The organism is Pseudomonas sp. NPDC089530, assembly GCF_050280705.1.
Lineage (GTDB): Bacteria > Pseudomonadota > Gammaproteobacteria > Pseudomonadales > Pseudomonadaceae > Aquipseudomonas.
Map to the genome: position 1 here is coordinate 1 of NZ_JBNNVU010000001.1, position 111878 is coordinate 111878.

Annotated in this window: 107 protein-coding genes and 3 pseudogenes (1 of these 110 running past the window's edge); 53 read left to right on the forward strand and 57 right to left on the reverse strand. The window is 63.5% G+C overall.

The genetic code is table 11. The features are described 5' to 3' along the window. The 6 genes from ACQKQA_RS00005 to ACQKQA_RS00030 form a co-directional block, all read right to left on the reverse strand. On the reverse strand, positions 1-903 hold a 903-nt coding region (locus ACQKQA_RS00005; protein WP_427552283.1), incomplete at its 3' end, for a M1 family aminopeptidase. Positions 904-916: 13 nt separating this feature from the next. Then, complete coding sequence (locus ACQKQA_RS00010; RefSeq protein WP_427552284.1) at positions 917-1747, reverse strand: DUF2797 domain-containing protein; 831 nt, start codon at positions 1745-1747, stop codon at positions 917-919. Then, positions 1744-2004 carry a YeaC family protein gene (locus ACQKQA_RS00015; RefSeq protein WP_427552285.1) on the reverse strand — a complete coding sequence of 87 codons (261 nt, stop codon included), beginning with the start codon at positions 2002-2004 and terminating at the stop codon, positions 1744-1746. The genes ACQKQA_RS00010 and ACQKQA_RS00015 overlap by 4 nt, the downstream gene beginning before the upstream one ends. Positions 2005-2019: 15 nt before the next feature. Continuing rightward, on the reverse strand, positions 2020-2892 hold the full coding sequence (locus tag ACQKQA_RS00020) for a rhomboid family intramembrane serine protease (protein ID WP_427552286.1): 873 nt from the start codon (positions 2890-2892) through the stop codon (positions 2020-2022). After that, entirely contained in the window at positions 2889-3863 is a 975-nt protein-coding gene (locus ACQKQA_RS00025; RefSeq protein WP_427552531.1) for a metallophosphoesterase, read from the reverse strand. The genes ACQKQA_RS00020 and ACQKQA_RS00025 overlap by 4 nt, the downstream gene beginning before the upstream one ends. Further along, the gene (locus tag ACQKQA_RS00030) at positions 3860-4750 is read right to left on the reverse strand and encodes an NAD(+) kinase (RefSeq protein ID WP_007920913.1); all 891 of its coding nucleotides are present in this window, start codon (positions 4748-4750) and stop codon (positions 3860-3862) included. The genes ACQKQA_RS00025 and ACQKQA_RS00030 overlap by 4 nt, the downstream gene beginning before the upstream one ends. A 103-nt stretch (positions 4751-4853) precedes the next feature. Here ACQKQA_RS00030 and ACQKQA_RS00035 point away from each other — a divergent pair, with 103 nt between their 5' ends. After that, a complete protein-coding gene (locus ACQKQA_RS00035; RefSeq protein ID WP_427552287.1) occupies positions 4854-5804 on the forward strand; it encodes a DUF1853 family protein in 951 nt (316 codons plus the stop codon). A 16-nt stretch (positions 5805-5820) separates the two neighbouring features. On the opposite strand, the gene ACQKQA_RS00040 is transcribed toward ACQKQA_RS00035, so the two are convergent. Continuing rightward, positions 5821-7107, reverse strand: coding sequence for an arsenic transporter (locus ACQKQA_RS00040; protein ID WP_427552288.1), 1287 nt, complete (start codon positions 7105-7107; stop codon positions 5821-5823). A 214-nt stretch (positions 7108-7321) separates the two neighbouring features. Next, positions 7322-7879: an NADPH-dependent FMN reductase gene (locus tag ACQKQA_RS00045; RefSeq protein ID WP_427552289.1), complete on the reverse strand. Its 558-nt coding sequence runs from the start codon at positions 7877-7879 to the stop codon at positions 7322-7324. Positions 7880-8105: 226 nt separating this feature from the next. On the opposite strand from ACQKQA_RS00045, the gene ACQKQA_RS00050 reads away from it, so the two are divergent. Continuing rightward, complete coding sequence (locus tag ACQKQA_RS00050; RefSeq protein WP_427552290.1) at positions 8106-8342, forward strand: hypothetical protein; 237 nt, start codon at positions 8106-8108, stop codon at positions 8340-8342. Between the two features lie 86 nt (positions 8343-8428). Continuing rightward, complete coding sequence (locus ACQKQA_RS00055) at positions 8429-9322, forward strand: LysR substrate-binding domain-containing protein (protein ID WP_427552291.1); 894 nt, start codon at positions 8429-8431, stop codon at positions 9320-9322. Here the strand turns inward: ACQKQA_RS00055 and ACQKQA_RS00060 are convergent. The 4 genes from ACQKQA_RS00060 to ACQKQA_RS00075 all read right to left on the reverse strand — a co-directional run bounded on the left by ACQKQA_RS00060 (position 9319) and on the right by ACQKQA_RS00075 (position 14724). Continuing rightward, positions 9319-9909, reverse strand: a complete 591-nt coding sequence (locus tag ACQKQA_RS00060) for a GNAT family N-acetyltransferase (protein WP_427552292.1) — start codon at positions 9907-9909, stop codon at positions 9319-9321. The two genes, ACQKQA_RS00055 and ACQKQA_RS00060, sit on opposite strands and share 4 nt — an antisense overlap. Positions 9910-9923: 14 nt before the next feature. Continuing rightward, entirely contained in the window at positions 9924-12179 is a 2256-nt protein-coding gene (locus tag ACQKQA_RS00065) for an Orn/Lys/Arg decarboxylase N-terminal domain-containing protein (RefSeq protein ID WP_427552293.1), read from the reverse strand. 119 nt (positions 12180-12298) lie between these two features. After that, entirely contained in the window at positions 12299-13051 is a 753-nt protein-coding gene (gene dnaQ / locus ACQKQA_RS00070) for a DNA polymerase III subunit epsilon (RefSeq protein WP_427552294.1), read from the reverse strand. Positions 13052-13332: 281 nt separating this feature from the next. After that, a complete protein-coding gene (locus ACQKQA_RS00075; RefSeq protein ID WP_427552295.1) occupies positions 13333-14724 on the reverse strand; it encodes an amino acid permease in 1392 nt (463 codons plus the stop codon). Positions 14725-15231: 507 nt separating this feature from the next. Between ACQKQA_RS00075 and ACQKQA_RS00080 the strand changes: the two genes are divergently transcribed. The 6 genes from ACQKQA_RS00080 to ACQKQA_RS00105 all read left to right on the forward strand — a co-directional run bounded on the left by ACQKQA_RS00080 (position 15232) and on the right by ACQKQA_RS00105 (position 21998). Continuing rightward, positions 15232-15708, forward strand: coding sequence for a formate dehydrogenase subunit gamma (locus ACQKQA_RS00080; RefSeq protein ID WP_427552296.1), 477 nt, complete (start codon positions 15232-15234; stop codon positions 15706-15708). Beyond that, positions 15708-17267 (forward strand): formate dehydrogenase beta subunit, encoded by a 1560-nt coding sequence (locus tag ACQKQA_RS00085; protein ID WP_427552297.1) that lies wholly within the window; start codon positions 15708-15710, stop codon positions 17265-17267. Before ACQKQA_RS00080 ends, ACQKQA_RS00085 begins: the two co-directional genes overlap by 1 nt. After that, positions 17264-20152, forward strand: a complete 2889-nt coding sequence (fdhF, locus tag ACQKQA_RS00090) for a formate dehydrogenase subunit alpha (RefSeq protein ID WP_427552298.1) — start codon at positions 17264-17266, stop codon at positions 20150-20152. The genes ACQKQA_RS00085 and fdhF overlap by 4 nt, the downstream gene beginning before the upstream one ends. Next, on the forward strand, positions 20149-20370 hold the full coding sequence (locus tag ACQKQA_RS00095) for a formate dehydrogenase subunit delta (protein ID WP_427552299.1): 222 nt from the start codon (positions 20149-20151) through the stop codon (positions 20368-20370). The genes fdhF and ACQKQA_RS00095 overlap by 4 nt, the downstream gene beginning before the upstream one ends. A 207-nt stretch (positions 20371-20577) precedes the next feature. Beyond that, complete coding sequence (locus ACQKQA_RS00100; protein WP_427552300.1) at positions 20578-20901, forward strand: DUF2388 domain-containing protein; 324 nt, start codon at positions 20578-20580, stop codon at positions 20899-20901. Positions 20902-21047: 146 nt separating this feature from the next. Then, positions 21048-21998 (forward strand): glycerophosphodiester phosphodiesterase family protein, encoded by a 951-nt coding sequence (locus tag ACQKQA_RS00105; RefSeq protein WP_427552301.1) that lies wholly within the window; start codon positions 21048-21050, stop codon positions 21996-21998. A gap of 27 nt (positions 21999-22025) precedes the next feature. Here the strand turns inward: ACQKQA_RS00105 and rnhA are convergent, their stop codons facing one another. Continuing rightward, positions 22026-22475: a ribonuclease HI gene (gene rnhA / locus ACQKQA_RS00110; RefSeq protein ID WP_427552302.1), complete on the reverse strand. Its 450-nt coding sequence runs from the start codon at positions 22473-22475 to the stop codon at positions 22026-22028. Between the two features lie 93 nt (positions 22476-22568). After that, a complete protein-coding gene (locus ACQKQA_RS00115; RefSeq protein WP_427552303.1) occupies positions 22569-23327 on the reverse strand; it encodes a class I SAM-dependent methyltransferase in 759 nt (252 codons plus the stop codon). A gap of 65 nt (positions 23328-23392) precedes the next feature. On the opposite strand from ACQKQA_RS00115, the gene gloB reads away from it, so the two are divergent. The 7 genes from gloB (at position 23393) to ACQKQA_RS00150 (ending at position 33307) form a co-directional block, all read left to right on the forward strand. After that, positions 23393-24160, forward strand: coding sequence for a hydroxyacylglutathione hydrolase (gloB, locus tag ACQKQA_RS00120; RefSeq protein ID WP_427552304.1), 768 nt, complete (start codon positions 23393-23395; stop codon positions 24158-24160). Positions 24161-24259: 99 nt separating this feature from the next. Next, on the forward strand, positions 24260-25702 hold the full coding sequence (locus ACQKQA_RS00125) for a transglycosylase SLT domain-containing protein (protein WP_427552305.1): 1443 nt from the start codon (positions 24260-24262) through the stop codon (positions 25700-25702). A gap of 232 nt (positions 25703-25934) precedes the next feature. Further along, a complete protein-coding gene (locus ACQKQA_RS00130; RefSeq protein WP_427552306.1) occupies positions 25935-27764 on the forward strand; it encodes an extracellular solute-binding protein in 1830 nt (609 codons plus the stop codon). Further along, positions 27761-29602 (forward strand): extracellular solute-binding protein, encoded by a 1842-nt coding sequence (locus tag ACQKQA_RS00135; RefSeq protein WP_427552307.1) that lies wholly within the window; start codon positions 27761-27763, stop codon positions 29600-29602. The genes ACQKQA_RS00130 and ACQKQA_RS00135 overlap by 4 nt, the downstream gene beginning before the upstream one ends. A gap of 1 nt (position 29603) precedes the next feature. Continuing rightward, positions 29604-30677 carry a microcin C ABC transporter permease YejB gene (locus tag ACQKQA_RS00140; RefSeq protein WP_427552308.1) on the forward strand — a complete coding sequence of 358 codons (1074 nt, stop codon included), beginning with the start codon at positions 29604-29606 and terminating at the stop codon, positions 30675-30677. Between the two features lies 1 nt (position 30678). Further along, entirely contained in the window at positions 30679-31698 is a 1020-nt protein-coding gene (locus ACQKQA_RS00145) for an ABC transporter permease (protein WP_427552309.1), read from the forward strand. Between the two features lies 1 nt (position 31699). Beyond that, positions 31700-33307 carry an ABC transporter ATP-binding protein gene (locus ACQKQA_RS00150; RefSeq protein WP_427552310.1) on the forward strand — a complete coding sequence of 536 codons (1608 nt, stop codon included), beginning with the start codon at positions 31700-31702 and terminating at the stop codon, positions 33305-33307. A gap of 7 nt (positions 33308-33314) precedes the next feature. Here the strand turns inward: ACQKQA_RS00150 and ACQKQA_RS00155 are convergent, their stop codons facing one another. Then, on the reverse strand, positions 33315-33683 hold the full coding sequence (locus tag ACQKQA_RS00155; RefSeq protein WP_427552311.1) for an antibiotic biosynthesis monooxygenase family protein: 369 nt from the start codon (positions 33681-33683) through the stop codon (positions 33315-33317). A 103-nt stretch (positions 33684-33786) separates the two neighbouring features. On the opposite strand from ACQKQA_RS00155, the gene ACQKQA_RS00160 reads away from it, so the two are divergent. Continuing rightward, positions 33787-34257, forward strand: a complete 471-nt coding sequence (locus ACQKQA_RS00160; RefSeq protein WP_427552312.1) for a MarR family winged helix-turn-helix transcriptional regulator — start codon at positions 33787-33789, stop codon at positions 34255-34257. 27 nt (positions 34258-34284) lie between these two features. On the opposite strand, the gene ACQKQA_RS00165 is transcribed toward ACQKQA_RS00160, so the two are convergent. Further along, positions 34285-34848: a GGDEF domain-containing protein gene (locus tag ACQKQA_RS00165; RefSeq protein ID WP_427552313.1), complete on the reverse strand. Its 564-nt coding sequence runs from the start codon at positions 34846-34848 to the stop codon at positions 34285-34287. A 237-nt stretch (positions 34849-35085) separates the two neighbouring features. Next, positions 35086-35931 (reverse strand): oxidoreductase, encoded by an 846-nt coding sequence (locus ACQKQA_RS00170; RefSeq protein ID WP_427552314.1) that lies wholly within the window; start codon positions 35929-35931, stop codon positions 35086-35088. Positions 35932-36041: 110 nt separating this feature from the next. Here ACQKQA_RS00170 and ACQKQA_RS00175 point away from each other — a divergent pair, with 110 nt between their 5' ends. The 3 genes from ACQKQA_RS00175 (at position 36042) to ACQKQA_RS00185 (ending at position 38419) form a co-directional block, all read left to right on the forward strand. Continuing rightward, complete coding sequence (locus tag ACQKQA_RS00175) at positions 36042-36953, forward strand: LysR family transcriptional regulator (protein ID WP_427552315.1); 912 nt, start codon at positions 36042-36044, stop codon at positions 36951-36953. Between the two features lie 90 nt (positions 36954-37043). Then, positions 37044-37547 carry a VOC family protein gene (locus ACQKQA_RS00180; RefSeq protein ID WP_427552316.1) on the forward strand — a complete coding sequence of 168 codons (504 nt, stop codon included), beginning with the start codon at positions 37044-37046 and terminating at the stop codon, positions 37545-37547. 38 nt (positions 37548-37585) lie between these two features. Continuing rightward, positions 37586-38419, forward strand: coding sequence for a helix-turn-helix domain-containing protein (locus ACQKQA_RS00185; RefSeq protein ID WP_427552317.1), 834 nt, complete (start codon positions 37586-37588; stop codon positions 38417-38419). Between the two features lie 24 nt (positions 38420-38443). Here the strand turns inward: ACQKQA_RS00185 and ACQKQA_RS00190 are convergent, their stop codons facing one another. Then, a complete protein-coding gene (locus tag ACQKQA_RS00190; protein WP_427552318.1) occupies positions 38444-39031 on the reverse strand; it encodes a LysE family translocator in 588 nt (195 codons plus the stop codon). Positions 39032-39137: 106 nt separating this feature from the next. On the opposite strand from ACQKQA_RS00190, the gene ACQKQA_RS00195 reads away from it, so the two are divergent. The 17 genes from ACQKQA_RS00195 to ACQKQA_RS00275 all read left to right on the forward strand — a co-directional run bounded on the left by ACQKQA_RS00195 (position 39138) and on the right by ACQKQA_RS00275 (position 54627). Next, entirely contained in the window at positions 39138-39728 is a 591-nt protein-coding gene (locus ACQKQA_RS00195) for a GNAT family N-acetyltransferase (RefSeq protein WP_427552319.1), read from the forward strand. Beyond that, complete coding sequence (locus ACQKQA_RS00200) at positions 39725-40219, forward strand: GNAT family N-acetyltransferase (RefSeq protein WP_427552320.1); 495 nt, start codon at positions 39725-39727, stop codon at positions 40217-40219. The genes ACQKQA_RS00195 and ACQKQA_RS00200 overlap by 4 nt, the downstream gene beginning before the upstream one ends. A gap of 248 nt (positions 40220-40467) precedes the next feature. Further along, positions 40468-41136: a DUF2491 family protein gene (locus tag ACQKQA_RS00205; RefSeq protein WP_427552322.1), complete on the forward strand. Its 669-nt coding sequence runs from the start codon at positions 40468-40470 to the stop codon at positions 41134-41136. A 149-nt stretch (positions 41137-41285) separates the two neighbouring features. Further along, positions 41286-41990, forward strand: coding sequence for a YjfI family protein (locus ACQKQA_RS00210; protein WP_427552323.1), 705 nt, complete (start codon positions 41286-41288; stop codon positions 41988-41990). 26 nt (positions 41991-42016) lie between these two features. Beyond that, entirely contained in the window at positions 42017-42718 is a 702-nt protein-coding gene (locus tag ACQKQA_RS00215) for a PspA/IM30 family protein (RefSeq protein WP_427552324.1), read from the forward strand. 199 nt (positions 42719-42917) lie between these two features. Continuing rightward, the gene (locus tag ACQKQA_RS00220) at positions 42918-43484 is read left to right on the forward strand and encodes a rhomboid family intramembrane serine protease (protein WP_427552325.1); all 567 of its coding nucleotides are present in this window, start codon (positions 42918-42920) and stop codon (positions 43482-43484) included. Positions 43485-43553: 69 nt separating this feature from the next. After that, positions 43554-44588, forward strand: coding sequence for a potassium channel family protein (locus tag ACQKQA_RS00225; RefSeq protein ID WP_427552326.1), 1035 nt, complete (start codon positions 43554-43556; stop codon positions 44586-44588). Then, on the forward strand, positions 44575-45225 hold the full coding sequence (locus tag ACQKQA_RS00230; protein WP_427552327.1) for a DUF2491 family protein: 651 nt from the start codon (positions 44575-44577) through the stop codon (positions 45223-45225). The genes ACQKQA_RS00225 and ACQKQA_RS00230 overlap by 14 nt, the downstream gene beginning before the upstream one ends. A 15-nt stretch (positions 45226-45240) precedes the next feature. After that, positions 45241-45669, forward strand: coding sequence for a DUF350 domain-containing protein (locus ACQKQA_RS00235; protein ID WP_427552328.1), 429 nt, complete (start codon positions 45241-45243; stop codon positions 45667-45669). Between the two features lie 20 nt (positions 45670-45689). Further along, positions 45690-46412 (forward strand): DUF1190 domain-containing protein, encoded by a 723-nt coding sequence (locus tag ACQKQA_RS00240; RefSeq protein WP_427552329.1) that lies wholly within the window; start codon positions 45690-45692, stop codon positions 46410-46412. Between the two features lie 11 nt (positions 46413-46423). Next, on the forward strand, positions 46424-47581 hold the full coding sequence (locus ACQKQA_RS00245; RefSeq protein ID WP_427552330.1) for a glutathionylspermidine synthase family protein: 1158 nt from the start codon (positions 46424-46426) through the stop codon (positions 47579-47581). 446 nt (positions 47582-48027) lie between these two features. Further along, positions 48028-48312: a hypothetical protein gene (locus ACQKQA_RS00250; protein ID WP_427552331.1), complete on the forward strand. Its 285-nt coding sequence runs from the start codon at positions 48028-48030 to the stop codon at positions 48310-48312. Between the two features lie 289 nt (positions 48313-48601). Then, a complete protein-coding gene (gene mgtA, locus ACQKQA_RS00255; RefSeq protein ID WP_427552332.1) occupies positions 48602-51319 on the forward strand; it encodes a magnesium-translocating P-type ATPase in 2718 nt (905 codons plus the stop codon). Between the two features lie 162 nt (positions 51320-51481). Beyond that, positions 51482-51697: a hypothetical protein gene (locus ACQKQA_RS00260; protein ID WP_427552333.1), complete on the forward strand. Its 216-nt coding sequence runs from the start codon at positions 51482-51484 to the stop codon at positions 51695-51697. A 21-nt stretch (positions 51698-51718) separates the two neighbouring features. Beyond that, the gene (locus ACQKQA_RS00265) at positions 51719-53428 is read left to right on the forward strand and encodes a Na/Pi cotransporter family protein (protein ID WP_427552335.1); all 1710 of its coding nucleotides are present in this window, start codon (positions 51719-51721) and stop codon (positions 53426-53428) included. Then, positions 53416-53769, forward strand: a complete 354-nt coding sequence (locus tag ACQKQA_RS00270) for a DUF2493 domain-containing protein (RefSeq protein ID WP_427552336.1) — start codon at positions 53416-53418, stop codon at positions 53767-53769. The genes ACQKQA_RS00265 and ACQKQA_RS00270 overlap by 13 nt, the downstream gene beginning before the upstream one ends. Before the next feature lie 72 nt (positions 53770-53841). Further along, a complete protein-coding gene (locus ACQKQA_RS00275) occupies positions 53842-54627 on the forward strand; it encodes a hypothetical protein (protein WP_427552337.1) in 786 nt (261 codons plus the stop codon). A gap of 131 nt (positions 54628-54758) precedes the next feature. Here ACQKQA_RS00275 and ACQKQA_RS00280 read toward each other — a convergent pair whose 3' ends face one another. The 3 genes from ACQKQA_RS00280 to ACQKQA_RS00290 form a co-directional block, all read right to left on the reverse strand. Then, positions 54759-55388, reverse strand: coding sequence for a LysE family translocator (locus ACQKQA_RS00280; protein WP_427552338.1), 630 nt, complete (start codon positions 55386-55388; stop codon positions 54759-54761). A 58-nt stretch (positions 55389-55446) separates the two neighbouring features. Further along, a complete protein-coding gene (locus ACQKQA_RS00285) occupies positions 55447-56367 on the reverse strand; it encodes a pyridoxal-phosphate dependent enzyme (protein ID WP_427552534.1) in 921 nt (306 codons plus the stop codon). 83 nt (positions 56368-56450) lie between these two features. Continuing rightward, the gene (locus ACQKQA_RS00290; RefSeq protein ID WP_427552339.1) at positions 56451-57107 is read right to left on the reverse strand and encodes a ribonuclease T2 family protein; all 657 of its coding nucleotides are present in this window, start codon (positions 57105-57107) and stop codon (positions 56451-56453) included. A 371-nt stretch (positions 57108-57478) separates the two neighbouring features. Here ACQKQA_RS00290 and ACQKQA_RS00295 point away from each other — a divergent pair, with 371 nt between their 5' ends. Both ACQKQA_RS00295 and ACQKQA_RS00300 read left to right on the forward strand, forming a co-directional pair. After that, complete coding sequence (locus tag ACQKQA_RS00295) at positions 57479-58177, forward strand: AzlC family ABC transporter permease (protein ID WP_427552340.1); 699 nt, start codon at positions 57479-57481, stop codon at positions 58175-58177. Beyond that, positions 58177-58488, forward strand: a complete 312-nt coding sequence (locus ACQKQA_RS00300) for an AzlD domain-containing protein (protein WP_427552537.1) — start codon at positions 58177-58179, stop codon at positions 58486-58488. The genes ACQKQA_RS00295 and ACQKQA_RS00300 overlap by 1 nt, the downstream gene beginning before the upstream one ends. A 48-nt stretch (positions 58489-58536) precedes the next feature. Here the strand turns inward: ACQKQA_RS00300 and ACQKQA_RS00305 are convergent, their stop codons facing one another. From ACQKQA_RS00305 to ACQKQA_RS00315, 3 genes are all read right to left on the reverse strand, one after another. Further along, positions 58537-59742 (reverse strand): cytochrome c biogenesis protein DipZ, encoded by a 1206-nt coding sequence (locus ACQKQA_RS00305; protein ID WP_427552341.1) that lies wholly within the window; start codon positions 59740-59742, stop codon positions 58537-58539. Positions 59743-59813: 71 nt separating this feature from the next. Next, the gene (locus tag ACQKQA_RS00310; protein WP_427552342.1) at positions 59814-60023 is read right to left on the reverse strand and encodes a hypothetical protein; all 210 of its coding nucleotides are present in this window, start codon (positions 60021-60023) and stop codon (positions 59814-59816) included. Positions 60024-60071: 48 nt separating this feature from the next. Beyond that, positions 60072-60335, reverse strand: coding sequence for a DUF2790 domain-containing protein (locus tag ACQKQA_RS00315; protein ID WP_427552343.1), 264 nt, complete (start codon positions 60333-60335; stop codon positions 60072-60074). A 296-nt stretch (positions 60336-60631) separates the two neighbouring features. Here ACQKQA_RS00315 and ACQKQA_RS00320 point away from each other — a divergent pair, with 296 nt between their 5' ends. The 4 genes from ACQKQA_RS00320 to ACQKQA_RS00335 all read left to right on the forward strand — a co-directional run bounded on the left by ACQKQA_RS00320 (position 60632) and on the right by ACQKQA_RS00335 (position 64156). Next, positions 60632-61372 (forward strand): response regulator, encoded by a 741-nt coding sequence (locus ACQKQA_RS00320; protein WP_025809242.1) that lies wholly within the window; start codon positions 60632-60634, stop codon positions 61370-61372. Continuing rightward, the gene (locus ACQKQA_RS00325) at positions 61369-62691 is read left to right on the forward strand and encodes an ATP-binding protein (RefSeq protein ID WP_427552344.1); all 1323 of its coding nucleotides are present in this window, start codon (positions 61369-61371) and stop codon (positions 62689-62691) included. Before ACQKQA_RS00320 ends, ACQKQA_RS00325 begins: the two co-directional genes overlap by 4 nt. Positions 62692-62806: 115 nt before the next feature. Continuing rightward, a complete protein-coding gene (locus tag ACQKQA_RS00330; protein WP_427552345.1) occupies positions 62807-63442 on the forward strand; it encodes a hypothetical protein in 636 nt (211 codons plus the stop codon). A 207-nt stretch (positions 63443-63649) separates the two neighbouring features. After that, a complete protein-coding gene (locus ACQKQA_RS00335; RefSeq protein WP_427552346.1) occupies positions 63650-64156 on the forward strand; it encodes a DoxX family protein in 507 nt (168 codons plus the stop codon). Positions 64157-64656: 500 nt separating this feature from the next. On the opposite strand, the gene ACQKQA_RS00340 is transcribed toward ACQKQA_RS00335, so the two are convergent. The 8 genes from ACQKQA_RS00340 to ACQKQA_RS00375 all read right to left on the reverse strand — a co-directional run bounded on the left by ACQKQA_RS00340 (position 64657) and on the right by ACQKQA_RS00375 (position 75276). Then, positions 64657-65421 (reverse strand): DNA-binding domain-containing protein, encoded by a 765-nt coding sequence (locus ACQKQA_RS00340; protein ID WP_427552347.1) that lies wholly within the window; start codon positions 65419-65421, stop codon positions 64657-64659. After that, positions 65414-66292 carry a DUF692 domain-containing protein gene (locus ACQKQA_RS00345; RefSeq protein ID WP_427552348.1) on the reverse strand — a complete coding sequence of 293 codons (879 nt, stop codon included), beginning with the start codon at positions 66290-66292 and terminating at the stop codon, positions 65414-65416. The genes ACQKQA_RS00340 and ACQKQA_RS00345 overlap by 8 nt, the downstream gene beginning before the upstream one ends. Positions 66293-66357: 65 nt before the next feature. Next, a complete protein-coding gene (locus tag ACQKQA_RS00350) occupies positions 66358-66753 on the reverse strand; it encodes a hypothetical protein (RefSeq protein WP_427552349.1) in 396 nt (131 codons plus the stop codon). A gap of 203 nt (positions 66754-66956) precedes the next feature. After that, positions 66957-67844, reverse strand: coding sequence for a GDP-mannose pyrophosphatase NudK (gene nudK, locus ACQKQA_RS00355; protein WP_427552350.1), 888 nt, complete (start codon positions 67842-67844; stop codon positions 66957-66959). Positions 67845-67999: 155 nt separating this feature from the next. Further along, entirely contained in the window at positions 68000-69196 is a 1197-nt protein-coding gene (gene fabV, locus ACQKQA_RS00360) for an enoyl-ACP reductase FabV (RefSeq protein WP_427552351.1), read from the reverse strand. 209 nt (positions 69197-69405) lie between these two features. Beyond that, positions 69406-70695, reverse strand: coding sequence for an NAD(P)/FAD-dependent oxidoreductase (locus ACQKQA_RS00365; RefSeq protein ID WP_427552352.1), 1290 nt, complete (start codon positions 70693-70695; stop codon positions 69406-69408). After that, the gene (locus ACQKQA_RS00370) at positions 70692-72287 is read right to left on the reverse strand and encodes an amino acid permease (RefSeq protein WP_427552353.1); all 1596 of its coding nucleotides are present in this window, start codon (positions 72285-72287) and stop codon (positions 70692-70694) included. Before ACQKQA_RS00370 ends, ACQKQA_RS00365 begins: the two co-directional genes overlap by 4 nt. A gap of 424 nt (positions 72288-72711) precedes the next feature. Beyond that, positions 72712-75276 carry an EAL domain-containing protein gene (locus tag ACQKQA_RS00375; protein ID WP_427552354.1) on the reverse strand — a complete coding sequence of 855 codons (2565 nt, stop codon included), beginning with the start codon at positions 75274-75276 and terminating at the stop codon, positions 72712-72714. Positions 75277-75727: 451 nt separating this feature from the next. Here ACQKQA_RS00375 and ACQKQA_RS00380 point away from each other — a divergent pair, with 451 nt between their 5' ends. The 4 genes from ACQKQA_RS00380 to ACQKQA_RS00395 all read left to right on the forward strand — a co-directional run bounded on the left by ACQKQA_RS00380 (position 75728) and on the right by ACQKQA_RS00395 (position 80516). Next, positions 75728-76669: a LysR family transcriptional regulator gene (locus ACQKQA_RS00380; RefSeq protein WP_427552355.1), complete on the forward strand. Its 942-nt coding sequence runs from the start codon at positions 75728-75730 to the stop codon at positions 76667-76669. Between the two features lie 130 nt (positions 76670-76799). Then, a complete protein-coding gene (locus ACQKQA_RS00385; RefSeq protein ID WP_427552356.1) occupies positions 76800-78449 on the forward strand; it encodes a GMC family oxidoreductase in 1650 nt (549 codons plus the stop codon). A 16-nt stretch (positions 78450-78465) separates the two neighbouring features. After that, a complete protein-coding gene (locus ACQKQA_RS00390; protein WP_427552357.1) occupies positions 78466-79920 on the forward strand; it encodes an aldehyde dehydrogenase family protein in 1455 nt (484 codons plus the stop codon). Positions 79921-80003: 83 nt separating this feature from the next. Continuing rightward, on the forward strand, positions 80004-80516 hold the full coding sequence (locus ACQKQA_RS00395) for a nuclear transport factor 2 family protein (protein WP_427552358.1): 513 nt from the start codon (positions 80004-80006) through the stop codon (positions 80514-80516). Positions 80517-80906: 390 nt separating this feature from the next. Here the strand turns inward: ACQKQA_RS00395 and ACQKQA_RS00400 are convergent, their stop codons facing one another. From ACQKQA_RS00400 to ACQKQA_RS00415, 4 genes and pseudogenes are all read right to left on the reverse strand, one after another. After that, positions 80907-84854: an NACHT domain-containing protein gene (locus ACQKQA_RS00400; protein WP_427552359.1), complete on the reverse strand. Its 3948-nt coding sequence runs from the start codon at positions 84852-84854 to the stop codon at positions 80907-80909. Positions 84855-85442: 588 nt separating this feature from the next. After that, a pseudogene (locus ACQKQA_RS00405) lies at positions 85443-85900 on the reverse strand (dihydrofolate reductase family protein); the annotation flags it as partial. A 193-nt stretch (positions 85901-86093) separates the two neighbouring features. Further along, a complete protein-coding gene (locus tag ACQKQA_RS00410) occupies positions 86094-86378 on the reverse strand; it encodes a DUF3077 domain-containing protein (protein WP_427552360.1) in 285 nt (94 codons plus the stop codon). Between the two features lie 486 nt (positions 86379-86864). After that, complete coding sequence (locus ACQKQA_RS00415) at positions 86865-87560, reverse strand: hypothetical protein (protein WP_427552361.1); 696 nt, start codon at positions 87558-87560, stop codon at positions 86865-86867. Positions 87561-87755: 195 nt separating this feature from the next. On the opposite strand from ACQKQA_RS00415, the gene ACQKQA_RS00420 reads away from it, so the two are divergent. Next, entirely contained in the window at positions 87756-88169 is a 414-nt protein-coding gene (locus ACQKQA_RS00420; RefSeq protein ID WP_427552362.1) for a hypothetical protein, read from the forward strand. A gap of 188 nt (positions 88170-88357) precedes the next feature. On the opposite strand, the gene ACQKQA_RS00425 is transcribed toward ACQKQA_RS00420, so the two are convergent. Next, on the reverse strand, positions 88358-89590 hold the full coding sequence (locus tag ACQKQA_RS00425) for an NADH:flavin oxidoreductase/NADH oxidase family protein (protein WP_427552363.1): 1233 nt from the start codon (positions 89588-89590) through the stop codon (positions 88358-88360). Between the two features lie 342 nt (positions 89591-89932). On the opposite strand from ACQKQA_RS00425, the gene ACQKQA_RS00430 reads away from it, so the two are divergent. Next, complete coding sequence (locus ACQKQA_RS00430) at positions 89933-90736, forward strand: type 1 glutamine amidotransferase domain-containing protein (protein ID WP_427552540.1); 804 nt, start codon at positions 89933-89935, stop codon at positions 90734-90736. Between the two features lie 37 nt (positions 90737-90773). Beyond that, on the forward strand, positions 90774-91778 hold the full coding sequence (locus tag ACQKQA_RS00435) for an acetoacetate decarboxylase (ADC) (RefSeq protein WP_427552364.1): 1005 nt from the start codon (positions 90774-90776) through the stop codon (positions 91776-91778). 13 nt (positions 91779-91791) lie between these two features. Here ACQKQA_RS00435 and ACQKQA_RS00440 read toward each other — a convergent pair whose 3' ends face one another. Further along, positions 91792-92271: a MerR family transcriptional regulator gene (locus tag ACQKQA_RS00440; protein ID WP_427552365.1), complete on the reverse strand. Its 480-nt coding sequence runs from the start codon at positions 92269-92271 to the stop codon at positions 91792-91794. A gap of 131 nt (positions 92272-92402) precedes the next feature. Between ACQKQA_RS00440 and ACQKQA_RS00445 the strand changes: the two are divergent. Beyond that, positions 92403-93047: pseudogene (locus ACQKQA_RS00445) on the forward strand (alpha/beta fold hydrolase); the annotation flags it as partial. A 473-nt stretch (positions 93048-93520) separates the two neighbouring features. Here ACQKQA_RS00445 and ACQKQA_RS00450 read toward each other — a convergent pair. The 12 genes and pseudogenes from ACQKQA_RS00450 to ACQKQA_RS00505 all read right to left on the reverse strand — a co-directional run. Next, positions 93521-93610 (reverse strand): annotated as a pseudogene (locus ACQKQA_RS00450) (dihydrofolate reductase family protein); the annotation flags it as partial. A 227-nt stretch (positions 93611-93837) separates the two neighbouring features. Next, on the reverse strand, positions 93838-94530 hold the full coding sequence (locus ACQKQA_RS00455) for a formyl transferase (protein ID WP_427552366.1): 693 nt from the start codon (positions 94528-94530) through the stop codon (positions 93838-93840). Between the two features lie 309 nt (positions 94531-94839). After that, positions 94840-95928, reverse strand: coding sequence for a DUF3396 domain-containing protein (locus ACQKQA_RS00460; protein ID WP_427552542.1), 1089 nt, complete (start codon positions 95926-95928; stop codon positions 94840-94842). A gap of 17 nt (positions 95929-95945) precedes the next feature. After that, complete coding sequence (locus tag ACQKQA_RS00465; protein WP_427552367.1) at positions 95946-97034, reverse strand: DUF3396 domain-containing protein; 1089 nt, start codon at positions 97032-97034, stop codon at positions 95946-95948. Between the two features lie 15 nt (positions 97035-97049). Next, the gene (locus ACQKQA_RS00470; protein WP_427552368.1) at positions 97050-97751 is read right to left on the reverse strand and encodes a VRR-NUC domain-containing protein; all 702 of its coding nucleotides are present in this window, start codon (positions 97749-97751) and stop codon (positions 97050-97052) included. After that, positions 97748-98266 (reverse strand): PAAR domain-containing protein, encoded by a 519-nt coding sequence (locus ACQKQA_RS00475; protein ID WP_427552370.1) that lies wholly within the window; start codon positions 98264-98266, stop codon positions 97748-97750. Before ACQKQA_RS00475 ends, ACQKQA_RS00470 begins: the two co-directional genes overlap by 4 nt. Positions 98267-98319: 53 nt before the next feature. Continuing rightward, the gene (locus tag ACQKQA_RS00480; RefSeq protein WP_427552371.1) at positions 98320-98748 is read right to left on the reverse strand and encodes a PAAR domain-containing protein; all 429 of its coding nucleotides are present in this window, start codon (positions 98746-98748) and stop codon (positions 98320-98322) included. Between the two features lie 326 nt (positions 98749-99074). Further along, positions 99075-99572, reverse strand: coding sequence for an RES family NAD+ phosphorylase (locus tag ACQKQA_RS00485; protein ID WP_427552372.1), 498 nt, complete (start codon positions 99570-99572; stop codon positions 99075-99077). Continuing rightward, entirely contained in the window at positions 99572-100156 is a 585-nt protein-coding gene (parS, locus tag ACQKQA_RS00490; RefSeq protein WP_427552373.1) for a type II RES/Xre toxin-antitoxin system antitoxin, read from the reverse strand. Before parS ends, ACQKQA_RS00485 begins: the two co-directional genes overlap by 1 nt. Positions 100157-100396: 240 nt before the next feature. Continuing rightward, complete coding sequence (locus tag ACQKQA_RS00495; RefSeq protein WP_427552374.1) at positions 100397-100711, reverse strand: hypothetical protein; 315 nt, start codon at positions 100709-100711, stop codon at positions 100397-100399. A gap of 62 nt (positions 100712-100773) precedes the next feature. Then, a complete protein-coding gene (locus ACQKQA_RS00500; RefSeq protein WP_427552375.1) occupies positions 100774-101214 on the reverse strand; it encodes a hypothetical protein in 441 nt (146 codons plus the stop codon). Between the two features lie 112 nt (positions 101215-101326). Next, a complete protein-coding gene (locus ACQKQA_RS00505; protein WP_427552376.1) occupies positions 101327-103075 on the reverse strand; it encodes an amidohydrolase family protein in 1749 nt (582 codons plus the stop codon). 219 nt (positions 103076-103294) lie between these two features. On the opposite strand from ACQKQA_RS00505, the gene ACQKQA_RS00510 reads away from it, so the two are divergent. Continuing rightward, positions 103295-104128, forward strand: coding sequence for a DeoR/GlpR family DNA-binding transcription regulator (locus ACQKQA_RS00510; protein WP_427552377.1), 834 nt, complete (start codon positions 103295-103297; stop codon positions 104126-104128). A gap of 18 nt (positions 104129-104146) precedes the next feature. Here ACQKQA_RS00510 and ACQKQA_RS00515 read toward each other — a convergent pair whose 3' ends face one another. The 6 genes from ACQKQA_RS00515 to ltnD form a co-directional block, all read right to left on the reverse strand. Next, a complete protein-coding gene (locus ACQKQA_RS00515) occupies positions 104147-104560 on the reverse strand; it encodes a hypothetical protein (protein WP_427552378.1) in 414 nt (137 codons plus the stop codon). 162 nt (positions 104561-104722) lie between these two features. Further along, on the reverse strand, positions 104723-105505 hold the full coding sequence (gene otnI / locus ACQKQA_RS00520) for a 2-oxo-tetronate isomerase (protein ID WP_427552379.1): 783 nt from the start codon (positions 105503-105505) through the stop codon (positions 104723-104725). A gap of 21 nt (positions 105506-105526) precedes the next feature. After that, positions 105527-106993 (reverse strand): SLC13 family permease, encoded by a 1467-nt coding sequence (locus ACQKQA_RS00525; RefSeq protein WP_427552380.1) that lies wholly within the window; start codon positions 106991-106993, stop codon positions 105527-105529. 178 nt (positions 106994-107171) lie between these two features. Continuing rightward, entirely contained in the window at positions 107172-107822 is a 651-nt protein-coding gene (locus ACQKQA_RS00530; RefSeq protein ID WP_427552381.1) for an aldolase, read from the reverse strand. Further along, on the reverse strand, positions 107819-109111 hold the full coding sequence (gene otnK, locus ACQKQA_RS00535) for a 3-oxo-tetronate kinase (protein WP_427552382.1): 1293 nt from the start codon (positions 109109-109111) through the stop codon (positions 107819-107821). Before otnK ends, ACQKQA_RS00530 begins: the two co-directional genes overlap by 4 nt. 10 nt (positions 109112-109121) lie before the next feature. Continuing rightward, positions 109122-110069, reverse strand: a complete 948-nt coding sequence (ltnD, locus tag ACQKQA_RS00540) for an L-threonate dehydrogenase (RefSeq protein ID WP_427552545.1) — start codon at positions 110067-110069, stop codon at positions 109122-109124. Positions 110070-110514: 445 nt separating this feature from the next. Between ltnD and ACQKQA_RS00545 the strand changes: the two genes are divergently transcribed. Then, complete coding sequence (locus tag ACQKQA_RS00545) at positions 110515-110868, forward strand: hypothetical protein (protein ID WP_427552383.1); 354 nt, start codon at positions 110515-110517, stop codon at positions 110866-110868. Positions 110869-110931: 63 nt separating this feature from the next. Here ACQKQA_RS00545 and ACQKQA_RS00550 read toward each other — a convergent pair whose 3' ends face one another. Further along, positions 110932-111878, reverse strand: partial view of a hypothetical protein gene (locus ACQKQA_RS00550; protein ID WP_427552384.1) — the 3' portion only. Its footprint extends 91 nt past the window's final position; only the last 947 of its 1038 coding nucleotides appear in the window; its start codon lies beyond the right edge, outside the window; the stop codon is at positions 110932-110934.

Here is a 111878-nt window from a genome sequence, read left to right on the forward strand (position 1 = left end):
GAAGAAGGTGTGATCGGCGCCGAAATTGCGCGCCGCCCGCGCCTCGGCTTCCGCCAGGGGCCCGGTGTGGTCGACCTTGTTTTCCATGGCGCCCATGTTGAAGTCGTTGACCGCGACGATCATGAAGATGTCCAGGTCGTACTCGCGGCCGTAGGTTTCTTCGTCCCAGCGCATGGACTTCTTCAGGCTGGTCATGGCGTGCTGGCACTTGTCGATGTTTTCCGGCTCGACGTAGATGCGCAGCGCCACCTCGCGCTGGTTCAGGGTGGTGAAGCTGTCCTCGACGCACCACAGGTCCCCCGCCACCAGGGCGAACAGGTAGGCCGGCTTCATGAACGGGTCTTCCCAGGTCGCCCAGTGCCGGCCGTCTTCCCCCGGCCCGCTGGCGATCGGGTTGCCGTTGGACAACAGCACCGGATAGCTGTGCTGCTCGGCCACCACGGTAGTGGTGAACTTGCTCATCACATCCGGGCGGTCGAGGTAGTAGGTGATCTTGCGAAAGCCTTCGGCCTCGCACTGGGTGCAGAACATGCCGCTGGATTTGTACAGGCCTTCCAGGGCGGTGTTGCTTTCCGGGTGGATGCGCACGCTGGTGTCGACGGTGAAGGATTCACTCGCCGGCTGCAGGACCAGGTGATTGGCGCTCAACTGGTACTCGGCGGCTGTCAGCTCACGGTCGCCCAGGGCCACCGACAGCAGCTCCAGCTGCTGGCCGTCGAACACCAGCGGTGGCAGCCCCGCGCCGTTTTCCAGAGCGCGGGCCGGGTTGCGGCGCATCACCAGTTGCGCATGGACCAGGCTGTGGTCCTCGAACAACTCGAAGGTCAGGTGCGTTTCGTCGATCAGGTACTCGGGGGCCTGATAGTCCTTCAGGTAAATCATCTTCGGTTGTTCGGTGCGCATGGGTCGAATCCTTCTACTGATGCACGGCGAGCTGATAGGCCGTGTATTTACGAATATTGATCACGCCGGTATCGAAGATCAGGTACTGGCCCTTGATCCCCAGCAACGTGCCTTCGGCAATCGGGTTCTTGTCCAGGTTGAAGCTGACGATCTTGGCCGGGTACTGCTCGACCGGGTAGCGGATCTCGATAGGCTCGACATCGGTCACCGGCTGAATCGCCTGCAGGCCGAAGCGGTCCTGCAAGGCACGCAGGCCATCGGCACAGGCGGCGAACAGCTGGTCGCGGACCTGCACCAGGTCCACCGGCTCGGCATCGCCCTTGAGCAAGGCGCGCCAGTTGGTCTTGTCGGCCACCTGGGTGCGGAACAGGTCCTCGACGAAGCCGGACTGCTGACGGGTCGCCACGCGCATGATCGGCAGCGCCTGGCTGGCGCCCTGGTCGAGCCAGCGGGTGGGCAACTGGGTGGCGCGGGTGATGCCGACCTTGATCCCCGACGAATTGGCCAGGTACACCACATGGTCGGTCATGCAGAACTGCTCGCCCCAGGACGGCTCGCGGCAGGTGCCGGCGTCGTAGTGGCAGCGTTCCGGGCTCATGATGCAGACATCACACTGGGCCAGCTTGGTCATGCACGGGTAGCAGTAACCCTGGCTGAAGCTGGTCTTGGTCTTGCGCCCACAATGGCTGCAGTGGATCGCGCCCAGGTACTCCAGGCGCAGGGTGCTGCCGATCAACGGGTTGACCGGCACCTCGGTGTCGCCAAGGCGAAAAGCGTACTGCACATCCGCCCCGTCCAGGCGCGCCGACATTTTACTGATGGAGCCACGGCCGATCTCGATCAATGGATGGCATCCGACTTGAACAGGATGTTCGGCACTTCGATCGACTTCGAGGCGCACTCCTGCGGGCCCATGTAGCCGGTGCGCTGGTCTTCGGGCAGGTTCTGCATTTCCCAGGCGATCATCGCCTGCAGGGACAGCTCGCGCTGCTCGGCGGTGAGCTTGCGGCCATCGGACCATTTACCGATTTCCACCGCCAGTTTCAGGCTCTGGTAGATGTCCGGGGTGATGTTTTCGATCATTTCGACAAAAGACGACATAAGCGGTCTCCAGCATTAGAGGGCCAGTTTACGGCGACTGTACAAGCCGCCCAACAAACCGGTGAGGCATCCGACGAGCAACCCGCCGACATGGGCGGCGTTGGCGATTTGGCCGAAGCCGATCATCGAGATCAGCCCCGACAGACAGATCAGCAACCACACCAGCATCATCACCAGAACCCCGCGAGGCAGGCGATACGCTGGGTTCGGCGACAGCAACTGGTAGATCCAGCAATGCCCGAGCAGGCCATACAGCACGCCGGACAGGCCGCCGAACAGGCTCGGCCCGCTGAACAGGTATTGTGCGTAGTTCGACACCAGGCTGAACAGCAGCGTCAGGCCCAGCAGGTTGATGCTGCCCTGGCGCAGCTCGACGCGCCGCCCCAGCTCCCAGTACCACATGCCGTTCATGGCGATGTGCAGGAAGCCGAAGTGGATCAGCATCGGCGTGACCAGGCGCCACCACTGCCCCGCCGCCAGGCTGTCGGCCAGGGGCGTGAACTGGATGTAGTCGCCGACCACGCGGAATTCGAGGAAGGTCAGCCAGCGCAGGGTGCCGAGGTTTTCCCCGAGCAGGGTCAGGCCGGCCACGATCAGGCTCAGCAGCAGGATCAGCGCGGTGGCCGGGCTGTGGCGCAGTTGCTCGACGAAACCCGGACGGCGCATGGCGGCACCGGCCTCGGGAATGTCCAACTGCTGCTCGGGGTCGCCCGCCGGGAAGCGTTCGTACAACGAACGCACGTCCTCGCTGATGGCGTCCGGCACCCAGAGCACCTGCTCCCCCGCCTCTTCGCTGACCCGGTGCGGCACCTGCATGCGCTGCAGGAGTTTGACGAAACCGCTCAGGTCCACGCTCAACGGCAGACGCAATACCGCCACGGCACTCATTGCACGACCTCCGGCCGCTCGACATCGACCCAGACGAATTTATGCGGGTCCAGGCGGGTTTCCTGGTCCAGGCGATAGGCCACCAGCTTGCCGTAGAGCACCGCGCTGTAGTCCAGGCAGGCCAGGTTCGAACGGATCGGCGCCGGCTTGCCGCTGCGCCAGTAATGGCCGACGAACAGCATCGGTTCGTCGACGCCATAGCGCAGCAGGTTGTTTTTCTCGGCCGAGGACAGCGGCGTACGGGCCACCGGCTCGGGCAGCGCATCGGGCTGGAACACGATGTCGCCGTAGGTCTGCGGGTTGTCTTCCCAGAACTTGGTGCGGAAGAACGAACGGGTCAGGCCGTCGCCACTGGTCATGGTCAGGCCATGGGGCAGGCGCATGTCGGTGCCGCGCAGCAGGCGGTCGAACACGGTGTTGGCGAAACTGCCGGGCACCGCCGAGGCCTGGAGGAAGTGCTCGTCGATGTAGCCGTCGGGGTACTGCGCCCGCAGCGGCTCGATCAGGCTGGCGTCCCAGCAGGCGTGCACCACGCGAAAACGCCCGGCGTCGACGAACAGCGGCATCTGGTAGAACCAGGCCAGGAAGTCGTGCCAGTCGCCGGGATGCTGCTCGAATTGCGCCAGGGTCTCGTGGATCAGCCGGGCATGGCGCGGCGTGTGTTCGCGCACGAACCGCTGGCCGCTGCCGGGCGGCGCCGGGGTGGTCCAGCCCAGGGCGTTGAACTCATGGTTGCCCATGATGCACAGCGCCTGGCCAGCCTCGGCCATGTCATGGACGATGTGCAGGGCTTCGCGGATTCGCGGGCCGCGGTCGATGATGTCGCCGAGGAACACCGCCATGCGCGACGGGTGCCGCCAGACGCCGCCCTGCTTGTGATAACCGAGCCGGTCCAGCAAGTGTTCAAGGGTCAGGGCGCAACCGTGAACGTCACCGATCAGGTCGTAACTTCGCGCGGGATCGAGCATCAGTCGCCTCCACCACCCAGACGACTGCCCCAGCCGAGCTTGGTCCGGCAGACCTCGTAATAGTTGTGGTCCAGCGGATGGATCAGGCGCAGTTTCTGCGCCTTCTTGCTCACGGTGATGGTGTCACCGGGGGCACAGGTGAAATGGTTCTGCCCGTCGCAGGAAACCTGCGGGTAGATCTGCATATCCTTGGACACGACGATTTTCAGCTCGCTGTTGCCATCGACCACGATCGGCCTTCCCGACAAGGTATGGGGGTACATCGGCACAATCACAATGGCGTCGAGCTTGGGATGCATGATCGGCCCGCCGGCGGACAAGGCGTAGGCCGTGGAGCCGGTGGGCGTGGCGACGATCAGGCCGTCGGCCTTCTGGCTGCAGACGAACTGGCCGTCGATGTAGATCTCGAACTCGATCATCCGCGTCGACTTGCCCGGGTGCAGCACCACATCGTTCAGTGCGTCGCCCTGGCCGATGGCCTCGGCGTGGCGGCGGACTTCGGCCTGCAGCAGGAAACGGTTTTCCACCAGGTAGTGGCCGTCGAGGACTTCGGCGACCTTGACCTCCAGCTCGTCCGGACGGATGTCGGTGAGAAAGCCCAGGCTGCCGCGGTTGATCCCCAGCACCGGGATGTTATGCCGCGCCAGCGCCCGGGCCGCGCCCAGCAGGCTGCCGTCGCCGCCGACCACTATGACCATGTCGCAGACTTCGCCGAGCAGCTTGCGCGACGAGGTTTGCAGGCCGTGGCCGGGCAGGACTTCGGCGATGGTGTCTTCGAGGATCACATGCAGGTGGCGCGCGAGCAGAAACTTTTTCAGTCGGCGAACTGTGTCCAGCACCTGGGAACTGCCCAGGCGACCGATAATGCCGATATTGCGAAATTGCTCCATGGGGCTCCTGCAGGGTTCGGGACGGGCAAAGCAGAGATTATGGGCGAAAGCCGGCCATAGACAAAATCCTTTCAGCCGCGACGTTAGGCGCTATGCTCGCTGAATGATCCTGTTCCCCGGCTTGCTCGACCTCCCCCGCCAGTTGCGCCACCCCGAAGTGCGCGACCTGGCCTGGGTCGTCCTCGCACCGCCGATGCTCGACGAAACACCCTGGCCGCAGCGCCATCCGCTGGCCGGCAGCGACTGGGTCCAGGCGCCGCAACGGCTCGAACATTGGCTGCGCCAGCTGGACCAGGACAGCCGCCCCCTGCACCGCTGGCTGGCCCTGGGGCCGACAAAACGCCTGGGCCTCTATTACGAACGCCTCTGGCAATTTGCCGTACAACACGCCCCCGGCGTCGAGCTGCTGGCGGCGAACCTGCCGATCCGCCGCGCCGGCCACACCCTGGGCGAGCTGGACCTGCTGCTGCGCGACCGCGATGGCATTCACCACCTGGAACTGGCGATCAAGCTCTACCTCGGCCCGCAATCCGGCGATGGCACGGACACCGCGCAATGGCTGGGCCCCGGCTGCCACGATCGCCTGGACCGCAAGCTGGCGCACCTGAAGGAACATCAACTGCCGATCTCGACCCAGGCCGACAGCCTGGAGGTGCTCGCGACCCTGGATATCCAGGACTTCAGCGCCCACCTGTGGCTCGGCGGCTACCTGCTCTACCCCTGGCCCGGCAACACCCGGCCGCCCCAGGGTGCGCATCCGGAGCATCTGCGCGGGCGCTGGCTGCATCAGCGTGACTGGCCAGCCTTTATCGCGCAAAGCCCGGCCGGCTGCTGGCAACCCTTGCCACGCCAGGCCTGGCTGGCCCCGGCGCGCTACCCGCAGGAGCAGACCTGGAACCCGGAACAGTTGCAGGCCTGGCGCGAGGAACTGGACCCGCATGCCCCGGCGCAACTGCTGGTGCGCCTGACACAAGGCCCCACCGGCAACTGGGAAGAAGCCGAACGCCTGTTCCTGGTGGCCGACCTCTGGCCGAACGTGCCGGGGACGGGGTGAGTTTCTGTGGCGGCCTTCACCTCAGCGACAAGCGCACGGCCAACGCTGCCAGGGTCACCAGCAGCACCGGCAGGGTCAGCACGATGCCGACCCTGAAGTAACGGCCCCAGCCGATGTGGATCTCCTTGCGGTCCAGCACATGCAGCCAGAGCAAGGTGGCCAGACTGCCGATCGGGGTGATCTTCGGCCCCAGGTCGCTGCCGATCACGTTGGCGTAAATCATCGCCTCCTTGACCAACCCGCTGGCCTGGCTAGCGTCGATGGACAGCGCACCGACCAGCACCGTCGGCAGGTTGTTCATGACCGACGACAACAAGGCCGTCAGCAGCCCGGTACCCAGGGCCGCGCCCCAGATACCGTAGTCGGCGAAACGGTCGAGCCAGCCGGCCAGGTAGGTGGTCAGCCCGGCATTGCGCAGGCCGTACACCACCAGGTACATGCCGAGGGAGAAAATCACGATCTGCCACGGCGCTTCCTTGAGCACCTTGCGGGTGGAGATCTTGTGACCCTTGGCCGCGATGCCCAGCAACAAGGCCGCGCACACCGTGGAAATCGCGCTGATGGGAAGGCCCAGCGGCTCCAGGGCAAAACACCCCAGCAACAGGATGCCCAGCACCCACCAGCCGGCGACGAAGGTCGCCTTGTCGCGGATCGCGCTGACTGGCGGCTCCAGCTCCTCGGGGTCGTAGGTACGCGGGATGTCGCGGCGGAAGAACCACAGCAGCACCGCCAGGGTCGCGGCCACGCTGACCAGGTTCACCGGCAGCATCACCGCCGCGTACTGGTTGAAGCCGATCTTGAAGAAGTCCGCGGAAACGATGTTCACCAGGTTCGACACCACCAGCGGCAAGCTCGCGGTATCGGCGATGAACCCGGCGCCCATGACGAACGCCAGGGTCGCCGCCCTGGAAAAACGCAGCGCCAGGAGCATGGCGATCACGATCGGCGTCAGGATCAGCGCCGCCCCGTCGTTGGCGAACAGCGCCGACACCAGCGCCCCCAGCAACACCATGAAGGCAAACAGCTTGCGCCCACTGCCCCGCCCCCAGCGCGCCACATGCAAGGCGGCCCAGGCAAAGAAACCGGCCTCGTCGAGCAGCAGGCTGATGATGATCAAGGCCACGAAGGTGCCGGTAGCGTTCCAGATGATCTGCCACACCACTGGAATATCCGTCAGTTGCACCACCCCGAACAGCAAAGCGAGCACCGCGCCGAACGTCGCGCTCCAGCCCACGCCGAGGCCCTTGGGTTGCCAGATCACCAGGGTGATGGTCAGCAGGAAAATCAATGCAGCGGTCAGCATGCCGGGCAGCCTTGAGCAGGAAACATGAGGAGGATGGAGATTCAGCGGCAGCGCACGGGACGCGCGACAGGGCTTGGCGTGTCGGACACGGGGCCACTCCACGCAGATTGGGGCAGAAATATAGGGATACCCAGGTAGACGGTAAAGCGTTTTTCCGCGGGCAGGCCGTCAGGCCATCCGCGGGAGCCGGCTGGCGACTCCCGCGGTGCCAGGATCAGAGCTTCTTGTGCTGCTCGACCCACTGCGCGTAGGCATTGATGAAGTTCTGCAGGAACGGTTTGACCGACTCGGACAACTTGCCCGCCTCGTCGAAAGCCGAACCGGCGCCGCTCAGATAGGCTTCCGGCTGCTGCATGCAGGGCACATTGAGGAACACCAGCGACTGGCGCAGGTGATGGTTGGCGCCAAAGCCGCCGATGGCCCCCGGGGACGCGCTGATCACCGCCCCCGGCTTGCCGCTCCAGGCGCTCTTGCCATAGGGACGCGAACCGACGTCGATGGCGTTCTTCATCGGCGCCGGCACCGAGCGGTTGTATTCCGGGGTCACGAACAGCACGGCATCGGAGGCCCTCACCTGTTCCCGGAACCGGGTGTAGGCGGCCGGTGGGTCCACATCGATGTCTTCGTTGTACAGCGGCAGGTCGCCGATCTCGACCAGGTTCAGCTTGAGGTTGGCCGGCGCCAGCTCCGCCAGGGCCAGCGCCACCTTCCGGTTGATCGAGGCTTTTCTCAGGCTGCCGACCAGCACTGCAATCGTGTAGACGTTGCTCATAGCGAATTCCCGATTTCTGGTTGAGGAGGTGGGTAGTTATAGATGATCCACCCCGCTTCCAGCCACCCGCCGCCTGAAAATCCACGCGCTTTTCCCCTCTCCCCCGAGGCTGCGAGCCTGCAGCGACCGGGGGCGCGACTATTTTTTTCGCGTCGCTAAACTTCCCTCGCCCGAGTACGGTCTACAGCACCGCGAATCGAGTGTTTTATTTCCAGAGGCTCTAAAGATGGCAGCAGTACTTGTCGGGCAGTTTCATGCGCGGGATGCGGAAGGTCGTGTCTATTCGGTGCATGAGTTCCAGGAATCCACCCCCTCGGTCGAGGGCATCGCCGGCTCGGAGCCCATCACCACCTACCGCCTGGCCATAGGCGACCGCGTCAACAAGATGGACGACAACCAGTTCCTGCTGGTGCAAACGGGCGTCACCCTGATTCGCGAACCCGATCCCCTCCCGCCTTCATAACGCGGCGTTATGAGCAGAAGTCACAGACGCGGACTTGAGTTAGGATTCAACGGGAATCCCTCACCGGCTGGACATGGACTTCAAGCATGCGGTTACGTCATATCGAAGTGATTCAGGCGCTCCTGCAAACCGGTCACCTGGGCACGGCCGCCGAGCTGCTGCAACTGCCGGTGGCCGACGTGGAGGCGCTGCTGCGCGACGCCGAAAGCCAATCGGGCTTCATGCTGTTCTCCAGTGTCCGCGGGCGCCTGCAGGCCACCCGCGAGGCACGGGAACTGCAACCGGCGATCACCCGCCTGTATGACGCCTTCGAACCCGTACAACGCCTGGCCGACAGCCTCAGACAATACCAGGCGCCGCCCTTGCGCATCATCGGCACCCCGCCCCTGGCCCAGCAGCTGTTGCCGCAGAGCATCGCCGCCCTGCGCCGGCGCTTTCCCGATACCCCGTGCAACCTGGCCAGCCAAGGCACCCGCGACATGGTCAAGAGCCTGCTGCTGCGCGAATGCGACCTGGGCCTGAGCCTGCACGACCCCGACCACCGCGATATCCAGTGCGCCGCCCTGGCCCAGGGCAAGCTGCAACTGCTGGCCCCCCACGGCTGGCTGCAACCGAAACAGAAGTACGCGACCCTGCAGGACCTGGCGGGCCAGGCCATGGTTGGCCTGGAAGGCCAGGACCCGCTGAGCGTGGCCCTGGACAGCAAGCTGCAGAACCTGCGGCCCAGCCCGGCCATCCACACCCGGGTGCAGACCCACCAGATGATGCGCAGCATGGTCGAGGCCGGCGAAGGCCTGGCCATCGTCGACCCCTTCACCGCCCTGGGCGCCCGCGACAGTGGCCTGGACGTGTGCCCGCTGTCGCCGCCGATCCCGGTCACCCTCTATGCCCTGACCCTGCACGGCGACACCCCCTCGCCGACCCTGCAAGCGCTGCTGGCTACCCTCACGGAAAAAGCCGAAGCCATGCTGGCCGGCTAGGCTCCGGCTTCCCGCGCCAGCTCGTCGGCAAACAGCCGGTACCAGAAAATCGCCACCTCGGCCGTCGTCGGGTCGATCCCGCGATAGCGCAGGTGGTCGACGCCGCCGACCACGTAACCGCAGCGCTCGTACAGCCGGCAGGCCCCCAGGTTGTTGTTCTGGGTCTCGAGCATGATGCCCGGCAGTTGCTTCTTGCGGCTCCAGAACTGCGCCACATCCAGCAAAGCCCTGGCCACCCCGTGGCGGCGCGCCGGGGCGTGCACCGCCAGTTCGTCGATATGGGCATAACCGTTCCAGTTGGTGCTGACCACAATGTGGCCCACCGGTTGGTCATCCAGGTAAGCCATGAACACCGCGCTGTCCGCGGCATCGCGATAGCTGGCGAACTCTTCGGGGTCGATGCCGTAGCACTTGCGATACGGCGTGACCGGTTGCAACGGCCAGCGGGCCACGGCCTGCCCGCTTTCGACCCGCGCATAGGCACTGACCTCGAAGCTGAAATCGCTGCTCCAGACGTAGTCGGCAAAACCGCCGTCGGCGACCCGCACCGACAGGCCGGGGTACTGGGGATGGATCATTGGCTGCATAGCGGAAACCGTCCTCACTCCTTGATGCAATCGACGGTGTAGCGCCGCCCATTGCCTTCATCTTCATGCTGCAATCCATGCACATCCGCGACAAAGCCGGGAAAGCTGCTATCGAAGGTACGGGCGAAGGCCAGGTAATCGATGATCGAGCGGGTCGACTCGGTAAACCGCTCGCCCGGCATGATCAGGGGAATGCCCGGCGGATAAGGCACCAGCATCACCGCCGCCACCCGCCCGGCCAAGGCATCGATGGACACCGCCTCGACCTCGCCCCGCACCAGCTGATCGTAGGCGTCGGCCGGTTTCATCGCCACCTCCGGCAGCACGGTGTACATGCGCTTGAGGTGCTTGGCCGTGGCGTTGCTGCGGTAACAGGCGTGCAGTTGATCGCAGAGGTCGCGCAGGCCCATGCCCTGGTAACGCGCCGTATCCTGCTGGGCAATGCTCGGCAGGCAGGCGGCCAGGCTGACATTGGCGTCGTAGTTGCGCTTGAATTCCAGCAACTCGGTCAGCAGCGTGCTCCACTTGCCTTTGGTGATGCCCATGGAGAACAGCACCAGGAACGAGTACAGGCCGGTCTTTTCCACCACCAACCCGCGCTCCCAGAGAAACTTGCTGACCACCGCCGCCGGGATCCCCCGCTCGCTCAGGGCACCGCCGGCCGTGAGCCCGGGCATCACCAGGGTGACCTTGATCGGGTCCAGCAAGACATAGTCGTCGGTCACCCCGGCAAACCCGTGCCACTCGCCTTCCGGCTCCAGCAGCCAGTCCGCGGTGCTGACCTGGTCGATGCCTTCCACCCGGTCCGGCTGCCAGATGGAAAACCACCAGTCGTCCGCGGCGATGTGCTGGCGCAGGTTGGCCAGGGCCCGACGAAAACTCAGGGCCTCGTCGAACATCTCCTGCAGCAGCGAGCGCCCCGCCGGCCCTTCCATCATCGCCGAGGCCACGTCCAGCGAGGCGATGATGCTGTACTGCGGCGACGTGGAGATATGCATCATGAAGGCTTCGTTGAAGCGGTCGCGGTCCAGCTGCCGGGCGCCGCCGTCCTGCACATGGATCATCGAGGCCTGGCTGAAGGCCGCCAGCAGCTTGTGGGTGGAATGGGTGGTGAACACCAGCGGGCTGTCGGCGCTGCGCGAGGTGCCCATGCCGTAACGCCCCTCGAAGAACTCATGGAAAGCCGCGTAGGCGTACCAGGCCTCGTCGAAATGCAGCACCTCGACACTGTTGCCCAGGCTCTGCTTGATCAGTTCGGCGTTGTAGCAGAGGCCGTCGTAAGTGGAGTTGGTGACCACCGCCAGCTTGACCTTGGGCGGCCGGCCCTGGGTCAGCGGGTTGGCGTCGATCTTGGCCTGGATCGACTCACGGCTGAATTCGCTCAGGGGGATCGGGCCGATGATCCCCAGCTCGTTGCGCTCCGGACACAGGAACAGCGGAATGGCGCCGGTCATGATGATCGCGTGCAGCACCGACTTGTGGCAGTTGCGGTCCACCAGCACCAGGTCGTCGCGGCCGACCATGGAGTGCCAGACGATCTTGTTGGCGGTCGAGGTGCCATTGATCACGAAGAAGGTGTGATCGGCGCCGAAATTGCGCGCCGCCCGCGCCTCGGCTTCCGCCAGGGGCCCGGTGTGGTCGAGCAGCGAGCCCAGTTCCGGCACCGACACCGACAAGTCCGAACGCAGGGTGTTCTCGCCGAAGAACTGGTGGAACGCCTGCCCCACCGGGCTTTTGTGATACGCCACGCCCCCACCGTGCCCCGGGGTGTGCCAGGAATAGTTGGAGTCGGCCGTGTGCTGCACCAGCGCCTTGAAAAAAGGCGGCAACAGGCCGTCGAGGTAATTGCGCGCCGCTCGCGCCACCTGCCGCGCCAGAAACGGCACCGTGTCTTCGAACAGGTAAAGGATGCCGCGCAGCTGGTTGAGCTCGCTCATGGCGTCGGCCGGGGCATTTTCCAGGGTCACCTGCTCGCCCAGGGCGAAGATCGGCAGGTTCGGCGCCCGCACCCGGGCCAGGCGGATCAGTTCCACCATGTTCTGCAGCAGGTGGGTATTTTCCCCGGCGCCCTCGGCGGCGATCAGCATGCAGGCCAGACCATGATGGGTGGAAGCCACCAGGCGCCCCTCGGCATAGTCCACCGCGGAAAAGATGCTGAAGCCTTCCTGCTCCAGCTCCCTGGCAATCCCCCGCACCCGGTCGCCGGCGACGGTATCGGCCTTGATGTCGCGGTGCACGATAAGCACGGGGAATTTCAGGTCTTTGTACATGGCGCCAGGCATCCTGAGGCGACGGACAAGCGTCCGCCAATCCCCTCAGGGTAGAAGCTCGGGGGCCGGCGCGGAACCCCGTCAACGACCTCCTGTAACAAAAGGTCGCCCACGAACAACTACGACTGCTGGGCCTTGGCTTCGGCCAGTTGGGTCCAGAGCGCCGGCCCCCCGGCGGATTTGGCGATGATCTCCAGGCGCGCCAGGTGCTCGGCCAGTTCGGCCTCGCTGGCCTGGATGATCCGGCCGCGCTGGCGGTCCGCCGGCAAGCGGCGGATGGCGCTGGCCCGGCTGATCCCGTCGCCACTGCCGTCCGCGCCGTTGCCGGCCAGGGACAGGCTGGTCTGGCCGCCGGTCATGGTCAGGTAGACGTCGGCGAGAATCTCCGAGTCGAGCAAGGCGCCGTGCAGCTCACGGCCGGAGTTGTCGACGTCATAGCGTTTGCACAGGGCGTCCAGGCTGTTGCGCTGGCCGGGGTGACGTTCCCGGGCCATCAACAGGGTGTCGAGGATGCTGCAGTGCTGGGTGATGTCGGCGCGGTCGTGCTGGCCGATCAGGGCGAATTCGTTGTTGATGAAGCCAACGTCGAACGCCGCGTTGTGGATGATCAACTGCGCGCCCTGGATGAACTCGAAGAATTCGTCGGCGACTTCGGCGAAGCGCGGCTTGCCCACCAGGAACTCGTTGGTGATCCCGTGGACGCCGATCGCGCCCTCGTCGCTCTCGCGATCCGGTTGCAGGTAAACGTGGAAATGCCGACCGGTCAGGCGCCGCCCCATCAACTCGACGCAACCGATTTCAATGATCCGATGCCCGTCGGTCACCGGCATGCCGGTGGTTTCGGTATCGAGTACTACTTTCCTTTCAGCCATAAGCCGTCAACAACCTCAACCTGGGAGCCCTAGGGTGTGGACCTTCCAAGGAAGGCACCTGCCTGAATCCGGCCAGGGAATATAAAAGGTAAACATGAAAGACACAAAACCCGCTGGAAAACGCCGGTGCAGGCGTCATGCGCGGGATCGCACAGCGCCCGCGACGACGGACGCGGCCCGACATGATACCTGCGGCGACGGGGTTACGGCACGCCCTATCGCCCTGCCGGTCGGATGGTCGCCCCAAAGGCGGGGTGTTGCGGTTGAGGCTCGATCCGGCCTCAGCCCGCGCAAGCCTCCTTCTGCGGCGCGTCGTGCTGGCGGGGCAGCACCAGGCCGACAAAGGAAATCGCCAACGCCAGGCCGAGGGTGGTGGTCACCTCGGAGCGATGCTCGGGGGTCACCAGCATGACCGACAGCGCGGCGACGATAAACGCGATCACCAGCCAGGTCAGCCACGGAAACAGCCACATGCGAAAGGCCGGCTCGAGGTTGCGCCGGCGCAGCTGGCCGCGCATGCGCAGTTGCGATATCGCGATGACCAGGTACACCAGCAAGGCAATGGCCCCGGAGCTGGCGAGCAGGAACTCGAACAAGCCGGCGGGCATGAAGTAACTGAGCAGGGTCACGCCGGCCCCCAGCACCGTGCTGGCGATGACCGCAGCCCGGGGCACGCCGGCCGCCGAGGTCACCTTCAACGGCTGCGGCGCATCGCCCCGCAGGCCCAGGGAGAACAACATGCGCGAGGCGATGTAGATCGAGGAGTTCATGCAACTGGCCACGGCAATCAGCACCACGACGTCCACCATGAACTTGGCATGGGGGATGTTCATCAGTTCCAGGGCCCGCTGGTAAGACCCCACCGATGCCAGCAGCGGGTCGTTCCAGGGCACCACGGAAATCACCACGAAAATCGACAGTACGTAGAACACCCCGATGCGCCAGATCACCGAGCGCGTGGCCTTGGCAATGTTCCGCGCCGGGTCACTGGATTCGGCCGCGGCGATGGTCACCGCTTCCGTGCCGATGAAACTGAACATGATGGTGATGAAGGCGCCCACCACCGCCGACAAGCCATTGGGGGCAAACCCGCCATGTTCGGCCATCAGTCGGCTCAAGCCGCTCACTTGGCGCTCGGGCACCCAGCCCATGAGGATCGCGAAGCCCAGGGCAATGAAGCCGATGATCGCCACCACCTTGGCCATGGCGAACCAGAACTCGAACTCGCCGTACTTGGACACGCTGAACAGATTGGTGATCACCAACGCAATGATCGACGCCAGGGCGAACAGCCAGGCCTCGACCTGTGGGAACCACTGGTTCAGCACATGGCCGGCCGCCAGCGCCTCGATCGGAATCACCAACACCCAGAACCACCAGTACAGCCAGCCGATGGTGAAGCCCGCCCACGGCCCGATGGCCTGGTCGGCGTAGGTCGAGAACGAGCCGGTGTCCGGGTGGGCGACGGCCATCTCCCCCAGCATGCGCATCACCAGGACCACCAGCAGGCCGGAGAACAGATACGCCAGCATCACTGCCGGGCCGGCGGCGGCGATGGCATGCCCGGAGCCGACGAACAGCCCGGCGCCGATAATCCCCGCGATAGACAACATTGTTACGTGGCGCGGCTTGAAGCCTTGCGCCAACTGGCTACTCGAATCCATGGGGCCCATTATCTTCATTCCCTTGTGATCGACGTTGGACCGCACGGACTGATGCTGATCAGCCATCGCAACGCGCTGTAGATGAGTCGGGTGGCCACCTTACTCGCCTTGCCCGGGGGTTCGATTATCTGAGCGCGCCACCGCTGTACCTGATTTCGCCACCGCATCTGCCTCTTTAATGGCGCCCTCCACCCGCTATATAAAAGCTATGGAAGCGCCCACCGGGGCAGATTCATCGGTGCGGCCCCGGTTCGACCGCGACCGTCTAGACTCGACCGCTGGTCGCAGAGAGAACCGCACACGTCGCTCTGGTGCAGGAGAATCCAGGGCAGCGTGGCAAGCTGCTTTTTATGCCCCGAAGAGGTGCGGCAAAGACCGCACCGGGCCCGACAAGATGCCCGCTCAGGGTGCCTGGCCAACGGCCTGAGAAACCACGCTGCCGTGACGTGGTGCGAATGCCGCAGCCGAACATTTTCGGACAACCGCCTGGTTGCCCGTGACCGTGAGGAATGCCGTATGTCTGATGAGATGTTGCACCTGCCTCTGGTCAACAGCCTGCTGGAACGCCACAAAGGCTCTCCCGGCGCACTGTTGCCGATCCTCCATGAAATCCAGGAGGGCATCGGTTACATCCCCGATGCCGCCATCCCCGAGATTGCCCACGCCCTCAACCAGAGCCAGGCCGAGGTTCGCGGGGTGATCAGCTTCTACCACGACTTCCGCACCGCCCCTCCGGCCCGGCATATCCTGCGCCTGTGCCGGGCCGAGTCCTGCCAGAGCCGCGGCGCCGAGCAGCTCGCCGCGCAGTTGCGCGAGCGCCTGCAACTGGACGACCACGGCAGCAGCGCCGATGGCACTATCAGCCTGCGCCCGGTGTATTGCCTCGGCGCCTGCGCCTGCTCGCCGGCCCTGGAGCTGGATGGCCAGTTGCATGCCCGGCTCGACGCCCAGCGCCTGGACGCCCTGCTCGACGCCTGCCAGGAGGACGCGTGATGCCGACCCTCTATCTGCCCGGTGATTCTCTGGCCTGCGCCGTGGATGCCAATCAGATCACCGCGACCCTGATCGCCCAGGCCCGGGAACGCAATCTGCCCCTGGAGCTGCATCGCACCAGCTCGCGCGGCCTGTACTGGCTGGAGCCGCTGCTGGAAATCGACAGCCCCCAAGGCCGGCTTGGCTTCGGCCCGCTGACCGTGGCCGACGTGCCCTCGCTGCTCGATGCCCTGCAAGGCGATCCGTCCACCCATCCCCTGGCCCTGGGCCCGGTGGAGCAGTTGCCTTATCTGAAGAGCCAACAACGCCTGCTGTTTGCCCGCGCCGGCATCACCCGGCCGCTGTCCCTGGAGGACTACCGCGCCCACGGTGGTTTCGAGGGCCTGGCCCAGGCCATCGCCCTGGGCGGTGAGCAGACCGCCACTGCGGTGTTCGATTCCGGCCTGCGCGGCCGTGGCGGCGCGGCCTTCCCGGCCGGCATCAAGTGGCGCACGGTGCGCGGCACCCAGGCGGCGCAGAAATACATCGTGTGCAACGCCGACGAAGGCGACTCCGGCACCTTCGCCGACCGCATGCTGATGGAAGGCGACCCCTTCCTGCTGATCGAAGGCATGGCCATTGCCGGCCTGACGGTCGGCGCCAACTACGGCTACATCTATGTGCGCTCGGAATACCCGCAGGCCGTAGCCGTACTGCGCCAGGCGCTGGATATCGCCCGCTCCGCCGGCTACCTCGGAGCCAAAGTCGGCGGCAGCGGCCTGGCCTTCGACCTGGAAGTGCGCGTCGGTGCCGGCGCCTACATCTGCGGCGAGGAAACCGCGCTGCTGGACTCCCTGGAAGGCAAGCGCGGGATCGTCCGGGCCAAGCCCCCGATCCCCGCCTTGCAGGGCCTGTTCGGCCAGCCGACCCTGGTGCACAACGTGCTGACCCTGGCCTCAGTGCCGTTGATCCTGGCCAAGGGCGCAGCGTTCTATCGCGACTACGGCATGGGGCGTTCCCTGGGCACCATGCCCTTCCAGCTGGCGGGCAATATCCGCCACGGCGGCCTGGTGGAGCGGGCCTTTGGCCTGACCCTGCGGGAACTGGTGGAAGACTACGGCGGCGGCACCGCCAGTGGCCGGCCGCTGAAGGCCGCCCAGGTGGGCGGTCCCCTTGGTGCCTGGGTGCCGCCGGAGCAATTCGATACCCCACTGGATTACGAAGCCTTCGCCGCCATCGGCGCCATGCTCGGTCACGGCGGCGTGGTGGTGGCGGACGACAGCCTGGACATGGCCCGCATGGCGCGCTTCGCCCTGCAGTTCTGCGCCGAGGAATCCTGTGGCAAGTGCACCCCCTGCCGCATCGGCTCGACCCGCGGCGTGGAGGTGATCGACCGCCTGCTGGCCGCCCCCGACCAGAACGGTCGCGATGAACAGGCGATCATCCTCAAGGACCTGTGCGACACCCTGCAGTACGGTTCGCTGTGCGCCTTGGGCGGCATGACCTCCTACCCGGTGGCCAGCGCCCTCAAGTACTTCCCCGCCGACTTCGGTCTGCAGCCCTCGGAGGCCGACCAATGATTACGCTCTTCGACCCGAAAACCGATATCGACTTGGGCACCCCGGCCCGCGACAGCCAGGTCCAGGTCACCCTGAACATCGACGGCCGCAGCATCAGCGTGCCCGAGGGCACCTCGGTGATGCGCGCCGCCGCGCTGCTGGGCACCACCATTCCCAAACTCTGCGCCACCGACAGCCTGGAAGCTTTCGGCTCCTGCCGCATGTGCCTGGTGGAGATCGACGGCATGCGCGGCTACCCGGCGTCCTGCACCACCCCGGTGACCGAGGGCATGGTGGTCCACACCCAGACGCCGAAGCTCGCCACCCTGCGGCGCAACGTCATGGAGCTGTACATCTCCGACCACCCGCTGGACTGCCTGACCTGCTCGGCCAACGGCAACTGCGAGCTGCAGACCGTCGCCGGCCAGGTCGGCCTGCGGGAAGTGCGTTACGGCTATGAAGGCGCCAACCACCTGGCCGACCAGAAGGACACCTCCAACCCCTACTTCGACTACGACCCGAGCAAGTGCATCGTCTGCAACCGCTGCGTACGCGCCTGCGAGGAAACCCAGGGCACCTTTGCCCTGACCATCAGCGGGCGTGGTTTCGACTCCCGGGTTTCAGCCGCCGGCGGCGAGAACTTCCTCGACTCGGAATGCGTGTCCTGCGGCGCCTGCGTGCAAGCCTGCCCCACCGCGACCCTGATGGAAAAAAGCGTGGTCGAGCTGGGCCAGCCGGAACACGCCGTGATCACCACTTGCGCCTATTGCGGCGTGGGTTGTTCGTTCCGCGCCGAGACGAAGGGCGACCAACTGGTGCGCATGGTCCCGGACAAGAACGGCCAGGCCAACCATGGCCATTCCTGCGTCAAGGGGCGTTTTGCCTGGGGCTACGCCACCCACCCGGACCGCATCACCAAGCCGATGATCCGCAAGCACATCAACGACCCGTGGCAGGAAGTCAGCTGGGATGAGGCGGTGACCTACGCCGCCAGCGAATTCCGTCGGTTGCAGCAGAAATACGGCCGCGACTCCATTGGCGGCATCACCTCCAGCCGCTGCACCAACGAAGAAACCTACCTGGTGCAAAAACTGGTGCGCGCCGCCTTCGGCAACAACAACGTCGACACCTGCGCGCGGGTCTGCCACTCGCCGACCGGCTACGGCCTCAAGCAAACCCTGGGCGAGTCGGCCGGCACCCAGAGCTTTGACTCGGTGATGCAGGCCGACGTGATCCTGGTGATGGGCGCCAACCCCAGCGATGCCCACCCGGTGTTCGCCTCCCAGCTCAAGCGCCGCCTGCGCCAGGGCGCACGGCTGATCGTCATCGACCCACGGCGCATCGACTTGGTGGACTCGGTGCATGCCCGCGCGGAACTGCACCTGGCCCTGCGCCCGGGCACCAACGTCGCCATGCTCAATGCGCTGGCCCATACGATCATCACCGAAGGCTTGCAAAACCAGGCCTTTATCGACGCCCGTTGCGAAGGCGTCGATTTCGCCCGCTGGAGCGAGTTTGTCAGCCGTGCGGAGAACGCACCGGAGGTGATTGGCCCGATTTGCGGTGTGCCCGCTGAAGACATCCGCGCCGCGGCCCGGCTCTATGCCACCGGCGGCAACGCGGCGATCTACTACGGCCTGGGCGTCACCGAGCACAGCCAGGGCAGCACCTCGGTCATGGGCATCGCCAACCTGGCCATGGCCACCGGCAACATCGGCCGCGAAGGCGTGGGCGTGAACCCGTTGCGCGGACAGAACAACGTGCAGGGTTCCTGCGACATGGGCTCCTTCCCCCACGAGCTGCCCGGCTACCGGCATATCTCCAACGAGGGCGTGCGGGCACAGTTCGAGCAGGCCTGGAACGTCAGCCTGCAACCCGACCCGGGCCTGCGCATCCCCAACATGTTCGAGGCGGCCCTGGGCGGCAGTTTCAAGGGCCTGTACTGCCAGGGCGAAGACATCGCCCAGAGCGACCCTAATACCCAGCACGTCACCGCGGCGCTGTCGGCCATGGAATGCGTGGTGGTGCAGGACATCTTCCTTAACGAAACCGCCAAGTTCGCCCATGTGTTCCTGCCGGGCAGTTCGTTCCTGGAAAAGGACGGCACGTTCACCAATGCCGAGCGCCGTATCTCCCGGGTGCGCAAGGTCATGGAGCCCCTGGGCGGCAAGGCCGACTGGGAAGGCACGGTGGCCCTGGCCAACGCCCTGGGCTACCCCATGAACTACCGGCACCCGTCGGAAATCATGGATGAAATCGCCAGCCTGACGCCGACCTTCAGCAACGTCAGCTACGCCGCCCTGGACAGCCACGGCAGCCTGCAATGGCCGTGCAACGCCGCGGCGCCGGACGGTACGCCGACCATGCACATCGAGGAGTTCGTGCGCGGCAAGGGGCGCTTCATGCTGACCGGCTACGTGCCCACCGAGGAGAAGGTCAACAACCGCTACCCGCTGCTGCTGACCACCGGGCGCATCCTCAGCCAGTACAACGTCGGCGCCCAGACCCGGCGCACCGACAACGTCGCCTGGCATGACGAAGACCGCCTGGAAATCCACCCCACCGACGCCGAGAGCCGGGGCATCAACGAAGGCGACTGGGTCGGCATCGGCAGCCGCGCCGGGCAGACCGTGCTGCGGGCACGGGTCAGCGAGCGGGTCGCCCCGGGGGTGGTGTACACCACCTTCCACTTCCCGGAATCGGGGGCCAACGTGATCACCACCGACAACTCCGACTGGGCCACCAACTGTCCGGAGTACAAGGTCACCGCCGTGGAAGTCAGCCGCGTCTACCACCCTTCCGAGTGGCAGAAACGCTACCAGGCGTTCAGCGAGGAACAGCAGCGCCTGCTCGAGCAGCGCCGCCAGGCACGCGCTGCCGGAAGCAAGGCGGAGGTACGCCGATGAGCACTGAAAACCTGATCAAAATGGCCAACCAGATCGCCCAGTACTTCGCCGGCGAACCGGACCAGCAGCAGGCCGTGCTCAGCGTGCGCAACCATCTGCAGATGTTCTGGACGCCCGGCATGCGCAAGGAGTTGCTGGCCTGGCAGACGGCGCATCAGGGGGCGGAACTGCACCCGCTGGTGCAGGCGGCGGTCAGTGGCGCGGGCTGGGAGGCTTAGTTCCCCATGCAACACCCTTGGCCCGAGCAGGCGGGCCAAGGGGCACTCCAAAGGCTTTGGCCCGCCCCGGGTCGAGCTGTCACTTTTGCCTGGACGAGCAAGGGCTCGTTGCGCAGTTTTTAACAATCATTAGCAAAGCTCATAAAGTTCGCCGCCCAGGGCCTTGTTAGGGTGCCCGCCGATATTTCCTGCGGACTTTCCCCTGCCATGACACCCCGTAAAGCCCGGCTTGCCTTGCTGCTCTGCGCCTGCCTGTTCGCCGGTAGCGGCCAGGCCACCAGCCTGGTGATCAGCACCGACATCACCATGAGCATGGCCCTGAGCAGCACCGAAAGCAGCTCCAAGGCCAGCAGTTCGTTCAAGGACGACAAACGGGTCCTCGCGGCCAAGAGCGATGCCGCCAGCTTTGTCGCCAGCGCGGGCGAAATCCGCGGCGCCCAGCTGGAAGCCGCCCTCCGGCACATTCGCCAGACACTCGACAACCCGCCCTACTCCGACATGCAATTGGCCAGCGCCATCCTCACCCTTTGACCCCGTCGGAGCGGCTGATCGGCCCCCCCTAATTCGTCCGACGCATCATGCGTCCTTTAACTGACAGCGGCCGTTGCGTTACCGTACGGCCCTTTCAGGCGGAGTCGAGCTGCACCGCCGCGTACCCAACCCGGAATCGCTCGCCGATGCTCGAAACTCGACAGATGCTCCCCCTGCTGCTGGCAGCCACCTTGATCGGTGGCTGCACTGCCCTGCCGGCCACCGCTCCCGAGGCTGGCCAGCGGCCTTTGCTCGTCGCCCATCGCGGCGGTGCCGCGGACTTTCCGGAAAACACCCTGCTGGCCATCGACAAGGCCCTGGGCAATGGCGCCGACATGCTCTGGCTCACAGTGCAACTGAGCCGCGACGGCGTGCCGGTGCTGTACCGGCCGGCCGACCTGAGCGCCAATACTCCGGAGTCCGGCACGGTCGCCGAGAGAACCCTGGCGCAGTTGCAACAGCTCAATGCCGGCTGGCACTTCAAGCAGGTCGCGGCCGATGGCCAGGTGAGCTATCCCTACCGCGCCCAGGCGGTGAACATCCCGTCGCTGCAACAGGCGCTAGCGGCGATCCCCGAAAGCGTGCCGGTCATTCTCGACATGAAGGCCCTGCCGGCCGAACCCCAGGCCAAGGCCGTGGCCCGGCTGCTAGAACAACTGCAGGCCTGGAACCGGGTGCTGATCTACTCCACCGATGCCAGTTATCAGCAAGCGTTCGCCGCCTACCCGCAGGCCCGGCTGTTCGAATCCAGGGACAACACCCGGGACCGGCTGGCCAATGTGGCCCTGGCCCATAGCTGCACCCCAACGCCGGCACCGGCGAGCTGGGTCGCCTTCGAGTACCGGCGCCCGGTCCAGTTGGTCGAGACCTTCACCCTGGGCGAGGCCCGGTCGAAGGTGGACGCGCTGCTGTGGACGCCCGCCGCGGTCGACTGTTTCCAGGCGCGGGGCAAGGTTCCCCTGCTGGCGATCGGGGTCAATACGGCCGAGGATTACCGGGCGGCCGCCTGTCTGAAAATGGATGCGGTGCTGGTGGATTCGCCCCGCGCCATGGCGCAAGTGAAGCAGCGGCTCGAATGGCCGCTGCGCTGTGACTGATGCCCCTGTGGGGCATCTGCCAATACATCAGGCCTTGTGGCCCCGGACCTCGTCGACGCCGCGGTTGGCCAACTGGTCGGCCCGCTCGTTGCCGTGATGGCCGGTATGGCCGCGCACCCATTTCCAGGTGACCTGGTGGCGGTTTACCTGCTCATCGAGCTGCTGCCACAGGTCGGCATTCTTCACCGGCTCCTTGGCCGCGGTTTTCCAGCCGCGCTTTTTCCAGTTGGCCATCCACTCGTTGATGCCCTTCATCACATACTGCGAGTCGGTGACCAGGATCACCTGGCACTCGCGCTTGAGCTCCTCCAGGCCACGGATCGCCGCCATCAGCTCCATGCGGTTGTTGGTGGTGTTGGCTTCGCCGCCCCAGAGTTCCTTCTCCACCCCCTTGAACACCAGCAGTGCGCCCCAGCCTCCCGGGCCAGGATTGCCCTTGCAGGCGCCGTCGGTGAAGATTTCTACGCTATCGCTCATGCCAGACTTCCAATCGAAAATACCTGTGGCCTGCCGACCGTGGATCGGCAACGCCAAAGCCGGACCGCTCGGCCCGGCTGAAATTAAAGAGGATCAGGGTTCGCTGTGACGGCGATTGACCTTGGCCATCGGCAACGGCACCAGCTTGCCCATCGGTTCGCGGCGGACCTGGCGCACCGGGCGCAGGCCGACCACGATCTTGCGCGCCACCAGCAGATAGAAGCCGCCGCCGGACAATTGCCAGTCGCCGGCCTTGCGTTCCCAGCCGGCCAGCCGGGCCTGCCAGGCGGGCGAAGCAAGCGGCGGACGATAGCACCCGAAGCGGCGTTTCTCCAGCGCGAAGCCCAGCAGGTTCAGCCAGTCGGCGACCCGCGAAGGGGAAATGCAGCGCGCCTGGCGCAAGGCGTCATGGGCGAACACGTGGCGCAGGCCCCAACTGCTCCAGGGGTTGATGCCGACGATCAACAGGTGCCCGCCGGGCCGCACGGCGCTGGCGGCTTCGCGCAGCAGACCATGGGGCGACAGGCAGAAATCCAGGCCATGCTGCAGCACCACCACATCGGCAGCATGCTCGCTGAGCGGCCAGGCCTGCTCCTCGCAGACGATCTCGACCCCGGGCAACGGCGCGCCCAGGCGAACGTTGCGCTGCACCTGGGGCGCCGCCGGCGGGGTCTGCGCCGACGGGCCGTAATGCACCAGGTAGCCCCCGAAGAAGCGCCCCAGCTCGTCGTCGAGCAGGCGCCGTTCTTCATCCAGCAGAAACTGCCCCAGTGGCCCGGACAGCCACTCGCGGGCCGAGCTGATCAGGGCCAGCCAGTCAGGATCGGCCTGAGCGAACGCTTTATCGGTCATTGCATTCTCCAACCCGCCAAGAAGTTCTAAGATGCGCCATTGTTTTCCGCTTGGCGACTCCAACGATGATACAGATCAGTGCCCTGCCCGCGTTCACCGATAACTACATCTGGTTGTTACAGGATCACCGCAACCAGCGTTGCGCGGTGGTCGACCCGGGTGACGCGGCGCCGGTGCAGGCCTGGCTCGCGAAACACCCGGGCTGGAGCCTGAGCGATATCCTGGTGACCCATCACCACCACGACCATGTCGGCGGTGTCGAACAGCTGAAAAAAGCCAGCGGCGCCAGGGTCTGGGGCCCGGCCAAGGAAAACATCCCGGGGCGCGACGTGGCCCTGAACGATAATGACCGGGCCAGCATTCTCGGCTGGGACTTCGAGATTTACGCGGTGCCCGGGCATACCCTGGGCCACATCGCCTACTACCATCATGGCCTGCTGTTCTGTGGCGATACCCTGTTCGCCGGCGGTTGCGGGCGCCTGTTCGAAGGCACGCCGGAGCAGATGCACCACTCCCTGAGCCGTCTGGCGGCCTTGCCCGAAGGCACCCTGGTGTACTGCACCCACGAATACACCCTGAGCAACCTGCGGTTTGCCCAGGCCGTGGAGCCGGACAACCCGGATATCGCCGAGCGCCTGCGCAAAGTCAGCGAATTGCGGGAAAACGGCCGCATGACCCTGCCTTCCACCCTGGCCCTGGAAAAACTCACCAACCCGTTCCTGCGTACCGGTGAAACATCCGTTAAACAAAAAGCAGACGAACGGAGCGGCCTCGATAACCGGGCTCAGAGTGCGGTTTTTGCGGCGTTGCGGGCTTGGAAAGATAAGTTCTAAGCAGGTTGCGGGTTGGTACGAAAATTCTGAATGGTTGACCGCACCGGGTGCGCTTTCTAGAATCGCCCGACATTTTTGCCCGGAACTTACTTCCAGCCAATGTCGTCATCTATTCGTAAATCCATCAATTCAGACGCATTGACGCGGTTGGCTCAAGCCATCGCGGTGGCTGTGTCCGCCACCCTGGCGGGCTGTCAAAGCACGAGCCACGTCCCGCAAACCGACGCTTCGCATACCCAGAATTTCAACGCTCGCGTCAAGCAGAAGCCCATCTGGCTGAGCGACAAACCGAGCCCGCAAGCCCCCCAGGACGTCTGGGCGCGCATGCGTGAAGGCTTCCAGCTGCAGGAAGGCATCGGCGTCAACCCGCGCATCGAACAACAGCGCCTGTGGTTCGCCAGCAACCCGTCCTTCCTCGAGAACGCCAGCGAACGCGGCAGCCTCTACATTCATTACATCGTCGAGCGTCTTGAAGAACGCAACATGCCGCTGGAGCTGGCCCTGCTGCCGGTGATCGAAAGCGCCTACAACCCGATGGCCTATTCCCGGGCCGATGCGGTAGGCCTCTGGCAGTTCATCCCCTCCACCGGTCGTTCCTTCAACCTGCGCCAGACCCGCTTCTACGATGGCCGTCGCGATATCACCGCCTCGACCACCGCGGCCATGGATTACCTGACCCGCCTGCACGACATGTTCAACGGCGACTGGCTGCTGGCCCTGGCGGCCTACAACGCCGGCGAAGGCACGGTCAGCCGGGCCATCGAGCGCAACGAGCGTCTCGGCCTGCCCACCGACTACTGGAACCTGCCGCTGCCGTCGGAAACCCAGGCCTACGTGCCCAAGCTGCTGGCCCTGTCCCAGGTGGTGCTGGCGCCCGAAGCCTATGGCGTGAACCTGAACCCGATCGCCAACGAACCTTACTTCCAGGTCGTCGAGATCAACCAGCGCATGGACCTGTCCAAGGTCGCCGCGGTGGCCAATATCGACGAGGACGAGCTGTTCCAGCTCAACCCGGCCTTCAAGCAGCGCACCACGGTCGACGGTCCCCAGCACCTGCTGGTGCCGACGTCCAAGGCGCAACTGCTCAGCGCCAGCCTGTCGACCATGAAACCCGAAGAGCTGATCAGCCAGCGTTCGCTCAAGCCGGTGTTCGACGGCGCCGACAGCCGCGAAATGGCCCAGGCCAAGCGCAACTACCGGGTCAAGCGTGGCGATAACCTCGCGCAGATCGCCAAGGCCAACAAGGTCGACGTCAAGGACCTGCAGCGCTGGAACAAGCTGAGCGGCAACCGGCTCAAGGTCGGCCAGACCCTGGTCATGCAGGACACCAGGGCCAAGACCAGCGCCAAGGCTTCCGGCAAGAAAACCATGGTCGCCAGCGCCGACAAGAAATCGACCCAGTACAAGGTCAAGCAAGGCGATTCGCTGTACATGGTGGCCAAGCGCTTCAACGTCGAGATGCAGCACCTCAAGCGCTGGAACCCCCGCGCCGGCCAGGCCCTCAAGCCGGGCCAGATGCTGACTGTCTACCTGCCTCATTGATCCTCGGGCCCTGCTGCGTAGCCGCTGCGCCGGCTGCGACAGGGCCTGAGATCCCCTTCCCCCGAAAAATCCCCGCGACCATTCCGGTCGAGCGCTGCCTTCAGATCGTGGATGTATCGGCCGACGCGGTCCTGGGACGGCGGCCGGAGGGACGGCCTTTTTCCTGTCGATACAAGCTGTTACTGTACGGAGCATAAAAAGCCCAAGCCGTCTGGATCGGTTCTCTGCCTTGATGCGTCCCCTCCTCCTGTCCCTAATCAGCCTGGCCTTGAGCTTTCCCGCAAGCGCAACGATCACCGAAAGTCATGGTTACGCGCAGTTCGGCACGCTCAAGTACCCCGCGAAGTTCACCCATTACGACTGGGTCAACCCCGCCGCGCCCAAAGGCGGGACCTTGCGGGTCATGGCGTTCGGCACCTTCGACACCCTCAACCCCTACACCTTCAAGGGCACCAGCCCGGTGACCACGCCCAACTTCCTGCAGTACGGGGTCAACGAGCTGAACGAGCCGCTGATGGTGGGCACCGGCCAGTACGCGCCGTCCGGCGACGAGCCGACCTCCAGCTACGGCCTGATCGCCCGCTCCGTCGAATACAGCGAAGACCGCAGCTGGGTGGTGTTCAACCTGCGCCCCGAGGCGCGTTTCCACGACGGTCAGCCGATCACCGCCCGCGATGTGGCGTTTTCCTACCGGCTGCTGCTCAAGGAAGGCCATCCGCAGTACCGCACCAACCTGCAGGAAGTGCAGCGAGTGGACATCCTCGGCCCGCTGCGCATCCGTTTTGTCTTCAAGCGCTCCGGCAACCCGCTGCTGATCCTGCGCCTGGGCGAGCTGCCGGTACTGCCGCAGCACTACTGGAAAGGCCGCGACTTCAAGGCCACCACCTTCGAACCGCCGCTGGGCAGCGGCCCCTACCGCATCACCCAGGTGCAACCGGGGCGCTCGCTGATGTTCGAGCGGGTCAAGGACTACTGGGGCAAGGACCTGGCGGTCAATCGCGGCTTCAACAACTTCAACAAGGTCGCGGTGGAGTTCTACCGCGACAGCGACGTGGCCTTCGAAGCCTTCAAGGCCGGCGAGTTCGACATCTATATCGAACACCAGGCGAAGAACTGGGCCAACGGCTACAACTTCCCGGCGGTCAGGCGCGGCGACATCGTCAAGGCCCAGATCGCGCACCAGATCCCGACCCAGACCCAGGGCCTGTTCATGAACACCCGCCGGCCGCTGTTCGCCGACCGCAGGGTACGCGAAGCCCTGGGCCTGATGTTCGACTTCGAGTGGACCAACCGCACCCTGTTCAGCGACGCCTACAAACGCGCGACCAGCTACTACCCGAACAGCGAGTTCGCCGCCAGCGGCCTGCCGGTCGGCCATGAATGGCTGCTGCTCTCGCCCTACCGCGAGCAGTTGCCCGCCAGCCTGTTCACCCAGCCTTTCAGCCTGCCCCAGACCGACGGCCGCGGCATCCCGCGCTCGACCCTGCGCCGGGCCCTGGGCCTGCTGGGCGAAGCCGGCTGGAAGCTCAACGGCCAGCGCCTGCTCGACAGCAACGGGCAACCGCTGCGCTTCGAGCTGCTGCTGGTCAACCCGAACCTGGAACGGATCCTCCAGCCCTACGTCGAGAACCTGGCCAGCATCGGCATCGACGCGCGCCTGCGCACCGTCGACCGGGCGCAGTACAAGCAGCGCCTGGACCAGTTCGACTTCGACATGATCCTCATGACCCTCAACCAGACCCTGAGCCCGGGCCTGGAGCAATGGCAGTACTTCCACTCCAGCCAGGTCGGGGTCAAGGGCAGCAAGAACTATGCGGGCATCGCCAACCCCGTCGTCGATCACCTGCTGGAACAACTGCTCGCCGTGCAGAGCCGCGACGAACAACTGGCCGCCGGTCGGGCCCTCGACCGCGTGCTGCTGTGGCAGCACTACATCGTCCCCAACTGGTACCTCAACTATCATCGCCTGGCGTACCGCAACCGGTTCGCCTTCGTCACCACGCCGCCCTATCAGCTGGGTCTGAGCGCCTGGTGGCTGAAGTCCCTGGAGAAAGCCCAATGATGCCCCTGCGTGCCCTGCTCCTGCGGGTCGGCTCCGTGCTGCTGGCGGGAGTCGCCGGCCTCGCCCAGGCCGCCCCGCAACATGCCCTGACCCTGTACAACGAACCGCCGAAGTACCCGGCGAACTTCAAGCACTTCGACTACGTCAACCCGGACGCCCCCAAGGGCGGCACCTTCCGCGAAGCCGGCTTCGGCGGCTTCGACAGCCTCAACCCGTTCATCAACAAAGGCGTGCCGGCGGACAACATCGGCCTGATCTACGACACCCTGATGCGCCAGAGCCTGGACGAACCCTTCACCGAGTACGGCCTGGTGGCCGGGCAGATCGAGAAAGCCCCGGACAACAGCTGGGTGCGCTTCTACCTGCGCCCCGAGGCGCGCTTCCACGACGGCCAGCCGATCACTGCCTCCGACGTGGTGTTCAGCTTCCAGACCCTGATGAAGGCCGGTGCGCCGATGTACCGCGGCTACTACGCCGACGTCGAGGACGTGATCGCCGAAGATCCGCTCAAGGTGCTCTTCAAGTTCAAGCACACCAACAATCGCGAGCTGCCGCTGATTCTCGGCCAGCTGTCGGTACTGCCCAAGCACTGGTGGGAACACCGCGACTTTTCCAAGGGCAACCTGGAAATCCCCCTCGGCAGCGGCCCGTACAAGGTGGTGGAAGTGAAGGCCGGACGCTCGGTGCGCTACGAGCGGGTCAAGGACTACTGGGCCAAGGACCTGCCGATCAACCGCGGCCAGTTCAACTTCGACGTGATGGCCACCGACTACTACCGCGACAACACCGTGGCCCTGGAAGCGCTCAAGGCCGGACAGTTCGACTACTGGCTGGAGATCAGCGCGAAGAACTGGGCCAACGCCTACAACATCCCGGCGGTGGAACAGGGCCGGCTGATCAAGGAGCAGATCGCCAACGGCAACCCCACCGGCATGCAGGGTTTCGTCTACAACCTGCGCCGGCCGTTGTTCCAGGACGTGCGGGTGCGCCAGGCCCTGAGCCTGCTGCTGGACTTCGAGTGGACCAACAAGCAACTGTTCAACGGTGCCTACACCCGCACCCGCAGCTACTTCGAGAACTCGGAAATGGCCGCCACCGGCCTGCCTGACGCAGACGAGCTGCAAATCCTCGAACCGCTGCGCGGCAAGATCCCCGACCAGGTGTTCAGCGAAACCTTCCAGCCCTCGGTCTGCGACGGCAGCGGCATGATCCGCGCCCAGCAGCGCCATGCCTACCAATTGCTGCAGGAAGCCGGCTGGCACATCGTCGACGACAAGATGGTCGACGCCCAGGGCAAGCCGGTGGTGATCGAATTCCTGCTGGCCCAGACCGAGTTCGAGCGCGTGCTGCTGCCGTTCAAGCGCAACCTCGCCGATCTGGGGATCGACCTGGTGATCCGCCGGGTCGACGTGTCCCAGTACATCAACCGCCTGCGCTCGCGGGACTTCGACATGGTGGTCGGCAGCTTCCCGCAATCCAACTCGCCGGGTAACGAACAGCGCGAATACTGGAAGTCCTCCAGTGCCGACAACCCCGGCAGCCGCAACTTCATCGGCCTCAAGGACCCGACCATCGACACCCTGGTGGAAGACCTGATCAACGCCGACTCGCGCCAGAGCCTGGTGGCCCACACCCGCGCCCTGGACCGTGTGCTGCAATGGGGCTACTACGTGATTCCCAACTGGCACATCAAGACCTGGCGCGTGGCCTACTGGGACCACCTGGGCCACCCGACAGTCTCGCCCAAGTACGACATCGGCACCCAGACCTGGTGGATCAAGCCCGACGCCACCCCGGCCACCCACTCGCAGGCCGCCCCCGCCGGCGTGGAGCAATAAGATGCTGGCTTACATCCTGCGGCGACTGCTGCTGATCATCCCGACCCTGTTCGGCATCCTGCTGATCAACTTCGTCATCATCCAGGCGGCGCCCGGCGGCCCGGTGGAACAGATGATCGCCAAACTCGAGGGCTTCGAGGGCGCCACCAGCCGCATCGCCGGCGGCGGCGCCGAAGTCTCGGTGGCCGGCTCCAGCTACCGCGGCGCCCAGGGCCTGGACCCGGCCCTGGTCAAGGAAATCGAGAAGATGTACGGCTTCGACAAGTCGGCGCCGGAACGCCTGTGGATCATGGTCAAGAACTACGCCACCCTGGATTTCGGCGACAGCTTCTTCCGCGACGCCAAGGTGGTCGACCTGATCCGCGAAAAACTCCCGGTGTCCATCTCCCTGGGGCTGTGGAGCACCCTGATCATGTACCTGGTGTCGATCCCCCTGGGGATCGCCAAGGCCACCCGCCACGGCAGCCACTTCGACGTCTGGACCAGCTCGGCGATCATCGTCGGCTACGCGATCCCGGCGTTCCTGTTCGCCATCCTGCTGATCGTGATGTTCGCCGGCGGCAGCTATTTCGACTGGTTCCCGCTGCGCGGCCTGACCTCGAACAACTTCGACCAACTGAGCTGGGGCGGCAAGATCCTCGACTACTTCTGGCACCTGGCCCTGCCGATCACCGCCCTGGTGATCGGCAACTTCGCCACCATGACCCTGCTGACCAAGAACAGCTTCCTCGACGAGATCAACAAGCAGTACGTGATCACCGCCAAGGCCAAGGGCCTGACCCGGCGTCGCGTGCTCTACGGCCATGTGTTCCGCAACGCCATGCTGCTGGTGATCGCCGGTTTTCCCGCGGCCTTCATCGGCATCTTCTTCACCGGCTCCCTGCTGGTGGAGGTGATCTTCTCCCTCGACGGCCTGGGCCTGATGAGCTTCGAGGCGGCGATCAACCGCGATTACCCGGTGGTGTTCGGCACCCTGTTCATCTTCACCCTGCTGGGGCTGGTGGTGAAACTGATCGGCGATTTGACCTACACCCTGGTCGACCCACGCATCGACTTCGAAAGCCGGGAGCATTGAGATGAACCTGTCCCCCCTCAATCGCCGGCGTTTTGAGCTGTTCAAGGCCAACAAGCGCGGCTGGTGGTCGCTGTGGCTGTTCCTGCTGCTGTTCGGCGCCAGCCTGGGCGCCGAGCTGATCGCCAACGACAAGCCGCTGGTGGTGCACTACGACGACGGCTGGTACTTCCCGGCGCTCAAGCGCTACCCGGAAACCACCTTCGGCGGCGAATTCCCCCTGGAAGCCAACTACAAGAGCCCGTACATCCGCGAGCTGCTTGCGGCCAAGGAAGCCTGGGTGCTGTGGGCGCCGATCCGCTTCAGCTACCAGAGCATCAACTACGACCTGAAAGTCCCGGCCCCCGCGCCGCCCTCGGCGGACAACCTGCTGGGCACCGACGACCAGGGCCGCGACGTGCTGGCGCGGGTGATCTACGGCTTCCGGGTGTCGGTGCTGTTCGCCCTGACCCTGACCCTGCTCAGCTCGATCATCGGCGTCGCCGCCGGGGCCCTGCAGGGCTTCTACGGCGGCTGGGTCGACCTGGCCGGGCAGCGCTTCCTGGAGATCTGGTCCGGGCTGCCGGTGCTGTATTTGCTGATCATCCTCGCCAGTTTCGTGCAGCCCAACTTCTGGTGGCTGCTGGGGATCATGCTGCTGTTCTCCTGGATGAGCCTGGTGGACGTGGTGCGCGCCGAGTTCCTGCGCGGGCGCAACCTGGAATACGTGCGTGCCGCCCGGGCCCTGGGGATGCAGAACGGCGCGATCATGTTCCGCCATATCCTGCCCAACGCCATGGTCTCGACCATGACCTTCATGCCGTTCATCCTCACCGGCGCCATCGGCACCCTGACCGCCCTCGACTTCCTCGGTTTCGGCCTGCCACCCGGCGCGCCGTCATTGGGCGAACTGGTGGCCCAGGGTAAATCCAACCTGCAGGCGCCCTGGCTGGGCATCAGCGCCTTCGCCGTGCTGGCGGTCATGCTGAGCCTGCTGGTATTTATCGGCGAGTCCGCTCGCGATGCCTTCGACCCGAGGAAATGAGATGAATCAGGACAATCTGATCGAAGTCCGCGACCTCGCCGTCGAGTTTGTCGCCGGCGAACAGCAGCAACGGGTGGTCGAGGGCATCAGCTTCGATATCAAGCGCGGCGAAACCCTGGCCCTGGTGGGCGAAAGCGGCTCCGGCAAATCGGTGACCGCGCACTCGATCCTGCGCCTGCTGCCCTACCCCCTGGCCCGCCACCCGTCCGGGAGCATCCACTACGCCGGCCAGGACCTGCTGACCCAGAAAGAGAAAAGCATCCGCCATATCCGCGGCAACCGGATCGCGATGATCTTTCAGGAGCCGATGACCTCGCTCAACCCGCTGCACAGCATCGAGAAGCAGATCAACGAAGTGCTGGGCCTGCACAAGGGCCTGACCGGCAAGGTCGCCACCCGGCGCACCCTGGAGCTGCTGGAACTGGTGGGCATTCCCGAGCCGCACAAGCGCCTCAAGGCCCTGCCCCACGAGCTGTCCGGCGGCCAGAGGCAGCGGGTGATGATCGCCATGGCCCTGGCCAACGAGCCGGAGCTGCTGATCGCCGACGAGCCGACCACCGCCCTCGACGTCACCGTGCAACTGAAGATCCTCGAACTGCTCAAGGAGCTGCAGGCGCGCCTGGGGATGGCCCTGCTGCTGATCAGCCACGACCTCAACCTGGTGCGGCGCATCGCCCACCGCGTCTGCGTGATGCAACGTGGGCGGATCGTCGAGCAGGCGCCCTGCGAGGAGCTGTTCCGCGCGCCGCAACATCCCTACACACGTGAGCTGCTGGCCGCCGAGCCCAGCGGCGGGCCCGCGGGTAACGCGGTCGGCCAACCGCTGCTGCAGGTCGAGGACCTGAAGGTCTGGTTCCCGATCAAGAAAGGCTTGCTGCGCCACACCGTCGACCATGTGAAAGCGGTGGACGGCATCAACTTCAGCCTGCCCCAGGGCCAGACCCTGGGCATCGTCGGCGAAAGCGGCTCGGGCAAATCGACCCTGGGCCTGGCGATCCTGCGGCTGATAGCAAGCAAAGGCGCCATCCGCTTCGAAGGCAAGCAGTTGGATGGTCTGTCGCAACACCAGGTACGGCCGCTGCGCCGGGAAATGCAGGTGGTGTTCCAGGACCCCTTCGGCAGCCTCAGCCCGCGCATGTGCGTGAGCCAGATCGTTGGCGAAGGCCTGCGCATCCACAAGATCGGCACGCCGGAGGAACAGGAACAGGCCATCGTCGAGGCGCTCAAGGAAGTGGGGCTGGACCCGGAAACCCGGCACCGCTACCCCCACGAATTCTCCGGCGGGCAACGCCAGCGCATCGCCATCGCCCGAGCCCTGGTGCTCAAGCCGGCGCTGATCCTGCTGGACGAGCCGACCTCGGCCCTGGACCGCACCGTGCAACGCCAGGTGGTGGAACTGCTGCGCCGGCTGCAGGCCAAGTACAACCTGACCTACCTGTTCATCAGCCACGACCTGGCGGTGGTCAAGGCGCTGAGCCACCAGCTGATGGTGGTCAAGCACGGCCAGGTGGTGGAACAGGGCGACGCGCAACACATCTTCGCCGCCCCGCAGCACCCCTACACCCGGCAACTGCTGGAAGCTGCCTTCCTGGTGCCGGCCAGCCAGTGAGCGCGGCCTAGGCGACGCAGATGCCCGGCACCGCGACCTTCTGGAACAGATGCGGGGAAGCGACCGCGGAGGACGGATAAGCTGCGAGACTGGCCCGGAACTCGGGATGGGTGAACGCCGCCCGGAAATGCGCATTGGACTCCCAGATGGCGTAATTGAGGTAGGTCGGGCTGTCGCCGAGGGCGCGATGCAACTGGGTGGAGATGAAGCCCGGCTGCCGCTTCATGAAGCTGGCATCGTCTTGCCAGGCCTGCAGGAAGACCGGTTCGTCGGCCGGGTCCAGGGTGAAGAGGTTCACCAGGACCACCGACGAAGCCTCGAGGGCGATCTGGCGTTCGATTGGAAAAGCGGGGTCCATAGGGCGAATGAGAGACATGGCAATGCTCCAGTAGTGAGGGTTGAAAGCGTAATCACATTGCTAGATTGACATCACGATGTCAATCTAGCTGAAAGAATCAATTTGTCTGGATATTGACCTTATGCACCCACCTGAACCCACCCCGGCCGGGGCTGCCCTGACCGACTTCATTCTCAGCATGTTCCGCGCCAGCAACCAGACGCTGGCCTGGGGCGACCGGATCGTCGCGCCCCTGGGGCTGACCAGCGCCCGCTGGCAGATTCTGGGAGCGATCGTGGCGGCAGAACGCCCGCAGCCGGTGGCCTGGCTGGCCCGGGACCTGGAAGCCAACCGGCAGAACGTGCAGCGCATCGTCAACGACCTGGCCAAGGAAGGACTGGTGACCTTCGAGCCCAACCCCCATCACCGGCGCGCGCAGCTGGTGACCCTGACCGACAAGGGCACGACAGCGTTCAACCAGGCCATCGGCCTGTATACGCCGCTGGTCAACGAGCTGTCGGCCGGGCTTGAGGTGGCAGATATTCAAACCGCGCTGCGGGTGATCACCACGTTGCGCGGCAGGCTCGAAGGACAGGCGGACACCGAGGAATAGACAGCCGGGGCACGATATCGCCCCGGCTCACAGCTGCGCCAGCAGGCCGTCCACATCCACCGGTTGCTCCGGGTCGAACTCGATCTGGCCGATGCTGAAGCTGATGTCGTAGGCGCGCTGCGAAGCGCTGGTGCGCTCGTCGAGAATGTTCTGCAGGCGCGCGATGATCGCCAGTTTCTCGACCCGCTCCGAACCGGTCAGCAGCACCACGAAACGCTGGTACTCCAGGTGCCCGACCACGTCGCCGTCACGGAACGCGATGCGCAGCCCGTCGGCGAAGGTCTTCAGCGCGGCCTCCCCTTCGTCCTGGCCATAGGCCCGGCTGATGCGATGCAAGTCATCAAGTTCGAACAGCAGCAAGGTCGCCGGGCGGTGCAGGTCCTTGCAGACCTGCAGCGCATCGCCCGCCAGCACCGCAAAACCGTGCGGGTTGGGCAGCAGGGTCAGTTTGTCGAGGTTGGCCACCTGCACCGCGGCCAGTTCTTGCTCGGCCTGGCGGTTCTGATCGCGCAACAGTTGCCGGGACGGATCATCCGTCTCGGGCGACGGCACCGCAGTCGATGCCGAGGCAGGTTTGTCTGGGGAAAGCATCGCGCACTCCATTGGCGAGGGAACTCCTTTAGCGTAGCTGCCGCGGGCCCTGGCTTCCCTGACAACCACCCTCCCCGGCGGGCCTGGGCCGCAACTTCCGACAGGCGGACAGGGTCCACCCGCCTCGACCTGGAATCTGAACCGGGTCAGCGCCAGCAAACCGCTCCGGGGCATCACTGCTCAGCCGGTCAGGCCCGGGCCGCCCTGGTAGGAGCGGCCCGGATTGCGCTCGGGGTATCAGAAGTCGGTGGAGGCCGACAGCGCCCGCCAGGTCGCGGTTTCCTCCTCGACATAGGCGTTCTTCGCCGCGATGGCCGCCAGGGTGTCGGTGCCCAGGGGCAGGCGCAGCGGCGGTTGCTGCGCCTCGACCAGGGCGATCATCGCCTGCGCCAGCTTGTCCGGGTCGCCCGGCTGCTGCTGGTTGTAGGCCTTGGCCTGCTGCCGCACCACGCCGACGGTGGATGCGTAGTCGGCAATGCTGGCGGGCGATTCCAGCAACGAATTGCCGTCGAGGAAGTCGGTGCGGAAGTAACCCGGCTCCACCACCGTGACCTTCACTCCCAGGGGCGCCAGCTCGCTGTGCAGGGCTTCGCTCAGGCCTTCGACGGCGAACTTGGTCGAGCAGTAGACGCCGTAGCCCGCCCCCGACTGGTAGCCACCGATCGAAGAGATGTTGATCACATGGCCGCTGCGGGCGGCGCGCATGTGTGCCAGTACCCCGCGGGTCACGTTGAGCAGGCCGAACACATTGGTTTCATAGACCCGGCGGATCTCGTCGCTGCTGGCCTCTTCCACCGCGCCGAGCAGGCCGAAGCCGGCATTGTTGACCAGCACATCGATGCGGCCGAAGCGCTCCACGGCGCTCTGCGCCACCTCCCGGGCCTGAGCCTCGTCGGTGACGTCCAGTTGCGCGGCCAGCAGGCCCGGCTGCGCGCCGAAACGCTCGATGATCGACTGGGCGTTGCGCGCGGTGGCCACCACCGCATCGCCATGGGCCAGGGCCGCGGCGGTGATCTTGGCGCCGATGCCACGGGAAGCCCCGGTGATCAGCCAGACACGTTTGAAAGGGGTTTGCGAAGTCATGATCAGTACCTTGTAAGGAGTGGGTGAACACAAGGTACGCAAGGGCATTAGCCGGAAAAATCGCCTCGTGCTACAAGCACTATGAACCTCTCTTTCAGAATGGCCTTGCGATGAATCAGGACCCTTTCGACGGCTTGACCGAGTTTCTCGCCGTCGCCGAGCACAAGAGTTTCACCCAGGCGGCCAGCCAGCTGGGGGTGACCCCAACCGCCGTGAGCCAGGCGGTGAAAACCCTCGAACGACGCACCGGCGTCTTGCTGTTCCAGCGCACCACCCGCCGCGTGGCCCTGACCGAAGCCGGCAGCAGCCTGTTCGCCCGCCTGCGCCCGGCCGCCACTGAAATCGGCGATGCCCTGGCGGTGCTCGGCAGCTACCGCGACCGGCCGATGGGCACCTTGCGCCTGACCGCGCCGCGCCTGTCCGGCAGCCTGCTGCTGGAACCCTTGATCCCGCGTTTTCGCGCCGCCTACCCCGACGTCAGCCTGGAGATTTCCCTGGACGACGCCACGGTGGATCTGGTGAGCCAGGGCTTCGACGCCGGCATCCGCCTGGGCGAGTCCCTGGAAAAGGACATGATCGCCGTGCGCCTGACCCCGGACCTGCCCTGGTCGGTGGTGGGCGCGCCGGACTATTTCGCCAGGGCCGGCCGGCCACAGACCCCGGAAGAGCTGACCCGGCACCAGGGCATCGGCTATCGCTTCCTCACCTCGGGCCTGACCCATCGCTGGGAGTTCCGCCATAACGGCCGGGACTTCACCGTCGGCGTCCAGGGCGCGCTGGTGGTCAACGACCGCCAACTGTTGCTCGCCACGGCGCGGGCCGGCCAGGGGCTGGCCTACGCCTGCGACATCGAGATCGCCGACGACCTGGCCAGCGGGCGCCTGGAGCGCGTGCTGCAAGCCTTCGTGCCACGCAGTTCGGGGCTGTACCTGTACTTTCCCAGCCGTACCCAGAGCCAGCCGAAACTACGCGCCTTCATCGACATGGCCAGGGCCTGGGTGGCCGGGCAAGGCCGTTCCTGAGCGCAGCGGTTTGTCGATCTACGGCAATCCCGGGTGCCCCCGGGCTGGCTACGCTTGCTCAAGCGGGACACCCAGCCGAGGAGAGCCGTCATGTCGCACCTTCACCGCATCACGCCCTGCCTGTGGTTCGACCACCAGGCCGAAGCCGCCGCGCAGTTCTACTGTTCGATCTTCGATCACTCGCGCATCACCGCCCTCACCCACTATGGCAAGGCCGGGGTCGAGTTCCACGGCCGCCCCGAAGGCTCGGTGATGACCGTGTCCTTCGAGCTCGATGGCCAGACCTTCACCGGCCTCAACGGCGGTCCAGTGTTTACCTTCAACGAAGCCGTTTCGCTGCAGGTCAATTGCCAGAACCAGGGGGAAATCGATCACTTCTGGAGCGCCCTGTCCTACGGCGGCGATCCCCAGGCCCAGCAGTGCGGCTGGCTCAAGGACAAGTTCGGGCTGTCCTGGCAGATCGTGCCCTGCGCGCTGAACCACTGGATGACCGACCCCGACCCGGCCAAGTCGCAGCGGGTGATGCTGGCCCTGCTGCAGATGAAAAAACTCGATATCGCCGCGCTGGAACGAGCCTTCGCCGGCCAGACCTAATACACTCGCGAGCCTTGCTTGCCGATGGAATCCCTTTGATGAAGCCGAGCCAGACCCACAGCCCCGATAGCGCCCCGCGGTTCTGGCGCGATGGGGCACTGCCCTTTATCGAAGCCCGCTCCATCGCCGACGGGCGCAAGGTCTGCTACGCCTTGCATGCCCACGAGCATTTTTCCATCGGCGCCATCACTGCCGGGCACAGCACCTACCTGCACCAACAGACACGGTTGCGCATCAGCGCCGGCACCGTGGTGCTGATGAACCCCGGCGAAGTGCACGCCTGCAACCCGATCGACGACCAGCCCTGGTCCTATCGCATGCTCTATGTCGATACCCCCTGGTTGACCGATCTGCAGCACCAGCTGGGCTTCAGCCAGGAGCTGGGTTTTCGCCCCTTTGCCACCCCCTACAGCGACGACCCCGCGCTCTATGCCGGGCTCAATCGCCTGTATGAAGTGCTGGTGGACGAACAGGCCGAGACCTTGCAGAAACACAGCGCCGCGGTGGCGTTTTTCAGCGATCTGCAACAGCGCCTGAACCCGGCGCAGCAGCCGCTACGCGAGAGCAACCGGAAGCTGCAACGGGCCGCCGACTACATCCGCACGCACTGCACCCGCTCGCTGAAACTGGAAGAAATCTGCCAGGCCGCCGAGCTGTCGCCGTCCTACCTGATTCGTGCCTTCAAGCAGCATTACGGCATGACGCCCCACGCCTTCGTGGTCAACCGGCGGGTGCAGTTCGCCCAGAGCCGCCTGCGGGACGGCGAGCCGATCGCCGAGGTGGCCCTGGAAGCCGGCTTCGCCGACCAGGCGCATTTCCAGCGGGCGTTCAAACAGCATCTGGCGGCGACGCCGGGGCAGTATCGCGGCTGATGCGCCTGCCCTGGCGCTTCCCCCTCATGGCAACAACAGATACACCGCACTCGCCGCCAGCAGCAGCGCCATGCTGCGGTTGAACAGGCGCATGCCCCTGGGGTTGCTCAGGTACTGGCGCAGGAAGGTCCCGGCATAGGCCCAGCAGGCGATCGACAGGTAGCAGATCACGAAGTACACCAGCGCGAACTGCCACACCAGCAGCGCCTCGCCATTGGCGGCGAATACGCCCATACCGGCGACACAAGCCAGCCAGGCCTTGGGGTTGAGCCATTGCATGATCGCGCCGTACCAGGCCGACGGCGCCTTGGCGTTGTCGTCGCTGCCCAGCCGACCGTCATCCATCGCCAGCTTCCAGGCCATGAACAGCAGGAAGGCCACCCCGAACAGCTGGATGCCCCGGGTCAGGAACGGCCACAACCGCAGCAGCTCATGCAGGCCCAGGCCGATCAGCACCAGCAACAGCACGAAACCCAGGGTAGCGCCGCCGACATGCCGCAGGCTGGCGCGAAAACCGAACTGCGCGCCGGAACTCAGGGCCACGATATTGACCGGACCGGGGGTAATCGAAGAGGCTAGCGCGAAGGCCGCCATGGAAAACACTACGCTCATCTCACACCTTCATAGGATCGATCGGAAAGTCCGGTGACCACAGTAGGTGCCCAGGCCACCGGCTGTATTGAAGAAAAATACCCACCCTGGTTCACGGACCGCTGCCATGCCCGACGCACAGCTCCACGCCCCGACCCTCACCGCCCGCCTGTTGCTGCGACCGCCGACGCTGGACGACCTGGCCATCACCTGTCAGATCCACGGCGACCCACGCACCCAGCGCTACAACCCCGCCGGCCCGGACAACGCCGAGGCCAGCCAACGCCGGCTGCAAGGCTGGATACAGCACTGGCGCGAGCACGGCTTCGGCTACTGGGTGATCTGCGACTGCGCCCGCCCCGAACGGGTGCTGGGGTTCGGCGGCATCATGCACAGCCGCTTCGGCGAGCGCAGCGGGCTGAACCTGTACTTTCGTTTCGCCGTCGATGCCTGGGGCCAGGGTTACGCCAACGAAATGGCCAACGCCGCGCTGCACCTGGCCTTCTTTGAGCTACGCGCCGAACAGGTGATCGGCCTGGTGCGCCCCGACAACCTGCCGTCGCGCCGCGCCCTGGAACGCCTGGGCCTGACCCTGGACGGCGAACTGGACGACTTCCCCGGCCTGGCGCCGAGCCTGCTGTACAGCCTCAGCGCCGAACACTACTTCGCGGCCAAGGCCACGCCGACCAACGACACCGCGCGGAACCTGGAGCCGTGAGCCAGATCGACCTGCAGCCGGCCCAGCGCGACGACTGGGAGTGCATCGAAAACCTGATGCAGTTCTTCATGTACGAACTCAGCCAGTGGCTGCCGATCAAGCTGGGGCAGCACGGCCTGTTCGCCATCCAGCCGAAGACCCCGTACTGGCGCCAACCCGGGACCCGACCCTGGCTGCTGCGGGTCGAGGGCGAACTGGCCGGTTTCGCCATAGTCGACGACGAGGTGCGCCTTGCCGAGGTGCAGTACAACCTCGCCTATCTCTTCGTGGTGCGGCGCTTTCGCGGGCGCGGCATCGGCCGCCAGGTGGTGACGCAACTACTGGCAGGGCTGCCCGGGCAGTGGCAGGTCCTACACCTGGATGCCAACCCGCCGGCCCGGGCATTCTGGGCCCGGGTCCTCCCCGAGCTCAGCGGCGGCGCCTTCAGTTGCCAGCCGAGCACGGCGGACGGCTATCCCTGCACCCTGTATAGATTCCTCGTCCCGGCATGAACTCAATGAGCCTTCTGAGCACTGAACACTGGCACATCAACTATCGTTGCGATGCCCGCCATCCAGGCAGCCTGTTTGTCTCCTCCTAGCCTGCGTAACGACACGAATAGGCAACTCAGGTCGAACACCTACATCAGCGGCTGACCAGCCTGGATGCTCTGGATCAGGTGCAGCGAAAGCCTTTTATCCCGCACAAGACCGATGTTTAATGCCGCCACTAAATGGCTATCAAGGGAAGGACATCGACAATGGGCTGGTTTGATCACGTTCTGGGAAGCGAACCCATGAAGAATCGGGAGCAGGAGATCTCCCCCGGCCCCCTCGACCTTAGCCTGATCAGCAAGGTCAGCTTCGATTCGATTCTCAAGCTGCTGCTCGACGGTAAAAGCAAGGTAACGATTCCGGAGAGTGAGATGAGTATCTTTGCCGAGTCCTTTATCGACCTGGGAGGCACTCACTGGCTATCGCGCTATTTCCTCGACCCCAGCGACCATTGGCTGCAGATTCATACACACGGCAACGGCGGCGACTTTCAGGTCGAATCAGTCCTTCTGTTCGAGACTATTGTCAGAGCGGATATCGACAGCGGCGAACGGCTGAGCTGTCTGGTTGCCCCCTGGGCCTTGATCGGTAATCCCACACTCACTCATGAAGGTCTCGAATACAGCCGGGAATGGGGGGTAGAGACAGGGCAAACAGCCTTGTTGCCTTTGACGGAATACGTCCACCATCAGGATGACGAGGACGACCAAGACCCTGACAGCATCATGCACCGCTCAGTGCTTTACTCCCGCGACACAGGTTTGACCAATCGCCGGGAGTTCCTGCTATTTGGGCTGGATGACGATGTTTCTTTCACTGTCGCGCGAGGTATCTCCTTGTACTTGAGCGATCTGCACGTCAGTTATCCTGGATAGGCTCCGACCTGATCTTCTCAAGCAGCCTTCAGAACCTTGGATCCTCTATCGAGTTCGGCCTTGAAAAATATCACGCGTGAGCTATTGAACAGAGACAGATCATCCTGTAATTTTTCTCACGCGTGATACGTGAGAAACGGAGTCACCCCATGAAAAAGACCCTCCCGGCCCGTCAGCCCGCTGACCCACCGGCTTCCTCAGAGAGTCGACAAGGAGAGCGCTCGAAAGCGTCCAGCGACAAGGCGTCCGGCAAGAAACCATCGAGCTTCTATATGAAGCAGATGCGCGCGGGCCTGAGTGCCGCTGGTTATGTGAAACACGAAACCTGGGTACTTCCGGAAAACCGGAGCGTGCTCAAGCAACTTGAGAAGAAGCTGCGCCAGCCCCTGATCGGCGGCGCACCGGTATTGGAGAACGACATGATTGCAGGTGAGAACTGGACCATCGATCGCCTCTTCGGCGCCTTGCAGGCCCTGGACGAAGTGACCTCGAACGAAATCGGCCTGACCCTGGTTCAAGGGGCCGAGCAAAGCATCAAGCTGGACATGCACGAGTTCGGCGGCCTGCCGATCTACATCGCGGTGGTCGGCGAGCAGATCATCGTCGACACCGTGCTGGTGGACCTGGAGTCGATCAACGACGTCGCCCGGTTCAACGACGCGGTACTGCGCAGCCGGGAGATGTTCCCCCTGTCCTCCATCGGCATCGAGTCCATGCCCAACGGCCAGACCGTCTACAACATGTTCGGCGCCCTGAGCTCGGCGTCGAACCTGACCAACGTGGTCACCGAAATCAAGACCCTGGTGGATAACGTCCAGCGCGCCACCGAAGCTTTCGAAAGCTTCTTCAACTGATTACCCAGCATCCGGAGTACGCCTACATGACTCAGTCCATCTGGAACAAACTCTTCACCGCCCTGCGCGGCGGCGCCAACGAAGTCGGCGAAGCCATCGTCGACCAGCAGGCCCTGCGCATCCTCGACCAGGAAATCCGCGACGCCGACAACGCCCTGGCCAACGCCAAGCGCGAACTGGTCACCATCATGGCCAAGCACAAGCTGTCCACGGAGCGGGTGAGCGAATTCAACGCCAAGATCGCCGACCTGGAATCCAAGGCCGTTGCCGCCCTGCAAGCCAACCGCGAAGACCTGGCCCTGGAAGTCGCCGAAGCCATCTCGACCCTGACCACCGGCCTGGAAGCGGAACAGAAGCAAGCCAGCGAGTTCGGCGCCTATGCCGAGAACATGCGCAAGGACATCGGCAAGGCCGAAGCACGCATCCGCAGCCTGCGCCAGCAGGTGGACATGGCCAAGGCCCGCGAAAGCGTGCAGAAGGCCCAGGTCAGCGCCTCGATCGCCAGCGGCGGCGCCAACGGCAAGCTGGAAACCGCGGTCAACACCCTGAACCGCCTGCAAGCCAAGCAGGACCAGCGTGCGGCGGAACTGGAAGCCCAGGACCAACTGGCCGACGCGAGCAACGGCAACGACCTGGAGCGTCGCCTGCGCGAAGCCAACATCGTGCCCGACCAGGGCAGCGCCAACGCCATTCTCGAACGCCTGAAAAAACAGAAGTCGGCCGAGTAAGGCCCCTGCACTCCCTGTAGCCGCTGCCGTAGGCTGCGATCGACTGCGCAGCAGTCGCAAGGCCAGACGGCACGGCACTTCAGGAAAATCGCGTATTCGGCTTCACCACTGCTACGCAGCCGCTCGCAGGCTGCAGCAGTGGCTACACCGGTGTGGCGCTGGCCGCCCGGCACCCTTTTCTGGCCTATGGAGGGCCGCGATGGACACGAGCAAAGGCTTCAAGACCCTGGCGGGCCTGGCCCTGCTGATGGTCGCGGTACAGCTGCTCAATAGCCTCAGCGGCTACAGCCTGAATGTCTTTGGCCTGATCCCACGCACCCTGCTGGGCCTGCCGGGGATACTCGCCTCCCCCTTCCTCCACGGCTCCTTTGCCCACCTGAGCGCCAACCTGGTGCCCTTCCTGGTGCTCGGCGCCATGGTGGTCGCCGAAGGCCAGCGGCGCTTCGTGACGGTCAGCCTGATCATCATCCTGCTCTCCGGCGCCCTGGTGTGGCTGTTCGGCTTTCGCGGCATCCATGTCGGCGCCAGCTCCTGGGTCTTCGGCCTCTGGGCCTATATCCTCACCCGCGCCTGGCTGCTGCGCAGTTGGGGCAGCCTGTTGGCCGCCGGCGTGACGATGTTCCTGTACTCCGGCCTGGTGCTGGGGTTTCTGCCGCGGGCCGGAGTGTCCTTCGAAGGGCATATCGCCGGCGCCTTCTCGGGCTTCATCGCAGCAAAAATGCTTTTATCCGGCGCCAAGCCGATGTCTAATGCCGCGCGGCCATGACGCACGCCCCACCCGGGCGCTGCCCACTGCATCACGGATAGAACAGTTCACCAGCAAATCAGGGATTCGATGTCGATCTTCATCCTGCTTCGGGTATACGCGGCCACCTTTTTCCAGCGCTTCGGCTGGATGGGCCTGGCCATTGCGCTCGGCGTGCATGCCGCGACCTCCTATCTCGGCCTGGTGGCCTTGGGCGAGCAGCACCTCACCGCGCCCGCGACCTTCATCTATTTCTATTTCACCACCACCCTGACCGTGGGTTATGGCGACCTGTCGCCACAATCCGCCGCTGGCCGGGTGTTCGTCGCCGTGTGGGTGATGCTCGGCGGCATCGCCCTGCTGACCGCGGCCATCGGCAAGACCACCAGCAGCATCATCGACGTATGGAGAAAAGGCATGAAAGGCAAAGGCGACTTCACCGGCAAGACCGGCCATACCGTGCTGGTCGGCTGGGAAGGCGCGTCCAGCGAGCGGGTGATCGAACTGCTGCTGCAGGACGAAACCTCCAACGACAACCTGATCGTGATCTGCGACGCGACCCTCGAAGAGAACCCGATGCAGGGCAAGGCCGCCTTCGTGCGCGGCGAAAGCCTGTCGTCCGCCGCCCTGCTGCTGCGCGCCGGGGTGCCCGGCGCCGAACGCGTGCTGGTGCGCACCTGCTCCGACGACCTGACCCTGGCCAGCGTCCTGGCGATCAACCAGCTGCGCCCCAGCGGCCATGTGGTCGCCCACTTCAACGACAGTGAAATCGCTACCCTGGCCGCCTCCTACGCGCCTAAGCTGGAGTGCACCTCGAGCATGGCCATCGAGATGCTGGTCCGCTCGTCCCAGGACCCGGGCTCCTCGGTGGTGATCAACGAACTGCTGTGCGTCGGCGAAGGCGCCACCCAGTACGTCATGCGCCTGCCCGACACCTATGAATGCACCTTCGCCGAGCTCTACGTGCGCCTCAAACAGCGCTACAACGCCACCCTGATCGGCTATCGCGCCCGCGGCGCGCAACACCCGCAGATCAACCCGCACAGCGACACGCGGGTCCAGGGCGGCGATCTCTTCTACATTGCTTCCACTCGCCTGAAGGACCTCGACAATGGGATGGTTTAAACGTTTTATGGGGCTGCAGGCCCCGACCAGCACAGAGCCGGTTTCTTCGGCCGGCCCGCTCGGCCTGAACATGGGCGTCGGCGTGCGCTTCGACGCCAGCCTCAAGCTGCTGCTCGACGGCAAGACCGGCGTCACGATTCCCGGCGACCAGGCGGTCTACAGCGAAGGCCGGGTGGACCTGGGCCAGTCCGAATGGCTGTCGCGCTATTACCTGGACGACGAGGACTACTGGTTGCAGGTGCACACCAGCGGTGGTGTCGACGGCCAGGTCAAGTCGGTGATCCTGTTCAACTACCTGAGCAACCAGGCCATCAACAGCGAAGCCGAGCTGCGCCGCCTGGCCGGCCCCGGCAGCCTGATCGGCCGTCCGACCTACACCCTCGACGGGGTTGAGTACCAGCGCGAATGGGGCACCGAAACCGGCCAGACCGAGCTGGTGCCGCTGCATGAGCAGGTCTCCAAGCCCGACGAGACCTTCGCCTTCGACAGCCACTCGATGCTGTACGCCCGCGAGACCGGCCTGACCCAGCGCCGCGAATTCCTGCTGTTTTCCGTGGAGCAATACGCCGACGGCAGCGTCAGCCTGGTGACCTCCCTGGGCATTTCCCTCTACATGACCGACCTGCAAACCCTCTGACAAGGACCAGAACCCATGCTTGAAGCCCTTTCCATTTCCCTGAACAAGTTCGCCGTGGTCGGTTTCCTGACCTACATCCTCGGCGCGGCCGTGCTGTTCGCCCTGTTCCAGTTCGTCTACACCCACCTGACGCCGCACAAGGAGTTCGAGCTGATCCGCGAGGGCAACGCCTCCGCCGCCATCGCCCTGGGCGGCGCTATCATCGGCTTCGCCATTCCGGCCAGCAACGTCATCGCCTACTCCATCAGCCTGCTGGATTTCGCGGTCTGGGCACTGATCGCCGCCGTGGTGCAACTGCTGGCGTTCCTGATGACCAGCCTGGTGCTCAAGGGCACGTCGCAACGCATCCGCAACGGTGAAATCGCCGCCGGCATCTATGTCGCCGCGGTGGCCATCAGCGTCGGCCTGCTCAACGCCGCCTGCATGACCCCTTCGCAGAACTGATCGACCGCACGGAGCCCTCGATGAAACGAAGCCAATACGTTCAGCTCTCCCTGGCCGCCTCGGTGGCGCTGGCGATCTCGGGCTGCAACTCGGAGCCGGAGACCCTCGCGGTCCAGCAGAAATTCAACTTCCAGTCGGTGCAGGAATGCGTGGACGGCAAGATCGCCGTGGACGTCTGCTCCGATGCCTATATCAAGGCCATGGCCGAGCACCGCGCCCAGGCGCCGGTCTACGACAACCAGGCCGATTGCGATGCCGACTTCGTCGAAAACTGGTGCCAGATCGACTCCAACGGCAAGTTCGTGCCGAAGCTGGGCGGCTTTGAAATCAACGCCCAGGGCGCCTTCACACGCGAGCAGTTGGCGGCGGCCGGGGTCAGCCCCGGGGTCAACTCGGGCTCGTCGCTCAGCAGCATCGACAGCGGCCTGCTCACCGGCCTGCTGATCGGCAACCTGCTCAGCGGCGGCAGCCGCAACTATTATTCCGAGCCGGTCTACCGCTACCGCGACGACCGCGGCGGCTATGCCAACTCGACGCTCAACCAGCGCATCGCCAGCGGCTCGACCTTCTCCAAGTCGCGCCAGGCCCAGTCGGGCAGCGGTTTCCGCGTCACCAGCCCACGATCGATGTCCGTCTCCTCCTCCACCTCCCGTGGCGGCTTCGGCAGCCAGGCCAGCGCCCGCAGCGGCTGGGGCGGCTCCAGTTCGAGTTCGGGCTGGAGCTCGGGACGCTCGAGCAGCTAAGGGGCCGCGTGATGAAGAGAATCCTCTGCAACGAACGCCCGGACTGGCGACAGACCGCGCAGAAGCTCGGCTTCCTGTTCCATACCATCGACGGCGAAGCCTACTGGGATGAAAGCGCCTACTACCAGTTCAGCCTCAAGCAGATCGAGGACGACCTGGAAGACCCGACCACCGAGATCCATGAGATGTGCATGGACCTGGTGGGCCGGGTGGTGCACGACGAGGCCCTGCTGGACCGCCTGAGCATTCCGCCGGCCTTCTACGACATGATCCGCACCTCATGGCTCGAAGGGCATCCGCACCTCTACGGCCGCCTGGATTTTTCCTACAGCGGCCAGGGCCCGGCGAAACTGCTGGAGCTGAACTACGACACCCCCACCAGCCTCTATGAAACGGCGGCGTTCCAGTGGGGCTGGCTGGAGCAGAACATCGAGCGCGGCCTGCTGCCCCGGCATGCCGACCAGTTCAACAGCATCGACACCCGCCTGCACCAGGCCTTCGCCCAGCTGGGGATCGAGCGGCCGTTCTATTTCGCCTCGATGAAGGACTCGGTGGAAGACCGCGCCACCACCGACTACCTGCGCCTGATCGCGGAAAAGGTCGGCATCGAGTCGCGGCATATCGACGTGGAAGACATCGGCCTTACCAACGAGGGGCGCTTCGTCGACCTGCAGGACCGCTGGATCCCGCACCTGTTCAAGCTGCACGCCTGGGAGTTCATCTTCCACGAACCCTTCGGCGCGGCGATCGCCGGCAGCGACACACAGTTTTTCGAACCGGCATGGAAATCCATCCTGTCCAACAAGGGCATCCTGCCGCTGCTCTGGGAGTTCAACCCGGGCCACCCCAACCTGCTGGAGGCCCACCTGGACCCGCACCCGCAGCATGAGGTGCCCAAGGGCTGGGTGCGCAAGCCGTTCTTCTCCCGCGAAGGCGCCAACATCGAACTGCGCACCCCGGAGAACGAGGTGGTCAAGGAAGACGGCCCCTACACCGACGCGCCCTACATCCTGCAATCCTTCGCCCCGCTGCCGCGCTTTGGCGACAGTTACACCCTGATCGGCTCCTGGGTCATCGGCGACCAGGCCGCCGGCATCGGCGTGCGCGAAGACAACAGCCTGATCACCAAGGACTCCAGCCGCTTCCTGCCGCACCTGATCCTCGACTGAAACCGACCGGGGCGCGCAAGGCGCCTCGGTTACCCTCCGGCCTATCGGGCAAAGACTGCAATGATCCCCTACAACAACTATCGCCCAGACTGTTTCATGACAGTTATTCAGGGTACGCCCAACAACTTGCCCCATCATTTATCTGTATTCGGACAGAGACTTTACTTAAAGCTGAACGAACACTTAATTCGCGGCAATTTAACCTTGACTTGATACCAGTGCCTGAGTAAATTGCGCGGGCCGGTCAAACCGGCCTTTTTTCAACTCACTAAAGAAGCCAATGGACACAGTATCTAGACGCTGTCTGGCCCTTGCATTCATGCAGAGCCGGGCACTGACCCAGACAATGACGGGGCTCGACTTTCGGTCGGGTAAGCTGCGCTAGAGCTTGACGCTCCTTCGTAACTTGCCTTCACCGGAACCAGTCCGGTCGCGAGGCAACTGTTATGAACTTCAAATCCACTGTAATGCCCGGCGTACGCGCCTTTGCATCGACCATGCGGGTCAAGCCCTGCGGTGAGCGCGTTGGCGCCGCCCGGGTCGGCACCCTGTATTCCGCACCCTCCCCCCAAGCCCGGCCACGGGCCAACTGGCGCGTCTGCCCGGTGACCTGCCGGCTCCAGCAACGCTGGAGTTTCGATGACAGCCAGGACCCTCAGAGTCGAAGCCTGGCCGGCCTCCTGCTGCAGGCCGGCCTGCTGCTGAGCCTGTCGCGGGACTCGCACTTCTAGTTCAACCGAAGGCACTTCAAAGTCCTTCCCGAACGTTTTCCTTAATAAGGAATTCGGCAACTTTCTATTGCCTGCTTAAAACAACAAGTTGGTGGTCACCCTTATGGACGAAGCCAGTAGTAGGTTCGTCGTATATCCCTGTTCACGGGATATGCGGCGAACGTTAAAACCCATAAAACGCAACTACCTGAATCGATCGCTTACTTGCGGCTCGACATACGTTCGCTCGTCCTTGAATAGGTGAGTGGTCTGTGTGTCGTGCCGCAAGCCTGCGGCAGGAGCACACGTAATGACTACGGTAAAAACCCGCACCCCCTCCGCGCAAAACCCCACCACCCGCGACGACACCCGGCTGTCGATGCGTGCGGCCCGGGAGGCGCAGAACAGCCTCGGCGTGACCCTGGACAACGTCAAGTCGACCGTCAACGGCCTGACCGAACTCGACGCCGAAGGCCGCCTGCAGCGCGACGGCTTCAACGAGGTGGCCCACGACCGGCCGCCCCACGCGCTGGTGCAATTGCTGCAAGCCTTCAACAACCCCTTCATCTATGTGCTGATGACCCTGACCGGCATCAGTTTCTTCACCGACTTCTGGCTGCCCCTGCAAGCCGGCGAGGAAACCGACCTGACCGGGGTGATCATCGTCCTGGTGATGGTGCTGGTCAGCGGCCTGATGCGCTTCTGGCAGGAATACCGTTCGGCCAAGGCCGCCGAGGCGCTCAAGGCCATGGTGCGGACCACCGCCACCGTGCTGCGCCGCGAGCAGATGGGCATGAAAGCCATGCTGCGCGAAGTGCCGATGCGCGACCTGGTGGTCGGCGACATCGTGCAACTGTCGGCCGGCGACATGATCCCCGCGGATATCCGCCTGATCGAGTCCCGCGACCTGTTCATCAGCCAGGCGGTGCTGACCGGCGAAGCGTTGCCGGTGGAGAAGTACGACACCCTGGGCGCGGTGCAGGAGAAATCCGCCCACCGCCCCGCCGCCGACCAGCAGGACCTGCTCGACCTGCCGAACATCTGCTTCATGGGCACCAACGTGGTCAGCGGCACCGCCACCGCGGTGGTGGTCGCCACCGGCGCGCGCACCTATTTCGGTTCCCTGGCGCGCTCCATCGTCGGCTCCCGCACCCAGACCGCCTTCGACCGTGGGGTGAACAGCGTCAGCTGGCTGCTGATCCGCTTCATGCTGGTGATGGTGCCAGTGGTGCTGCTGATCAACGGTTTCACCAAGGGCGACTGGGCCGAGGCCTTCATGTTCGCCCTGGCGGTGGCCGTCGGCCTGACCCCGGAAATGCTGCCGATGATCGTCAGCGCCAACCTGGCCAAGGGCGCCTCGGCCATGGCCAAGCGCAAGGTGGTGGTCAAGCGCCTCAACGCGATCCAGAACTTCGGCGCCATGGACGTGCTGTGCACCGACAAGACCGGCACCCTGACCCAGGACCGGATCATCCTCGAGCACCACGTCGACATCGGCGGCAGCCGCTGCGATCAGGTGCTGCAACTGGCGTGGCTGAACAGCTTCCACCAGAGCGGCATGAAGAACCTGATGGACCGCGCCGTGGTGCGCTTCGCCGAAGAGAACCCGAAGTTCAGCGCCCCCGATGCCTGGCGCAAGGTCGACGAACTGCCCTTCGACTTCGTCCGCCGGCGCCTGTCGGTGATCCTCGCCGATGACAGCGGCCATCATCTGCTGGTGTGCAAGGGCGCGGTCGAGGAAATGCTCGACACCGCCACCCGGGTGCGTCAGGACGGCGTGACCGTGGCCCTCGACGCCGGACGCCGCGCGGCGCTGCTGGAACTGGCCGAGGAATACAACCGCGACGGTTTCCGCGTGCTGCTGGTCGGCACCCGCGACCTGGCGCCGACCCAGACCCGTCAGCAGTACAGCGCCAGCGACGAGCGCGAGCTGATCATCGAAGGCTTCCTGACCTTCCTCGATCCACCCAAGGAAACCGCCGGCCCGGCCATCGCCGCGCTGCGCGAGAACGGCGTGACGGTGAAAGTGCTGACCGGCGACAACCCGATCGTCACCGCGAAGATCTGCCGCGAAGTCGGCCTGGACGTCGGCCAGCCGGTGCTCGGCCGCGATATCGAGCACATGGACGATGCAGTGCTCGGGCGCCTGGTGGAAGAACGCTCGGTGTTCGCCAAGCTCACCCCGCTGCAGAAATCCCGGGTACTCAAGGCCCTGCAGGCCAACGGCCACACCGTGGGCTTCCTCGGCGACGGCATCAACGACGCCCCGGCGCTGCGGGACGCCGACGTCGGCATCTCGGTGGACAGCGGTACCGACATCGCCAAGGAATCGGCGGACATCATCCTCCTGGAAAAGAGCCTGATGGTCCTGGAGGAAGGGGTGATCAAGGGTCGCGAGACCTTCGGCAACATCATGAAGTACCTGAACATGACCGCTAGCTCCAACTTCGGCAACGTGTTCTCGGTGCTGGTGGCCAGTGCGTTCATCCCGTTCCTGCCGATGCTGGCGATCCACCTGCTGCTGCAGAACCTGATGTACGACATCTCCCAGCTGTCGCTGCCGTGGGACAAGATGGACAAGGAGTTCCTGCGCAAACCGCGCAAGTGGGACGCGAAGAACATCGGCCGCTTCATGCTGTGGATCGGGCCGACCTCGTCGATCTTCGACATCACCACCTATGCCCTGATGTGGTTCGTGTTCGCCGCCAACAGCCCGGAGATGCAGGCGCTGTTCCAGTCCGGCTGGTTCATCGAGGGCCTGCTCTCACAGACGCTGGTGGTGCACATGCTGCGCACCCAGAAGATCCCGTTCATCCAGAGCACGGCGGCGCTGCCGGTGATGCTGATGACCGGGCTGGTGATGGCCCTGGGCATCTACGTACCGTTCTCGCCGCTGGGTGAAATGGTCGGCCTGGTACCGCTGCCGTGGGAATACTTCCCTTGGCTGGTGGGCACCCTGCTCAGCTACTGCGTCGTGGCCCAGACCATGAAGACCCTCTACATCCGTCGCTTCAAGCAGTGGTTCTGAGGAGCTGAGCCGCAATCGCGTCATCGGTGGGAGCTGGCTGGCCAGCGCTCAACGGTGACGCGGTATCCCTGATCGTCGGCGGCGCCTTCATCGCGGGCAAGTCGGATCGCCGCCCGCTCGCTCCTGCAGGACGGGTGCCGCGTGCCGCCTGGAGAACAGCCCATGAAAGCCTTTACCGACCTGCGGTCGCTGACCGAACGCACGTTGCGCGCCCTGCTGGTGAGCGCCCTGGAAAGCCTCGCCAGCCTGATCACCCTGGTCGGCGTCCGGCTGTATGCCCGGGGCCTGCTGAGCAGGATGGCAATCCGCGTACTGCTGGGCTTCGCCAGCGTCCTTCATCGCAGCTGCCTGCGCCTGCTGCGATCCGCCAAGCCATGAAACACCACAAGGAGAGTCCTCATGTCGGGAACTACTCTGCTGATCAACCTCGCCGGCTCCATCGCCCTGTTGCTGTGGGGCACCCAGATGATTTCCTCGGCCCTGCTGCGCGGTTTCGGCACCCAGCTGCGCCAGTGGCTGGGGCAGCACCTGAACAACCGCTGGATGGCCCTGCTGTCCGGCGTCGCCATCACCGGGGTCCTGCAAAGCAGTACCGCGGTCAGCCTGATGGCCAGCTCCTTTACCGCCACCGGCACCCTGGGCCTGGCCCCCGCGCTGGCGGTGATGCTCGGGGCCAATATCGGCTCGACCCTGGTGGTGCAGCTGCTCAGCGTCGACGTCTCGCTGCTGGCGCCGCTGGTGCTGCTGGCGGGTTTCATCGTGTTCCGCCTGCGCGACGATTCGCGCTTTGAAAGCCTTGGCTGCGCGCTGATCGGCCTGGGGCTGATGCTGCTGGCCCTGCGCACCCTCGGCGCCACCCTGGGGGAAGTGGAAGGCACGCCGGTGTTCGCCGCGCTGATGCGCGGCCTCGACGGCGACCTGCTGATCGCCCTGCTGCTCGCCGCCCTGTTGACCTGGCTGTGCCATTCCAGCGTCGCCGTGGTGTTGCTGGTGGCATCCCTGGCCGCTACCGGGCTGCTGTCCTCGGTGACCGCCATGGCCCTGGTGCTGGGGATCAATATCGGCGGCGCCCTGCCGTCGCTGCTCAACGCCGACTCCAGCGTCGCCCGGCGCCTGCCCCTGGGCAATCTGCTGGTGCGCCTCATCGGCGCCGTCGCCCTGCTGCCGTGCCTGCCCTGGCTCGCACAACACTCGGCGGTCGCGGCCCTCGACCCCAGCCTGCGGGTGGTGTACCTGCACAGCCTGTTCAACCTGGCCCTGGCGCTGCTGTTCATCGGCCTGACCGGGCCCATGGCCGCCCTGCTGACCCGCCTGCTGCCCGAGCCGCAGCGCGATGTCGACCCGGGCATGCCGCAGTACCTGGACGAGGCCGGCCTGGCGGTGGCCAATATCGGCCTGTCCAACGCCGCCCGCGAGGCCCTGCGCCTGGCCGACATGCTGTCGCAGATGTTCGAGCGGGTGCTGCGCCTGTTCCAGGCCTCGACCCCGTCCGGCGCCGACGAAGTGCGGCGCATCGACCAGTCGCTGGACCTGCTCAGCGCCGCGATCCGGGCCTACCTGGCGGATATCGGCCAGGACGGCATCAGCGACCAGGACGCCGACCGCGCCCAGGAAATCCTGCTGTTCGCGATCAACCTCGAACACGCCGGCGACATCCTCTCCAGCAGCCTGACCCAGCTGGCGACGCGCCGGCTGCGCCGCGGCGAGCAGTTCTCGGTGTTCGAGCTGGACTGCATCCAGCCCCTGCACCAGGCCCTGGTGGACAGCCTGAGCCTGGCGATCACGGTGTTCCTGCGCGAAGACCTGCCCAGCGCCCACCAGTTGCTGGGCCGCAAGGAACTGGTCCGCCGGCTGGAAGCCGACGCCAGCCGCGAGCACTTTCGCAGCCTGCGCGAGGACCGCACGGCCTGGGCCGAGTCCGGGGACATTTTCCAGCGGGTGCTGCGCGATTACCGGCGCGTGCACCATCACGTCGCCGCCCTGGCCTATCCGGCGCTGGAGCGGGCCGGCGAGCGCGAACTGGACCACGCCGATCTGGGCGAGCTGTTGCTGGACAACCCGCTCAGCCTCAAGCCGACGGCAGAGGAGCGCGTGCGATGCGTGTCCTGATCTGCGCCGGCCGCCACTGCACCGACAGCCAGCTGTGCCGGCGGGTGCTCGACGCCTTTCAGCGCCTGTATGAAGTGCAGGTGCTGATCCACGGCGGCAACCAGTTCCTCGGCGCGCAGATCGAGGACTGGGGCCGGGAGATCGGCGCCGACATCGTGCGTTACCCGGCCAACTGGCAGCTGCACGGCAAGCTCGCCGAGCGCCTGCGCAACAGCTTCATGCTCCGCGACAGCCGGCCCGACATGGTCATCGCCCTGCCCGGTGGCGACGACACCGAAGAGCTGGTGGCCCAGGCCCGGGCAGCCGGCATCCCGACCCTGTCGGTCAGCGACTGGCAATGACCCTTCTCCCCCCCTGACTACGGAGCGGCCCGCAACCCGCGGCCGCTGCCCACCTTTTTAGCGAGATCAGCCATGTCCAAGTACACCCCATCCCGCAGCAACCGCTTCGCCAGCCTCACCCGTGACCTGCCCGCGGCCAAACGGCGCATGCTGCGGCGCAACCTGATGTTCGTCGCCCTCACCCTGAGCGTGATCGGCCTGCTCAGCCTGATCGCCAAGGCCAACGCCGCCGGCGGCGCCTACGTGGTGGACGACGGCGCGATCAACGCGCCGGGGGAATGCAACCTGGATGTCTGGTACCAGAGCCAGCGTCACCAGGGCTCCAACCACGCCGCGGTGTTCTCCCCGGCCTGCACCTTCGCCGGCCTGCCCCGGCTGCAACTGGGCGCCGCCCTCGAACGCAACCGCGAGGACGGCGACTCGCAGACCCAGTTGAGCCCGCAGCTCAAGGCGCAGCTGTGGAACCGCGAAGACCTGGGCCTGCAACTGGCCCTGGCGACCACCGCGCATTTCGCCCTCAACCGCGCCCATGCGTTCGACGGCGGCGATATCAGCCTGCCCCTGACCTACCAGCCCCTGGACCGCCTGCGCCTGAACTTCAACGCCGGCTGGACCCATGCCTACGACGACGGCCAGCAGAACCATCACTGGACCTGGGGCGGCGGCCTGGAATACGACCTGGGCCAGCGCCTGACCCTGGTCACCGAGCGCTACGGGCAACGCGGTGGCGAACAGGCCTGGCAAGCCGGGCCGCGGCTGCACCTGGGGGCGAACCTGGACCTCGACCTGGTGCTGGGCGGCCAGTTGAACGAAAGCCGCGACCGCTGGCTGACCAGCGGTGCGACCTTGAGGTTCTAAACGCGGTGTGCCTGACAGGACGTCTCGCGCGCAAGCTGCGCTCCTACAGAGGCCGACAACACCCCTGCGTCTGTAGGAGCCAGGCTTGCCGGCGATAGGCGCAGCGCGCCGGCAGGTCAGGCGCAGACGGCTCAGCGGATATCGCTGCGCCGGTACAGGCTCAGGCCCACGGCCAGCACCGCGAGCATGCCGGCGCAGCTGCGGTTGATCCACAACATCGCCCGCGCGGAGAAGCTGCGCACGGCATAACGCCCGCCAAAGGCGTAGGTGGCCATCATCACGCAATTGATCGCGGTGCTGACCAGCGCCAGGATCAGGTACTGCTGCGCCACCGGCTGGTCGGGGCGCACGAACTGCGGCAGGAAGGCCGAGAAAAACAGCAGCCCCTTGGGGTTCGACAAACCCACCAGCAACGAGCGCACGAACGCCCCGCGCCCGCTGCCGGCACTGCCGCCCGTCTGCACCGCCAGGGCCCGGGTCGGCGCCTTCCACAGCACCCACGCCAGGTACAACAGGTACGCCGCGCCGCCCCACTTGACCAGGGAGAACAACTGCTCGGAGGCTTGCAGCAACGCGCCCAGGCCACAGCCCACCGCACCGATCAGCAGCAGGTCGGACAGCATCGCCCCGGCCATGCCGCAACCGGCGATGCGCATGCCATGGGTGGCACCGTTATTGAGGGCCAGCAGCATCGACGGCCCGGGGGTCATGATCACGGCGCTGACGGTGATGACGTACAGAAAAAGCGTGGTGGCGTCCATTCGAACCCTCCCTAACAACTACAGACAGGACAGGTCGGGCAGCATACACCAGGGGCTTTCAAGCAGGCAGCGAAACACCCCAATCCGCCACCTGGCGGGCGCTGATGCTGACGCCACCGCAGACCACTATCACCACGTCCCGGGCGGCGGCGATGGCCGGGTGATCGAGGTAGGCCACCGCCAGGGACACACCGCAGGCCGGCTCCACCAGTTGGCGCAGGTCGTCGGCGTAACGCACCACGCCGAGGATCGCCTCGGCATCCGAAAGCACCACCGACTGATAGGGAAACCGCTGGATCTGCTGCAACGGCCAGGCCGCCACCCGGGCCGCCCCCAGGGAACTGGCGACAGTGTCGATCCTCTCCAGCTTGACCGGGTAGCCGGCCGCCAGCCCTGCGGCAAAGGAAGCGGCGCCCGCGGTTTCGCAGGCGACGATCAGGCAGTCATGACAGTGGTGACGCAACAGCCCGGTGAGGATACCGGCCAGCAAACCGCCGCCGCCCACCGAGGCGACTATCGCATCGACCTGCGGACAGTCTTCGAGGATTTCATCGACCATGGTGCTGTGCCCTTCCCACAGCACCGGGTGATCGAAAGCCGGGGCGTATTCGCAATCGGCGTTGGTGCAGAGCTCCAGCGCCCGCTCGTTGGCTTCGTCCCAGACCTTGCCGTGCACCAGCACCTGGGCGCCGGTGCGGGCGATACGCTCGCGGGTGGCTGGCGGGGTGGTCTCCGGCACCACGATGCAGGCTTGCAGACCGAGGCTGGCCGCCGCCACCGCCGTGGCCAGCCCGGCATTGCCGCCGGAAGGACAGACCACGCTGCGCTTGCCCTGCGCCGCGGCCTGGGAACAGAGCAGACCCAGGCCGCGGATCTTGAACGAACCGCCCGGTTGCAGGTTTTCCAGCTTGAGCCAGATGCGCCGGGTGGCCGTGGACAACCCGGGATGCAGGATCAGGGGGGTGCGGATATGCAGCATCATGGGCTCCTCGGTGGCAGACGGCTGTCTTCCAACCATAGATGCTCAGGCCTGCCCGTGCCGCCCCCCTGGCCGGTCGCCGGTCAGCGGATCGGCGGTACGCGGATATCGCCGCCGCGGCACTGGGTACGCACCCCTTTGCCACAGGCGCCGAACCCCAGGTTCTTGTCCAGGCACACCCGCACTTCGGAGAGTTCCGGGCCGCTGCACAGCACGGTTACGCCCTTGTCGGGAATGCCCGGGTTGGCCTGGCGGAACAGTTGCTCGATTTCCCGGGCCTCGAAGTAACGCACGGTCGTCGAGGGCTCCAGCGCCTGGGGAATCTTCACCTTGCCCAGGGCCTGGTCGGAAGCCTCCAGGTACCCCGTGGCGCCCAGGCCGCTGCAGGTGCCGTGCTTGCTCCATTCATGCTCCAGCAGCTTGGCGGTGGGGAACAGGGTCAGGCCCTTGGCCCGCTGCTCGGCGGTCAAGGGGGTCAGCGGCGGGCAGGATTCCGGCCAGCCGCCCTTGGCGTATTGCGGCCACAGGCCATGCAGGACAAAGCCGTAGCCCTTGCCGGAACACTGCTCGTTTTCCGGGTGGGTCAGGCAGAACGTCGGCGACCAGGACAGCGACAACAGGTAGTAATCGAACACGCCGGCGACCGATTCGCGCTGCTGTCGCGCCTCCCGCGCCTGGCTGACGCCGACGGTGCAGATCATCAAGGCAGCCAGCGCCGCCGTTGCAAACAGTTTTCTCATCGACCCTCTCCTTGGGATGGGCGGTTGGGGAACAGCCCGGTGGTGACCTGACCGGGATCGGCCAGACACCCTTCTTGGCACGGGGCTGTTGCAGGAACATGACAGGCCGCCGTACAGCGGCCGGTTAGCAGAGCGTTGTAGCAGACCCATCGCCCCGCCGCCACAGAGCCCGCGGCCAACACCAAACCTGTAGGAGCGCAGCTTGCGCGCGAGGCGCCCGGCCTGACACACCGCGTGGCTCCTATCGCCGGCAAGCCTGGCTCCTACAGTCCGTGGCGGGGATGAAGTCGGCGGCAAGTGCGCAAGATTGTTCAAGCCATTCCCGGTGCGGGCTGGCACAGTCGGTTTCCGTTCCCTGGTTGCAGAGACTCATGTCCAGCGTTCTTCTTCCCCGCGCCGCGTTCCTGCGTGGCGCCGTCGCCATCCTGCCGCTGTCCCTGGCCACCGCGCCCTGGGGCCTGCTGGCCGGTTCCATGGCCATCGAGGCCAATCTCACGCCCCTGCAAGGCCAGGGCCTGTCGAGCATCGTGTTCGCCGGCGCCGCGCAGTTGGTGGCGATCGGCATGCTCAAGGGCGGCGCCGGGATCTTCTCGATCCTGCTCACCACCCTGCTGCTGACCTCCCAGCACCTGCTGTACGGCATGAGCCTGCGTTCGGTGATATCCCCGCTGCCCGGGCGCTGGCGGGTGGGCCTGGGGTTCCTGCTCACCGATGAGCTGTTCGCCCTCACCAGCCAGCACGACAAACAGCAGTTCGACCGCTGGTACGCCCTCGGCGTGGGCCTGACGTTCTACATCGCCTGGAACCTGTTCACCCTGGCCGGCATCGTCCTCGGCCGTGCCATTCCCGGCCTCGAACACCTGGGGCTGGACTTCTCCATCGCCGCGACCTTTATCGCCCTGATCACGCCGCTGGTGCGCAACGTGCCGACGGTGGTCTGCGTGGCGGTATCGCTGTTCTGCTCGGTGCTGTTCAGCTATTGGCAATGGGGCTCGGCCCTGGTGCTGGCGGGCCTGATGGGCATGAGCGCGGGCTTTCTCTGCAACAAGTTCTACCAGGAGCGCACATGATGGTCTGGGCGGTGATTTTCGGCATGGGCTTGCTGGTGTTTCTCAACCGCTATGTGTTTCTCGAACCGCGGCTGCCGGTGCGCCTGAGCAGCAACGCCCGGCAGTTCCTCGGCTTTGCCGTGCCGGGCATGCTCACCGCGATCTGCGGGCCGATCGTGTTCATGCCCGAGCACCAGCTGAACCTGGCCTACGACAACCCCTACCTGATCAGCTCGCTGGTGGCCATCGTCCTGGTGATCTTCACCCGCAATACCCTGGTCAGCATGCTGTTGAGCATGGCGTTCTTTTTCCTGTTGCGCTGGTGGTTGTAGGAGCCAGGCTTGCCGGCGATGGGGCCAACCCGGCCGGCACCGGCTTCGTCACGGCGCCTTGGCTTCCTTGAGCAATTGCTGGATCACCTGTTCCTGCGCCGCGTAACTGCCCTCGCCAAAGTGGCTGTAGCGCACCTGGCCGCGGGCGTCGATAAAGTAGTGGGCCGGCCAGTACTGGTTGTCGAAGGCGCGCCAGATCGCGTAGTCGTTGTCGATGGCCACCGGGTAGCCGATGTCCAGCTTGCGCACCTGGGCCTTGACGTTGTCGATGACCTTCTCGAAGGCGTACTCCGGGGTGTGCACGCCGATTACCACCAGCCCGTCCTGGGCGTACTTCTTCGCCCAGGCGTTCACATACGGCAGGCTGTGCTGGCAGTTGATGCAGTCGTAGGTCCAGAAATCCACCAGCACCACCTTGCCGCGCAAGGCCTCGGCGTCCAGCGGCGGCGAGTTCAACCACGCTACCGCGCCGCTCAGCGACGGCATCGGGCCCTGGGCCGGCAACGCCTCGGCGGAAGCGGCGCCGGCCTTGTCGATCAAGTAGTCCAGGGCCTTGGGCACCGCCCTCAGCACACCCTGCTCAAGGACCGCCGCGCTCTGGGACGAGGTGCTGGCCAGCAGGCGACTGTCCAGCCCGCTACCAATCGCCACGGCCGCCAGCAACACCAGGCAACCGGCGGCACGGCGCAACCAGGCGGTGGCCGGCAACGACGGCTTGAGCCGGTCGACCAGCCCCCTGCCGGCGAAGATCAGCCCCCCCAGGGACAAGGCACTGCCCAGGCCGTAGGCCAGCAGCAACAGGCTGGTCTGGGCGCTGGCCCCTTGCAGCATGGCGCCGGTCAGGATCACCCCGAGGATCGGCCCGGCACAAGGTGCCCAGAGCAACCCGGTGGCCACCCCCAGCAACAGCGCCGCCAAGGGCCCGGAAAGCGTGCGCACCCGATCGAGGCGATTGCCCAGGCTGACCCAGGGCCGGGCCAGCCAGTGACCGATGCGGGCGGAAATCAGCGACAGGGCGAACAGCCCCAGCACCGCCAGGGCCAGCTGGCGCCCGATGCCGTTGGCCTGGGCTACCCAACTGCCGCCGGCCACCGCCAGGCTCGACACAAGGGCAAAGGTCAGCGCCATGCCGCCCAGGGTCAGCAGCACCGAGCCACGGGAGCGGTCGGCCCGGGCGAACAGGAACGGCACCACCGGAAGAATGCAGGGGCTGAGAATAGTCAGGACCCCGCCGAGAAATGCAATGAGCAGCATGGCATCACCTGTGATCGGTCAATGGTGCGCCCGCCATTGGCGGCGGGCGTCTTTAAGGCTGGACAGGTCGTTCAGGCCTGGTTGTCGGCGCGCATCCCTTGCGGGGTGCGCTCGTAGCCGCCCTCGGCGAGCAGCGGCTGGAGTTGCACAGAGGCGCGGCTCGCAAGCGGGCTGAGCTGGAAGCCCTGCGCGCCGGAAGAGGCCGCGGCGGCGCTGGCATCCACGGCCACGCCGGCCAGGGTCAAGGTCAGGGCGAACAGGCAGGTTTTCAGGGTGTTCATGGGCGGATCCTCAGGGCGAAACATCGCCGTTATCACTAGAGAGTGGGCTCAGTTGCCGTCGTTACAATTGTTGGCGAATTTGCGGTAATCCAGGATCTGGGTCCGGCCCTCGGAATCGAGGTAGGTCATGCGGGCGTTGACCACGCCGCAGGCCGGCCCGGCGTCTTCGGTCATCGACAGGACTTTCTGGATATCCAGGTGAGTGCCGTAGCTGTAGGTCTGGGCCTGCACGTTGCTTTCGGCGTGGGCCGGCAAGGTGGCGATATTCAGCGCGGCGAACAGGCCGGCGGCGTAGAGGGCGATGCGTTTCATGGTGGTGACCTCGGGCGACAATGGGTTGGGTGGCGAGGCGGACTGCCGTGCCTCGATGGGGCCCATTGAATGCGTGCGAGGTATCGCGCTTGTGTCGGCGAACCGCCCTGGCTGTCTTCCCGCGTATCCAGGCCGGCGAGGGATACAGAGCGATACAAAAGTGCTGGAAACCCCCGGTTTTGCATCGCCGTGTGTTCAACCAGACGCTGGATACACTGCAATACAAAAGCCCGCAGGCAAGCCCGGCCGGGCTCTATAAACTATGCTCCACGACCCAATGACAGAGGCTGCGCCCCATGGATCATGTCGATCACGTACTGATAGTCGACGACGACCGCGAGATCAGAGAGCTGGTGGGCAACTACCTGAAGAAGAACGGCCTGCGCACCACGGTGGTGGCGGACGGGCGGCAGATGCGCAGCTTCCTGGAGACCACCCCGGTGGACCTGATCGTGCTCGACATCATGCTCCCCGGCGACGATGGCCTGGTGCTGTGCCGCGAACTGCGCGCCGGCAAGCACAAGGCCACGCCGGTGCTGATGCTCACCGCCCGCAACGACGAGACCGACCGCATCATCGGCCTGGAGATGGGCGCCGACGATTACCTGGTCAAGCCCTTCGCCGCCCGCGAACTGCTGGCGCGGATCAATGCCGTTCTGCGGCGCACGCGCATGCTGCCGCCGAACCTGGTGGTCACCGAGAGCGGCCGCCTGCTGGGCTTCGGCCGCTGGCGCCTGGACACCACCGCGCGCCACCTGCTGGACCAGGACGGCACCCTGGTCGCCCTGAGCGGCGCCGAATACCGCCTGCTGCGGGTGTTCCTCGACCACCCGCAACGGGTGCTCAACCGCGATCAGCTGCTCAACCTGACCCAGGGCCGCGACGCCGACCTGTTCGACCGCTCCATCGACCTGCTGGTCAGCCGCCTGCGCCAGCGCCTGCTGGACGACGCCCGCGAACCGGCCTACATCAAGACCGTGCGCAGCGAGGGCTATGTGTTCTCGCTGCCGGTGGAGATCCTCGAGGCGGCGTCGTGAAGCTGGCGCTGCACTGGCCACGCACCCTCGCCTCGCGGCTGTCGCTGATCTTCCTGATCGGCCTGGCGCTGGCCCAGGGCCTGTCGTTCGCCGCGCAGTCCTACGAGCGTTACCAGAGCGCGAAGATGACCATGCTTGGCAACCTGGAGAGCGATGTCTCGACCTCCATCGCCATTCTCGACCGCCTGCCCGCCGCCGAGCGCGCCGCCTGGCTGCCGCGCCTGCAACGCCGCAACTACGGCTACCTGCTCGACGCCGGCGAACCCGGCCAGCCCATGGATGCGAACGACGTGCCGGTTTCGGTGAACTCCATCAAGAGCGCCATCGGCCAGGACTACAACCTGACCTTCAGCAACATCCCCGGCCCGCGCCAACACTATCAGGCCCACCTGCGGCTGGCCGACGGCAACCCGCTGACCATCGACGTGCGCCCGGCGATGCTGCCAATGTCGCCCTGGCTGCCGGTGGTGCTGCTGGGGCAACTGCTGCTGTTGATCCTCTGCGCCTGGCTGGCGGTGCGGGTCGCGGTGCGCCCGCTGACCCGGCTGGCCCAGGCGGTGGACAGCCTCGACCCCAACACCCACGGCGTGCAGCTGGACGAAAAAGGCCCGCTGGAAGTGGTGCATGCGGCCCGGGCCTTCAACGCCATGCAGGCGCGGATCGGCGCCTACCTCAAGGAACGCATGCAACTGCTGGCGGCGATCTCCCACGACCTGCAGACGCCGATCACCCGCATGAAGCTGCGCGCCGAGTTCATGGACGACTCCAGCGAGAAAGACAAACTGTGGAGCGACCTCAGCGAAATGGAGCACCTGGTGCGCGAAGGCGTGGCCTATGCCCGCAGCATCCACGGCGCCACCGAGGCCAGTTGCCGGATCGCCCTGGACGCGTTTCTCGACAGCCTGGTGTTCGACTACCAGGACACCGGCCAGGACGTCGAGCTGGCGGGCAAGAACGGCGCGCTGATCGACACCCGGCCCCACGCCCTGCGCCGGGTCCTGGTGAACCTGGTGGACAACGCGCTGAAGTTCTCCGGCGCGGCGCGGATCGAGGTCCAGGCCCTGGCCGGCAATCGCCTGTCGATCAAGGTTCTGGACCGCGGCCCGGGGATCAGCGAGGAGCAGCTGGCGGAGGTGCTCAAGCCGTTCTACCGGGTGGAAAGCTCGCGCAACCGTGACACCGGCGGCACTGGCCTGGGCCTGGCCATCGCCCAGCAACTGGCGGTGGCCCTGGGTGGCTCGCTGCAGTTGAGCAATCGCCAGGGCGGCGGCCTGTGCGCCGAGCTGATCCTGGTCGGTGGCGGCCAGGCCAGCCTCTGAGCGCTTCGCTACACAGGCATACATAACCGGCCTTTGCTGACACAGCCGATATACACGGCCTTGCAAGACTCCTGGGACGCGCCGCACTGACGGCGCCAACCCCAAGGAGCCTGTGATGACCACCCAAACCTTCCCCTCGCCTTTGCACGGCTGGCGGCTGTTCAGCCTGCTGGCCGCCGCCGTGCTGCTGATGACCGCGCTGATCCTGCTGCTCGAACCAAACCTGGTCGAAGCCACCCGCAGCGCCATCCGCGCCACCGCGCGCTCGTCCTTCGCCCTGTTCCTGCTGGCCTTCACCGCCTCGGCCTGGGCCGTGCTGCGGCCCTCGCCGCTAAGCCAGACGCTGGTGCGCGAACGGCGCTACATCGGCCTGGCCTTTGCTTTCTCGCACCTGGTGCACGCGCTGCTGATCTACCGCTACGGGCAACTGAACCCCGAGTTCTGGCCCGGGCGCAGTACCCTGGGCAACCTGCCGGGGTCGGTGGGCTACCTGTTTATCCTGCTGCTGACCCTGACCTCGTTCAAAGGCCCGGCGGCGCTACTCAGCCGCCGCGCCTGGAAACGCCTGCACACCACCGGCATGTGGGTGCTCGCGGCGATCTTCGCCTACTCCAACTTCAAGCGCATTGCGCTGAGCGACTGGTACCTGCTGCCCTTCGCCATCACCGGCGCGGCCATGGTGTTCAACCTGCTGGGCAAACTGGCCCAGGCCAGCAAACGCCGGCAACGCCAGGCCCTCAATACACGCTGACCCTGTAGCCGCTACCGCAGGCTGCGATCGACCGCGTAGCGGGCGCCACACCAGGCGCTGCGGTGTTTCAGGCAGACCGTGCGTTCAGGTTTTGCGGCAACTGCGTCGGAGTGCCGCCCATACCGTTCGCAGCCTCGCGGGCTCGGCAGCGGCTACACAAGCAGCGCGGTTCTTGCACTTTCTCATTTCGCCTAGGAGATCCACCCCATGACCCTCACCCTTTCCTCCGCCTTTGGCGGGCTGCAACGCCAACTCGAACGCAGCGCCCCCTGGGTCGCGTCCCTCAGCCTGCGGGTCCTGCTGGCCTGGGAATTCTTCGAAGCGGGCCTGGAGAAATGGCACGGCGAAAACTGGTTCCAGGACATCCAGGCCGCCTTCCCGTTTCCCTTCGACCACCTGCCGGCGAGCCTGAACTGGCAACTGTCGATGTGGGCCGAACTGCTGTGCGCCCTGGCGCTGCTACTGGGCCTGGGCACCCGCTTCGCCGCGCTGGTGCTGATCGTGGTTACGGTGGTCGCCACCGCCGCCGTGCACTGGCCGGCCGACTGGTCGAGCCTCGGCGAACTGGCCCAGGGCTACACCATCAGCAACAAGGGCCACGGCAACTTCAAACTGCCGGCGATCTACCTCGCGGCGCTGCTGCCGCTGCTGTTCCAGGGGGCGGGGAAACTCAGCCTGGACGCGTTGATCGAGCGCCTGCGCCAGCGGCGCTGACGCACCAAGGCAAAAAAGCCGCGGCCTGGAGCTGCGGCTTTGGCGTTTCCAGAGGACCGCGTTTGTAACGGCTGAATCGCAATCCCCCTCACTCCACCGCCCCCTGTAGCCGCTGGCGCAGCCTGCGCTCGGGCGCGCAGCGGCCGCCAAGCCAGACGACGCGGAGTATCAGGAAGACCGCGACAGCAGGTTTTACGACGGCTACGCCACCGAGCGCAGGCTGCGCCAGCGGCTACACAGGGCGGGTAGCACCCTGCTTTTTTGCAGCATGCCCAAGCCACTGCTAACAAAAGCGCCAACTACAATCACGCCCACACCGCGCACCCTGTAGCCGCTGGCGCAGCCTGCGATCGGGCGCGCAGCGGCCGCCAAGCCAGGCAACGCGGTGTGCCAGGGGGGATCGCGATAGTAGGTTTTACAACGGCTACGCCAGCGGCTACACAGGGCGGGTAGCGCCGTGTATCCGTGGCGGCAGGTTCAAGCGAGGTCGAGGGCAACGGCTAGCGGGCGCTGCCGATAATGCCTTGGCTGTGCATCTGGCGCAGCAGGCGCTGGCCGTCAGCGATAAAGGTGTCGAGGTCGTCGAGGCCCGCCTCTTGGGCCAGGGCTTGCAGTTGGGCGTGCCCCGTCAGTTCGGGAAACTCTTCGACACGTTGCAGCAGGCGCCAGGCCAGGGGGCTGAGTTCACAGAAGTGCACGCGGCAGTCAGCATCGCGCCGAATCAGCAGCAGGGTCGGTGTATCCCCGGGCGCTATCGGGCGCCAGGCCGGGCCCAGGCGCTGCACCGGCCAGGCGTAGGCCAGCGGCCAGGCCAGGGGCGACAGCCGCAAGGACTTGGTCAGCAGCCGCTGCGGATCGCTGGCCGGCAACGGCTCGGCCTCGGCCTGTTGCAGGGCCATTTCGATCCACTCGTAATGGCTCAACTCGAGCATGAACGGCGGCCAGCCGGCGTCCTGCAAACCGGCTGGCAGAGAGGCCATCCAGGCCACGAACTCGCCGGCGATCTCGCCGAACTTCGGCGTGGCGCAGCGGTGCTCGCGCAGGAAAATCCGCAGCAGCCGGCACCAGTCTTCCTCGCCGAGTATCGAGCGCAACACCGGAAAGGTATTACCGAGCAACGACCGCAGGTTGTCGAACACCAGCTCGCGGTAAATCTCCACCCGCGCCCGGTCCATTCCGGCGGGCGGCGCGTGGCGCTCCGGGTCGCGCAGGTAAGCGGTCAGGGCTTGCTGCTGGGCCGCAAGGTCGATCATCGGCTTAGCCATGGGCCAGCCTCCCGCGGGCCTGAAGCGCCCTGCCCTGCAACTGGCGGATGCTGTCCAGCTCGCCCAGCAGCTCGGCGAACGGCGGAAAGTTGAAGTCCCGCTCCAGCAGGGTCGGCTGCACGCCGAAACGCTCATAGGCCTGCGCCAGCAAGGCCCAGACCACCGGTTTGACCGGCGCGCCGTGGGTGTCGATCTTCAGGTGGTCGGCCTCGTCGTAGTGCCCGGCCACATGCATCGCCACCACCCGTTCCGGCGGCAGGCCGGCGAGAAACGCCTGGGGGTCGAGCCCGTGGTTCACCGAGTTGACGTAGAGGTTGTTGACGTCCAGCAGCAGGTCGCAATCGGCTTCGGCCAGCACCGCCTTGGTGAAGGCCAGCTCGTCCATGTCCTGGCGCGGCGCCGCGTAGTAGGAGACGTTTTCCACCGCCAGGCGCCGGCCCAGCACGTCCTGGGCCTGGCGGATACGCGCCGCGACATGGCGCACCGCCTCGTCGGTAAAGGACAGCGGCAACAGGTCGTAGAGATGCCCGTCGTCGCTGCAGTAGCTCAGGTGTTCGCTGTACAGCGGCACATTAAAACGGTCGAGAAACTCGCGGACTTCCCGCAGGAACCCCAGGTCCAGCGGCGCCGGGCCGCCCAGGGACAAGGACAGGCCATGGCAACTGAGCGGGTAACGCTCGGCCAGGGCGCGCAGCGCGGCGCCATGGGCGCCGCCGATGCCGATCCAGTTTTCCGGTGCCAGCTCCAGAAAATCGAAAGCGCCCGCAGGCGCCGTATGCAGTGAGTCGAGCAAGGCCCGACGCAAGCCAAGCCCCACGGTGGCCGAAACCGGCGACCGTGGAGCCTGACGGGAAACTACGGAAGAGCGCATGGGCCGATCTCCTGATAAACCCGGAAAAAAAACGGGGAGCACCCGGTGCTCCCCGTCGCCAGCGATCAGGACTCGATCGCCGCACCGCACTTGCCTTCGCCGCATTTGCCTTCGGCCGAACCGGCCTTGGCCGCCTTGGTCGCCAGGTACTGCTTGGCTTCGTCGAGGCTGATGCCACCGTCATGGTTGGCGTCGATCTTGTCGAACTCGGCGGCCCGTTCCGGGGCGGCGGCAATGAACTCCTCGCGGGACACCTTGCCGTCGTGGTTGGTGTCGGTCTTGGCGAACTTGTCTTCGCCGCACTTGCCTTCGGTGGAGGTTTTCACCCCGTCGGCCGCGGCCAGGGTGTAGCCCTGGGACAGTTCGGTCATGCTCAGCGCCGAAGCCGCGGTGGACAGGCCCAGGCCGCCGACCAGGGCCAGGCCGAGCGCTACGTTGGAAGCAGTGGAGAGTTTGAACATGGTGATACCCCTTGGGATGGATTGACTAAAGATTCCCGCCACTGGCACCGGGCTGGCCGGTGCTGGCGAGTGGGCGTAGTTAATCCTCGGGGTGTATCCGGGCTGTGTGCGGAATCGGCGCCAGGCTAAGCGAATGTATCGGCGCCAGGCTGGTACACAGTCTGATACAAGGCCGTCGGCCAGCCGGCCCGACAAACCCTGGCTCAGGCCGGATTGAAACGCGGAATGTCCTGCAGCGCACGGTAGATCGGCAGCCCCAGGCGCTCGGCCATCAGCACCAGGGCATCGGCGCCGGCACAGACGCCGCCGGTACGCAGCAGCCCATCGCAACGCTGCAGTCGAGGCAGTGCCCGTGCCTGGAAGCCAGGGTTGAGCACGACCTCCTCGGCCGCGTTCGTTTCGCACGTCGGCAATCCCAACCACTGACTCGGTACAGGGTTGTGCCCGGCCTCGAACAGCTGCGCGGCACAATCATCCGCAGCGGAAGCGGCCACCAGGATCGTCAGCCGGCGCGGCGGCATCAGGCGCAGCTCCAGGTACTGCAGGAGCATGATGGTCTTGCCGTCGACGATCTCGCCGCTGCGCACCATCTCCAGCGCCTGCTGGTAACCCAGCTCCAGCACCTCGATGTCCTCGCCCTCTTCCTCCAGGCCGCCACCGGCGCCGATACGGTCGTCGGGGGCATACTCGCCGATGAAAAAGTGCAGGCGCTCGGTGACCGAACCCGGGCTCATGAAGGCTTCATAGACCTTCTCGACCGCGCCGACCCGGTAGCCGGTTTCCTCCTCGGCCTCCAGGCGGATGCGCTCTTCCGGGCTGGCATTGTCCAGCAGGCCGGCGGCGGTCTCGATCAGGTAGCCACTGTGGTCGTTGACATAGGTCGGCATGCGGAACTGGCGGATCAGCAGCACCGTGCGCCGCTCGCGGTTGTACAGCAGGATGGTGGCGCCATTGCCGCGGTCGTAGACCTCGCGGGTCTGGGCCTGCCAGCTGCCATCGCGGCGTTGCAGGTCGAAGCTGTATTTCTTCAGCAGGTACCAGTTGTCGGAGAGCATTTCCTCGGCGGTGATACGCACGGGGGCGGGTTGCATGGCTTTGCCTCTTTGCAGTTCGGTGTCATTCGATACGAGTGATGGGCAACGTGCGAGTCTACAGCGCACAGATCGGCATGCGCGTGAAAACCGCCCGGGCAGAAACGACAACGCCCCTCGGTCGAGGGGCGTTGTGGATGAAGCGTTAAGCTCGCTTACAGCTGGATCAGGTTAGCGATCTTCACGTCCGGATCGACATCGGCTTCGTAGTCGACGCCGTCGATCTCGAAACCGAACAGGCGCAGGAATTCATGCTTGTAGCCGGCGAAGTCGGTCAGCTGGTACAGGTTTTCGTTGGTGACTTCATCCCACAGCTGCTTCACGCGGTCCTGGATGGCCGGCTCCAGTTCCTTGTAGTCGGCACGCAGGCGGCCTTCCTCGTCGAGGATCGGGTTCGGGTTGTACAGGCTGTCCTTGTACAGGCCGTAGACCTGCTCGATGCAACCTTCGTGGGTGCCCTGCTCTTTCATGACCTTGAACAGCAGCGACAGGTACAGCGGCATGATCGGGATCGCCGAGCTGGCCTGGGTCACCACGGCCTTGAGCACCGATACCCGTGCATCGCCGCCCAGTTCCGACAGTTCCTTGCGGATGCCGATGACTTTCTGGTCCAGGTCCTTCTTGGCTTCGCCGATGGAACCGTTCCAGTAGATGTCGTGGGTCAGCTTCTCGCCCAGGTAGGTGAACGCGGTGGTCTTCGCGCCTTCGGCCAGGACACCGGCTTCGTGCAGCGCGTCCATCCACATCTGCCAGTCTTCGCCGCCCATCACGGCCACGGTGCCGTCGATTTCTTCCTGGGTGGCTGGCTGCAGCGTGGTTTCCTTGACGACTTCCTTGTCGGTGTCGACACCGCGCAGGGTCACCGATTTGCCCAGCGGCTTGAGGGTCGAGCTCAGCACTTCGCCGGTTTTCGGGTGGGTACGACGCGGAGCGGCCAGGCTGTAGACCACCAGGTCGATCTTGCCCAGGTCGCGCTTGATGGTTTCGATGGTCTGACGCTTCACTTCGTCGGAGAAAGCGTCGCCGTTGATGCTCTTGGCGTACAGGCCTTTTTCTTCGGCGAACTTGTGGAAGGCGGCGGAGTTGTACCAGCCGGCGGTGCCGAGCTTGCCGTCAACGCTGCCGCGCTCGAAGAACACACCCAGGGTGTTGGCGCCGCAACCGAAAGCGGCAGTGATACGCGCGGCCAGGCCGTAACCGGTGGAAGCACCGAGTACCAGTACGTTCTTTGGCCCAGCGTCGATGGTGCCTTGTTCGGTGACGTAGTCGATCTGTTGCTTGACGTTGGCTTCGCAACCGACCGGATGGGTCGTCACACAGATAAAGCCGCGAACGCGGGGTTTGATGACCATACACAATCTCCCAATTTCAATATGCCAAGAGCCAATACGGGCTGCAGCAGCGTCACTTGTTCAAGTCGTAGACGCTCGGAACGTCCTCGCGTCACGCCTTGGGGGTTCAATGCGTGCAGATTCGCCAGCCAGAATAAGTTCATTCCGGGGTTTGGGCCAGAAAACGCTGACCTTGCGCCCCGCTCGGCATGACCTGGAAAAAGTGCCGGTTATCGGTTCAAACGGTGGGCATCGTAGGCGTCCAGGGCCTGATAGGCGGTGTAGGTGGCCTGTGCGGCGACCAGGCCGGCCAGACCGAAGGTCGGCACCAGGCCGAACCTGCCGAAGCCCTGGGGAATCGGGATGGAACGGGCAATGGCATCCGCCAGCACCTCCCCGGCCACCGTGGTCGGCGCCATGCCGTGGCCGCCAAACCCCACCGCATGCCACACCCCGTTGTCGTCCTGGCCGATCTGCGCCATCTGCTGGCGGCCGTAGCTCATCAACCCGCCCCAGGCAAATTCGACCGCCACGTCCGCCAGTTGCGGATAGACCGTGACCAGGTCGGCCTTCAGCAAACCGGCAATCGCCTGCGGGCCGCGATCGAGGATGGAAATGCGCCCACCCCAGAGAATCCGGCTGTCCGCCAGCGCGCGGTAATAGTCGAAGGCGAACCGGGTGTCGTAGACGGCCGACTCGCAGTCGATCGCGTCCTTCAACCGCTCCCCCAGGGGCTGGGTGGCCATCACATAAGTAGCGATCGGCAGCGTCGCCCGTTCCACCGGGCGGTACAGCCCCCGAGCATAACCGCCCGCGGCGAACACCACCTGATCGGCCTGGACTTCGCCGCCCGCGGTCTTGATCAGGTACTTGCCGCCCTGCTGCTCGATCGCCAGGGCCGCGGAGTGTTCGTAAAGATCGATGCCGTAGCCGGCGACCGCCGCCGCCACGCCATGGACATACTTGAGCGGATGGAAGTGAAAGGCATTGCTCTCGAGCAGCGCGCCGAAGTAGCGCTCGGTCTTGAGCCGCTCCTTGAGTTCGCCGGCGGCAACGGGCTGCCAGTCGACGCCGTAGACTTCCTTCATCAGCTGCCGCGGCTTTTCCAGCCGCGCCGGGTCGTTGAACCAGTTGGCCAGCAACACGCCCCGGTCCACCAGGTCGCACTGGATGCCGTATTGCCGGACCCGCTGGCGGATCAGCTCGACCGCGTCGATGGTCAGCCGGTAGAGGCGCCGCGCCTCTTCGCGGCCCAGGGTCTTGAGCAGCTCGGCATTGCCCAGGCAGTAGCCGCCGAACACGAAACCACCATTGCGCCCCGAGGCGCCGTGCCCCAGGGTGTGGGACTCCAGCACCACCACATCCTTGACCCCGCGTTCGGCCAGGCCGAGGGCGGTGGACAGCCCGGCCAGGCCGCCGCCCAGGATGCAGACCCGGGTTTCCACCCGCCCGCCGAGCCGTGGGTAGTCGGTCTTGGCAACCGTGGCTTCGTAGTAGCTTTCGAGAAAACCTGTAGTCATCGCTTGGCCCCATATCCGTTGGGCATTTGCCCTTGAAGATCCCTGTCAGCCTTCGGAGCCGCCTCCAGTGGCGGGTCGCACTCGGACTTGTTGCGAATCATGGAAAAGCTCATTTCATCGAGCCTGACAAACCGGGACTTGCTGATGAGCTTGTGCGCCAGCCAGATGGCCAGGAACAGCGCCAGGCCAATATAGGTGGCGGTCAGCCCGGCCCAGTCGATCGAGTCCCCGAGCAGCGCTCCATAGTTCTGCCCCAGGGTGACGCACAGGCACAGCACAAAGGCGAAAATCGGCCCGAACGGAAAGAACCGCGACACATAAGGCAGGTTGCCCAGGTCGTTGCCCTGCAGCACATAGCCGCGCCGAAAGCGGTAGTGGCTGACCGCGATGCCCAGCCAGGCGATGAAGCCGAGCATGCCCGAGGTGTTGAGCAACCAGTTGTAGATCTGCCCCGGGCTGAAGATGAAGGTCAGGAAGCACAAGCCGGCCACCGTGGCGGTCGCCAGCAGCGCCCAGCGCGGGGTGCCGGACACGCTCAAGCGGGCGAAGATCGCCGGCGCCTTGCCTTCCAGGGCCAGGCTGTAGAGCATCCGCGAGGAGGCGTACATGCCGGAGTTGCCGGCGGACAGCACCGAAGTCAGGATCACCGCGTTCATCACCGCGGCCGCGCCGAGCAGGTCGGCCCTTTCGAAGATCAGGGTAAAGGGGCTGACCCGGATATCGGACACCCCGTTCTGCAGCAGGCTGGGGTCGTTGTAGGGAATCAGCAGGCCGATGATCAGGATGGTCAGCACGTAGAACAGCAGGATCCGCCAGAAGATCTGCCGCACCGCGCGCGGCACGTTCTTGCCGGGGTTGCGGGTTTCGCCCGCGGCGATGCCGACGAACTCGGTGCCCTGGAACGAGAAGCCCACCACCATCGCCACGCCGACCAGGGCGCCCAGGCCACCGACCACAGGCCCATCGCCAATCGACCAGAGCCTGGGCCCGGCATTTTCAGCGCCGCTGAGAATGCCGAACAACATCAGTACGCCGACCGCGATGAACAGCAGGATAGTGATGACTTTAATCAGCGAGAACCAATATTCGGCTTCGCCGAACATACGCACCGAGGCCATGTTGAGCGCCGCGATGATCACCAGGAAAATCCCACTCCAGATATAGCCCGGAACATCGGGAAACCAATAGGCCATGATGATCTGCGCGGCCACCAGATCGACCGCGATCGTCACCGCCCAGGAATACCAGTAGTTCCAGCCCAGGGCGAAACCGAAACTTTCATCCACATAGTTGGCGGCATACGTGGAGAACGAACCGGTGACCGGCATGCAGGAGGCCAGTTCGCCGAGGCTGGTCATCAGGAAGAACACCATGGCGCCGATGACGACAAAGGCCAGCAGCGCCCCGCCCGGCCCGGACTGGGCGATGGTCGAGCCCGAGGCCACGAACAGCCCGGTGCCGATGCAACCGCCGATGGCGATCATGTTCAGGTGCCGGGGCGTCAGGGTCCGTTTCAGCCCGTCGGCGGTTTTCTCGCGGTGAACATCGCCAGTCCTGTCGCACGCGGCCGGCACTTTCTGGGAGTCTGTCATGGGTTGCCTTCTTATTATATTTAAACCAACTAGGGTCGAATCGCGCTGTATGGAAGTGTCCCGTGGTTGTTTTTCCACGCTCACTAAAGCCCAGGGCCGCACCTATGACAAATGATTTTCCCGCATCACATCAGTCCCTTAGGGAATACGCTCTTAGTTACAAGCCTTGATGTGTCGACCTACTATTAAAAGGCTATCAGCGCACCCGTTAGAACCAATAATCTGTCAGGCTTAATTGGTTTTCTGCCATATAAAACAGAAACTTCCTACGAACTAATGACTTGACCAAGAGCAAGTAAGCCCTGCATAGCCAGGCTCGCGCCTGGCCTCCGGGGGGTGGGCATTCGTCCGTCTGCAGCTGGGTGATCGCGCCCGTGCTCACGGGGCGCCCGGATGGCAGTGCCGACTCGCTTGGCCCTGGCGGCTAGCCGTGCCAGCCCGCGAACCATTGGCCGAACGTGCGGGCCGGCAACGGCATGGAAAACAGGTAGCCCTGCCCCACGTCATACCCCTGGGCCCGCAAGATATCGCGCTGCTCGGGGTGCTCGATGCCCTCGGCGATCACCCGCAGGGACAGCCCTTTGCCGATACCTATGACCACTTCGCTCAAGGCGCGGCAGGACGCATCGTGTTCCAGGTCGTCGACGAAGCTCTTGTCCAGCTTCAGCTCGCTGATCGGCAAGCGCCGCAGGTAGCCCAGGCTGGAGTAGCCGGTGCCGAAGTCGTCGATGGCCAGGCGCACGCCCAGGGCATGCAGCCCATCGATGGTCTGTTCGGTGCTCGGGTTGCTGCACAGGAACACCCCTTCCGTCACCTCCAGGCACAGGTCCGCCGGCCGCAAGCCACAGCGCTGCAACTGCTGGGCGACCAGCCCCGCCAAGTTGAGGTTGTGGAAGTTGAGCGGCGACAGGTTGACCGACATGGACGGCACCCCCAGGCCCGAACGACGCCAGCGTGCCAGCTGCTCGCAGGCCTCGCGCAGCACCCATTGGCTGAGGTCGTTGATCAGGCCGCACTCCTCGGCCAGCGGGATAAAGCGCACGGGCGGGATGCTGCCCAGGCTCGGGTGCTCCCAGCGCGCCAGCGCCTCGACCCCGACCAGGCGTCCGCTGTGCAGGTCGATCTGCGGTTGATAGACCAGATGCAGGCCGTCGCAGGTCAAGGCCTGGCGCAATGCCGTCTCCAGCAACAGCCGGTGCTGGGCGACCTGGTTCATTTCTTCGAGGAAAAACCTGAAGCTGCCACGCTCGCCGCGCTTGGCCTGGTACATGGCGATATCGGCGCAATGCAACAGGCTTTCCATATCCTGGCCGTCGCTCGGGTACAGGCTGATACCGATGCTGGCGGAGGGGACTACGGCGGTCCCGGCGATCTCGGCCGGGACGCTCAGGGTCTGGATCAGACGTTCGAGAAAGGGGGTGACCTTGGCCGCGTCCATCCGCGGCAGCACCAGCACGAACTCGTCGCCCGACAGCCGCCCGACGATATCCGCCTCGCGCAGCATGCTGCGCAGGCGTTGCGCCATGACCTGCAGCAGCTCATCGCCCGACGCATGCCCGAGGGCATCGTTGACCTGCTTGAAACGATCCAGGTCGACGAACAGCACCGCCAGTTCGCCCTGCTCCTGGGCGATCTCGGCAATGCTGTGGTTGGCCTGGGCCAGCAGGAAACTGCGATTGGGCAAACCGGTCAGGGCATCGTAGAACGCCATCTGGCGAATCGACTGGCGCGCCTCCTCGCGCTCCAGCGCCAGCATGCACAGGTGGGTCCCGGCGGTGATCAGGTGGGCATGGGTGGTGTCGGGCTCGCGGCTCTCGCGAAAGTACAGGGCGAAGGTCGCGCCGACCCGGCCGGCGCTGTTGCGCACCGGGATCGACCAGCAAGCCCGCACTCCGACCTGCTGCGCCAGAATGCGGTAATCGGCCCACAGCGGATCGCTATCGATATCGGTGACCAGCACCGGTTCGCCACGAAAGGCCGCGGTGCCGCAGGAACCGGCGCTCGGGCCGATCGGCTGCCCGTCGATCGCCTTGCAGTAATCGGCCGGCAGGCTGGGGCTGGCCAGGGGATGCACCAGCCCTTGTTGATCGACGCTGAGGACCGAAACGATGACCTCCGGCGCCAGGCGCTCGATCTCCTGGCACAGCAGCGTCAGCACGCTTTCCAGGGACTGCTCTTGCAACAGCGCGCCGATGACCTTGTCCTGCAGCACTTCGTGCAACTTGGAACGGGTGATGTCGGTGAGCACGATAACGATATTGTCGATCCGCCCTTCGCCATCGAGCACCGGCGCCGAACAGACTTGCACCCACAACCGCTGGCCGTTGCGCTTGCTGATCAGGGCGCAGGCCTCATGGGGCTGGCCGTCGAGGAGGCGGTCCAGCTCCAGCTCGCCAGCCTCGACCTGCGCCGGACGGTCATGCACGAAAAACATCCGCGGCGAACGCCCCAGCAGCTCCTCGCGGGCATACCCCAACAGGCGCACCAGCCCGTCGTTGATATAGATCAGCCGGCCCTCGGCATCGACGATGCAGGTGGCCGAACTGGTGGCATTGACCGACATCGACAGCAGACGGTGCTCGATGTCCTTCAACCGCGTCTGGGTAATGTCCTTGAGGAAGGCGGCATAGAGAATGCGCCCCTGCAGGGTGATCTTCGAGATCGACATCGCGCCCCAGCGCTCTTCGCCGTCCTTGCGCGTGATGCACACATCGCGGCTGGCGCCGATGATCCGGTTGACCCCGGTCTCGCGGTTGGCGCCGACGAAACCGTCGTGCCGGGCGCGGAGGGGCATCGGCACCAGCGCGTTGACATTGCTGCCCAGCACCTCGCTGCGCGAACAGCCCCAGAACCCCTCGGCCGCGGCGTTGAAAAACACCACGCAGTTGCGTTCGTCGATGATCACCACCGCATCGATGGCCTGTTCCAGGGTCTGCACGAAAAAGTCTGCCGCTTCTTCGCCGCTCGTCAATCCGACGCTTGTATCCATTGCCGCCACTTTATAGATGCCACCACCGCCGTCGTCCCTGATGGCCGTGCAGCGCCCTAGCAAGAGCCCTCGGAGCTGGAGGGACCGGTCCTCGAAGCAACACCCGGTATGGAACGCGCTTGGCCAAACGGGCAGGACATCAGGGCATCGGCTTGGAAATACGCCGCTTTAGGCCATCGCGCTGAAAATAGAGAATAGCCTCGAAGTGACAGCTTCATGGAAAACCGGGCGCCCCCGCCGCATCGGCAAAACCACCCCAGAGACAGCAGATCCGGGCTCTCGCCCCCGCGTCCGGGCAGCGCCTCGCCCGCCGCTCTGCGGCGCGGTTGTGCCACTGGCGCTTACGCCGCTTGCGTTGTCCGGCGCGCTGGCTTCTCATGGCGCCGGGGAGAGCCGCGCCCATCGCTGGGCGGCTCTTCAGGTTCTTCGATCCCGGGCAACAGGAGTAGCGGTGAATAAATTCTCGGACATGAGCACCTTCGTCGCGGTCGTCGAGGCGGCCAGTTTCGCCGAGGCCGGACGACGCCTGGGGACCACCAAATCCCTGGTCAGCCAACGCATGCAACAGTTGGAGAAGCGACTAGGCTGCGTGTTGCTGACCCGCGGCCGACCGCTGCAACTGACCGAGGCCGGCCAGTTGTTCTACGCCGACAGCATCCGCATCCTGCTGGAGCTGGAACGCGCCGAAGCCTCGGTCCAGGACAACCAGGCCAGCCTGAACGGCACCCTGCGCATCGCGGCGCCGATGGCCTTCACCCCGCGCTACCTGGCGCCGCTGCTGGCGCGCTTCGCCCTGCGCTACCCGCAGCTGTGCGTCGACATGGAGGCCCACGACAAAGTGGCCAACCTGCAGGACAGCCATTTCGACGTCGCCATTCGCCTGGGCATGCTCAACGATTCCTGCCTGGTGGCGCGCCCGCTGACCGAGAACCGCCACCTGATCTGCGCCAGCCCCGACTACCTGGCGCGCCGCGGCACGCCCGAACACCCCAGCGAGCTGCAGTTGCACGACGGGCTGATCTACTACCACCGCGAACCGAACGGCATGTGGAGCCTGCCGCTGGACGGCGCGCAGCACTCGTTCCGGATCCGCGTGCGCATGCGCACCGACTCCGGGCATCAGTTGCTCGAAGGAGCGCTGGCGGGCCTGGGGCTGGCGATCCTGCCGAGTTTCCTGGCCGCCGACGCCCTGCTCGACGGCAGCCTGGTGCCGGTGCTGGCCGACTATGCGCCGTCCGGGGGGCATATCTCGGCGGTGTACCGCAAGACGCTGCAAACCCCGCCTAAGGTCCAGGCGCTGATTCAGTTTCTCAGCGACGAGATCAGCCGCCCGGCGCCCTGGGATGCGGCCTTGATCGCCCGCGGCCTGATCGCCGACACCTCGAACGCATGAGCCTCGGGACCAGGCATCAGGTAAAGAAAAACTGAACGACAGGTTCACTTTCCACTGTCTGTCCCTCGTCGGCAGCGCCCCTTAGCCTCCTCCCATCAGACAGGCACCCGCCTGCCATGGGAGATGAACGATGAGTCACCACCAAGCAGCAAACCCTTCCCGCCGCAAACTGCTGGCCCAGACGATCGCCGGCTCGGCGGGCCTGGCCCTCGGCTCGCTGCTCGACGCCGGCCCGGTGTTCGCTGCCGCGCCAGGGGAAGCCGGCGGTACCGGCAAGGGCGCAGCCGGCAACCGCGTCGACGTACTGATTGTCGGCGGCGGCTCGGCGGGTGCGGTCATGGCCCGGCGCCTGAGTGAACGCAGCGAGCGTAACGTGCTGCTGCTCGAAGCCGGCCACGTCTACGGCACCCGCGATTACCCGCAAGTCATCGCCAGCAGCGACAGCGTCGGCGGCGACGCGGGCAGCGACTGGGGCTACCAGACCCAGCCCGGCCATATCGGCCACCCGATCCACGCCATCCGCGGCAAGGTGCTGGGCGGCAGCTCGGCGATCAACGGCGCGGTGGCGATCCGCGCGCGCCAGCAGGACCTGCTGGACTGGAACCTGCCCGGCTGGTCCTACGAGGAACTGTTACCGTCGTTCAAGAAACTTGAACGCCGCAACACCGGCAGCAGCGACCTGCACGGCCACGACGGCCCGCTGCCGGTGCATCAGCTGACCCTCAAGGACGTCACCCCCATGCAACGGGCGTTCGTCGAGGCCACCCAGGCCAACGGCTTCCGCCTGATCGAGGACTTCGATGGCCCCGACGCCAACGGCGTCGGCCCCTACCCGATGAATATCGTCAACGGCGTGCGGGTCAACACCGGTATCGCCTACCTCGATGATGTCGTGCGGGCGCGGCGCAACCTGCAGATCCGCGGCGACGTGCTGGTGGATAAAGTGCTGTTCGATGGCCCGCGCGCCATCGGCGTGCGCCTGGCCAGCGGCGAGGAAATCCATGCCGGCGAAGTCATCCTGTGCGCCGGCGCCTACGGCAGCGCGGCGATCCTGCTGCGCTCCGGCATCGGCCCGCGTCAGGACCTGGCGGCGCTGTCGATCCCCCTGGTGGCCGACCTGCCGGTGGGCCAGCGGCTCAAGGACCACCCCTTCTACTACAACGCCTACGCCGCTCGCCCCGAGCACATCGGCGCTCAGTCCCCGGCCATCGGCGCCAAGCTCTGGACCCACAGTTCCACGGCGCAGCACGGCGACCTCGACCTGCACATCACCGCCACCCACCTGTTCCCCCATGACCAGAGCCCGACCAAAGTCGGTTTCGTCCTGGCCGTGGCCCTGACCCGCCCGCTGTCGGTGGGCAGCCTCAAACTGGCCAGCCGCGACCCGGCCCAGGCGCCGCTGATCGACCTCAACTTTCTGGCTCGCGCCGAAGACCGCGCGCGCCTGCTGGAAGGGGTGAAACTGGCGCGCCGGATCGGCCAGAGCGCCCCGCTGAAGGACCTGATCCACTCCGAGCTGAACCCCGGCGCCCAAGCCAGCAGCGACGCGCAGATCGAACAGTCGATGCTGGCCACCCTGGACACCTACCACCACCCGACCTCCACCGCGCCCATGGGCCAGGCCGGCGCTCCCGGCGCCGTGGTCGACCTCGAAGGCCGGGTGCACGGCCTGCAGAAGCTGCGGGTGGTGGACGCGTCGATCTTCCCGGACGCCATCTCGGTCGCCACCAACATCACCACCATCGCCACCGCCGAACATATCGCGCGTCGCTACAGCTGAGCCGGAGAGCCTTGCCATGACGATTGAAAACACCCTGGCCAAACACTGGATCGACGGCGCCTGGGTCGACTCGACCCGCCACCGGGAATCCATCGACCCGGCCACCTCCCGCGTCATCGGCCATTACGCCGACGGCGGCGCCGCCGAAGCCGAGGCGGCCATCGCCGCGGCCGTGCGCGCCTTCGACAGTGCCTGGACCGACGACAGCGCCTTGCGCGCCCGGGTCCTCGACGAGCTGGCCGCCGCCTTCGAGCGCAACAGCGAGGCGCTGATCGAGCAACTGGCCCTGGAGAACGGCAAGATCAAGCCCGAAGCCCGCTTCGAAGTCTCCATGGTGCCGTCCAAGCTGCGCTTCTATGCGGCGCTGACCCGCACCGAACGCGGCCACAGCGGCACCCCGCGCCCCGACGTCGTGTCCATCGTGCTGCGCGAGCCGATGGGCGTGGCCGGGATCATCGTGCCGTGGAACTCGCCGGTGGTGCTGATGGTGCGCTCGCTGGCCCCGGCCCTGGCCGCCGGCGCCACGGTAGTAATCAAGATGCCCGGGCAGACCGCGCAGACCAACGCCCTGCTCGCCCGGGTGATGGCCGAAGCGCCGTCGTTGCCGCGGGGGGTGATCAACCTGTTCACCGAGTCCGGCGGCGACGGCTCGCGCTGCCTGATCGCCTCGCCCCAGGTGCCGGTCATCAGCTTCACCGGCTCTTCCGCCACCGGCCGGGCGATCTCCGCCGCCGGCGCGCAGTCGCTCAAGCGCTTCGGCCTGGAGCTGGGCGGCAAGACCCCGCACCTGGTGTTCGACGACGCCGACCTCGACGCCGCCCTGCCCGTGCTGGAAAAAGCCCTGACCGTGTTCGCCGGGCAGTTCTGCATGACCGGCTCGCGGCTGCTGGTGCAGCGCGGCATCGCCGACCCGCTGCGCGACCGCCTGGCCGCGCGCCTGCAAGCGGTACGGGTCGGCCCCGCCGCCGACCCGCGCAGCGACATGGGGCCGTTGATCGACAAGGCCAATGTGCAGCGCGTCGATCGGGCGGTCGAGGCGGCAATCGCCGCCGGCGCCAAAGTCATCGTACGCGGCGGGCCGGTCACCGAAGGCGAGCTGGCCGACGGCGCCTTCTACCGCCCGACCCTGCTGCAAGTCAGCGACTCGAAGCTGGACATCGTGCAGCAGGAAACCTTCGGCCCGGTGCTGACCCTGCAGGTCTTCGATACCGAAGCCGAGGCCGTGGCCCTGGCCAACGACAGCCAATACGGCCTGGCCGCCGCCGTCTGGACCCGCGACACCCAACGCTCGCTGCGCGTGGCGCGCAAGGTGCAGGCCGGCACCCTGTGGATCAACGACTGGGCCAAGGTCTACGACGAATTCGAGGAAGGCGGCTACCGCCAGTCCGGCCTGGGCCGCCTGAACGGCGTCGCGGCCATCGACGACTTTATTGAATACAAGCACATCACCTTGTCGACCGCCGAGGCTTGAAGTCGACAAGCACCATGACACCGCGCCCTGGACTCCAGGGCGCCACTCCACACCCTGAAGCACATCACAGAGAAGGTAATGAAATGGCCAACTTAGCCGCAATCGAGAAAGCCGAAAAATCCAAAGCCCCGATCGACGTCGTCAGCGCGTTCCTGGCCAACACCGCCAAGGACAGCGTCGCCCACGCCGCCACCAAACTGGTCAGCGCAGACGCCACCTATGTTTCGCTGAACTTTGAAAACCCCGAACTGCAACAGATCGAACCCTGGACAGGCACCCGTAGAGGCCGGCAGATCTATATCGACACCTTCTCCAACGTCGGCACCTACTGGGACATCAACGACTTCGCGGTCACCGATATTTTCGGCGAAGGCGAAAAGGTCGCGGTCTTCGGCAGCTTTACCTACACCTCGGTCGGCGTGGGCAATCGCTTTACCTCGCCGTTTTCGATTCTTGCCAAAGTGGTCGATGGGAAAATCGTTTATTTCCAGTTTATGGAAGATACCTATGCCTCGGCGAAGTCGTTTCGGGTGAGTGGGGAATGGGTGATTCAGTCGACTAAGGGGGGGGAGGTGTTTGGGGTGGGGGCGGATTGAGGCTGATTTTGAATCGTTGCTAGTTTAGTAGAGTTTTTGAGTGCCTACTTTTTGCCCTGGCTGTGTAAAAACACTATCGAGCAGTTGCATCACTCAGAAACGGAGTAAACATCTCGCTTCTACGTAAACTCCAAGTCTGCTGACTAACCGAACATTGGCAGATTTAACGTAGAAGCGAGGACTTTAAAATGGTCCGTGCGTTTTTACACAGCCTCGGTTGCAAGCGGACGCTCAGCCCATGAGTGCCTCCAACTAAAAAAGACGCCGAGCTTGTGCCAAGATTTATTGCCAGAACACACGCCCACACTCAAAGCACTCAGAGCTAAAAACTCTCCAGCCAAATAAAATCGGTCGACTTCTATATTCATGAATATAAAAACATTTAAAGAGTCACTCACTCAGCCATGTTTCCAAAATAGCTCTGGAGTGCACTGGCGCACTTGAGCGCTCTCTCCAATTCGATAGCAAGCTCTGAATCATTGCTCGTGACCAGTAGTCCTCTCGATATAAATAAAGAATCTGGCCGACCAATTGCATCACCTCACTTTTGTTATGATCAAAAAAACCTAATGAGAACACTAGGCAGCCAACGTACCATGTAGGTAGTTCGCTTTCGCAAAACAGCAGTACCAACGACTGCATATTTAGGCTAAAAAAACTATCTATTATATCTGATCTCTCATCTGCTGCTTGGCAAATGTAGCAGCAGAAAGCTGCAGCACGATGAATGATATTAAGTTTCTCATCCATAAAGAAACCAACAAGAATTTCATTATTAAGTCCATACCTTTCCAACAAAGAGTGCACGTCAGCTTCGGCATCCTCGATGTCGGCTCTACGCTCAGACGAGATGAACATACGCGCAATCAAAGTTAGAAAGTTTATTTCCTCGGGCAGTTTCAGTAAAAATGGTTTGGCATGTCTGACGTGATAACTCACATGCCCATTTAATGGAAGATCTTTTAGTATTGGTCTAATTTTTTCAGAGAAATCTGGCAAAGAGTCAAAAATCTTCCCCCAAGAACTAAATTGATACACAATTACCCTTGGGTGCCTCACGACTAAATTTAAAATAAAATCTAAGCACTCAGGAGATCTAAACTTGTAAGGCGGCTCGTTAAATTGGTCTGATGCCAACCAAATAGATAGAGCTATCAACGGGTGATATTTTGAGACAATTTCAAGCTTTTCTACGGAGTCTATATTGCCGACTTCTAAAATATCGAAAGCACTAGGTAAGCTAAAACCATTCAAGGTCCCTTCCATCAGTAAGAAATCAAATTCTTCCTGCGTTATGGATTTAAAAAACTCAAGCTGCCCCTTTAAAACTAAACCTCCCAACTCCACATCAAAGCTTACTGGAAGCAAGGCCTGAATATATTCAGGAAAAAACATATCCCCAACACCAATCAAATCCATTGCAGACAATACACTGCATAAATCTTGAAGTTGCTGCGACTTCGCGAAGCGAATAGTATCCAGCATCAATTTCAAGACTGGTGATTTAGTACTAAAAAAATCAATCTCAAATTTTATACTTTCAGGAATCGTTTTTGTCTTCCAGTCATGCTCATACCTGGCGATTGTTATGCCATCCAAATTACTACTGATCTGCTTGTTATATTTTGACGTATCGGCACCTTCAAGGAGCAGCATAAGAAGTTTAAGCTCAAGATCGGAAAGCCCAATTGAACTAGCCACTTGCTCCACGGCTTTTGTGCGCCGCAAAATACGCACTATAACCCAGAATTCGATTTTACTATCTAAGTTCTCACTAACCAAAAGCTGTAGAGTCCCCTCTAAAAACCAATGACTAATCGAAAACCCTTCGCTGGATGTATACATGGAATAGTGATCTGACAACAAAGATCTGTAAATTCTATTTATATAACCTGCAGATGAGCCAAAAATTTTAGATTTTATTTCACTTTTTCGAACATGAGTATCTGGTAGCTTTCTAGCCAGAACGATTGCAGCCCCAATCTGTTCTGGCTCACTGTATTCAAAGAGAGCGTCAGCCATACAGTTTAAAAGCCACGACAGTGTGTGCTGATGATTCAGAGACACCATATCAGATATCACTTCTGATTCGGTCATTGCATAAAGGGGTGTCAGTGCATCTTTGAATTTCAACCGAATAGTCCGATCTTGTTCGAGCACACCTTCATTTAAAAGTCGTAAAGTCAGAATTGCACCAACACCTAATCGCCGCTTAAATACCCGTATCGCATGTGAAGCATCACTATCGTCAATACCACAGATAACCTCTAATGCAATAGCCAGCTCTGTCGGCCTCATTGTAACAATCAAGGCGCTCACAACAAAATGCATAACTTCTCGCCAATGCGAGTCAGCGGCAATCACTTCAAGACGAGAGCGTAATTGAGATGGTTCTACGTTAGAGTAAATAAATTCACCAGCAAAAAACTCTTGCAGTTGCCGAATATCAAACCTAACAGTTTCATTGCTTTCAGGGGTGTTAACAAACACCAGCCTTTCCGTCGTCGCCTCCATCAACGTTTCGACTAAATCGTCAACGTTTTCTTCAACGTAGCGCTCGGTTGTTTGCCTTGCGAGATGACAGAATTGCTCTCTACCTAATGTGGTGTCTGCTCCATCACTTATTTCTGCGCTAGCATGCAGTGCGATACCCAAGCGGGCGTGAATCGCTTTCAATAAAATACTGTTATCTCGTAGCAGCTTGGAAATTCTCACATCTGGAAAGTTCTTTAGACTTTCTCTTTTCTTCATCACATCATAAAAATTATCAAATAGCTCCCATCGTTTCTCAGGTGGTCGCCCACCATCACGAACAACTACTGCCATAATATGTGACTGTAAAGGCGTCGTCATCAGCTCCCTCACTTGGGCAGACTCCATTGCCGCAGTCAATACATGTACTGCGGCTTCGCTCTCAGAATCACTTCTGCCAAATTTGATCACACCTTCCGCACACCGCATCGCTACGTCAGCTGGAAGCGGCACTAAATCTAAAGTAGCTGCATTTAAATGCTCAAACTGACCGGAATATCCCTGAGGCCTCGTAGTACACAAAACAAGTATATCTGCATCAAGCTCTGGCAATATTAAATTGGTGAGCCTTATGATTTCGTTTGCGACTTCGTCCTTTACATCATTTGGGACCTCATCAAGCCCATCAAAACCCAGAAACCAACTTCTTGTTGAGAATGCTTTTTTTAGTGTACCACCTTCAACTTTTTGATCTATTTTCTGCGATATTTTTTCGCACAAATAAGATAAAACCCCCTTCGCCTCACTACTAGATCTGGAACCATACCATGATGCGTAATCTTTTAATTCAATGCTAATTGGAATTCTCGGATTGGTCGGTTTGAAACCTAGTCTTTCGGCGACTGCAAGGAACTCTTTAGCCACGTCTGATGTGGCAGGTAGAACTAACGGAGCGCTTGGATCAAGAAGAAGCGCGGCTCTTTGGATTTGTGAAAAAAATTGACCTGCAGTAGATTTCCCTTGGCCGGGCCCACCTTTTAATAGAATCGCCCTTGCACGCCTGGGAATGTTCGACCAGTCACGCCAACCGTCACCGTATGAATGCCATACCGTAGGCCTATGAGCATTGGCGGAGGTGGCTACAAGTGTCTCCATTACATTTAACTCATCGCCTATAAACTTATTCTCGGTTGGTAAATCCACGAATAGCTCGTGGATTTTTGGTCTAACACCTGATGATCCCGCCTGCTCCAGCTTTGTGTAAATCTGATCATTGAATTGATCCAGAATGAGGTGATTTATAATAGGCTTGACTTGTGCAGTTGCCTCACCCATTTGATTATACATAGCAGTTAGCACATTCCCGGGCGTGAGAAAGTGACCATAATGAGATGCAGCTGTAGGATCCTCTGCTAAGAAATCCAATATCCTTCTTCCGCCCCATATATCGAACTTCACATCCTCACCGAAGCAATCAAAAACCAAAGATTTAATTGCATCATAGGCCCCAGTATTCGGGATTCCAGAGGGTTCTATGTTAGTTGCTATAATCCATATGTCTGGTGGCAGCCTTGATTCTGAATTTTCAAATGCCGCCAGCTCTTTTTTTATCTCCTTTATTAGCCACGCTTGAGGATCCTTAGATAGATGTGGCTTGTGAAATTTGGATTGAATATACCATACCCCACTCCATCGTTCAGTCATTGTTGGATAAGGAGCTTCCCCTTGTAAAAAACCATCTCTACCTCCATCAGCTCCTTGTGCAAAACCGGTTACACCTTTCCCCAAAACTTTTAAAGCCAGATAATTAACCAAATGCTCAAACGAGTGAGAGTCTAGTTGTGTAAGCTCATAAGTATCCGTCATCCTTTCATACTCCATTAGTCTTTTAAGGTTGCAGAGTGCACAGGTAGAGAAACTCCTATAGACGGGTAGCAGTAGACAGAACCTTCATCAGCAACGCAAGCATCCACTTGTACCAGGAATCCCGACTTGTATTTCCTACAGCTTAGTGACTTGCGCAGAATGTACTCCCCATCCACCGTGCCGAAGCAGGAAAAGCAGGATAAAATTACGTGAACAGTCTATGACACGAAGACTTAGGTAGGGGGTTGGACTGCATTGCAAGATCATTTGCAGCATTTAGCGTGCTAGCGTCTATCAATTGGATCCTTGCAACAGTTTCATTGAGATAGGAAAGCGCTTGGCCGGGACAGACCTAAATCGAACGTCCGATTCGGGCCGAGACCGCCTCGTGTCGTACGTCCGCTATGGCCGAGGCTGTGTAAAAACGCACTGACCATTTTGAAATCCTCGCTTCTACGCTAAATTTACCAACGTTCGGCTAGTCAGCAGACTTGGAGTTTACGTAAGAGCGAGATATTTGCTCCGTTTCTGAACACTACAACTGCTCAAGGGCGTTCTTACACAACCCCGGCCGTTAGCAGTCAGTTACATGAGCCGCAGCTCGTCCACCAACCCGGTTGCAAGCAGTTGGCGCACCAGTTCGCCGCTGCCCTGCGTTAACAGCTGGGCGCCGTCCTGCTGATTGAGGGCCCGTATGGCGTCGACGAGATTTCTGCAGCGCATGGCTGTTGTATCAATCCAGCGTATCGGGATTATGGGTGGCCACATGCTTGGGCACGCGGTTGAACAGGTCGGCGATGACGCTGTTGCTAGAACCGGCCTGTATGTGCGGCCAATACCCGGCGAATATGTTGTAGGTGCGGCGCCCCAGCAGCAAGTCGAACGGTTGCGAGAACAGCTCCTGCATGACCTGGCCGAAGGCTTCGTCGGCGTAGGGCACGACCCTGCCACCGAAGCGAAATTCGCCGCTGGTGTCTTCTCCAGGCCCGCCGGGCGCCTGGATAACCCATCCAGGCTCATGAAAGCGGAACGGAAAGCTTGCGCATGGTCTTCTCCTGGTTCGTCTGCGTAAAAGTGCTCAGGCAGAGAGCGCCGACGATCATTGCGACCCATCGGATGTATGCCCTGAAAAATAGTCAGGGCCAGGCTCTGGGAAATCGACAGTGCGATGCCGGGTAACCACCATTAAAAACGCCGCTTCCCTCCCACCCAGAAACGGCGCGCGACTACCCCCCTCCACTAAACCTTCAGCACCTCCCCTTCCCTCAAACCCAGCCCCACATCATCGATCACCGCCTTGCCCATCTCCGCCAGAAAATGCGCGGCCCAGGCGTAACGCTCGCCCTGCTCTTCCATGGCGGCATCGAGGGCGAGTTTCTTGGCGTAGTACAGCAGGGTCGACGCATGTTCCAGGGCTTGGTGCAGAGGCACGTCGGCGTTGACGCGGAACAGGGTTTGCTCGGCATCGCCGCAAAGACCGAAGGTAACGAAGCCGAGGGTTTTGACCGGGGTGGAAGTGCTCATAGCGCACCTCCGTTTACCCCGTTGAAGCGACCGCAATTGGTGGCGGTTTTGATAGCGCACATGATTGAAACTCCCATATCAAGGTGAGAGCTGCCACGTTCGCGACCAAACGAGTGGGTGGCAGCCGTGCGCGGATTGGTCGACCGGAGATACAGGAACCCGGCAGGGCCGAAGCCCTTCCACGCACAGCCGCCATTGCACGGAAATGCGAGCGCAAAAAAAGCGCCTGCAATCGTCAAGGGGGCGCTGTTGCGCCTGTATCAAGTCGGGCGACCAAACCCGATCGCTACGTTTGCAGCGACGATCAAAGGCTAGTCTCGGGCTCTATACAGGACAACGACAAAGGCGTGGCAGTTTATGTCTAACCCCATCGTCTTGGAAATATCGGGAGGGCGGTAAGTCAGGACGGGCTGCGCTCTGCGCGGGGTATCGAGGAGTCGGCTTATCCGGCCATGGTCGCAACTGGAAACACAGTCATGCAGCAGCTCACACGAGACTGTATGTCTTTAGGTGATGAGCTTCAGCCCACGACTCATTGCTTCGATAGCAACCCAGTCCGAGGGCGTCAAACTCGTCCTCACCTGTTTCTGCGGTGACGCCGATGCGACGCAAGGCGCGACTGATGGGAGAGTCTGGCCAGGCGGACATGTTCTCTTCATCGTCACCCACGTTCAGCACCACTTCTCCCTTGAGCCAAACAATGGCGTCTTGCCCACCTGTGCCGCCGTGAATAAATGTCGCTGCATAGACAATAGGAGCGTTGCTCGAGAGCGCTGAAGCAAGTTCAGCCGCACCTTGAGCCATCTCGCCCGATACAGGGAGTACTTCCTGCGCATCGTTCGTTGCGCGCTCTCTCAGCTCCGCCTCAACTTCCTGGGTGAGGGGTATCAGGGCAAACCCTTGGCGTAGAGGGCACACTACTGCCGACGGCAGCTTGCCGCGAGCTTCGATCAGAGCCTCAGTCGGCCCAATAAGAACTTGAATCCAGTGCATACTGTAGAGCTCGCAAAAAAACAGAAAAGACGGGCCGAGAACGAAGAGTATTTGAAGGACAAAAACGTCAAGGCACTTTTGTTCGCCATTGGCGAAGCCGAAGGCGGTGACTATCACGCGAAATACGGTCATGGCTGGGCCGAGGGTCATAAAACCGGAAAATGGACGTTCACTGACGAGTCCACCCATCCAGGCGCCGGCTACGGCGGAAAAACTACGGCATCGGGCTTGTATCAAATCAACATTGCCACATGGCACGAATATGGCGAAAAGATGGGCGGCACTCCCGGAAGGGCTTGGCAAGAAGAACCACTATCCACCCCAACCGTACGCCGAGTATCCAACGTTTTTGGCGAGCTACCAATCAGCTGGAGGAGCTGCTGAATGAAGGCCCCGATCCTCTTGCTCCTCGCCATGTATTGCACGGGGACCAGCCTGGTATTTGCCGGAGGCTCGCAAGCAATAAACGACAAGCGCGGGCCAGCAGGCATCGCCGTCGGTGAGTCCTTGGTGGCGGCCAGGTCCAAGCTGATCAAACAAGGATGGAAGCCAACCCGGATGCACACCCGCGATGGCTATGAATACAGTGGTGTCGAGCGCGAGCTGGCGGCACGCAATTTCCTGGAACTCGATACCTGCTCTTTTGATAGCTCGCGCTGCATCCTGTTCTATTCAAAGAAAGGCGCCTGCTTGCGCGTCGACACCATGGGTGAGCGACTCAAAGACATGACGGTTACGCGATGGGCCGATGAGTGTCCGGATGCGCCTCCAGAACCCACTAGCGGCGACGCGGGTTAGTAACGGGCTTGTAATAATGGGGACGCATTTATTTTTCAAATAAATCAGTCCCCTTTTTCTTCCTTAGCATTGCACGGTGCTCTATCTCTACGGGAGTGTCATGACTGGAGCACTGAGCCGCCCTTGGTTTAGTAGGCGCTTCAACAGTCCGCTGCCCTTGGCTCTTCAAGACCTGAACCGGTATCAACTCACGCCGAACGCTTTTCTACCCAGCGCCGATACTGGCGCGTGCGAAAGGCCATGGCGAGCTGTTGCAGGATCAGCGCCCGTAACGGTGACACGCTCGGGTCGGGCTTTTTAGCCCGGCTGAGTTTTTGCAGTTGAAACTTGACGACCGCCATGTTCGCCAAGGCCGCGATGGCCTTGTTTTTCCACGTGATCGGCGGCAATTGCGGGGCATTGTCTTTGCCCAGCAGCCAGTCACGCGGCAGGTGCGGATCGATGGCCAACGCCGTTCCGATGCCCACCATGTCCACACCGCTCTGTACGACGCTTTCGGCGACCGGGCGGCGACGTATGCCGCCGGTGACCATCACCGGCATGTTGGCGACGGTCCGGATGTCGCGGGCAAACTCGACGAAGTAAGCCTCGCGAGCCAAGGTGCGACCATCGCGCGCCTGGCCCTGCATGGCGGGGGCTTCGTAACTGCCGCCGGATAATTCCACCAGGTCCACCCCCAGGTCGTTGAGCCGTTCAACGACCTTTTTCGCATCCTCCGCGGTGAATCCTCCGCGTTGGAAATCGGCGGAATTGAGTTTGACCGCCACCGCGAACTGCGCCGAAACCACAGCCTTTACCGCCTTGACGATTTCGAGCAACAGGCGCGCGCGGTTTTCCGGGGAGCCGCCCCACTCGTCCGTCCTCTGGTTGCTCAACGGCGAAAGAAACTGGCTCAACAAATAACCATGGGCGGCGTGAATTTCCACGCCAGTGAATCCGGCCTGTTCGCCCAGGCGCGCGGTGTTCGCAAAGCGCTGAATGACGTCCTCGATCACGCTGGCGGTCATGGCGTGAGGCGTGGCGAAACGCTTGGACAGTTTGCCCAGGTCCAGCGGCACGGCGGACGGCGCCCAGGTTTGCTGCCCAAGGTTGGACTGCATCTGACGGCCAGGGTGATTGATCTGCAGCCAGAACTGCGCACCGCCGGATCGGCCGATACGTGCCCAGCGCTTGAACTTGTCCAGTTGCCGATCATCCTGCAACACCACGCCCCCCGGTCCGGTCATGGCACGGCCGTCGACCATCACGTTGCCGGTGATGATCAGCCCGGCACCACCGTCGGCCCACGCCTGATACAGACGCATGAGTTCTGCGGAGGGCGCCTGGTCGGCGTCCGCCATGTTTTCTTCCATGGCGGCTTTGGCGATTCGGTTCTTGATGGTCGAACCGTTGGGAAGCATCAGGGTGTCGAACAGGTTCATGGGGCAGTCCTCAACTGGAGATGAGGCCACCTTAAGTTTGAAGTGAACTTTAAGGTCAAGAGCTTTTTCAAGGTCATTCGATGTGCATCGCGGTTGGCGCCATAGATCATCCATTTCATCTGCGTCTCCAGCTTGTCTTGCTGACTCATGCATTGCTCCTGAGGGAATTGATGACATGGGGTATTGCCTGCCCAGTCAGCGTCAGACCCTAGTGTTGAAGCCAGGTTGAGGGTCAAGCAGAACGGTAAAGATACCGACGGATTTTTTTACAGCCGCAGGGATTGACCTTAAAGCGAGGTTTAAGGTGAGCATCCACGGACCTGCATGACTGACGGAACCCGGATGATGCTCAAGACCCTTATTTCTTATGCCCTGGTATTGATAGGTGGTGCCTTCATGACTTTTGCAAATGCCGAGACGCCCTCTTCCACCGCTGTCGCCAAGGATCGCCAGATTCTGGTGATCATGACCAATCACGCCAGCTATCCCTCGCGAACCGATACCACGGGGCTGTGGCTGACCGAGCTGACGCATTTCACCGATGTGGTCGAAGCGGCCGGCTACACCACGGTGTTTGCCAGCCCCAAAGGTGGCGCGGTGCCCCTGGACGAACGCAGTCTCGGTTGGTTGTACATGGACAAGGCTGCCCGCGAGCATTTGCAGTCCCCTGCCTTTCGCGCCCGCCTGCAGAACACCTTGCCGATCGCCGATGTGGATCCGTCCCGCTTCAGCGTCATCTATTTCACCGGGGGCCACGGGGTCATGTGGGACTTCCCCAATAACCCCGACCTGCGGCGTGTCGCCGAAACCATCTACCACCAGGGCGGCATCGTCTCGGCCGTGTGCCACGGCGTGGCGGGTCTGCTGGATCTGCAAGACGAGCAAGGCCAATTGATCATCAAGGGCAGGAACATCACCGGGTTCTCCGACCGCGAAGAGCTGTTCTCGGGGATGAAGCGCCAGGTGCCGTTCTTCCTCGAGGACCGGCTGGTGAGCCAGGGTGCGCGTTACCGCAAGGGCTGGCTGCCGTTCACCTCATTCGCCATTACCGATGGCAGGCTGGTGACCGGCCAGAACCCTCAATCGCCCAAGGCCGTGGCTGAAGCCGTGCTGGCCGTGCTCGCCGCCGGCAACGCGGTGCGCTGAACCCTCAAGTAGATCCCACCACCCGGAGAAAGACCGATTGAAACTCGCAAGCGCCGTTTTAACAGGATTGCTGTTCAACACTTTTGCCAACGCTGCGTTGGCGGGGACGCCTGAAATGCCCAGCCCGACCGACACCACCACAATCGATATCGCAGGACATCAAGTACCTGTCGTCAAGGGCGGCCTGTACGACCGTTTTCGCTCCAACCCGCCGTTGTCGGTGATTGCAGCAGAAGTACCGGGTGTTGATTTGAGCTGGTTCAAGGGCTTGGCGAAGAACAAGGTCGACATTGGCTTCGAGTCGTATTCGCCAAACTTCTACTACCAGAACAGCCGCGTCACGGCGGTCTATACGGCCGACCTCGACCGGCTCAGGGCCCTGATGCCGCCCGAAGTACTGGCAACCGTGCAACCGCTACAGGTCTGGCCGGGGCGCGGTTTGATCGCGTTCACCGCGTACACCTACGAGCATTGCGATAACGACGCCTACAACGAGGTTGCCGTGTCGATCGTCACCAGCAAACCGGGCAAAGCCAATCTCGGTCCGTTCACCCTGATTGGCCAGTCAGTGTCGGGAGACTTCTGGGGTTATGTGCTCAAGCTGCCGGTCAACACAGAGCTGGCGCGGGTGCGCGGTGTCGTCGGTTACAACCTGCCGAAGTGGCTGACGGGCATTGAGCGCAAGGAAGATGCGCAATCGGTGGTCTATGACATCGCCGACAGCCAGACCGGCAAACTGGATGTGTCCTTCAAAACGAAGAAACTCGCCGACTTGTCTGGTGACGTCGATATCGTCACCAGCAGTTTCACCAACCTCGATCATCAGGGCCAACTGGCGTATGGGTATGCGGTTTCCCGCCAGCTCAGCCATGGTTCCAGCCGGGACGCGGACTCGGCCACCCTCACGCTGGGCGAGGGCAGCCTGTCGAACTACATCCGCTCTTTGCAGCTGGGGAAAATGATGAAGTACGAGTATGTGCCTGAATTCCAGAGCGCGCTCTATGCGCCCAAACCACTCGCCAGCCTGGTTGGCGAGCGCTGAAACCTTACGCCTGTCAGGCCCCGGAAAGCTGACGGGCGTTTTTTCTCTTCGAGGACGTTGCCGCAGGCTTGCCTGAAGCTTGGCCAGCCCCTTCTTCACGCAGACGATTGATCAGCATCTGCGCATTGTCCGCACACGCCATGCCCTCGGGCTTACCCTCGATGCCCTCGATGACCAGCAGAAGTTGCTCTTTGTTCTGGGCCAGCCGTTGCTGCAGGACTTCGATTTCCTCGACCTTTTGCTTGAGGCCACTGAGCAACTGATCGTGCTGCCAGCCACTTGCATTCATCGGCATCAATTGGCGGATTTCCTCCAACGAAAAACCCGCAGCCTGCGCACCGGTGATGATCTCCAGAACCCATTGGGTGTCAGGTGAATAATCGCGATAACCATTGGCCTTGCGCTCGACTGACTTGATCAGGCCGCTCGCTTCGTAGAAGCGGATGCGCGAAGGCGCCAACCCGCAGATTTTCGCTAGTTCACCTATCCTCATATCCCACCCCACATAAACCTGCTGACCTTAAAGTTGACTTTAAACCTAAAGTCATTGGGCGGCCAAGCGGCTCAGGTGTATAGGGTGCTCAGCCGTCATGGAACTCATGGGGTAGACGGAGAACGATCCAGACCAGCCAGGTCTGGGACGGACACGATATGGATCATTATGCCGACGACGTCGCGGCCGTGGTCGATCACCTCGGCGTACAAGGCGCAGTCCATGTCGGGCACTCCACCGGCGGCGGCGAGGTCGTTCATTACATAGCTCGGCACGGTGAAGACCGAGTGTCGAAGGCCGCCATTATCAGCGCCGTGCCGCCGCTGATGGTTCAGACCCCGAGCAATCCCGATGGTCTGCCGAAATCAGTTTTCGACGACCTACAGGCACAACTGAAGGCCAACCGCGCACAGTTCTATCATGACGTTCCGGCGGGGCCTTTTTACGGTTACAACCGCCCGGATGCGAAGCCCTCCGAGGGCATCATCTGGAATTGGTGGCGACAAGGCATGATGGGCTGTGCAAAGGCACACTACGACGGGATCGTGGCCTTCTCCCAGACCGACTTCAGCGAAGATTTGAAGCGCATCAAAATCCCCGTCCTGGTGATGCACGGAGATGATGACCAGATCATGCCTTATGAAAATGCCGGGGTTCTATCGGCCAAACTGCTGCAAAACAGTGTGCTGAAAATCTACCCGGGCTTCTCGCACGGAATGCCTACCATCAACGCCGATACGATCAACGCTGATCTGCTCGCGTTCGTGCGGAGCTAAACGATTGGGGCGGGTAAAAGTCCCGCCCTTCCCGCCTTCAAAGCCACTGAGTCGACGCGTTCAGATTCATGAAAGTGGACTCGAAACGGCGATTACTGAGTGGCTGCTTTTGGCCGGAAGCAGGCCTCGTCGAACGTCCGCTTCTGGCTGAGACTGTGTAAAAACGCATCCATCGTGCTTAGATCTGCAACGTTAAATCCGCCATCTTGAATCAGTCACAGGGACGGTAGTGGCTGGATTTATCCCAGTTGTCTTGTGAGGAAAGCAATGGCGGCTCTTCAACGTGCTCCCATTCCAGATACCACTCGTATATTTCGTTGTCAGCCTTGAACTCATGTTTAACAGTCCAGCCAAGCTCCACGAGCTTTTGAGCCCGTTGCGGAGCGTGTGTCTTAGTCATTCTCGGGACTTTCATAGGGGCTTTCATAACCGTCATCGCGCGTATGATTGCTGAGGATTTTAACGCAGGAGTGCAGCGCATGGCTGTTGTGCCAATCCAGCGTATCGGGACTATGGGTGGCCACATGCTTGGGCACGCGGTTGAACAGGTCGGCGATGGCGCTGTTGCTAGAACCGGCCTGCATATGCCTGGAAACACAGTCATGCAGAGCCGCTCACGCGAGACTGTCAGATTCAACGCTGGAAAAACGCCAGATCAATGCCTCTCAGCCTGTGAACCTCTTCCTTCCACCGGGTTGGCATGCGGACCACAGCTCTAGCGGGCCTCCCGTGACCGGATGTTGGAGGCAAACAGCACGATACATCCAGAGGCCTGGCCGCCGTTCAACGCTCAAAGCGTGCGCGTGCGCAACGGAAATCCATACGACTCGAAAAGATCCCAGACGTCCTCGCGATCGAAGAGCCGCCACCCCTGTGTCGTGAAGCGCATCAGGTCCTCTTCGCTGGGAAAGGAGTAGTAGGCCCCTGCCGATGGATCCTGAGGCGCCCCCGTCATGGGCTCGCCGCGCTCCAGGCGTCTGATTGCGTTCATGATGAGGCCCGCGCCTGGTTGATAAAGCGAAAGGATGTGCCACAGCAAGGAGCGCTCCTTTTCGACCGTCACGCGCGCCGTCTCGATGATGCGACCGACATCGATGCCGGGACTGTCTATCCAATGGAGAGTACAGCCGATCTGCGGGTCACCATTGAGCAGCGCCCGGAACGTCGCGAGAACGCCACGATAGTGAGGCAGGAGGCCAGAGTGAAGGTTGAGGACGCCCCGTGATGGAATGGCCAAGGCTTCATTGGACAGGATTTGACCAAAGCGGATTGAGACAAACAGATCCGCTCCCGCCTCCCGCAGCATCTGCAGGCCCGCCGGGTCCCTCAAGCTGGGCAATACCCGCACAGGAACCCCAAAGCGTTGCTGCAGTTCTGCAAAACCGAATCGATGCCCGCTGCTGGCCTGGTCGCTCGATCCGATCGACCCCGGAGCCAAGGCATTGAAGAAGTCCTGCTCGATCAATGCGAGTTGTCCGAGCATGGGGGGTACCTGCCTGCCCGCTCCCACGCTCTCCGAGAGGAATATCCCCACGGTGCTCCCGTGAATCTCGGGCAACAGCAAGTTGAGCGTGAGATTGCTCTCCACGTCTCGGTTCACCAGAAAAGCGATTCGCAACTTCAGACCTCCAACAGGCTGACCTTGAGAGGCAGCGACGGTCAATTCAACCCAAGCGGATCGATCCCATTCCCATTGCTTTTCCACGACGCAAGGACGGAACGCCCGATCTGCTCAACCCATTCCAACACCAGGCCTAGCATAGTTGCTCTTTTGTCGTCGCCACGTCCTGTACTAAAGGCGCTCTACCAGACTGTTCGCAGCGTCCAGGCAGGGTTCGTCAGTGAGCAGCTTGGCACGCCAGCCGGCTATCTCACTTTCATCCACATCCAGGCGTTTAAGCCACTGATCGGCCGACCAGCCGACCAGGCGCAGTTCGCCGTCGTGGGAGCCACCGTGCAACGAGCCCACGGTCTCGTAGCGGATGCCCTTGAGCACATGGTTCAGCAGTACGTAGGGGGCCGGTCTCGGGTCTTCGGCATCACCGCCCAGGTAGGGGTTGGCTCCGGCCTGGATCACCACGCCGGCACCGTAGTCGTAGAAAGCGAAATGGCTGGAGGGCAGTTGGGCGCGCAAAGTGTCCAGCCCCCCAACCAAGTCCAGGCGCGCCTGGTCGAGTACGGTTAGCCAACTGACGGTCTTGATCCTGGTGGGTTTGAACTTCGGGCGGTTAGCCAGCAACCCCGCAGTGCCGACATCCAAGCCAGGCATGCGTGCGGCCATAAAGGCTTCAGTCGGCTGATTATCGTCCCGGTTGGTTATTGAGAGGTTGTAGGCATGGCCAGCATAGCCCTGCTCTGGGTTCAGTCGCCGCGCGAAGTCTCGGAACAGTTGCAAGAATCTCAGTGGCTGCTGTTCCTGGTAGAGAAGTGGTAGGGAGAATTCCAGAACGCTAAGGTCATCCCCTATCTTTGCTTCCCAAGCGGCTTGGCCAAAAATATCGAAATACCAAGCACTCGCATCGTTAGATTGCTTGCCGCTGGTGTAGTAAAAGCTCAGCGGGTAATCCTCATCCATATTGGCCAGCATTTCACGCAATGGCTTTGCATCACGGTACGCTGTCAGCGGCCTGCCCTCTGGCGGTTCCTCACGCCAAAGCCAGGTGAGATAAGGCTCCGCCAGTCGCTTGAACTCGTCGAAGCATTGGCACAGTGCCTCGCGCACCAGAGGGGTATGGGCCTCCTTGAAGTAGAGCGTGCCCCGCAGGCAGAGCGCGGCGCCGATATAGTCCTCGGGGCCGCCCTTCATTAGCAGGTTGCCGGGAATCTCCAGTAGATGAGGCTCTTTGGCCAGCTTCTCAGCCAAATTGAACCCCTGTTCCAGTGGCATCCTGAGCAACACTAAAGACGCTCTACCAGGGTGTTCACAGCACTCAGACAAGGTTCGTCAGTAAGCAGCTTGGCGCGCCAGTCGGCTATCTCACTCTCATCCACATCCAGGCGTTTAAGCCACTGATCGGCCGACCAGCCGACCAGGCGCAGTTCGCCGTCGTGGGAGCCACCGTGCAATGAGCCCACGGTCTCGTAGCGGATGCCCTTGAGCACATGGTTCAGCAGTACGTAGGGGGCCGGTCTCGGGTCTTCGGCATCACCGCCGAGGTAAGGATAGGCTCCGGCCTGGATCACCACGCCGGCGCCGTAGTCGTAAAAAGCGAAATGGCTGGAGGGCAGCTGGGCGCGCAAAGCGTCCAGCCCTCCAACCAAGTCCAGGCGTTCCTGATCGAGTACGGTTAGCCAACTGACGGTCTTGATCCTGGTGGGTTTGAACTTCGGGCGGTTAGCCAGCAACGCCGCCGTGCCGACATCCAGGCCAGGCATGCGCGCAGCCATAAAGGCCTCAGTCGGCTCGTTGTCGTTTCGACTGGTCGGCGATAGGTTGTAGGCGTGACCTGCATAACCCTGCTCCGGAACCAATCGCCGTGCGAAGTTAAGGAACAGACGCAGGAAACTCAGCGGGCTCTGCTCTTGGTACAGCAGCGGGACGGAGAACTCCAGAACACTTAGATCGCGGCCTATTTTTGCCTCCCAGCCCCGCCTGCCAAAAATATCGAAACACCAAGCACTGGCGTCGTTAGATTGCTTGCCATTGGTGTAGCAGAAACTGAGATGGTGGTCTTCGTCCATTGCCCCCATCATCTCGCGCAGCGACTTGGCGTCACCGTAAGTTGCCAGCGGCTTGCCCTCTGGCGGCTCTTCGCGCCAGAGCCAGGTGAGGTGAGGCTCGGCCAAACGCCTGAATTCGTCGAAGCATTGGCACAGTGCCTCGCGCACCAGAGGGGTATGGGCCTCCTTGAAGTAAAGCGTGCCCCGCAGGCAGAGCGCGGCGCCGATATAGTCCTCGGGGCCGCCCTTCATCAGCAGGTTGCCGGGCATTTCCAGCAGATGGGGCTGCTTGGCCAACTCCTCGGCCAGGTTGAATTCCGGCTCCATGAGATTTTCTCCGAATTAATAGGCTGGGATCATTGGTCGAGGGGTACGGCCACGCGTCAGGATAAACATTACGCCACTAGCGATAGCTGCGGCCCACCCCAACTCCTCCACAGGCACCTTGGAATCCTGATTTTCCTGGCTACAGTCGCAGTCAGAGGGTTTCATCTCAACGACCTTCCTCTCATCACCTGCAATCTCTGCATAGGCACTTGCCTGGTCGTTATTACGCCGATCAGGCGGAAACTTCATCTCCACCACCTGCTTGATATTGTCCTGGGTCGGCGGCCTTTTCGGGTCTTTAACGATCACCACATCGGGCCGGCGAATCATACCTCGGCCCGGCTTGAACGGCGGATGCTCCGGGTCTTCCTCCCAGTACTTACTGATCCAACCCGGAATCCAGCCATGCGGGCTATTCCCAGTCTGGCTGTCCAGAATCGGCTGCGGCGGATTCTTGGTCATGTCGTAGCTGACCTCGGGCTTGTAGGGGCTGCGGCCTTGGAGGATCTCGTCCAGTTCGCCCAGGCGCTGGGCGACGCAGGCCTGCTTGAGGCTCTTGCCATCCTGGCTGACGTTGGGCGTGGCGCTGCAATAACAGATCGCCGAGCACAGCACCTGCTTGTCCTGCGGATCGAGCTTGGGTTCCAGAATGCCAACGGGGTTGATCTGGCCTTCCGGGCTCATGCCCCCCTGAGAGAGGCCGGGCTGATCGCTCATGCTTCGCGTCCTTGCGCCAGGTCGATATGGATGGACTCCGATGCAGTGTGATGGACCCACGAGGTCATGCCTTCGGTATCCGTGATGTCGAGCGTGCTCCAACCGCCACTGGACCAGACCCTGACCTTGCGCCCGGCAACGGGTTTGCCCGTTTCCTGGTCAATGAGCTGGAAGCGTCCGGAATAAGGCGCAGTACGGGTGCCCAGCGAGGCGACGGGCGAGACGGTGGCCGGTACGAAGGTATCCCCAATGATCACCGTGCCCGAGCCGCCGATGATCACGTTACCGTGCGCGCCGATGCTGCCCAGGGTGGCGGCGGGTTGGCCGTTGATGAAAACGCTCGATGAAACCCCGGCTACGATCGGGCTGCCACACGCGGATACATCGTCTTTGCGGGCGGCGGACAGGCCGTCGAACATGACGTCGGGAGAACCACTGACGATGGGGTTGCTGCCATGGCCTGGCAGAGGGCAAGTCGTTGGATCGGTGACGCGGGCGGCGGGTTTTCCACTCATTGTGCGGCTCCTTGCCTGAGCATGATGAAGCGTCGAGACACAGGCTGGAGGCCTCAGCGAGAAGCCTTGCTTTCGCCAGAGGTGAATGGCACCTCGAAGCCGGGTTGGAGCAAACCGGGGATACCATCGTCATCCGCGTATTCCCGAATCTGCGCCGAACTTTGCAGGCTGCTGATAATGCTGTCGCCGTTGTCGGTGGCGCTGCCCACTATTGCCATCGGGCGCCCCTGCTGGGTCAGCGCAGCGCCGGCACCGGAGACAATCGTGCTTTCGGTGCCGTCCGGGTAACGTACCCGGTCGCCCACGCAGGCGATGCGATGACCGCTGACTTTTACGCTGGAACTGGCCGTGGCGACTTCGCCCCCCAGACGGGTTCTGGCACCTAGCGTGGCCAGGTCGTAAGTGGCTTTTACAGGGCGTGCCGCGTGCTTCGCCATGAACTCGGCAGCCAGGCGCTGCCCTTCCTCTACGGTGTATTTCACTGTGGGCCTTCCTTAAAGTTGTACCTGTAGCCTAAGAACGGCAGTGAGTCGGCCTGCGCGTCGGGTGAGGTATGCGAGGCGCTGCGCCACGGGTCAGACTTCGTGCGTGAACAGTTTCATTTAGATCGGCTTCCACATTGCCCCCCAAAAGCCCCTTCAGGATGGATGGCAAATCTGTCAGCCGTTGACGGTGGGACGTTACGCGAGATGGCTACAAACAGGCTGTAGGACCGTTCTGAACTGAATACCTCAAAAATCCCTTTGTAGCGTCAGACGCAGAGAGTATGGGAAGCCCAGGTGCCGGCACTTGATGCGCGCAGCCTCCCTCACTGCTCCGGCGGACTCAACCGCCCATCCAACGCAAAGCGCTCCTGCAACACCAGCTCGTACAACCCTGCCGCCAGCAGCGGGTTGACCAGCAGGTTCCAGCTATGGCGCGACACGCAGGAAGGGATCAGGACGAAGGGATGTTGTTCCAGCAGGCTGGCGCCGAAGGCTTGCTGGCTGTGGCTGGGGGTGCCGGGGATCAGCCAGTTGGGGTTGGGGATGTGTTCGGGGCGGACGGTGTGGACTTTCGAGGGGTCCAGCACCCGGGCGGCGGTCAGGGTGTGGGGCAGGCAGTCGAGGGCCTTGAAGCCCTTGTGCACCGCCACTTCCAGAATGGCGGTGGCGGCGTCCAGGCTGGCGTACACCACCTGGAACCCCTTGGGGTTCCAGCGCCCGCCGCTGCCTTCGGCGCCGATGCCGCTGTTCCAGGTGGCGGCGTGCCGGGCCTGGTCGAGGCGCCAGAAGTGCAGCGACGGGGCCAGGGGGTCGGTGAGCATCAGTAGACCCCGAATTCGAGCCGGTGCAGGAAGTCCGTGACCAGTTCATAACCCACCGGGTTGGCCAGCAGGTCGATGGGGACTTCGCCGTCCAGGCCCAGGGCCGGCTGGGTCATCCAGTCTTCGGCCAGCGCCCGGGAGCCGAGCACCGCCTCGGCCCTTTCCAGCACTTGTGCGTAGTGCAAGGCGCGGGCGCTCTGTTCAGGGGTCAGGGACTGTTCCTGGTTCTTCAGCCGCCGCGCCAGGGTGCGCTCGGAAAAACCGACGATCTTCGCCAGCACGTTGTAGCGCTTGAAGGCCTCGACCGACTCCACCAGCTCGATCACCGAGCCAAGGGAGAACCCCGCCTGGGTCGCCCGGAAGACCGCCATCGGGTCATCGGCGTCGGTGCCGGGCAGCAGCCCCCGCACCATGGGCGAAGGCAATGCGTAAACCGCCTGGGCTTCGCGCAGGCGAGCCGCCTTGGCCTTGACGTTGCGGGAATAGTCGGCTGCGGGCTTGGCCTTTTTCAGCGCCGCACCCTTGGCTGGCTCGACCTGGGTCGAAGGCTTTGCGGTCTCGGTTTTTTTCACGGCTGCCGTCATGGTCATCTCCCGGCCTGGTGACACATGACAAGAATACTAATGCCATTTGGCAGAAGAAAAAACAGCAGGCTTACCAACGGTCGTCCGCCCCTCCCGAACGACCGCGTTATCGTTCATCGCGCGCAAGCTGCGCTCCTACAGAAGAAGAACGCGCATGTCCTGTAGGAGCGAGCGGGCGGCGATCCGACTTGCCTGCAATGGCCACGCTGCGGAATATCTGACTCACCGCGCAGGCCGATTTCAGGCCTGCGCCCTTTCCAGTGCCCCAGGGATATCCCCGGTGGCGACCGGGCGGTCGCCCAGCCACAGGCTGTTATCGGCCAGACGGATGCTCAGATGGACCGCCTCACGATCTCCAGGGTACTGGCGCAACAGCAGCTCCACCGCCACCGTCGATTGCGCCATAGACACCAGGTCCCAAGGCCCGCCGCCCAGGTCCAGCAGCACCCGGCCATCGCGCGTATCCACCACCTTGGGCGCATACACCCAGTGGCTCATGCGCCTTTCATGGGGCTCGACGCTGATGACCAGATGTTCGACATATTTCGGCTCCATGAGCGCTCCCCGGCAACCACCCGACGCCCGACGAGCGCACGGGACGGTAGCCGTTCAAGTACCTACTTGGCCGCTGGCTGTTGCAGGAAGTCGGTCAGGAAATACTGGGCATTGCCCTGGTCGGAAAGCTCCTGATCATAGTGCAGGGGCAGTTCCCGGCCTTCGCCCGGCAGGTACAACTCGCCGCTGTTGCCGCGCACGATCAGCGCGACGAAGGGTTTGCCGTCCACCTGGGTGGAATAGCGGGTGTCCTTGCTGGTCTTCTCCACCTGCATTTTCTGGATGCGCTTGTCCCAGTCGTGGTCGATGCCACCGACCTGCACCAGCGCCTGCTGCGCGTTGCGTTCGCCGTAGCGCAAGGTCCAGACCTTGAGCCCCTGCTCGCCGCTGAAAGCCAGTACCCGCTCGCCGACCGGCGGGCGTTCGCCCTCGGTGGCCGCCAGGGCCGAAGTGCTCAGGCACACGCCGAGAATGAGGGCCAACCAATTCCTTGTTCCGAACATCATGTTCTTCCTGTATCGCAATGGTGAGGGGGTCGCCCCGGAGCAATCGGGGCGACGTAGATGATTGCACACTCAGGTTCGGTTACCGGCTGGCACACAGTCTTTTTCTACCTTAAACGCTGCCATGATCTACCTTCCTGGCCCAATCCGGCAGGGTCACTCCATTATCCCGGTAGAACACTTCCAGACGATTTCGTGCCCTCTCCGTCTGACGCAGACCAATCCAGTCAATGGCATTTCCCCCGAAGAATCGAGCCGCAAGACGCTTAAGCCCCATCTGCTTGATGGCCGGGCCAGCTTCCAGCTCGCAGAACAATTCGCTGAATTGGCTGAGGTAGGTGTTGATCTTGCCTTCCGCCAGGGTCATTTCCCAATCGGTGCCGTACATGAAGCGGTTGGCCAGTGCTGCATCGCCCTTGTTCGCAGTCGCCTCATAGAGCTGCTTCAACCTGTCGCGCAATGCCGGCTCATCCGACAGAACCTCGACGAAATACCCCGCATCAGCATAGGCATGCCTACCCACGCCACCGGAAGTCGCTGTCATCAACTCAGTGAAGGCCAACGCTTCCTTCAGGCCGGACTTACCTCCTGCTCCGCCAAAGTGCCCAAAACTCACACGCAAGCGCGGAAATTCGGCCAGTGCTTTCTTCCAGTAACGAGCCCCTGCCAATGCCTCGAAGTCATCGGCGGGGCCATTGGACCGATTGGTGTGGGCCATCACCGGAACCTCATGATCCTGGCACCAGGTAAACAGTTTGCGCATCGCATCGTCCAGGCGCTGTCCGATATCAGGTTGCGACATGAAGGCCGGTAACCAGCAGCGACTCCAGAAGCTACCCTTGATGCCTGCGGACAAACCCGAGTTGCCCAGTGCCGCAAAGCCCATTGGCGGATACAGTTTCACCCCCACGCACCCATGTAACTGAATGGCATCACGCACAAGCCCCAGAGAGTCTTCAGGAGCCTGTCGCAGATCATAGGCAACCTGGCGCAACGGATCGAAAGGGACAAACCCATGTACTCGCCCTCCCGTCAGGATCGAAATACGCTTCATAACCTGGACCTGATCCTTCAATGAAGTGGTCGTTCCATGCCCCTTCGCCAGCCACCAGTCATAATCCACCATGCTGGGCAGCATCAGATCTACCACCCTCTTGCCCGGTTCGTTGTACGTGTGGAGATAGTCGAAAACGCTGACATAACGGTACTGAAAGTTTTGCAGCACAAAAGCGATCATGCCTGTCGCGGCCTTGTCCTCGGAGGACATCGATAGCAGCCGTTGCTCTGTAGCCTTTTGCTGGTACAGGTTCGCACTCTCGGGAAGCTGGTCGATCAGCTCGATGGCCTTGCGCTGGGTTTCTGTCTCAGCGTCATTGCTGAAGCGCTTAAGTTGTACTTTCTGTCTAAGGGCTGAGCGCTCAAGGCCCTGGCGCAGGTTGCTGATCCCTAATCGATAGGCTTCATCCTGCATTCTATTCAACTCGGCACGGGCTGAATCTGTAGAGCAATCAAGCAAGAAGCGGTCGACTTCGGCCAACTTGCCAAGTTCTTTCTGTCCAGTGGGGGCAAAAGTCCAAGACAACGAATGCAGGAGTTCTCCCAACGCCTTAGCGCCAAGCGCCAGTGGCCCATCCTGTCGCACAGCCACCTTTGATAGAAAATCCGATATCTGCAAATCAGTGCCGTTGAAAACATGGCAGTGGGCGTCAACGGTCAAAGGACCGTCCGGGAAACTGATTGCGGGCGATCCAGGGCAAAGGGGGCGTAGCGGACGTGGAGAAAGTGTTGAACAACCGGCCAGGGAACCGGCGCATAACAGTGAGTAGATCAAGGCTTGCCGACGAGTCAGATGGATGTCCATATCATGTTTCCCGGCTGATTGAAGAGATGGCTCCACTAGGGTGTAGCTCTTAGCCATCACTCCTGCAAACTACCTTTCAACGGGCGCTATGACTGGGCACAAAAGCACAATCGACAGATACATCTTGAAGCGTGTTTTACCAACCTCGTGCCCTCTTCGTAGATTCGCTACTATGTCCGCCAGTTTCCCACCCTTGTGCCCAGCCGGCCCGGAGCCTCAATGCCCAACCCCAAGGACAGCGCCAGCGAGAACGCCGCGCCGATGATTCCCGAGCAGCGTCGCGAGCTGATCCTGCGCCAGTTGCGCAAGCATCAGGTGTTGAGCGTGCATCAGCTGATGGAAATGTTCGACTGCTCGCACATGACGGTGCGGCGCGATATCGCGCTGTTGGAGCAGGAAGGCCGAGCCTATTCGGTGACCGGCGGGGTGCGTATCGCCAGCCAGCTGCACAGCGAGCCGAGCCATCAGTCCAAGGCGGTGGTCGAGCTGCCGCAGAAGCAGGCCATGGCCCGCCTGGCGGCGCGCCTGCTGCATGCGGACATGACGGTGTACCTGGACGCCGGCACCAGCACCCTGGAGATCGTGCCCTATATCAAGGCGCTGTCGGGCATGACGGTGGTGACCAACGACTTCGGGATCGTCCAGGCGCTGATGGAAGCGCCGCAGGTGACGGTGATCCACACCGGCGGCCAGCTCGACCACGACAACCATTCCTGCGTCGGCGGGCTGGCGGTGGCGACCCTGCGCCAGGTGGTGACCGATATCGCGTTCATGTCCACCAGTTCCTGGGACCTGCGCCGGGGCATCACCACGCCGTCGGCGCTCAAGGTCGAGGTCAAGCAGGTGGCGATGCAGTCGGCGTCCCAGGTGGTGCTGGTGGCCAGCAGCTCGAAGTACGGCACCTTCAGCATGTACCGCATCGCCGGGCTGGAGCAGTTCGACGTAATCATCAGCGACGACGACCTGGCCCAGGCCGCCGCGGACGGGATTCGCAAGCACGGGGTGGAATTGCTGCTGCCGTCCGACCCGCCGGCCAAGGCCGCCAAGGACTGACAAGCCGCCGAGCGCGTCTCAGCGGTGCGCTTTTCTGAACCACAGCACGCAGGCGATATCCCGCAGGTCCTCGCTCAGGCCGTCGAGGGTGACCCGGGTGCTGCGGCGAATCCGCCGCAGCCACTCCACCACCGCGCACAGGGTGGCGAAGAAGAACAGCAGCACCAACAGTTGCCGCAGGCCAAACCCCTGGTCCAGCCCCTGGGCCCGGAAGTGATTCCACAGCCAGAGCCCGCAGGCGGCGCTCAACACCACCAGCAGCACACTGGCGATATTGATCCACTGCCCGAGGACAGTAGTGCGCCGGGCGCGACGGTACTCGCGCTCGATGCGTTCCAGGGTCACGGTGGGGATTTCTTCCCAATGCAGATCACGCGGGCGACAGGCCGCATCGGCCAGGCCCGACTGCTCCACGAAAACCGAATTGTCCATGCTCCCCTGCTCCTTTGATGGCACCAGTGATGGCCCTGGCGACGGGGGGCAATGTACCCGCAGCTGCGGAGCGCGGGCCGAGCGCGTCAGAAATCTTCAGATTCCTGCAGCATGGCGAATCGGGAGCGGCGCACCGAGCAGCGCCGCTGTCCTGCCCGCCCCTTAGAAGGCCTTCCAGTCCCGCAGCCATTGCAGGCCGGCCGAGGTATTGCCCCGCGGCCGGTACTCGCAACCGACCCAGCCGTCGTAGCCCAGCTGGTCCATCAGCGCGAACAGATAGGGATAGTTCAGCTCCCCCAGGTCTGGCTCGTGACGGTCCGGCACGCCGGCGATCTGGATATGGCCGATGCCGGCGAAGTCGCGGCGCAGCTTGGTCGCCAGGTCGCCCTCGACGATCTGGCAGTGGTAGCAGTCGAACTGCACCTTGAGGTTGCTCGCGCCGACCTCCTTGCAGATCGCCTGGGCCTGGTCCTGGCGATTGAGGAAGAAGCCCGGCATGTCGCGGGTATTGATCGGCTCCAGCAACACGGTGACGCCGACCTTGGCCGCGGCGGCAGTGGCGTAGGCCAGGTTCTCCAGGTACACACCGTGATGGCGCGCACGCAGGCTTTCCGAGGGCAGCAGGCCGGCCATCACATGGACCCGCGAGTTGCCCAGCACCGCGGCGTACTCCAGGGCGCGGTCGAAACCTTCGCGGAACTCCACCTCGCGCCCCGGCAGGGTCACGGTGCCCCGCTCCCCCGCCGCCCAGTCGCCGGGCGGTGCGTTGAACAGCGCCTGGACCAGGCCGTTGTCGTCCAGGCGTTGCTTGAGCTCCTGGGCGCTGTAGTCATAGGGGAACAGGTATTCCACCGCTTCGAAACCATCGGCCGCCGCAGCGGCGAAGCGATCCAGAAACGGATGTTCCGGGTAGAGCATGCTTAAGTTGGCAGCAAAACGAGGCATGGTGGCTCCAGGAAAAAAGGCTCAGACAAAAGGCCAGATCAGCAAGGTAATACAGAAGCCCAGGGTTCCGAGCAAGGTGGTGATGACGGTCCAGGTGCGCAGGCCGTCGCCGACGTTGAGCCCGGCGAGCTTGGTGAAGATCCAGTAGCCGGCGTCGTTGATATGGGACATGGCGAGCCCGCCACCGCCCATGGCCAGGCACAGCAGCGCCATATGGTTGGGGGTCAGGTTCAGGGTCGCGATCAGCGGGCTGATGATACCCGCGGTGGTCACCAGGGCCACGGTGGTCGAGCCCTGCACCGCCCGCAGCAGCATGGTCAGCAAAAAGCCCAGGGCCAGCACCGGCAAGCCGGTGGTGCGCAACAGGTCGGAGACCACCGCGCCGATCCCGGTGTCCACCAGCACCTTGCCGAACACCCCGCCGGCGCCAGCGATCAGGATCACCATGGCCACACCCGGCAAGGCCGAGCCGATCACATCCGACACCTGGCTGCGGCTCCAGCCGCGGCGCGAACCCAGCAGCCAGGCACAGAGCAAGGTATCGATCAGCAGCGCCACCAACGGCGCGCCGAGCACGGTCAGCACCCCGCGCAGGGCCGATTCGGCCGGCAGCAGCGAAGTGGCCAGGGTGCCCAGCAGGATCAGCACGATCGGCAGCAGGATCAGGCCGACGATCAGGCCGAAACCCGGCGCGGGGGCCGCTGGCAGCTTGGCGACGATGGCGCTGGTGGATTCTTCCAGGCCCATGTGCGACGCCGCCACCTGCGCCTGTTGCAGGTTCTGGCAATGGCCGTTGCCGTTGGTCCAGGCCTGCAGGTCGTCGTTGGTCACATGCGGGCCATAGACTTCGGCGCGGATATCGTCGGTCATCGGGTAGAAGCGCCGGGTCATGCGCCCGGCCACGCGGTAGCCGACGTAGCACAGCAAGGCGGTGAGCGGCAGGCCGAACATCAGCACCCGGCCCAGGTCGGCGCCCAGTTGGCTGGCCGCGGCCACGGCGCCCGGATGGGGCGGCAGGAAGGCATGCACGGTGAGCAGCGCGGCGCACATCGGCAAGGCGAACACCAGTAGCGGCTTGCGTGCCCGGCGGGCCACGCCGTAGGCCAGGGGCATGAGGATGATCACCCCGACCTCGAAGAACACCGGCACGCCAATGATGAAGCCGGCGATGGTCAGCGCCAGCGGCGTGCGGCGGTTGCCGAAGCGTTCGATCAGGGTCTTGGCCAGGGCCTCGGCGCCGCCGGACAACTCGATGATCCGCCCGATCATCGCACCGAGGGCGATGATGATCGCGATATGGCCCAGGGTCTTGCCCATGCCGCCTTCGATGGTCGCCACCAGATCGGCCGGTTTCACCCCGGCCACCAGCGCCACCAGGATGCTCACCAGCATCAGCGCGACGAAGGGCTGGAACTTGTACTTGAGCACCAGGAACAACAGCAGCGCGATGCCCGCGCCGGCCGTCAACATCAGGATCAGCGGGCTCATTGCGCGGTTCCTCCGCTAGAGAACGAAGGAGCGGTATCGGTGAAGCCAAAACAGCTGCAGTCAGGGAACGTCATGCTGGGATGTCCTGTTGTTATTGTTTTTTCGGGCAAGCCGGGGCCGTCGAGAGCCCTGCCGGGGCTCCCGGGTCACCACTTGCGGTGTCGGTTAGATCGGTGCGCTACCAGTGCGCGCCGAAGCTCTCGCGCAGCTCATCCAGGGCTGCCTGATCCAGCGGCGCCGGCTTGGGATGGCTCATCAGCCAGAGGCGCGCGGTTTCTTCCAGTTCTTCCAGGGCGTAGCTGGCCTTGGCCACCGAGCTTTCCCAGACCACCGGCCCCAGGCGCTCGAGCATCACCCCGCGCACGCTGTTGGCCAGTTGCGCCACCTGCTCGGCGACCTTGGGCGAACCCGGACGCTGGTAGCCGATCAGGGGAATGTGCCCGACCTTCATCACCTGGTAGGGCGTCAGCGGCGGCAGGATGTCGTCCGCCCGCCATACCCCGGCCAGGGTCAGCGCCACCAGATGGGTGGAATGGGTGTGCACCACCCCGCCTACCGTCGGGTTGCGGTCGTAGACCTGGCGATGCAGGGCCAGGGTCTTGGACGGCTTGGCGCCGGACACCCACTCCCCCGCCAGGTTGACCTTGGCGATGGTGGCCGGGTCGAGGCGGCCGAGGCAGACGTCGGTCGGAGTGATCAGCCAGCCGTCGTCGAGGCGCGCGCTGATATTGCCGGCGCTGCCCACGGTGTAGCCGCGCTGGTAGAGGCTGCGACCGACGTCGCAGATCTCTTCGCGCAAGGCCTTTTCCTGATCCGTCGCGGCGCTCATCGGGCACCTCCGGCGAGCTGTCCGAGGGCCTTGGCGAAAAAGTCGCGGCCGCCGAAATTGCCGGACTTCAGCGCCAGGGCCAGGGGCTCGGCGCCGCTGCTGACCGTGGCCGGCACGCCCGGGTCGATCTGCGCGCCGATCTGCAACAGGTCGACCCCCAGCGCCTTGACCACCGCGCCGGAGGTTTCGCCGCCGGCGATCACGAAGCGCCGCACCCCGCTCTGGCGCAGGCCCTGGGCGATCTCGCCGAGGGCGTTCTCCACCAGGCTGCCGGCGCGCTCGACGCCGAGCTGTTGCTGCACCGCCTTGACCTCGGCCGGGGTGCTGGTGGCGTAGATCAATACGGTTTCGGCGCTGTCGCGGGCAAAGGCCAGGGCCCGGGCCACCACCGGCTCGCCCGCGGCCAGGGCCAGCGGGTCGATGCGCAGGGCCGGACGGTCGGCCTCGAGCCAGGCCGCGACCTGGCCGATGGTCGCCACCGAGGCGCTGCCGGCCAGCACCACTTCGCCGCCTGCCACCGTCGGCAGTGACGCCACGTCGAAGTCACGCAGCTTACCGGCGCGGCGGAAGTTGCCCGGCAGGCCCAGGGCCAGGCCAGAGCCGCCGGTGAGCAGCGACAGGTCGGCGCAGGCCTCGCCCAGGGTGTACAGATCCTGGTCGGACAGCGCGTCGGCGATGGCCATGCCGACCCCCTGCTGACGCAGTTCGGCGATCTTCGCCCGCACCGCCTCCGCGCCGGCGGCGATGCTGTCGTAACGCAGCAGGCCGACTTTCAGCGGGGTCTGGGCCTGCAGCACGCGCACCAGGTTGGCGTCGGTCATCGGCGTCAGCGGGTGATGCTGCATGCTCGATTCGCTGAGCAGTTGGTCCTGGACGAACAGGTGACCGCGAAAAATGGTCCGGCCGTTCTCCGGGAACGCCGGGCAGGCCAGGGTGAAATCGCTGCCCAGGGCCTTGAGCAAGGCCTCGCTGACCTGGCCGATATTGCCGGCGGCGGTGGAATCGAAGGTCGAGCAGTACTTGAAGAAGATCTGCTCGCAGCCCTGCTCGCGCAGCCAGTCCAGTGCCGCGAGGGATTCCTCTACAGCGTCCTTGGCCGGCACGGTGCGCGACTTGAGGGCGATGACGATGGCGTCGGCATCCAGCCCGGCCGCCACTTCGCGGCTCGGGATACCGATGCTTTGCACCGTGCGCATGCCGCCGCGCACCAGCATGTTGGCCAGGTCGGTGGCGCCGGTGAAGTCGTCGGCGATGCAGCCCAGCAGCGGGCGTGCAGTGGAATTAGTCATGCAGCGTTCCTCAAACGGACTCGGGCTTGGCGGTCGGCAGGTCGATGCCCGGGAAAATCTTGATCACCGCCGAGTCGTCCTCGCGGCCGAAGCCGGCGCTGGAAGCCTGCATGAACATCTGGTGCGCGGTGGCCGACAGCGGCAGTGGGAACTTGCTGGCGCGGGCGGTATCCAGCACCAGGCCCAGGTCCTTGACGAAAATGTCCACCGCCGACAGTGGCCTGTAGTCGGCCTTGAGGATGTGCGGCACGCGGTTCTCGAACATCCAGGAGTTGCCGGCGCTGTGGGTGATCACTTCGTACAGGGCGTCGGCGTCCACCCCTTCGCGCAGGCCCAGGGCCATGGCTTCGGCGGACGCGGCGATGTGCACCCCGGCCAGCAACTGGTTGATGATCTTGACCTTGGAACCCAGGCCATGGGCGTCGCCCAGGCGATAGACCTTGCCCGCCATGCCGGCGAGGATCGCTTCGGCCTTGGCGTAGGCCGCGGCCGGGCCGGAAGTCATCATGGTCATTTCGCCGGCGGCGGCCTTGGCCGCACCGCCGGAGATCGGTGCATCGAGGTACAGCAGGCCCTGCTCGGCCAGGCGCTCGCCCAGCTCCACGGCGTAGGTCGGGGCCACGGTGGCGCAGCCGATCACCAGGCTGCCGGAAGGCAACGCCGCCGCGGCGCCGTCGCCGCCGAACAGCACGGTTTCGGTCTGCTCGGCGTTGACCACTACGGTGATGATCACATCGCAAGCCTCGGCCATCCGCGCCGGCGACGCGCAGGCCACCCCGCCTTCGCTGGCGAACTGCTGGGTGACCGCTTCGCGCACGTCACAGGCATGCACATTGAAACCGGCGCGCAACAGCGAGCGGGCAATGCCCAGGCCCATCGCGCCCAGACCGACGACACCGACGTTCTTGTTATTCATGGGGTACTCCAGGGGAAGACAGCGGCTGCGCCACGCCGACAAGGCGCAGGCGGCGGGCCGCGGGGTGAATGGCAGCGCAGGCGGCGGGGGCGACAAGGTCGCCTGGCAGATGAGTCGAAAGCGGTTCGAGCATCGGGGCCATCCTGTGATCTGTTGTTATCGGCTTGTCCTACAGGTTGTGGCCGATCATCCACCAATGATCGGATTATGTGAAGTATTTTTTCAATCTAACATTTCTTAACATAGCAAGCCTGAGCGGCGGATATCCGAAAACAGCGCTACAGCCCGCGCCGAATCAAACGGACGAGCGGCAGTGTGCTGACTGCGGGAAACTGATCTATATCAATGAGGCGCCTTCGACGGCGGCCAATGCTGTGAATTGCAACATGGCGATCAGCGGTACTGCCCTTCATCGCCCACCCATTGACGGTGGGCCCGGGGCAGCGCTGTATGGTCAATCCGCAATGCTTGGAGAAGGACATTCAACATGGCAAAGATCAACGTATTGGCTGGTGATTTTCTACAGGGGAATGGTGAGTACCGTCAGGGAGTCTTCCGGTTGGCCACTGCGACCAACCCTTCTCCGGGGGTCGAGGTCAAAGCCTCGGCGTTCAAACGTCTGGAAATCGCGACACAGGACAGCATCACCAACAGGGACGCCATTGGCTACGGCATCGCCGGGGCCATGCTGCTGGGCCCGGTGGGCGCCATTGCGGGCTACCTGATAGCCGGCAAGGAAACCGAGGTGACCTTCATCGCCACCTTCAAGGACGGCCGCAAACTGCTGGCCGCGACCGATAGCGAAACCTATCGGGATATCGAAAAACGCCTGACAGCCTAAGGTTCGTTTCCTGCCCATGTTCGACTCTGCGAGACATGGGCAGGCCCCGTTGACCGCCCTGCCCTAAACCGCTTCGGCCTCGTCCGGATCGGCCCGACGCTTCTGTCGCTCGCCCTCCAGCCAGATCACCAGCCCCAGCAGGCTGCCACCGGCAATCAGCAGACTGACGAACCAGCCCAGGGTTTCCGCCAGCTGGGTGAAGAACAGCGTGTACAGCTGGATGATGAAGAAGGTCGCGCCGTAGCCCACCAGCATGGAAAACCGCAGGCGAATGCCCAGGGCCAGCAGACCCAGGCTGACCGCCGCCCACAGCCCGTTGAACAGCACCAGCTCACCGGCCTCGGCCAGGTGCCAGGGACCGTCGATCAACTCGTAGCTGCCGAACAGCGACAGCAGCCACAGCGACATCTGGCCCATGAACAGGCCGGCGGAGATCCACACCTTGGCAAAGCCCCGGTAGCGCGCCAGCCAGGACGCCTCACCCTGCAGATGGACAAAACCGAACACCGCCATGGCCACCGCCGCGGCGAGAAACCGCAGCGGGTAGTTCATGCCGAACCAATAGGCGCTCCACCCCGATTCATAACCGCTGCGCCCGCCGAACCAGACGAAGAACAGTACGCTGCACAGGGTCAGCAGCAGGACGTTGTTCAGCGCATAGCTCAGCGCCAGCAGGAGCAACAGATCCACCAGCAACAACGCCGGCCAGTTGCCCGAACCATCGGAGTAGATCATGCCCAGCACCAGGCTCAGGCCGATCAGGGCAAAGCCGCCGAGCAGCTCCAGCGCCGTGCCGAGCAGCTTCAGCTGCTTGCCCAGCGACCAGCGCCCGGCGACGAACAGCCCGACCGTCAGCAGCCCGAGGCTGGCCGCCAGTTTCGGCAGGGTGAACGTCAGGTGCTCATGGGCCAGGATAAACACCCCGGCGGCCAGGCTGATGGCGCCGAAGGTCAGGAACCAGCGCCCCAGGGAGCGCCAGTCCCAACGGGTCAGCGAATACAGCCCGGCGA

Coding starts and splice junctions, on each gene's coding strand:
- ACQKQA_RS00350 (WP_427552349.1), bottom strand. CDS start 66,753: ATGTTCAAACTCTCCACTGCTTCCAACGTAGCGCTCGGCCTGGCCCTG.
- ACQKQA_RS00065 (WP_427552293.1), bottom strand. CDS start 12,179: ATGTACAAAGACCTGAAATTCCCCGTGCTTATCGTGCACCGCGACATC.
- ACQKQA_RS00085 (WP_427552297.1), top strand. CDS start 15,708: ATGCCGACCCTCTATCTGCCCGGTGATTCTCTGGCCTGCGCCGTGGAT.
- ACQKQA_RS00395 (WP_427552358.1), top strand. CDS start 80,004: ATGGCCAACTTAGCCGCAATCGAGAAAGCCGAAAAATCCAAAGCCCCG.
- ACQKQA_RS00105 (WP_427552301.1), top strand. CDS start 21,048: ATGCTCGAAACTCGACAGATGCTCCCCCTGCTGCTGGCAGCCACCTTG.
- ACQKQA_RS00485 (WP_427552372.1), bottom strand. CDS start 99,572: ATGCTCACCGACCCCCTGGCCCCGTCGCTGCACTTCTGGCGCCTCGAC.
- ACQKQA_RS00500 (WP_427552375.1), bottom strand. CDS start 101,214: ATGTTCGGAACAAGGAATTGGTTGGCCCTCATTCTCGGCGTGTGCCTG.
- otnK (WP_427552382.1), bottom strand. CDS start 109,111: ATGACTAATTCCACTGCACGCCCGCTGCTGGGCTGCATCGCCGACGAC.
- ACQKQA_RS00145 (WP_427552309.1), top strand. CDS start 30,679: ATGAACCTGTCCCCCCTCAATCGCCGGCGTTTTGAGCTGTTCAAGGCC.
- ACQKQA_RS00510 (WP_427552377.1), top strand. CDS start 103,295: ATGCCCAACCCCAAGGACAGCGCCAGCGAGAACGCCGCGCCGATGATT.
- ACQKQA_RS00365 (WP_427552352.1), bottom strand. CDS start 70,695: ATGACTACAGGTTTTCTCGAAAGCTACTACGAAGCCACGGTTGCCAAG.
- ACQKQA_RS00390 (WP_427552357.1), top strand. CDS start 78,466: ATGACGATTGAAAACACCCTGGCCAAACACTGGATCGACGGCGCCTGG.
- ACQKQA_RS00215 (WP_427552324.1), top strand. CDS start 42,017: ATGACTCAGTCCATCTGGAACAAACTCTTCACCGCCCTGCGCGGCGGC.
- parS (WP_427552373.1), bottom strand. CDS start 100,156: ATGACGGCAGCCGTGAAAAAAACCGAGACCGCAAAGCCTTCGACCCAG.
- ACQKQA_RS00495 (WP_427552374.1), bottom strand. CDS start 100,711: ATGGAGCCGAAATATGTCGAACATCTGGTCATCAGCGTCGAGCCCCAT.
- ACQKQA_RS00155 (WP_427552311.1), bottom strand. CDS start 33,683: ATGTCTCTCATTCGCCCTATGGACCCCGCTTTTCCAATCGAACGCCAG.
- ACQKQA_RS00310 (WP_427552342.1), bottom strand. CDS start 60,023: ATGAACACCCTGAAAACCTGCCTGTTCGCCCTGACCTTGACCCTGGCC.
- ACQKQA_RS00135 (WP_427552307.1), top strand. CDS start 27,761: ATGATGCCCCTGCGTGCCCTGCTCCTGCGGGTCGGCTCCGTGCTGCTG.
- ACQKQA_RS00440 (WP_427552365.1), bottom strand. CDS start 92,271: ATGAGGATAGGTGAACTAGCGAAAATCTGCGGGTTGGCGCCTTCGCGC.
- ACQKQA_RS00285 (WP_427552534.1), bottom strand. CDS start 56,367: ATGCTGCATATCCGCACCCCCCTGATCCTGCATCCCGGGTTGTCCACG.
- ACQKQA_RS00035 (WP_427552287.1), top strand. CDS start 4,854: ATGATCCTGTTCCCCGGCTTGCTCGACCTCCCCCGCCAGTTGCGCCAC.
- ACQKQA_RS00410 (WP_427552360.1), bottom strand. CDS start 86,378: ATGAGCACTTCCACCCCGGTCAAAACCCTCGGCTTCGTTACCTTCGGT.
- ACQKQA_RS00060 (WP_427552292.1), bottom strand. CDS start 9,909: ATGCAGCCAATGATCCATCCCCAGTACCCCGGCCTGTCGGTGCGGGTC.
- ACQKQA_RS00030 (WP_007920913.1), bottom strand. CDS start 4,750: ATGGAGCAATTTCGCAATATCGGCATTATCGGTCGCCTGGGCAGTTCC.
- ACQKQA_RS00095 (WP_427552299.1), top strand. CDS start 20,149: ATGAGCACTGAAAACCTGATCAAAATGGCCAACCAGATCGCCCAGTAC.
- ACQKQA_RS00195 (WP_427552319.1), top strand. CDS start 39,138: ATGCCCGACGCACAGCTCCACGCCCCGACCCTCACCGCCCGCCTGTTG.
- ACQKQA_RS00260 (WP_427552333.1), top strand. CDS start 51,482: ATGAAAGCCTTTACCGACCTGCGGTCGCTGACCGAACGCACGTTGCGC.
- ACQKQA_RS00245 (WP_427552330.1), top strand. CDS start 46,424: ATGAAGAGAATCCTCTGCAACGAACGCCCGGACTGGCGACAGACCGCG.
- ACQKQA_RS00185 (WP_427552317.1), top strand. CDS start 37,586: ATGAAGCCGAGCCAGACCCACAGCCCCGATAGCGCCCCGCGGTTCTGG.
- ACQKQA_RS00055 (WP_427552291.1), top strand. CDS start 8,429: ATGCGGTTACGTCATATCGAAGTGATTCAGGCGCTCCTGCAAACCGGT.
- ACQKQA_RS00250 (WP_427552331.1), top strand. CDS start 48,028: ATGAACTTCAAATCCACTGTAATGCCCGGCGTACGCGCCTTTGCATCG.
- ACQKQA_RS00425 (WP_427552363.1), bottom strand. CDS start 89,590: ATGAACCTGTTCGACACCCTGATGCTTCCCAACGGTTCGACCATCAAG.
- ACQKQA_RS00420 (WP_427552362.1), top strand. CDS start 87,756: ATGAAGGCCCCGATCCTCTTGCTCCTCGCCATGTATTGCACGGGGACC.
- ACQKQA_RS00430 (WP_427552540.1), top strand. CDS start 89,933: ATGATGCTCAAGACCCTTATTTCTTATGCCCTGGTATTGATAGGTGGT.
- ACQKQA_RS00375 (WP_427552354.1), bottom strand. CDS start 75,276: ATGGATACAAGCGTCGGATTGACGAGCGGCGAAGAAGCGGCAGACTTT.
- ACQKQA_RS00415 (WP_427552361.1), bottom strand. CDS start 87,560: ATGGGTGGACTCGTCAGTGAACGTCCATTTTCCGGTTTTATGACCCTC.
- ACQKQA_RS00300 (WP_427552537.1), top strand. CDS start 58,177: ATGGTCTGGGCGGTGATTTTCGGCATGGGCTTGCTGGTGTTTCTCAAC.
- ACQKQA_RS00180 (WP_427552316.1), top strand. CDS start 37,044: ATGTCGCACCTTCACCGCATCACGCCCTGCCTGTGGTTCGACCACCAG.
- ACQKQA_RS00530 (WP_427552381.1), bottom strand. CDS start 107,822: ATGAGCGCCGCGACGGATCAGGAAAAGGCCTTGCGCGAAGAGATCTGC.
- ACQKQA_RS00175 (WP_427552315.1), top strand. CDS start 36,042: ATGAATCAGGACCCTTTCGACGGCTTGACCGAGTTTCTCGCCGTCGCC.
- ACQKQA_RS00320 (WP_025809242.1), top strand. CDS start 60,632: ATGGATCATGTCGATCACGTACTGATAGTCGACGACGACCGCGAGATC.
- ACQKQA_RS00240 (WP_427552329.1), top strand. CDS start 45,690: ATGAAACGAAGCCAATACGTTCAGCTCTCCCTGGCCGCCTCGGTGGCG.
- ACQKQA_RS00170 (WP_427552314.1), bottom strand. CDS start 35,931: ATGACTTCGCAAACCCCTTTCAAACGTGTCTGGCTGATCACCGGGGCT.
- ACQKQA_RS00515 (WP_427552378.1), bottom strand. CDS start 104,560: ATGGACAATTCGGTTTTCGTGGAGCAGTCGGGCCTGGCCGATGCGGCC.
- ACQKQA_RS00330 (WP_427552345.1), top strand. CDS start 62,807: ATGACCACCCAAACCTTCCCCTCGCCTTTGCACGGCTGGCGGCTGTTC.
- ACQKQA_RS00150 (WP_427552310.1), top strand. CDS start 31,700: ATGAATCAGGACAATCTGATCGAAGTCCGCGACCTCGCCGTCGAGTTT.
- ACQKQA_RS00045 (WP_427552289.1), bottom strand. CDS start 7,879: ATGAGCAACGTCTACACGATTGCAGTGCTGGTCGGCAGCCTGAGAAAA.
- ACQKQA_RS00315 (WP_427552343.1), bottom strand. CDS start 60,335: ATGAAACGCATCGCCCTCTACGCCGCCGGCCTGTTCGCCGCGCTGAAT.
- mgtA (WP_427552332.1), top strand. CDS start 48,602: ATGACTACGGTAAAAACCCGCACCCCCTCCGCGCAAAACCCCACCACC.
- ACQKQA_RS00305 (WP_427552341.1), bottom strand. CDS start 59,742: ATGCTGCTCATTGCATTTCTCGGCGGGGTCCTGACTATTCTCAGCCCC.
- ACQKQA_RS00505 (WP_427552376.1), bottom strand. CDS start 103,075: ATGGACATCCATCTGACTCGTCGGCAAGCCTTGATCTACTCACTGTTA.
- ACQKQA_RS00020 (WP_427552286.1), bottom strand. CDS start 2,892: ATGAGTGCCGTGGCGGTATTGCGTCTGCCGTTGAGCGTGGACCTGAGC.
- ACQKQA_RS00160 (WP_427552312.1), top strand. CDS start 33,787: ATGCACCCACCTGAACCCACCCCGGCCGGGGCTGCCCTGACCGACTTC.
- ACQKQA_RS00210 (WP_427552323.1), top strand. CDS start 41,286: ATGAAAAAGACCCTCCCGGCCCGTCAGCCCGCTGACCCACCGGCTTCC.
- ACQKQA_RS00040 (WP_427552288.1), bottom strand. CDS start 7,107: ATGCTGACCGCTGCATTGATTTTCCTGCTGACCATCACCCTGGTGATC.
- ACQKQA_RS00345 (WP_427552348.1), bottom strand. CDS start 66,292: ATGCGCTCTTCCGTAGTTTCCCGTCAGGCTCCACGGTCGCCGGTTTCG.
- ACQKQA_RS00100 (WP_427552300.1), top strand. CDS start 20,578: ATGACACCCCGTAAAGCCCGGCTTGCCTTGCTGCTCTGCGCCTGCCTG.
- ACQKQA_RS00270 (WP_427552336.1), top strand. CDS start 53,416: ATGCGTGTCCTGATCTGCGCCGGCCGCCACTGCACCGACAGCCAGCTG.
- ACQKQA_RS00465 (WP_427552367.1), bottom strand. CDS start 97,034: ATGGAGCCGGAATTCAACCTGGCCGAGGAGTTGGCCAAGCAGCCCCAT.
- fabV (WP_427552351.1), bottom strand. CDS start 69,196: ATGGTCATCAAACCCCGCGTTCGCGGCTTTATCTGTGTGACGACCCAT.
- otnI (WP_427552379.1), bottom strand. CDS start 105,505: ATGCCTCGTTTTGCTGCCAACTTAAGCATGCTCTACCCGGAACATCCG.
- ACQKQA_RS00545 (WP_427552383.1), top strand. CDS start 110,515: ATGGCAAAGATCAACGTATTGGCTGGTGATTTTCTACAGGGGAATGGT.
- gloB (WP_427552304.1), top strand. CDS start 23,393: ATGATACAGATCAGTGCCCTGCCCGCGTTCACCGATAACTACATCTGG.
- ACQKQA_RS00295 (WP_427552340.1), top strand. CDS start 57,479: ATGTCCAGCGTTCTTCTTCCCCGCGCCGCGTTCCTGCGTGGCGCCGTC.
- ACQKQA_RS00335 (WP_427552346.1), top strand. CDS start 63,650: ATGACCCTCACCCTTTCCTCCGCCTTTGGCGGGCTGCAACGCCAACTC.
- ACQKQA_RS00080 (WP_427552296.1), top strand. CDS start 15,232: ATGTCTGATGAGATGTTGCACCTGCCTCTGGTCAACAGCCTGCTGGAA.
- ACQKQA_RS00280 (WP_427552338.1), bottom strand. CDS start 55,388: ATGGACGCCACCACGCTTTTTCTGTACGTCATCACCGTCAGCGCCGTG.
- ACQKQA_RS00205 (WP_427552322.1), top strand. CDS start 40,468: ATGGGCTGGTTTGATCACGTTCTGGGAAGCGAACCCATGAAGAATCGG.
- ACQKQA_RS00235 (WP_427552328.1), top strand. CDS start 45,241: ATGCTTGAAGCCCTTTCCATTTCCCTGAACAAGTTCGCCGTGGTCGGT.
- ACQKQA_RS00275 (WP_427552337.1), top strand. CDS start 53,842: ATGTCCAAGTACACCCCATCCCGCAGCAACCGCTTCGCCAGCCTCACC.
- ACQKQA_RS00370 (WP_427552353.1), bottom strand. CDS start 72,287: ATGACAGACTCCCAGAAAGTGCCGGCCGCGTGCGACAGGACTGGCGAT.
- ACQKQA_RS00225 (WP_427552326.1), top strand. CDS start 43,554: ATGTCGATCTTCATCCTGCTTCGGGTATACGCGGCCACCTTTTTCCAG.
- ACQKQA_RS00125 (WP_427552305.1), top strand. CDS start 24,260: ATGTCGTCATCTATTCGTAAATCCATCAATTCAGACGCATTGACGCGG.
- nudK (WP_427552350.1), bottom strand. CDS start 67,844: ATGCAACCCGCCCCCGTGCGTATCACCGCCGAGGAAATGCTCTCCGAC.
- ACQKQA_RS00340 (WP_427552347.1), bottom strand. CDS start 65,421: ATGGCTAAGCCGATGATCGACCTTGCGGCCCAGCAGCAAGCCCTGACC.
- fdhF (WP_427552298.1), top strand. CDS start 17,264: ATGATTACGCTCTTCGACCCGAAAACCGATATCGACTTGGGCACCCCG.
- ACQKQA_RS00230 (WP_427552327.1), top strand. CDS start 44,575: ATGGGATGGTTTAAACGTTTTATGGGGCTGCAGGCCCCGACCAGCACA.
- ACQKQA_RS00050 (WP_427552290.1), top strand. CDS start 8,106: ATGGCAGCAGTACTTGTCGGGCAGTTTCATGCGCGGGATGCGGAAGGT.
- ACQKQA_RS00290 (WP_427552339.1), bottom strand. CDS start 57,107: ATGAGAAAACTGTTTGCAACGGCGGCGCTGGCTGCCTTGATGATCTGC.
- ACQKQA_RS00525 (WP_427552380.1), bottom strand. CDS start 106,993: ATGAGCCCGCTGATCCTGATGTTGACGGCCGGCGCGGGCATCGCGCTG.
- ACQKQA_RS00190 (WP_427552318.1), bottom strand. CDS start 39,031: ATGAGCGTAGTGTTTTCCATGGCGGCCTTCGCGCTAGCCTCTTCGATT.
- ACQKQA_RS00140 (WP_427552308.1), top strand. CDS start 29,604: ATGCTGGCTTACATCCTGCGGCGACTGCTGCTGATCATCCCGACCCTG.
- ACQKQA_RS00130 (WP_427552306.1), top strand. CDS start 25,935: ATGCGTCCCCTCCTCCTGTCCCTAATCAGCCTGGCCTTGAGCTTTCCC.
- ACQKQA_RS00385 (WP_427552356.1), top strand. CDS start 76,800: ATGAGTCACCACCAAGCAGCAAACCCTTCCCGCCGCAAACTGCTGGCC.
- ACQKQA_RS00075 (WP_427552295.1), bottom strand. CDS start 14,724: ATGGGCCCCATGGATTCGAGTAGCCAGTTGGCGCAAGGCTTCAAGCCG.
- ACQKQA_RS00015 (WP_427552285.1), bottom strand. CDS start 2,004: ATGTCGTCTTTTGTCGAAATGATCGAAAACATCACCCCGGACATCTAC.
- ACQKQA_RS00400 (WP_427552359.1), bottom strand. CDS start 84,854: ATGACGGATACTTATGAGCTTACACAACTAGACTCTCACTCGTTTGAG.
- ACQKQA_RS00220 (WP_427552325.1), top strand. CDS start 42,918: ATGGACACGAGCAAAGGCTTCAAGACCCTGGCGGGCCTGGCCCTGCTG.
- dnaQ (WP_427552294.1), bottom strand. CDS start 13,051: ATGGCTGAAAGGAAAGTAGTACTCGATACCGAAACCACCGGCATGCCG.
- rnhA (WP_427552302.1), bottom strand. CDS start 22,475: ATGAGCGATAGCGTAGAAATCTTCACCGACGGCGCCTGCAAGGGCAAT.
- ACQKQA_RS00265 (WP_427552335.1), top strand. CDS start 51,719: ATGTCGGGAACTACTCTGCTGATCAACCTCGCCGGCTCCATCGCCCTG.
- ACQKQA_RS00455 (WP_427552366.1), bottom strand. CDS start 94,530: ATGCTCGGACAACTCGCATTGATCGAGCAGGACTTCTTCAATGCCTTG.
- ACQKQA_RS00165 (WP_427552313.1), bottom strand. CDS start 34,848: ATGCTTTCCCCAGACAAACCTGCCTCGGCATCGACTGCGGTGCCGTCG.
- ACQKQA_RS00115 (WP_427552303.1), bottom strand. CDS start 23,327: ATGACCGATAAAGCGTTCGCTCAGGCCGATCCTGACTGGCTGGCCCTG.
- ACQKQA_RS00470 (WP_427552368.1), bottom strand. CDS start 97,751: ATGAGCGATCAGCCCGGCCTCTCTCAGGGGGGCATGAGCCCGGAAGGC.
- ACQKQA_RS00475 (WP_427552370.1), bottom strand. CDS start 98,266: ATGAGTGGAAAACCCGCCGCCCGCGTCACCGATCCAACGACTTGCCCT.